The sequence below is a fragment of the Ideonella sp. genome (assembly GCF_041918995.1).
Taxonomy (GTDB): Bacteria; Pseudomonadota; Gammaproteobacteria; order Burkholderiales; family Burkholderiaceae_C; genus Ideonella.
In genome coordinates this window covers 110,129-194,450 of the sequence record NZ_JAYRUN010000008.1, presented here as the reverse complement: position 1 = coordinate 194,450, position 84,322 = coordinate 110,129, and the positions used below count along the sequence as shown (strand labels likewise).

The following is an 84,322-nucleotide window of genomic DNA, read 5'->3' as shown; positions in this document are numbered from 1 at the left end:
GCCGGCGCGCCGGCGGCCACCGCGCAGGCCGGCCAGGCCACGGACGTGGCCGGCGAGGACGACGCCATCGGCGACAAGGCCGGCCCGCCGGACGCCGGCGAGGACGCACCCGCCGGCGACGCGCCGCGCAAGCGCCGCCGCCGCCGTCGCCGCCCGTCCGGCGGCCGCGGGCCGGACGGCGACGCGCCTCCCATGGCCTCCCCGGGCCACGATGCGGGTGACTGACCGCGCCTACGTGGGCCTGGGCGCCAACCTCGGCGACGCGCTCGCCCAGGTCCGCGCCGCGCTCGACGCCCTGGGGGAGGTGCCCCAGACCCGTCTCGTGGCGCGGTCGTCGCTCTACACGAGCGCACCGGTCGACGCCAGCGGGCCGGACTACGTCAACGCGGTCGCGGTGCTCGACACGGCCCTGGCACCGCACGCCTTGCTGGCCGAGCTGCAGGACATCGAGCGGCGCTTCGGGCGGGAGCGCCCCTACCACCACGCGCCACGCACGCTCGACCTCGACCTGCTGCTGCAGGGCGAGCACCGCCTGGACACGCCGGCGCTGCAGCTGCCGCACCCGCGCCTGCATGAGCGGGCCTTCGTGCTCGTGCCGCTCGACGAGGTGGCACCCGGTCTGCAGCTGCCGGGCCTGGGGCCGGTGCAGGCGCTGCTGGCCCGGGTAGCGGGCCAGCGGCTGCACCGGCTGACCGGGGGGGGCAGCCGCACATGAGCGCCCTCAGCTCGCTTCCCGTCTCGGTGCAGGCCTTCGGGCTGCTCGTGCTGTCGAACGTCTTCATGACCTTCGCCTGGTACGGCCACCTCAAGCACCAGGCCAGCCATGCCTGGTGGGTGGCGGCCCTGGTGAGCTGGGGCATCGCGCTGTTCGAGTACCTGCTGCAGGTGCCCGGCAACCGCATCGGCTACGCCGGGGGCCTGAGCCTGGCGCAGCTGAAGATCGGCCAGGAGGTCATCACGCTGGCGGTCTTCGTGCTGTTCGCCACCCTCTACATGGGCGAACCGCTGAAGCTGGACTACCTGTGGGCGGCCCTGTGCCTGGTGGGCGCCGTCTATTTCATCTTCCGGGCATGAGGCGGGCGGGGCGGGCTGCCTACAATACGCGGTTGACCCACCGATGACGCTTCGGTGACACATTTGTGACGGCGCGGACCGCGCGCCGCACCACGAGGAGATCCCGAATGCTATTCGGCAAGCTGTTGCCCAAGGACGGCAACTTCTTCGAGCTGTTCAACCAGCACGGCACTTACATCGCCGAAGGCGCGCGCGCCTTCGTGTCGATGATCCAGTACTACAGCACGCCGGACCTGCGCGAGAAGTACGCCGGCGAGGTGGACGCGGCCGAGCGCAACGCCGACAAGGTGACGGCGGAGGTGAACCGCCTGCTGCACCGCACCTTCATCACGCCGATCGACCGCGAGCAGATCCACGGCCTGATCAACGCCATGGACGACATCCTGGACCTGCTGCAGGATTCCAGCGAAGTGATGGCGCTGTACGACGTGCAGCACGTCACCGAGGACGTCATCCGCCTGGGCGAGATCTCCGTCAAGTGCTGCGAGCGCGTGCAGCACGCCGTGTCGCTGCTGCCGAGGCTGTCCCAGGCCGAAGTCGCCGACGCCGCGATCAAGACCTGCGAGGAGATCGACCGGCTGGAAAGCGACGCCGACCGCGTGATGCGCAGCGCCATGTCGCGCCTGTTCCGCGAGGAAGAGGACGTGCGCGAGCTCATCAAGCTCAAGGCCATCTACGAGCACCTGGAGTCCATCTCCGACTGCTGCGAGGACGTCGCGAACCTCATCGAGGGCATCGTCCTCGAGAACTCCTGATCCCCTGAGGCGACATGGAAGCAGCTTCCATCGCCTTCTGGGTCGTCGCGATGCTGGTCCTGCTGGCGATCGCGTTCGACTTCATGAACGGCTTCCACGACGCGGCGAACTCCATCGCCACCGTCGTGTCCACCGGCGTGCTCAAGCCACAGCAGGCCGTGCTCTTCGCGGCGTTCTTCAACGTCATCGCGATCGGCGTGTTCCACCTCAGCGTGGCCAAGACCATCGGCAAGGGCATCGTGGAGCCCGGGGTGGTCGACGCACACGTGGTCTTCGGCGCGCTCGTGGGCGCCATCGTGTGGAACGTCATCACCTGGTGGTACGGCATTCCCTCGTCCAGCTCCCATGCGCTGATCGGCGGCATCGTCGGCGCCGTCATGGCCAAGGCAGGCGGCAGCCACCTCATCGCCGCGGGCATCCTCAAGACCGTGGCCTTCATCTTCATCTCGCCCACGCTCGGCTTCATCCTGGGCGGCCTGATGATGGTGGCCGTGTCGTGGGTGTTCCGGCGCACCTCGCCCATCCGGGTGGACCGCTGGTTCCGCCGCATGCAGCTGGTGTCGGCGGGCCTGTACTCGCTGGGCCACGGCGGCAACGACGCGCAGAAGACCATCGGCATCATCTGGATGCTGCTCGTCGCGGCGGGCTACGTGGCGGTGGACGCCAGCACCCCGCCGGCGTGGGTGATCTGGGCGTGCTACCTGGCCATCGGCCTGGGCACCATGTTCGGCGGCTGGCGCATCGTCAAGACCATGGGCCAGCGCCTGACCAAGCTCAAGCCGGTGGGCGGCTTCTGTGCCGAGACCGGCGGCGCGATGATGCTGTTCATCGCCACCTCGCTGGGCGTGCCGGTGTCGACCACGCACACCATCACCGGTGCCATCATGGGCGTCGGTTCCGTGCGGGGTGCCTCCGCCGTGCGCTGGGGCCTCGCCGGCAACATCGTCTGGGCCTGGATCTTCACGATCCCCGCCTCGGCCTTCGTGGCCGGCGCCTGCTACTGGCTCAGCCTGACGATCTTCTGAGGCGGGTTCACCGGGCGGCGGCGCGCGGCGCCGCCTCGGCGTCGGCCTGCGACCGCTGCCATTCGAAGTACTTCTGGCCACCGAAGGCCAGCGTGCCCATCAGCGACGCGCCACCCAGCATGAGGGCGGCCACCACGGCCAGCACCACGCCCCAGCCGCTGGGGCGGGGCGGCTGACCCGGCACGCCGAAGCGGCCCGCCCACCGCTGGTCCGCCGTCAGCCCGATGACGATCGCGCTCAGCATGGCGGCCGAGATCGACAGGCCCAGCAGCGGGATCAGCGCCCAGGCCAGCTGGTCGTCCTGGCCGAGGGAGCGCATGCGCGCCACCCCCCACAGGCCGGCCAGGGTGGGCGGCCAGAAGGCCCAGGCCCAGGGGTCGCGCGGGCCGTGCAGGTACAGGCGGTGTGCGCCCAGCGTGCCGCCGAGCAGGGCGGCCCAGGTGGCGATCGTCTTGGATCGCGGTGCCCGGGCGGGCGCGCTCACCGGCCCGGCTCCGGTGGCAGGGTGTCGCCGGGGCCGAGCGTGCGTTGCATGATCACCACGTCCAGCCAGCGTTCGAATTTCCAGCCGGCGCTCTTCATCACGCCCGTGTGCTCGAAACCCAGGCGGCGGTGCACGCCGATGGACCCGGCGTTCTGGCTGTCGCCGATCACGGCCAGCATCTGCCGGGCGCCGGCAGCCTCGCAGCGGGCCAGCAACTCCGCCAGCAGCAGCGTGCCCACGCCGCGGCCGCGCGCCTCGCGGTGCAGGTAGATCGAGTCCTCCAGGCAGAAACGGTAGGCCAGGCGGGGGCGGAAGTGGTTGGCGTAGGCGTAGCCCAGCACCTGGCCGTCCGCCTCGGCCACCAGCCACGGCACACCCTTGGACAGCACGTCGGCGCGGCGGCGGGCCATCTCGGCGGTGTCCGGCGGCTCCAGCTCGAAGGTGCCGGTGCCGGTGAGCACGGCGTCGGCGTAGATGGCGGTGATGGCGTCCAGGTCGGCGTCGTCGCTGGGTCGGATCAGCATGCGTTGTGTCGAAGGCTAGGCAAACGCTTATAATCTCATGTTTCGGTCACGGCCGGCCCTTGTTCGCAGCTGCTCCCAGACGCTGTGACCTGGCTGCGAAGCAGCTGCGAACAAGGGCCTTGGCGTATCTACGGGGCCGATACCGTGCGGCGCACGGCCTGCCTGGCACAACGGGCCGGCCGGCGCGCCCAGCAGGCTGGCCGGCTTGGATGTGTCTCCCAGGTGCGGCGGTCGATACAACTTCCAAGGAACGACAAAATGGTCGTGATTCGTCTGTCCCGCGGCGGCTCCAAGAAGCGCCCGTTCTACAACATCGTCGTGGCCGACTCTCGTGAGCGCCGCGATGGCCGCTTCATCGAGCGCGTGGGCTTCTACAACCCCATGGCCGCCGAGACCGAAGAGGGCCTGCGTGTCGCCCAGGACCGCGTGACCTACTGGACCGGCGTGGGCGCGCAGATGTCGCCCACCGTCAAGCGCCTGGTGGTGGACGCCCGCGCCAAGGCCGCCCCGGCCGCTGCCGCGGCCTGAGGCCGACCGGCCCGATCCGCCAGCGCGGTCGTTCGTGACGTCGCCCGAGACGCCGGTCGTCATGACCGCCCATCACGACGACACGCCCGCCTGGCCCGAGGATGCCGTCGAAGTCGGCCGCATCCTCGACGCCTGGGGCATCCAGGGCGGCTTCAAGGTGCAGCCGTTCTCCTCGGACCCCCAGGCCCTGTTTTCCTCCCGGCGCTGGTTCCTCCAGCCGCCTGCAGGCCCCTCGCCGGTGCCGGCGCAGCGCGCCGCCCGGCCGCTGCCCCGCCTCCTCAAGGTCACCCACGCCCGCGAGCAGGGCGCGTTGGTGGTGGCGCGCGCGCAGGAGGTCGACGACCGCAATGCCGCCGAGGCGCTCAAGGGCGCCCGCGTGTTCGTGTCGCGCCAGAGTTTCCCCACCGCCAAGGACGGCGAGTACTACTGGATCGATCTCATCGGCCTGGATGTCGTCAACCGCGAGGGTGAGGCCCTGGGCACCGTGAGCGACCTGCTGGACACCGGGGCGCACTGCGTTCTGCGCGTGCGCCGGCCGGATGCGCAGCCCGAGGCGCGCGCCGACGACGCCGAGCGGCTGATCCCGTTCGTCGATGCCTATGTCGACGCCGTGGACCTGGCGGGCCGCCGGATCACGGTGGACTGGGGCCTCGACTACTGAGCCCCGGCGCGGGGCGGCCGTGGCCGTGCGCTTCGACGTCATCACCCTGTTTCCCGACCTGTTCACGCCCTTTCTCTCGCTGGGGGTGACGCGGCGCGCCTTCGACGGTGGCCAGGTTCAGGTGCAGTGCTGGCCGCTGCGCGACTTCGCCGAGGACACCTACCGCCGCGTGGACGACCGGCCCTACGGCGGTGGCCCGGGGATGGTGATGCTGGCCGAACCGCTGGAACGCGCGCTGGTCGCCGTGCGTGCCGCCCGCCCGGACCGCGCGCCGGTGATCCACTTCACGCCCACCGGCCGCCGCATGGACCAGGCGCTGATGCACGAGATGGCCGGCGGGCCGGGCGCCGTGCTGCTGTGTGGCCGCTACGAAGGCATCGACCAGCGCGTCCTGGACCGGCACGTCGACCTGGAACTCAGCCTGGGCGACTTCGTGCTGTCGGGTGGTGAACTCCCGGCACTGGCCCTGCTCGACGGCGTCGCCCGCCTGCAGCCCGGCGTGCTGGCGGATGCCCGCTCGCACGAGCAGGACAGCTTCGAGGACGGTCTGCTCGACTGTCCGCACTACAGCCGCCCGGAAGTGCTGCCCACGCCGGACGGCCCGCTGGCCGTGCCACCCGTGCTGCTGTCGGGCCACCACGCCGACATCGCGCGCTGGCGACGCGAGCGGTCACTCGAACTCACCTGGCGCCGCCGTCCCGACCTGATCGCCGCCGCGCGGGATGCAGGGCGGCTGAGCCGGGCGGACGAGCGCTTCCTGGCGGCGCTGGCCGCGCCGGCGTCCAACACGCTATAATCAAAAGCTTTTCGATCCTCTACCGGCCGTACCAAGCCACCGGGCGTCTTGCCCGCGGCAGGGAGCACCCCTCTCGCTTCCGTACTCCAACCCACGCCGGCACGATCTCTTTGGAGAACCTCCGTGGACCTGATCCAGACCCTTGAGCAAGAAGAAATTGCTCGCCTGAACAAGACCATCCCGGCCTTCGCGCCCGGCGACACGGTCATCGTGAACGTCAATGTCGTCGAAGGCACCCGCAAGCGCGTGCAGGCCTACGAAGGCGTGGTGATCGCCAAGCGCAACCGCGGGCTGAACTCCAGCTTCATCGTGCGCAAGATCTCCAGCGGCGAAGGCGTCGAGCGTACCTTCCAGCTCTACAGCCCGCTGATCGCGTCCATCGAAGTCAAGCGCCGCGGCGACGTGCGCCGTGCCAAGCTGTACTACCTGCGCCAGCGTTCCGGCAAGTCGGCCCGCATCAAGGAAAAGCTGGCCTGATGGCCCGGCGCCGCCAGGCGCCCGCTGCCGAAGAAAGCCGCCCGCGGGGCGGCTTTTTCATGCCCGGCAGGTAAGCTTGCCGCCATGCCGCCCGACGAGCCGCCCCTGACGCCCGCCAGTTCCGCCACCTCGGCCCGTGGTGGCCGGGGCCCGATCCGCGACCCGCAGCTCATCCCCGTGGCGGGCCACGACGGCCACCTGCCGGCGGTGCCGGCCGAACGCCTGCGTGCCGACGCCCTGCGCGAGCGCCTCGCGCAGGCCGCCGCACGCGGCTGGCGCCCTCCGCTGGACGGCGATGGGGCCCGGCCCGACCTCTTTCCCGGCCGCACCGCCACCACCGCGGCCGTGCTGGTGCCCCTGGTGCAGCGGCCCGGCGAGCTGCACGTGCTGCTCACGCGCCGCACCGACCACCTGCACGACCATGCCGGCCAGATCAGCTTTCCCGGCGGCCGCACGGACGCCACCGATGCCGACGCCGTGGCCACCGCGCTGCGGGAAGCGCACGAGGAAGTGGGCCTGGCCGGCGAGGCGGTGGAGGTGATCGGGCGCCTGCCCGACTACACCACGGTGACGCGCTTCGTGGTGACGCCCGTGGTGGCACTCGTGCGTCCGGATTACACGCTGAGGCTGGACAGTTTCGAGGTCGCCGAGGCCTTCGAGGTGCCGCTGCCATTCCTGATGAACCCCGCCCACCATCAGCGGCACGAGTTCAGCTTCGGTGGCGTGACCCGCCAGTTCCTGTCCATGCCCTGGGGCCCGGGTGGCGGCGATCCCCACCGCTACTTCATCTGGGGTGCCACCGCGGCGATGCTGCGCAACCTCTACGCGCTGCTGGCGGCCGACGACTGAACCCGCTGGGTATCATGCGCGGCGATGAGTTTCTTCGCTGTCCTCTTTGCCCTGCTGATCGAGCAGATCAAGCCGCTGCCGCGCGACAACTGGGTGCACGACACCCTGGCCGACTGGGTGGGCTGGACGGGCCGCAACTTCGACGCGGGCAAGCCGCACCATGCCAAGGTGGTCTGGGTGGTCACCGTGGTGCTGCCGGCGCTGGCCGCCTGGGGCATCCACGCCGGGTTGGCCCACTTCAGCCTCGTGGCCGCACTCGCCTTCGACGTGGCGGTGATCTACCTCACGCTGGGCTTCCGCCAGTTCAGCCACTACTTCACCGACATCCGGGAATCGCTGGAACGCGGTGACGAGGACCAGGCGCGCCGGCTGCTGGCCGAGTGGCGACACCTGGATGCCAGCGAGCTGCCACGCACCGAGTTGCTGCGCCATGTGCTGGAGCATTCGCTGCTGGCGGCGCACCGCCACGTGTTCGGCGTGTTCTTCTGCTACGTGGTGCTGGCGGCCCTGGGGCTGGGGCCGGCCGGGGCGGTGGTCTACCGCATGGCGGAGTTCGCGAGCCGCTACTGGGCCTTCAAGAGCCGGAACCTCGGCGTGGCCGTCAACGAGAACCTGCGCGATCTGTCCCAGCGCGCGTTCAGCGTGATCGACCACGTGCCGGCCCGTCTCACGGCGTTCGGCTTCGCCGTGGTCGGCAACTTCGAGGAGGCGGTGGCCGGCTGGCGGCGCGATGCCGAGCTGTGGAAGCACGCCAACGAGGGCATCATCCTCGCCGCGGCGGCCGGCGCCGTGGGTGTGCAGTTGGGCGGGGCCGCTGCGCCGGGCATCACGCCCGACCGCTCCAAGACCTTCGCCCAGGGCGGCGACGCCGAGGCGGCGGAGTCGGCCGGTTCCACCCCCGGGCTGCCGCCGCAGCTGGGCCACCTGGGCAGCGTGGTCGGCCTGGTGTGGCGCTCGGTGGTGCTCTGGATGCTGCTGCTGGCGCTGTTGAAGCTGGCGAACCTGCTGGGCTGAGCCCGGCCGCCACCCCGGGCCGCTCAGCCCTTGCGCTGGCCGGACTCCAGCTCGTCGCGCAGCGCGGTGTAGATGCGCAGCCGGTTCGGCGCGATCTCCCCGCGCCCGGCGGCAGCCAGCACGCCGCAGCCCGGCTCATGCCGGTGCGTGCAGTTGTAGAAGCGGCACTGGCCCAGCTGCGCCCGCAGGTCGGGCATCAGCTCGGCCAGTCGGGACGGCTCGATGTGCATCAGGCCGAACTCCTGGAATCCCGGCGAATCGAGCAGCGCGGCCTGCCGCGTGTCGTCCAGCCAGTACCAGGTGGTGGTGGTGGTGGTGTGGCGGCCCGATTGCAGCGCCTGGGAGATCTCGCCCACCTGCGCGTCCGCCCGCGGCACCATCAGGTTGATCAGCGTGCTCTTGCCCATGCCACTGGGGCCGAGCACGAGCGTGGTGCGGCCGGCCAGCGAGGCCGCGAGCCGCTCTCGCGAGGCCACGGGGTCGCTGGCCAGGCTGGTCTCGACCACCGGCACGCCCATGGCGGCGTACGGGCGCAGCTTCTCTCGGGCGGCGGCCGCCGCCGGCAGGTCGATCTTGTTCAGCAGGATCGCGCTGGCGATGCCCGCGTCCTCGGCCGCGATCAGCGCCCGGGCGAGCTGGGACTCGCTGAACATCGGCTCGCCGGCCACCACGATGAGCAGCAGGTCGATGTTGGCGGCGAACGACTTGGTGCGCCATTCGTCCTGGCGGGTGAGCAGGTTGCGCCGCGGCACCAGGCCCTCGACCACCGCCTCGTCGCCGGCCGCCTGCCAGCGCACGCGGTCGCCCACCACGCAGGCGTTCTTCTTGCCGCGCAGGTGCGCCAGGAGGCGCTCGCCGTCCGGCTTCTCGATGACGACATGGCGCCCGTGCGCACCGACCACCAGCGCTTCGGCCACGGCTGCGGGCATGCCGTTCACGGCACCAGCGCCGCCAGGCGCTCGGCGGCGGGCGGGTGGCTGTAGTAGAAGCGGGCGTACACGGGATCGGGTGTAAGCGTGCTGCCGTTGTCCTCGTGCAGCTTCAGCAGCGCGGCGGCGAGGTCGTCGCCGCTGGTCTGCGCGCGGGCATAGGCGTCGGCCTCGAACTCGGCGCGGCGCGACCAGGCGGCCGACAGCGGCGACAGGAAGAAGACGAAGGGCGGCGCTGCCAGCATGAACAGCAGCAGCGCCAGCGCGTTGTTGGGCGCCTGCAGGTTCGGCGCGACGCCCAAGCCCGCGTAGAAGGCCGGCTGGCCCGCGAGCCAGCCCAGCAGCGCCATGGCGAGCAGCCCGGCACCGAAGGCGCGCAGCGTCATCCACCACACGTGCCGGTGGTGGAAGTGCCCCAGCTCGTGCGCCAGCACGGCCTCCACCTCACGCCCGCCCAGGCGGGCGAGCAGGGTGTCGAACAACACCACCCGCTTGGCCCGCCCCAGGCCGCCGAAGTAGGCGTTGGCGTGGCTGGAGCGGCGGCTGCCGTCCATCATGTACAGGCCCTGCGCGCGGAAGCCGCAACGTGCCATCAGCGCCTGCACGCGTTCGGCCAGGGCGGCATCGGGCAGCGGCTCGAAGCGGTTGAACCACGGGGCGATCCAGGTCGGGTACACCACCTGCATGAGCAGCACGAAGCCCACCCACAGCGCCCACGCCCACAGCCACCACGCGCCGCCCGTGGCCTGCATGAACCACAGCACGGCGGCCAGCAGCGGCAGGCCGATGAGCACGGACAGCAGCGTGCCCTTCGCGAGGTCGGCCAGGAACAGGGCGGGGGTCATCCGGTTGAAGCCGAAGCGCTGCTCCAGGCGGAACACGCGGGCCCACTCCAGCGGCAGTTCCACCAGCGAGGTGATGACCGAGAAGGCGCCCACGAGCGCCAGCTGGTAGGCCATGTCCCCGAAGCGCGGCTGCACCGCGTCGCGCACCAGGGCGTTGAGGGCCTCCAGGCCGCCCAGCAGCGTCCACGCCAGCAGCACGGCCACGGCCACGCTGTCGGACAGCAGGCCGAAGCGCAGCCTCGCCAGGGTGTAGTCCGCCGCCCGCTGGTGGGCTGCCAGCGTCACCGTGTTGGCGAACGGGGCGGGCACCGCGTGGCGGTGGTCGACGACGCTGCGGCCCTGGCGAGCCGCCAGCCACAGGCGCACCACGTGGGCGGCCACGATCGCCGCCACGAGGCCGAGGGTGATGCTGGTGGGCTGCATGGCGGCAAGTGTAGGGTGTCGGACAATCCGGGCTTCTTCACGCCACCGCCGCTGCCATGACCGCCGCCCCCCTGCTTGCCAAGAGCGAACAGAACCTGATCTGGATCGACCTGGAGATGACCGGCCTCAAGCCGGACAGCGACCGCATCATCGAGATCGCGGTGGTGGTCACCGACCCGCTGCTGTCGGTGCGGGTCGAGGGTCCGGTCTTCGCCATCCACCAGACCGACGCCGTGCTGGACGGCATGGACGCCTGGAACAAGGGCACCCACGGCCGCAGCGGGCTGATCGACCGGGTGCGCGAGTCCACCGTGGGCGAGGCGGAGGCCGAGGCCCGGGTGATCGAGTTCCTGGCGGCCTACGTGCCGGCGGGCAAGAGCCCCATGTGCGGCAACTCGATCTGCCAGGACCGCCGGTTCCTCGCCAACCACATGGCGGGCCTGGAGGCCTTCTTCCACTACCGCAACCTGGATGTGAGCACGCTCAAGGAGCTCGCCCGGCGCTGGAAGCCGGCGGCGCTGGAAGGCTTCAAGAAGGCGCAGGCGCACACCGCGCTGGCGGACATCCACGAATCGATCGACGAGCTGCTGCACTACCGCCAGCACCTGCTGGCGGTGTGAGCCTCGGGCTCAGCGCTTCTTGCGGATGGCCGTGACGACGTACTGGCCGTCCACCTTCTCGGCGGTGAACTCCACGCGGTCGCCCACCGCCAGACCGTCCAGCAGCGACGGCGGCCGGGCCCGGTAGGCCATGGTCATGGCCGGCATGCCCAGCTCCTTGAGCTCGCCGTGGGCGAGCGTCACCTTGGCCTGGGCCGGCTGGAGCTTGCGCACCACCCCTTCGGCCGCCTGGGCAGCGGGCACCGCGAGCAGCACCAGGGCGGTGAGCGAGGACAGGACAGGGGTGCGGAACATGGCTTGCCTTTCGTGACAGGCCTTCAACTGCCGCGGCACGGCAGCGGATGACGGGCGGCGCTGGGGGCGCTTCCCTAGAATGGCCGACCATCGATTATTCACGCCACGCCACCCTCCGAGCCCGCCATGAGCCAAGCCCCTGCGCCCGACACCCTTGCCCATATCCAGCCGCGCGACAAGGCGGAGATCCTCGCCCAGGCGCTTCCGTACATCCGCAGGTTCCACGGCAAGACGCTGGTGATCAAGTACGGCGGCAACGCCATGACCGACCCGGCGCTGCAGCAGGACTTCGCGGAGGACGTGGTGCTGCTCAAGCTGGTGGGCATGAACCCGGTGGTCGTGCATGGCGGCGGCCCGCAGATCGACGAGGCCCTGTCGCGCCTGGGCAAGAAGGGCACCTTCATCCAGGGCATGCGGGTCACCGACGAGGAGACGATGGAGGTCGTCGAGTGGGTGCTGGGCGGTGAGGTGCAGCAGGACATCGTCGGCCTGATCAACGTGGCCGGCGGCAAGGCGGTGGGCCTCACCGGCCGGGACGGCGCGATGATCCGCGCCCGCAAGCTGAAGATGGTGGACAAGGACGACCCGACCAAGGAGCACGACGTCGGCCAGGTGGGCGAGATCGAGTCCATCGACCCGAGCGTGGTCAAGGCGCTGCAGGACGACCAGTTCATCCCCGTGATCAGCCCGATCGGCTTCGGCGCCGACAACGAGAGCTACAACATCAACGCCGACCTCGTGGCCTCCAAGCTGGCCGAGGTGCTCAAGGCCGAGAAGCTCGTGCTGCTGACCAACACGCCCGGCGTGCTGGACAAGCAGGGCCAGCTGCTGACCGACCTGACGGCCCGGCGCATCGACGAGCTGTTTGCCGACGGCACCATCTCCGGCGGCATGCTGCCGAAGATCGCCGGTGCGCTGGATGCGGCCAAGAGTGGCGTCAACGCGGTGCACATCATCGATGGCCGGGTGCCGCACGCCATGCTGCTGGAGATCCTGACCGACCAGGCCTACGGCACCATGATCCGGTCGCACTGATGGCGGCCGTCGGTCGCCCCAGGGCCTGAGGCGGTGTCCCACCGATCGTCCGCGGCCGCCATGGCGGCCGCCTGCGGCGCCGCCTTCCTCTGGGGCACCGGGGCGCTGGTCGTGAACCTGCTCATCGCGCGCTTCGGCATGTCGCCGGAGAGCATCTCGTTCTGGCGCTTCGTGGTGGGGGCGGTGCTGCTGGCTGCGCTGTTCGCCCGCCGCCCGGTCTGGGCGGGCCTGCGCGCGCAGGCCGCCTGGCTCCTGGGGGCCGGCACCTGCATGGCGCTGTACGTGCTGTGCTGGTTCCTGGGCATCGCGCGCATCGGCGCGGCGGTGCCCACCCTGATCGCCCTGTGCCTGCCGCCGGTGCTGGTGACGCTGCTGGCCGTGGCCCGCGGCCGCGAGCGCCTGGACGGCGCGCTCGTGGCCACCCTCGTCGCGGCCCTGGCCGGCACGGCGCTGGTGGTCGTGCGCCATGGCGGCGTGTCCACCGGCGCCAGCGCCGCGCAGCTCGCCGAGGGCGTCGCGCTGTCGGTCGCCTCGGCCGTGCTGTATGCCGGCTTCACGCTGGTGAGCGGCCGGCTGTCGCTGGCGCTCGGCGCCGGCCCCGCCACCATGGGGCTGACGGTGGTGGCGGCGGCCGTGATGGCGCTCAGCGCGCTGTACACGCCACTGCGCTGGCCGCACGAGGTGCCCCCGGAGGCCTGGCTGCTGTACCTGGGCATCGCCACCGCGGCGCTGGCCCTGCTGGCCTTCACGTGGGGCGCCGCCCGCCTCACGCCGACCGCGCTCACCGTGGCCACGCTCGTGGAGCCGCTGACGGCGGTGCTGCTGGCCGCCGCGCTGCTGGGCGAGTCGCTGTCGGCGGCGCAGTGGCTGGGCGCGGCGCTCATGATCGCCGCCATCGCGGCCCTGGGACGCCGGGATGCGCGGCGTGCGACACCGCAGCCCCCCCATGCCGTCTGACCGCGTCTGGCTGTTCGACCTGGACAACACGCTGCACGACGCGGCGGCCTCGGCATTCGCTGCGCTGGACCGGTCGATGAACGCCTACATCGCCCGGGAGCTGCAGGTGGATGCGGCCGAGGCCGACCGGCTGCGTGCCCACTACTGGGCGCGTTATGGCGCCACCTTGCTGGGGCTCATCCGGCACCATGGCGTGCGGCCGCACCACTTCCTGCACGAGACGCACGTGCTGCCCGGCCTGGAGCGCAGCCTGCGCGCGCACCCGCACGACCTGGCCGTGCTCCGCAGGCTGCCCGGGCGCAAGTACGTGCTGACGAATGCCCCCCGGGCGTATGCCGAGCGCGTGCTGCGGCACCTCGGCGTGCTGCACCACTTCGACGGCGTCCTCGGCATCGAGCACATGACCATGTTCGGCCACTGGCGGCCGAAGCCGGACACGCGCATGTTCCGCGCCATCGCCGCGCGCCTGGGGGTGCCCACCCGGCGTTGCGTGCTCGTCGAGGACACGCTCGTGCACCAGAAGTCGGCACGGTCCGTGGGCATGTGCACCGTGTGGATGCAGCGCTGGGCGAGAAGGGCGTCACACGGGCCGGAGGTCGGTGTTTACCTGCAGCGGAGGCCCGCCTACGTGTGTGCCAGAATCTCCAGGCTCCAACAGTTGCGCCGCTTGCCGTGATGCCTGATCTGCCCGACGACACCGAAGCGGCCGAGGCCGAGTCGACACCCGCGGGCAGCACCGTCGAGGTGGCGGTTTCGCGCAAGCGGCCCAAGCCCGGCGAGCGCCGCGTGCAGATCCTGCAGACGCTCGCGTCCATGCTCGAGCAGCCGGGGGCCGAGCGCATCACCACCGCCGCGCTGGCGGGCCAGCTGCAGGTCAGCGAGGCCGCGCTGTACCGCCATTTCGCCAGCAAGGCGCAGATGTTCGAGGGGCTCATCGAGTTCATCGAGTCCAGCATCTTCGGGCTCATCAACCAGATCCTCGAACGTGAAACCGACGGCGCCGTGCAGGCGCGGCGCATTGCCCAGGTGGTGCTGCAGTTCGGTGAGCGCAACCCCGGCATGACGCGCGTCATGGTGGGCGACGCGCTGGTGTTCGAGAACGAGCGCCTGGGCGCGCGCATGAACCAGTTCTTCGACAAGGTCGAGTCGCAGCTGCGCCAGAGCCTGCGCCTGGCCGCGGACGGCGCAGGCGCCGCCATGCCCACGGTGGACGCCAATGGCCGGGCCTCGGCACTCACGGCGTTCCTCGTCGGGCGCCTGCAGCGCTATGCCCGCTCGGGCTTCAAGCGCAGCCCGACCGAGCAGCTCGACATCGCGCTGGGCCTGCTGACCTGACGGCGGGCCCGCGCGTGGACCACGCGCTCGCGTGGGGCGGCCACACCTTGTGGCTGTGTCCCGAGAAGGCGGCCTTCTGGCCCGACGAAGGCCTGCTCTTCGTGGCCGACTTCCACCTGGGCAAGGCCCACAGCTTCCGGCGCCTGGGCGTGCCGGTGCCCGCGGGCACCAGCGCGGCCAACCTGCTGCGCCTGGGCGCACTGGTCGATCGCCTCGGTGCCCGGGAGGTGGTGTTCCTGGGCGACTTCCTGCACTCGGTGCGCGTGCAGGGCAGCCCGTCGCTCGCCGCCTTTGCCGACTGGCGCGCCGGCCGGCCGGGGCTGCGTCTGGCCCTGCTGCGGGGCAACCACGACCGCCACGCGGGCGACCCGCCCGATGCCCTGGGCATCGAGGTGGGTCCCGAGCCCCTGCGGCGGGGCCCCTGGACGCTGTACCACCATCCGCCGGCCCGGCCCGCGAGCCACGCGCTGGCCGGCCACCTCCACCCGGGCGTGCGCCTGGGCGGACGGGGCGGCGATCGCCTGGTGCTGCCGGCCTTCCATTGGCAGCGGCGGCAGCTGCTGGTGCTGCCCGCCTTCGGTGAGTTCACGGGCCATTCGACGGTCCGGCCCGGGCCCGAGGACGTGTGCTTCGTGAGCGACGGCGAGCACGTCATCCCCCTTCCCTGAGGGGCCGGCCGTCATGTCGCTGACACGGCCGCGGCCTCCAATGCGCGGCGTCAACGACCCCACCGACGAGGCCGCCCCATGTCCCATCCCCGACTGCTGTGCGCGCTTGGCGCGCTCACCCTCACGCTCGGCGTCGCCCAGGCGGCACCCGGCGCCAAGCCCACCGGCGTGGTGAAGATCCTGGCGCTGAACGACTTCCACGGCCAGCTGGAGTCGCCCGGCACCTTCCGCGCCGATGCCGCTTCCCCCGTGGTGCCCGCCGGCGGCGCAGACTACGCCGCCGGCTACATCGCCGCCGCCCGGGCGGCCAACCCGAACACCGTGGTCGTCTCCGCAGGCGACCTCATCGGCGCCAGCCCGATGGTGTCGGCCTTGTTCCATGACGAGCCCACCATCGAGGCCATGAACCGTGCGGGGCTGGACTTCAACGCGGTCGGCAACCACGAGTTCGACGACGGCAAGGACGAGCTGCAGCGCCTGCAGCGCGGCGGCTGCCACCCCACCGACACGGCCAACTCCTGCCGCGGTGCGGAGGTGGGCACGCCGGTGCCCTTCGAGGGGGCGAAGTTCCGCTTCCTGGCCGCGAACGTGGTGCAGAAGAAGAACGGCAAGACGCTCTTCGCGCCCTACGGCCTGAAGGCCTTCGACATCGGCGGCAAGAAGCTGAAGATGGCCTTCATCGGCATGACGCTGAAGGACACGCCGCAGATCGTCACGCCCTCGGGCGTCAAGGGCCTCGTGTTCCGTGACGAGGCCGAGACGGTGAACGCCCTGGTGCCGCAGCTGCGCGCGCAGGGCGTGGAGTCCATCGTGGTGCTGATCCACCAGGGCGGCACCCAGACCTCGCCGTCGCCGCAGGACATCAACGCCTGCGCCGGCGGGCTCGCCGGCTCGCCGATCAAGGACATCGTGGCGCGGCTGGACGGCGCCGTGGACCTCGTGGTGACCGGCCACAGCCACGCCGCCTACAACTGCGAGCTGCCGCTGGCGTCCGGCCGCCTGGTGCGCGTGACCAGCGCCAACGCGCAGGGACGCGTGCTCACCGACATCGACCTGGCCGTGGACACGGCCACCGGCGACGTCACCGGCGTCACGGCGCTCAACAAGGTGGTCGACCGCAGCAACGCCGCGATCACGCCGAACGCGCAGATCGCGGCCATCGTCGCGGGCTACAAGACCCTGGTCACGCCGATCGCCAACCGCGTCGTCGGCCGCATCACGCGCGACGTGCCCAACACCAAGGACGCCGCCTGCAACATGCCCGCCGGCGAACTGGTGGCCGACGCCCAGCTGGCCGCCACCGAGGCCCCCGAATTCGGCGGCGCCCAGCTCGCGCTGATGAACCCGGGTGGCGTGCGCAGCCCCGGCTTCCAGTACGCCGGCAGCCCGGCGGGCGAGGGCGATGGCGCGGTGACCTATGGCGAGGCCTTCACGGTGCAGCCCTTCGGCAACAGCCTGGTGACGATGACGCTCAGCACGCAGCAGCTGCGCGACACGCTGGAGCAGCAGTTCCCCAACTGCTTCGGCCAGACCAGCTTCGCGCGGGTGCTGCTGCCCTCGGCCGGCCTGCGCTACCACTGGGACGATGCCCAGGCCTGCGGCGCCAAGGTGCGCGAAGCCAGTCTCACCGTGGCGGGTGTCACGCATCCCCTGGTCGTCGCGGGCGCTGTGGTGGACGGCCAGCGCACCTGGCGGGTCACGGTGAACAGCTTCCTGGCCGACGGCGGCGACGCCTTCAGCGTGCTCAAGGGCGGCACCGAGCGCCTGGGCGGCGCCCAGGACCTGGATGCCCTGGAGCGCTACCTGGCGGCCTTCCTGCCGCCGGCCCCGGCCTATGACCCCCTGGCGCCCGGCCTGGGCAAGCCGCGCATCACGCGGGGCGACGCGGGCACGGTCTGCCCCTGAACGGCGGCTTGGGTCCGTCCGCCTTCACTACACTGGGCGGATGGACCTGATTCACCTGGGTGCGCTGCTCGAGCGCGCCGAGCGGGTGCTGGCCCGGCTGGAAGCCGTGCTGCCGCACCCGCCCTCGCCGCCCGACTGGGCCGCCTCCATCGCCTTCCGCTACCGCAAGCGCGCCGGCTCCGGCGTGCTCGAGCCCGTGCGCCATGTCGCCACCGTGCGGCTGGCCGACCTGCAGGAGATCGACGCGCAGAAGGAGCGCCTGGCACGCAACACCGCCCAGTTCGTGCAGGGCGCGGCGGCCAACAACGTGCTGCTCACGGGCGCGCGCGGCACCGGCAAGAGCTCGCTCATCAAGGCCTGCCTCAACGAGTACGCCGCGCAGGGCCTGCGCCTGATCGAGGTGGACAAGGCCGACCTGGTGGACCTGCCCGACCTGATCGACCTGGTGGCCGAGCGGCCCGAGCGCTTCATCGTCTTCTGCGACGACCTGAGCTTCGACGAGGGCGAGCCGGGCTACAAGGCGCTGAAGTCCGTGCTCGATGGCTCGGTGGCCCAGGCGTCGGACAACCTGCTGGTCTATGCCACCAGCAACCGCCGCCACCTGCTGCCCGAGTACATGAAGGACAACCTCAGCTACCAGCACACCGAGGACGGCGAGGTGCATCCCGGCGAGGTGGTGGAAGAGAAGATCTCCCTGTCCGAGCGCTTCGGCCTGTGGATCAGCTTCTATCCCTTCTCGCAGACCGAGTACCTGGCCATCGTGGCGCAGTGGCTGCGTCACCATGGGCTGGACGAGGCACGCATCACCGCCGCCCAGCCGGAAGCGCTGGTCTTCGCGCTCGAGCGCGGTTCGCGTTCCGGGCGCGTGGCCTACCAGTTCGCCCGCGACCTGGCCGGGCGCCTGGCCACTGCCCGGGCGGGGGCGCCGCATGGCTGAGCCCGAACGCACCCCGGTGGACGTGGCGGTGGGCGTGCTGGTCGAGCGCGATGCCGCCGGCCGGGAAGGGCGCTTCCTGCTCACCTCGCGCCCGGTGGGCAAGGTGTACGCCGGCTACTGGGAGTTCCCGGGCGGCAAGATCGAGGCCGGCGAGACCGTGCATGAGGCGCTGGCGCGCGAGCTGCACGAGGAGATCGGCATCACCATCGGCGCCAGCCACCCCTGGCGCGAGCTGGTGATGGACTACCCGCACGCGCGCGTGCGCCTGCACTTCTGCAAGGTGTACGAGTGGACCGGCGCCTTCGAGATGCGCGAGGGGCAGTCCATGGCCTGGGAGAGCCTGCCCGTGGCCAGCCGGCCGGTGCTGCCGGGCACGATCCCGGTGCTGGAATGGTTCGCCGAGGAGAGGGGTCACGCCGGTCCCACCCATGCCGGCTGAGCCCCGCGGCTACACTGCCCGGATGGATTGGCTGGACCATGTGCGCTGGGACCGTGACGGCCTCGTCCCGGTGATCGCCCAGGAGGCGGCGACCGGCGACGTGCTCATGTTCGCCTGGATGAACCGCGAGGCGCTGGCGCGCACGGCCGAGCTGCGCGAGGCCGTGTACTGGAGCCGCTCGCGCCAGCGGCTGTGGCACAAGGGCGAGGAATCCGGCCATGTGCAGCAGGTGCACGAGATCCGGCTCGATTGCGACCAGGACGTCGTGCTGATGAAGGTCACCCAGCGTGGCCATGAGCCGGGCATCGCCTGCCACACCGGCCGCCATAGCTGCTTCTTCGAGCGCCTGGACGGTGACCGCTGGCAGGCGGTGGAGCCGGTGCTCAAGGACCCTGCCGAGATCTACCGTTGAACCCGCCCATGAGCGCCGATTCCCACGACACCCTGCAACGCCTGGCCGAGGTCATCGCCTCGCGCCGCGGCGGTGACCCCGACACGAGCTACGTCGCGCGCCTGTTCCACAAGGGCACGGACGCCATCCTGAAGAAGATCGGCGAGGAGGCCACCGAGACGGTGATGGCGGCCAAGGACGGCGACCCCCAGAAGATCGTCTACGAGGTGGCCGACCTGTGGTTCCACTCGATGATCGCCCTGGCCCAGTTCGGCCTTGGCCCGGCGGATGTGCTGGCTGAGCTCGAGCGGCGCGAGGGCCTGTCGGGCCTGGAGGAGTTCGCCGCCCGGCGGGCGCAACAACGTGAACAAGGAGAATCGCGATGAACGACACGAGCCCCCTGGTGCCCATGGGCGACCCTGGCGCCCAGAAGCTGGCCAGCCTGAAGCAGCTCACGCTCATCATCTATGTGCTCTATGCGCTGGGAGCCTTCATCGGTCTGACGGCCCTCGTCGCCATCATCATCAACTACGTGAAACGCGACGACACCGTGGGCACGATCTACGAAAGCCATTTCACCTGGCAGATCCGCACCTTCTGGTTCGGCCTGCTGTGGGCGATCGTCGGCGGCATCACGGTGATCATCGGCGTCGGGTTCCTCGTGCTGCTGGCGAACTCGGTCTGGCTCATCTACCGCATCGTCAAGGGCTTCCTCTACTGGAACGACGGCAAGGCCATCGGCGTGCCGGCGGCCGCCTGAGACGGCAAGGAGCCCCCGTGAGCGCCGCTGCCCCCGTCTCCGCCGAGTGCATCTTCTGCAAGATCGTCGCCGGCCAGATCCCGGCGAAGAAGGCCTTCGAGGACGAGGACCTGCTCGTCTTCCACGACATCCACCCCTGGGCGCCGGTTCATCTGCTGGTCATTCCCAAGCGGCATATTGCGAGCATGGAGTCCGTCACGCCTGAGGAACAGCCGCTGCTGGGCAAGATGATGGTGCTGGCGCCGCGCCTGATGGCCGAGGCGGGCGTCACCGGCGGCTTCCGGCAGGTCATCAACACCGGCCGCGACGGCGGCCAGGAGGTCTACCACCTCCACATGCATGTCATGGGCGGCCCCCGTCCGTGGCTCAAGGGTTGATCGGGCGCAAGCGGTGAACCGCTGGCGGCCGACCCGACTCATACAATCCTGGATCGATTTTGGAGAGTAGTCATGGGATCGTTCAGCATCTGGCATTGGCTGATCGTGCTGCTGGTGGTCGTGCTGATCTTCGGCACGAAGAAGCTCAAGAACGTCGGCTCGGACCTCGGGTCGGCCGTCAAGGGCTTCAAGGACGGCGTCAAGGGCGGTTCGGAGCCCGAGCCGCCGCTGCCGCCGTCGCAGCAGGTCGCGAACAAGGCCAACGACGCCAACACCGTCGACGTCGAGGCCAAGAACAAGGTCTGACCCTGACCCGGGGCGCCGTCCGGGCGCGGCACCTGCCGGTGCCGTGCCGGGACGGGCTGGGCGTGGGTTGAACCGCAAGCACCGATGATCGACTTCGGTTTCGACAAGATCGCCCTGATCGGCGCCGTGGCGCTGATCGTCATCGGGCCCGAGAAGCTGCCCCGTGTGGCCCGCACCGTCGGCCACCTGGTCGGCAAGGCGCAGCGCTATGTGTCCGAGGTGAAGGCCGAGGTCAACCGTTCCATCGAGCTGGAAGAGCTTCAGAAGATGAAGTCGCAGTTCGAGACGGCGGCGCGCGACGTGGAAACCACCGTGCGCCAGGAGGTGGAGGAGGCCTCCGCCGGCCTGTCGCAGAGCTGGCAGGAAGCCACCGCGGGCCTGGGCAGCGGTGACGCCGCCACCGGCGACGGCGACTTCGCGCCGCCGCCTGTCCACTACCAGCACCCCCGCAAGAACTGGCGGGTGAAACGCTCGGCGATGCCCTCCTGGTACAAGCAGCAGGCCGGTGTGCGCCGGCATGTGCAATCCGGCGCCGCGCGCGTGGCGCGATTCCGGCCGCCCAAGGCGCAACGATGAGCACCGGCACCGAGCCCAAGGACGAACTGGAGGGCACCGAAGCCCCCTTCGTGTCCCACCTGATCGAGCTGCGGGACCGCCTCATCCGCGCCTTGCTGGCCGTGGGTGTGGTGTTCGCCGTGCTGTGCTTCTACCCGTCGCCGTCCGGCCTGTACGACCTGCTCGCCGCGCCGCTGGTGAAGACGCTGCCCCAGGGCGCGACGATGATCGCCACGAACGTCATCTCGCCGTTCCTGGTGCCCGTGAAGATCACGCTCATGGCGGCCTTCCTGGTGGCGCTGCCGGTGGTGCTCTACCAGGTGTGGGCGTTCGTCGCGCCGGGCCTGTACAACCACGAGAAGCGCCTGGTGCTGCCACTGGTGGTGTCCAGCACGGTGCTGTTCTTCGCGGGCGTGGCGTTCTGCTACTACTTCGTGTTCGGGCAGGTGTTCGCCTTCATCCAGAGCTTCGCCCCGAAGAGCATCACGGCGGCGCCGGACATCGAGGCCTACCTGGGCTTCGTGCTCACCATGTTCATCGCCTTCGGCGCCGCGTTCGAGGTGCCGGTGGTGGTGGTGGTGCTGGCGCGCATGGGCATCGTCTCGGTGGAGAAGCTGCGGCAGTTCCGCGGCTACTTCATCGTCGTGGCGTTCATCATCGCGGCCGTGATCACGCCGCCGGACGTGGTGTCCCAGCTGGCGCTGGCCATTCCCATGTGCCTGCTGTACGAAGTGGGCATCCTGGCCGCGGGCCTGTTCATCAAGCACACCCAGGCGCCGGCCTCGGCCGAATGACGCGCCCGGGCTGCGCGCCTCGGCCGTCAGCTGTCAGCCGCTCATTCCGGCAGGCGCTGCTGGGCCGATGCCCGGGGCCGCTGGCCCACCCGCACCGGCAGGTCCACCGTCTTGTCGCCGCGCTGCACGGTGATCACCGTCTCGGCCCGCGGCTTCAGCGCCGCCACGGCGTTCATCAGCTGTGCCGTGTTGCGCACCGCCTGTCCGCCGATGCGGGTGACCACGTCGCCGGGCTTCATGCCGGCGTTGCTGGCCGGACCGTCCTGCAGCACCCCGGTGATGAGCACGCCTTCGGTCACCGGGAGCTTGAAGCTCTCGGCGAACTCCGGGTCCAGGTCCCGCGGCTGCACGCCGATCCAGCCGCGCGTCACCTCGCCGTCCTTGACCAGCCCCTCCATCACCTGCCGCGCCAGGTCCACCGGAATGGCGAAGCCGATGCCCATGCTGCCGCCGCTGCGCGAGTAGATGGCGGTGTTGATCCCCACCAGGTTGCCGTTCACGTCGATCAGCGCGCCGCCCGAGTTGCCCGGGTTGATGGCGGCGTCGGTCTGGATGAAGTTCTCGAAGGTGGACAGTCCCAGGCCTGTGCGGCCGAGCGCACTCACGATGCCGGACGTGACGGTCTGGCCCACGTTGAACGGGTTGCCGATCGCCAGCACCGCGTCGCCCACCTGCAGCTGCTCGATCTGGCCCAGCGTGACCACGGGCAGGCGGTCCATCTGGATCTTCAGCACCGCCATGTCCGTCTCCGGGTCGGTGCCCACCAGCCGGGCCTCCGCCTGGCGGCCATCGGCCAGCCGCACCTGGATGTCGTCGGCGCCTTCGACCACATGGTTGTTGGTCAGCAAGTAGCCTTCGGCCGACACGATGACGCCCGAGCCCAGGCCGATCTGCGGCTCGCGTTGTGCCTGCGGCCCGAAGAAGAAGCGGAACCAGGGGTCGGCGGCGCGCGGGTCGTTCAGCTGCGGCGGGGCCTTGCTGGCCGTGACGCTCACCACGGCGGGGGCCGCACGCTTGGCCGCGGCGGACAGCGGCTGGCTGGGCAGCCGGCCCGTCGCCACCTCCACAGGCACCTGGCCGTCGGACACCGGCACCGCCGGGCCGGCCGGCCGCGTGACGATGGGCCACCCACGGCCCGAGAGCCACTCGGGCTTGAAGGTGCCCACCACGAACAGCACGGCCACCGCCACGGTGACCGTCTGGGAGAATACGAGCCAGATTCTGCGCATGACACCCGACAGGAGTGACGTATCCGATGGCCTCACGAGCCGACGTGGAGAGCTGCCTGAGTGAGCTCCTGGCCCCGGAAGGGTTCAAGGATTATGGGCCGAACGGTCTGCAGGTGGATGGCAGGGCGCAGATTCGTCGCGTCGTCTCAGGCGTGACCGCCAGCCTGGCCTTCATCGACGCCGCCGTGGCCGCCGGCGCCGACATGGTGCTCGTGCACCACGGGCTGTTCTGGCGCGGCCACGACGGCCGGCTGACCGGCTGGCTCAAGACCCGGGTCGAGCGCCTGCTGGCCGCGCAGGTGAACCTGTTCGCCTACCACCTGCCGCTGGATGCGCATGCCAGCCTGGGCAACAACGCCCGCCTGGGCGCGGTGCTGGGCCTGCAGGCCGACGCGCGCTTCGGCGACCAGGCCATCGGCTTCATCGGCCCGGCGCCCGCCGACCTGCGCAGCGCTCCAGCCCTGGCGGCCCGCGTGGCCGAGCGCCTGGGCCGGGCGCCCCTGCTGCTGCCCGGCGACGGCCGGCCCCTGCGGCGGGTGGCGTGGTGCAGCGGCGGGGCGCAGGGCCATTTCGAGGCCGCGATGGCCGCGGGCGCGGACGTCTTCCTCACGGGCGAGGTCTCCGAGCCGCAGGCCCACCTGGCGGCGGAGACCGGCGTGGCCTTCCTCGCCTGCGGCCACCACGCCACCGAGCGCTACGGGGCTCCTGCGGTGGGCGAGCACCTGGCGACAGCGCTCGGGCTGGAACACCGCTTCATCGACATCGACAACCCGGCATGACCCGCCCTCTGCCTCTCGTCCTGACCATGGGCGATCCGTGCGGCATCGGCCCGGAAACCATCGCCCGGGCCGCCGCGGCGGGCGCGCTCGACGACGCACTGGTCTGCGGCAGTGCGCCCGTGATGCGGCGCGCACTGGCGGCGGTGGGCGCCAGGCGCCCCGTCGCGGTGGTGGAGCAGCCGCACGACGCCGCACACGTGCCGCAGGGCGCCCTGGTGGTGTGGCAGCCGCCCGGCCTGGCGCCGGGGCTCGAGGCGCTGCCCTGGGGCCGCGTCAGTGCGGCGGCGGGTGCCGCGGCGGCGCACTGCATCGAGGCCGCCGCGCGGGTCGTCCAGGGCGGCCAGGGCCGCGCGCTCGTCACCGCGCCCATCCACAAGGAGGCGCTGGCCGCCTCGGGCGTGCGCTTCCCGGGCCACACCGAGATGCTGCAGGCCCTGGCCGGCGGCGTGCCGGTGCGCATGATGCTGGCCAATGACGAACTGCGGGTGGTGCTGGTCACCATCCACGTGTCGCTGCGGCGGGCCATCGACCTGCTCGACGAGCCGGGCATCGTGCAGACGCTGCGCATCACTGACGTGGCGCTGCGCCGCTTCGGCATCGCGCAGCCGCGCATTGCCGTGGCGGGCCTCAATCCGCACGCGGGCGAGGGCGGGCTGTTCGGCGACGAGGAGCGCCGCGTGATCGCGCCGGCCATCGCCAGCGCCCGGGCCCTGGGCATCGACGCCACCGGGCCCTATGCGCCCGACACGGTGTTCATGCGCGCCCGGCATGCGCCGGGGCACACGGGCGAGTTCGACGTGGTGGTGGCCATGACGCACGACCACGGGCTCATTCCCGTGAAGTACCTGGGCGTCGAGCAGGGCGTCAACGTGACGCTGGGCCTGCCCTTCGTGCGCACCAGCCCCGACCATGGCACGGCCTTCGACATCGCCGGCCGCGGCGTGGCCGACCCGTCCAGCCTGATCGCGGCCGCCCGGCTGGCCCGCCGCCTGTCGGGCGCCTGAGCCCGGCCGGGCTCAGCCGTCAGCGGCCGCGCAGCGCGTCGCGGATCTCGCGCAGCAGCACCACGTCCTCGGGCGTGGGCTCCGGCGCGGCCAGTGCAGCCGGCGCTTCCTGGCGGCGCTTGAGGCGGTTGATCTGGCGCACCATGATGAAGATGATGAACGCCAGGATCATGAAGTTGAGCGCCACGGTCATGAAGCTGCCGTAGGCGAAGACGGCGCCGGCCTTCCTGGCTTCCGCGAGCGTGGTGGCGGTCTGCCCGGCCAGCGGGATGAAGTAGTTCGAGAAGTCGAGGCCGCCGAAGATGAGCCCGACGAACGGCATGATGACGTCGGCCACCATGGAATCGACGATCTTGCCGAAGGCACCGCCGATGATGACACCGACCGCCAGGTCGATGACGTTGCCCTTCATCGCGAATTCCTTGAACTCGGTCGCGAACCCCATGAGTCTCTCCTTGTGCGTGCGGTCGTGTGGGTGACGCCCCTCCCAGGGCGCCCGCGCAGTATGGCCACTGACGGGCTGATGTCAATTTCGGTGCAAGCAACGTGCACCTCGGCCCGCATGTAAGGCGGCGTCGGTAGTTTCGTCGGCTAAAATGCCCGATTGCCCGGGGCCGGACCTGCCGTGCTCGATCCGAAAGCCCCCGCCAGACTTGCAAGAGCTCAAAGAAGGACCTCCATGAGTGATAACGCGGTGGACCAAGGCAAGCGCACGTGGCTGATCACCACGGGTTGCGCGGGTGCCGTGGGTGGCGTGGCGGCAGCCGTGCCCTTTGTCAGCACCTTTGCCCCGTCGGAGCGCGCCAAGGCGGCCGGCGCCCCGGTGGAGGTGGACATCAGTGCCCTGAAGCCCGGCGAAAAGCTGACCGTCGAATGGCGCGGCAAGCCGGTGTGGATCGTGCGCCGCACGCCCGAACAGGTCGAGGCCCTCAAGACGCTCGACGGCCAGCTGGCCGATCCGGAGTCCAAGCGCAAGGCCTACCCGACCCCCGAGTACGCGCTGAACCCCCACCGCTCCATCAAGCCCGAGTACTTCGTGGCGGTGGGCATCTGCTCGCACCTCGGCTGCTCCCCCTCCGACAAGTTCGCCACCGGCGCGCAGCCTTCGCTGCCGGATGACTGGAAGGGCGGGTTCCTCTGCCCCTGCCACGGTTCGACCTTCGACATGGCCGGCCGCGTCTTCAAGAACAAGCCTGCACCCGACAACCTCGAGGTGCCGCCCCACATGTACCTCTCCGACGCCAAGCTGCTGATCGGCGAGGACAAGAAGGCCTGACGCCCGCCACAAGACCCACGAAAGGCAACCATGGCTGAATTCAAAGTTGCGCCGGCGGGTGCGCCCGCGTCGCAGAAGCTCTCGATCTGGCTGGAGAACCGCTTCCCGACGGCCTTCGAGGAATACAAGAAGCACATGTCGGAGTACTACGCTCCGAAGAACTTCAACTTCTGGTACTTCTTCGGCTCGCTCGCCCTGCTGGTGCTGGTGATCCAGATCGTCACCGGCATCTTCCTGGTCATGCACTACAAGCCCGACGCGTCGCTGAACGCGGCGGGCGTGCCGGTGGCCTTCGCCAGCGTCGAGTACATCATGCGTGATGTGCCCTGGGGCTGGCTGATCCGCTACATGCACTCCACCGGCGCCTCGGCGTTCTTCGTGGTGGTGTACCTGCACATGTTCCGCGGCCTCATGTACGGCTCCTACCGCAAGCCGCGCGAACTGGTCTGGATCTTCGGCTGCGCCATCTTCCTGTGCCTGATGGCCGAGGCCTTCATGGGCTACCTGCTGCCCTGGGGCCAGATGAGCTACTGGGGCGCGCAGGTGATCGTGAACCTGTTCGCCGCCGTGCCGTTCGTCGGCGAGGACCTGGCCCTGCTGATCCGCGGCGACTTCGTCGTGGGCGACGCCACGCTGAACCGCTTCTTCAGCTTCCACGTCATCGCCGTGCCGCTGGTGCTGATCGGCCTGGTGGTGGCCCACCTGCTGGCCCTGCACGACGTCGGGTCCAACAACCCCGACGGCATCGAGATCAAGGCCAAGAAGGACCCCGCCACGGGCAAGCCGCTGGATGGCATCCCCTTCCACCCGTACTACTCGGTGCACGACCTGATGGGCGTGGGCGTCTTCCTGATGTTCTTCTGCGCGGTCGTGTTCTTCGCGCCGGAACTCGGTGGCTACTTCCTCGAGTACAACAACTTCATCCCGGCCGACCCGCTGAAGACGCCGCCGCACATCGCGCCGGTGTGGTACTTCACGCCGTTCTACTCGATGCTGCGCGCCACCACCGACGACATGATCAAGGTGCTGAGCGTGGTGATCGCCGCGGCGGCCGCGCTCGCCGTGCTGCGCGGCCGCTTCGGCGGTCGTGGCAAGCTGGCCGTGCTGGTCGCCTCCGCGGTGGGCATCGTCCTGCTCAACATCTTCGACGCCAAGTTCTGGGGCGTGGTGGTGATGGGCGGCGCGGTCATCATCCTGTTCTTCCTGCCCTGGCTGGACCACAGCCCGGTCAAGTCGATCCGCTACCGTCCGGTCTGGCACAGCGTGGTGTACGGCGTGTTTGTCGTCTTCTTCCTCGTCCTGGGCTACCTGGGCATCCAGCCGCCGTCGGAGATCTTCACCATCGTGTCGCAGGTCGGCACCCTGTTCTACTTCGGCTTCTTCCTGCTGATGCCGTGGTGGAGCCAGCTCGGCACCTTCAAGCCGGTGCCCGAGCGCGTGACCTTCCATCCGCACTGATCGCCCGGCCGGAGAAACCAACATGATGAAGAAACTCATTGCCGGCTGGATGGCCGCCCTGTGCCTCATCGGTGGCGCCCACGCCGCCGGTGGCGGCATCGCCTGGGACAAGTTCCCCGCCGAGCGGCTGACGGACATGGCGGCGCTGCAGAACGGCGCCAAGGTGTTCGTCAACTACTGCCTGAACTGCCATGGCGCGTCCATGGTGCGCTACAACCGCATGCGCGAACTCGGCCTGACGGACGAGCAGATCCGCGACAACCTCATGTTCAGCGCCGAGAAGGTCGGCGAGACCATGCAGGTGGCACTGAACGCCAAGCAGGGCAAGGAATGGTTCGGTGCCGCGCCGCCGGACCTGTCGGTGATCGCCCGCTCGCGCGCCGGCGCCGGCGGCACCGGGGCCGACTACCTCTACACCTACCTGCGCACCTACTACCGCGACGAGACCACCGCCACGGGCTGGAACAACCTGGCCTTCCCCAGCGTGGCCATGCCGCACGTGCTGTGGCAGTGGCAGGGCCAGCAGCGCGCCGTGTACGAGGAGCTGCCCGACCCGCACGATGCCGCCAAGAAGGTGCATCACTTCAAGGGCTTCGAGCAGATCACCCCCGGCAGCATGAGCAAGGCCGAGTACGACAATACCGTCGCCGACCTCGTCGCCTTCCTCACCTGGATGGGCGAGCCGGCGCAGGGCCAGCGGGTCCGTCTGGGAGTGTGGGTGCTGATCTTCCTCGGTGTGTTCACGGTCTTCGCCTGGCGCCTGAATGCCGCCTACTGGAAAGACGTGAAGTGACGCCCGTGTCCGGTGCGGCGCCATGGGCGCCGGCCGGGCCTCGACGCGCAGTGTGCGCCTGACCGGCGCCACTGCGTTTTTGCCTTTATTGCCGATCCGGCAACCGTTCGAAACGCCCTAGCTGCAGGAGCCCGCCATGATGGTGCTTTACTCCGGAACCACCTGTCCCTACTCGCACCGCTGCCGCTTCGTGCTGTTCGAAAAGGGCATGGACTTCGAGATCCGCGACGTCGACCTCTTCGCCAAGCCCGAAGACATCGCGTTGATGAACCCGTACAACGAGGTGCCCATCCTCGTCGAACGCGACCTGATCCTGTACGAGTCGCACATCATCAACGAGTACATCGACGAGCGCTTCCCTCATCCGCAGCTGATGCCGGGTGACCCCGTGGCCCGCGCGCGCGTGCGCCTGTTCCTCTTCAATTTCGAGAAGGAGCTGTTCGCCAACGTGAACATCCTGGAAGGCCGCGGCATCAAGGCCACGGACAAGCAGCTGGAGAAGGCACGTTCGCAGATCCGCGACCGCCTCACCCAGCTGGCGCCCATCTTCCTGAAGAACAAGTTCATGCTGGGCGACGACTTCTCCATGCTGGACGTGGCCATCGCCCCGCTGCTGTGGCGCCTGGACTACTACGGCATCGACCTGTCCAAGAACGCCGCGCCGCTGCTGAAGTACGCCGAGCGCATCTTCTCGCGCCCGGCCTACATCGAGGCGCTGACGCCGTCCGAGAAGGTGATGCGCAAGTAACCCGGCCTGCACCTCGGCCCGCTGCCATGAACGCCACGCCACCGCCGCCTCCGGCGTCGCCCGACAGCCAGGGCACGTCGACCCGCCCGTACCTCATCCGTGCGCTGCACGACTGGTGCACCGACAACGGGTTCACGCCGTACCTCGCGGTGCACGTGGACGGCGCGGTGCAGGTGCCCATGGAGTACGTGAAGAACCACGAGATCGTGCTCAACGTGGGCTTCGAGGCGACCTCCGGCCTCAAGCTGGGCAACGACTTCATCGAGTTCAAGGCGCGCTTCGGCGGCGTGGCGCGGGAGATCATCGTGCCGGTGGACCACGTCGTGGCCATCTACGCCCGCGAGAACGGCCAGGGCATGGCGTTCCCCATGCCGAACGCCGGCGCCGACGGGGCCGCGCCTGGCCCGGCCGCGGCGGACGCGCCGGCAGGCCGCGGCCCGCGTGGCCTGCGCCTGGCCAGTGCGGACGACGAGGGCGGCACACAGCCCGCCGACGCGGCTGACGACACGGCGGCCGCCGCTCGCCCGGAAGGGGCCGCGCCGGAGGGCGACGAGCCGCCGCCCCCGCCGCGCCCCACCCTCAAGCGCGTGAAGTGACGCCTGGGGCGGCCGCCCGCGGGTGCCGCCTAGAATGACGCCACCGCCCTCGCTTGCCGCGGGGGTGGCGCGGGCCGGCTTAGCTCAGCTGGTAGAGCAACCGCCTTGTAAGCGGTAGGTCATCCGTTCGATTCGGATAGCCGGCACCAACCTCACCGACGCTTACGTCCGGTCCGATTGAACCTTGACCCGGACTGCAGTAGGCTTCCACCCTTCGTCGGCCAGCGCCTGTTCGATCTGGGGCAGGCACTGGCGCAGCTTGGCGGCCACGGCGCCGTTCGGCACGACGAGGTTCCATCCCGTGTCGTCCAGCACGCCCGTGCGTACGTGCGGCCGCAGCGCCGCCGGCAGGGCGGGGCGCACCGCAGCCAGGCGCGCCTGAGCCTCCTGCATGCGCTGGAGCAAGTCCGCCAGGGTCGAGTTGGCCGACAGTGCCTCGTGGATCGGGCGCGTGGCCGGCGCGGGCGGGCGGGGAGACGGAGGCGGCGACATCGTCCGAGGAGTGTAACGATGCAGATTCTCATCACCCACGGCGGCCTGGCGCGCACGCGCGTGCTCAGCTTCAGCCGGCTGCAGATGGGCGCGGCCGTGGCCATGGCCGCGGTGGCCCTGCTGCTGCTGTCGGGCGCGGTCTACCACTTCGTCTTCCTGAAGGCCGCGCGCGAGGGCTGGCCGGTGGTCAGCCAGCTGGTGCGCCTGGTGGTGCGCGACGAGATCGCGCAGCGCGAGCAGGTCATGCAGATGAACCTCGACGCCATGGCGCGCAAGGTGGGCGAGATGCAGGCGCGCATCGTCGAGCTGGAGGCCGTGGGCGAACGGGTCAGCGGCCTGGCCGGCGTGCGGCCCGAGGACCTGCCGTCGGCCCGGGCGGCCTCCGCACCGGCGGCCACGCTCCCGGCCGCCCAGGCCGGCCAGGGCGGCCCCTACCTGCCGCTGCAACACACCAGCCTGGAGCAGCTGCAGGCGCAGCTGAGTGCGCTAGAAACCTGGGCCGACCAGCACGCGGACCTGCTCACCCTGGCTGAATCCCGCCTGTTCGAGAGTCGCCTGTCCTCGCTGCTGGTGCCGAGCTCTCCGCCCGTGGACGCCCCCGTGGGCTCTGGCTTCGGCTTCCGCAGCGACCCCTTCACCGGCCGGCCGGCGCTGCACACGGGGCTCGATTTCTCCGCCGATCCCGGCACGCCCATCCATGCGGCGGCGGGCGGGGTGGTGGTGTCCACCGACATGCACCCGCAGTACGGCCGCCTGCTGGAGATCGACCATGGCAACGGGCTGACCACCCGTTATGCCCACACCCAGCGCATCCTGGTGAAGACCGGCGACATCGTCAAGCGCGGCCAGCGCGTGGCCGAGGTCGGCTCCAGCGGTCGTTCTACCGGGCCGCACCTGCACTTCGAGGTGCTGCTCGACGGCGTCATGCAGAACCCGGCCAAGTTCCTCGGCCAGCGCGCCGCGCCCCCGGCTGTCGCCGCGGCCACGGCCCGGCGCTGAGGTCCGTGGTGCACCCACCCCGGGTGCTAAACTGCCGCGCTTTCGCGCCCGGCGGTCCCGGGCGCCGTGGCCTGCGCGGCGCCCTGCTTGCAATCGCGCCGCCCGGCCTCATGTGCTGCGCACCGCACGAGCGCACCACCCGAGGCGCACCGCAGCGCGCCGTGCGCGCCGCGCCCGCCACCCCACCATTCGCCACATCGCCGCATGTTGCCCAAGCTCCTGACCCAGATTTTCGGCAGTCGCAACGACCGCCTGCTCAAAGGCTATCGCCGCACGGTCGAGACGATCAACGCGCTGGAGTCGGGACTGGCCTCGCTGGACGATGCCGCGCTGCAGGGCAAGACGGCCGAGTTCCGCCAGCGCCTGGCGCAAGGCGAGCCACTGGACGACCTCCTGCCCGAGGCGTTCGCCGTGGTGCGCGAGGCCGGCAAGCGCGCCCTGCGCATGCGGCACTTCGACGTGCAGCTGCTGGGCGGCATGTCGCTGCACGCGGGCAAGATCGCCGAGATGCGCACCGGCGAAGGCAAGACGCTGATGGCCACGCTGCCCGTCTACCTGAATGCACTGCCCGGCAAGGGCGTGCATGTGGTGACGGTGAACGACTACCTCGCGCGGCGTGACGCCGAGTGGATGGGCCGGCTCTACAACTTCCTCGGCCTGAGCGTGGGCGTGAACGTCCCCGGCATGGACCGCGCCGAGAAGCAGGCCGCCTATGCCGCCGACATCACCTACGGCACCAACAACGAGTTCGGGTTCGACTACCTGCGCGACAACATGGTCCACGAGCTGGGCGACCGCGTGCAGCGCGGCCTGGCCTATGCCATCGTGGACGAGGTCGACTCCATCCTGATCGACGAGGCCCGCACGCCGCTGATCATCAGCGGCCAGGCCGAGGACCACACCGAGCTGTACCTGCGCATCGACGGGGTGGTGCCGCAGCTGAAGAAGCAGATCGGCGAGGCGGATCCGCGCACCGGCGAGGGCGTGATCGAGCCGGGCGACTTCACGGTGGACGAGAAGAGCCACCAGGTGTTCCTCACCGAGCAGGGCCACGAGCACGCCGAGGCCATCCTGTCCCAGGCCGGCCTGCTGGCCGAGGGTGCGAGCCTGTACGACCCCGCGAACATCACGCTGATGCACCACGTGTACGCGGCGCTGCGGGCCCACCACCTGTTCCACCGTGACCAGCACTACGTGGTGCAGAACGGCGAGGTGGTCATCGTCGACGAGTTCACGGGCCGCCTGATGACGGGCCGGCGCTGGTCCGACGGCCTGCACCAGGCCGTGGAGGCGAAGGAACGCGTGGCGATCCAGAGCGAGAACCAGACGCTCGCCTCGATCACCTTCCAGAACTACTTCCGCATGTACGGCAAGCTCGGCGGCATGACCGGCACCGCCGACACCGAGGCCTACGAGTTCCAGGAGATCTACGGCCTGGAGACGGTGGTCATCCCGCCCAACCGGCCCACGATCCGCAAGGACGAGCTGGACCTCGTCTACAAGACCTCGCGCGAGAAGTACGACGCCGTGGTGGCCGACATCCGCAGCTGCCACGAACGCGGCCAGCCGGTGCTGGTGGGCACCACCTCCATCGAGAACTCCGAGCTGGTCTCGGCGCTGCTCACCAAGGCCAAGCTGCCGCACCAGGTGCTCAACGCCAAGCAGCACGCCAAGGAGGCGGAAATCGTCGCCCAGGCCGGCCGCCCGGGCGTGATCACCATCGCCACCAACATGGCCGGCCGCGGCACCGACATCGTGCTGGGCGGCAACGTCGAGAAGCAGATCCAGTTCCTGGAGGCCGACGAGTCCGTGCCGGCCGACGAGAAGGCGCGCCGCATCCAGCAGCTCAAGGACGAGTGGCAGGGCCTGCACGACAAGGTGAAGGCCGAAGGCGGCCTGCGCATCATCGCCACCGAGCGGCACGAGAGCCGCCGCATCGACAACCAGCTGCGTGGCCGCTCGGGCCGCCAGGGCGACCCCGGCGCCTCGCGCTTCTACCTGTCGCTCGAAGACCCGCTGATGCGCATCTTCGCCGGCGACCGCGTCAAGGCCATCATGGAGCGGCTGAAGATGCCCGAGGGCGAGGCCATCGAGGCCGGCATCGTCTCGCGCTCCATCGAATCCGCGCAGCGCAAGGTCGAGGCCCGCAACTTCGACATCCGCAAGCAGCTGCTCGAGTACGACGACGTCAGCAACGACCAGCGCAAGGTCATCTACCAGCAGCGCAACGAGATCCTCGAGGCCGGTTCGCTGATCGAGCAGATCACCAACCTGCGCCGCGCCACCATGACCGACGTCGTGCGCACCTTCGTGCCGGCCGAGAGCCTGGAAGAACAGTGGGATCTGCCGGCGCTGGAGAAGGTGCTGCGCGAGGAGTGGCAGCTCGAGGTGGCGCTGCAGGCCATGGTGGAGGGCAGCGATTCCGTCACCGACGACGACATCCTGGCCAAGGTGCTCGATGCCGCTGACGCCGCGTTCCAGCACAAGCTGGACATCGTGGGCGAGGAGCAGTTCACCCCGTTCATGCGCATGGTGCTGCTGCAGGCGATGGACAGCCACTGGCGCGAGCACCTGGCCGCGCTGGACTACCTGCGCCAGGGCATCCACCTGCGCGGCTATGCGCAGAAGAACCCGAAGCAGGAGTACAAGCGCGAGGCCTTCGAGCTCTTCGCCCAGCTGCTCGACGTGGTGAAGATGGAAGTCACCCGCGTGCTGATGACCGTGCGCATCCAGACCCAGGAGCAGGTGAGCCAGGCGGCCGAGGCCATCGAGGACCGCGCCGAGCGCATCGCCAACGTCACCTACACCCATCCCAACGAGGACGGCAGCGTCAGCAGCGAGGCCGACCCCGCCACGCTGGCCGACGAGGTGCCGCGCGTGGGCCGCAACGACCCCTGCCCCTGTGGCAGCGGCAAGAAGTACAAGGCCTGCCACGGGCGGCTGAGCTGATCGGCCGGGCGCCGGCCCACGACCGCGCCCGCGCATGGAACGACGCACGCTCATCCAGGCGCCACGCGAGCTGCACACGCCGCGGCTGCGCCTGGTGTGGCCGGTGCCCGAGGTGGCGGCCCCGTTCGCCGAGTCGCTCAACGCGTCCCTGCCCGCCCTGCGCTTCATCCACTGGGGCCAGCACGCCGTGGACAGGGCCTGGGCCGAGCGCTTCTGCGAAGGCGGCCGCGCCCTGGTGAACGAGGGCGACTGCCTGATCTTCCACGCCCTGCGGCGCGACGACGGTGCCCACGTGGGCCGCATCGACCTGCACAGCTTCGACTTCCACACGCCCCGGGCGGAGATCGGCTACGTGGGCGATGTGCGCCAGTCCGGCCAGGGCCTCATGCGCGAGGCGGTGCGCGCGGTCATGGACCTGGGCTTCTCGCTCGGCCTGGTGCGCATCGAGGCGATCTCGGAGGTGGACAACACCCGGGCCCTGCACTTCGCCGAGCACGCGCTGGGCATGGTGCGGGAGGGCCGCCTGCACCACCGCGAGCGCGACGCCCAGGGCCGGCTGTGCGACCAGTGGATGTTCGCTGCGCTTGCGCCCGTGCCCTCGTCGGCACCGCAGGGCGCTGCCGCTTCAGCCTGAGGACGCGGCCTCGGCGCGGTCGACCGCGAGGTAGCGGGTGCTCGGGCCCTTGCCCGTCTGCAGCAGCAGCCCGCGTTCGGCCAGCAGCCCCAGGTGCTTGGAGGCCGTGGCCAGGCTGACCTGGGCCACCTCGGCATAGGCGCTCTTCTGGATGCTGCCGTGCGTCAGCAGATGCGCCAGCACCGCCTGGCGCCGGCCGTCGGCGAGCAGGTCGTGGGCGGCCTGCTGCCAGTCCTGCGCCAGCCGCTGCTCGCGCGTGAGGCCGCGTTCGAAGGCGCGCCGCACCGCCTCCAGCTCGCCCACCAGATCCGGCCCGGCGCCGTGCGGCGCGAGCAGGGACAACGCCGCCTCCCGCTCGCGGGCCGCGATGGTGGCGTAGTGCCGGGCGATGGCCAGGTGCAGCCGCGCCCGGTCGGCCGCGGGCGCCGGCACGGCCAGCTGGCGGCGCAGGCGATCCACCTCGGCCATCTCCTCGAAATGCGCCGCATGCTCGGCGGGCAGCAGCCGGTCGATGGAACCCGTGTCGCCGAGGACGTCGCGCTTGAGCACGCGGCCCGCCTCGGCAAGCCCGGGCGTCCCTTCCTCGGCGCCGATGCGCATCGCCAGCACGGCATGCCGGTCGCCTGCCAGTTCGTCGACGGGGTCGCCGTCCTGCTGGAAGCGCTTGTAGTGCGCCTCGGCGAGGTTGTAGTGGGTCACGCCCAGCCGCGACCGCAGATCCGCCCGTTCGGCCAGCGCCAGGCTGGCCTGGTAGGCGCGGATCGCGTCGTCGTAGCGGCCCTCGAAGTAGTAGGCCACGCCCAGGTTGCCGTGGGCGCACACCAGCATCTCCGGTTCCACCGCCAGGTGGCGAGCGGCTTCCAGCACCCGCTCGCCATACTCGGTGGCGCGGCCGAACTCGCGGGTCTCCCCGTAGAGCAGGCTGAGGTTGAGGTAGGCGGTGAGCTCGCTGCGACGGTGGCCGCGGCGCTGCGCGATGTTGAGCGCGCGTTGCTGGTGCTCCAGGGCCCGCCGCAGCTCGCCGGCGCGTCGCCAGTACTCGCCCCAGGTCTGCTCGACGTCGCCCAGCACGTCGTCCGGCAGGCGGGCAGCCTGCCGCAGGCGTTCCGCGCGGTCCAGCAGGTCGCGCGCGCGCGGGTCCTTGCGCCGCATGTGCAGCCACGCCATGCGCACGAAGGCGGTGGCCTGCTGGGCGGCGGCGGTCTGCGCGTCGGCGGGCGATTCGGCGCTGGGTCGGGCTTCCCGCGCGGCGTCCTCGAAGCACGCGAGCGAGCGGTCGGCATCGCGCGATTCATGGAACCGGCCCAGCGCCAGGAACACCCGCGCCAGCTGTCCGGCTGCGGGGTGGGCATGCGCCAGCCGCAGCGCCTGCTGCAGGTGCGACAGCTCCTGCTCCTCGTTGCCGTGGTGGCGCCAGACGTCGGCGCGGCCCAGCGCCAGCAGCACCTGCTGCCCCGGCGTGAGCGTCATGGACTGCTCCACCCGCTGCAACAGCGCCATGACCTCGGGCACGTTCGCCGCCGTCAGGGTGTCGTGCTCCAGGGCCTGCAGGACCAGCCCGATGTCCGCCGCGCACAGCCCATGCCAGAGCGCACTGGCCACCCGCCCCCGCTGCAGCGCAGCGGCAGCCTGGGCGCCGTGCCAGGCCGGCCAGCCCTGCGCAGGTACCGGCCCATCGTGCAGGTGCGACGTGGCGGCCTCGCGCAGGCGCAGGCGCTCGGGCGCGGGCGGGCGCTCGAGCAGCGTGTCGGCGAGTTGGCGCTTGCCCTTGTCCACGTAGCGGTAGAAGGTGCTGGCCCCCACGGACCACAGGCCGCAGAGGTTGTCGGCCGGCGATTCGTCCGGACCGCGCCGGTAGCGCCCGGAAAAGGCCGGCACGGGCAGCAGGCCGCAGTGGCAGGCCAGGGCCAGGAAGGGCCGCCAGCTCGTGCGCGAGACCCAGGCGTCCTCGTCGATGCCTTCGAAGCCGGTCCCGCCGTCGGGGCGCAGGCGCGAGAGCACGGCGCCCAGTGCGAGCTGCATGGCCAGGGCATGCGACTGCTCGGCGGGCAGGGCGTCCGCCAGGGTGTCGAGTGCCGGGGCGAGCTCGCGCGCGGCCAGCCAGGCGCACAGGCGCGGGTGCGCGCGTGGCCACAAGCCCAGGCGACCCTCCCGGCAGTCCGACAGGAGGGCTTCCAGCACGCCGCCCACGGCGGCGGCAGAAGGGTGGGCGCGGGGGCTGGGCATGCGGCTCGGACTTCAAACTGGGGAGCGGGGACCCGGCCCGACCGGGCCGCACGACGCTGTTCGCAGCGGATCGTCGGCGCATCGTCTGGCCGCCCGGTCGCGCGGCCGCAGGGCCGTGCGTTGGCATGCGACGCGAGCGGGCCTAGTGTAGCGACCGTACCCCGTGGGCGCCGCCTCCTTCGTGCGCCCGGACACCTCACCGGAGACCCTCATGAACCGACTTCCCGTGCTCACGCTCGACGCTGGCCGCCCGCTCGGCGACGGCGTGGTGCTGGCCGTGCACGCCCCCTTCGGCATGGACGACCAGCTCAGCCGCTTCCCGGATGGCCAGACCACGCAGGTGGAGGCGCATCCGCTGGTGCTGGCGCTGGCCGACGTGGCGCGATGCGGCGTGCATGTGGTGGCGCTCATCGACCGCACCGACGACGACACCTGGCTGGTGGAGATCCCGGCCCACGCGACCGCCCCCCAGGTGGTGTCGCGCTGGAAGCACGACATGGCCTCCTGGCGCAGCCTGAGCGGCCTGCTGGTGCACGCCAGCCAGCGCTACCCGGGCGCCGCGCTGGTGCTGGCGCTGGAGGGGCACGGCGCGGGCTACCTGCCCGAGATCGACCGGCGGCACCTCACGCCGGCGCGTGTCACCGACGACGGCCGCTTCGAATGGCATTTCTCGGACACCGACGCGGCCCCCGTGCTGCCCGGTGGCTACCCGATCCTGCCGGGCGGCTACCCCATCCTGCCCGGTGGCTACCCCATCCTGCCCGCCAATGCCATGCCGCTGTCCACCTGGGGCCTCGGGCAGGCGCTGGCGCTGGCGCGCCAGCGTGGCGCGGCCCGGCCCGCGGTGATCCACTTCAACAACTGCTTCAACATGTCGGTGGAGGTGCTGCACACGGTGGCGCCGCATGCCGACTTCGCCACCGGCTACTGCAACTACAACTTCTTTACCTCGGGGGCCGCCTACCCGGCGGTGTTCCAGCTGCTGCAGGACAAGGGCAGCGCCACGGCCCGCGACCTGGCCCGCTGGTTCGCCGAGCAGAACCACGCCCAGCTGCTGCAGAAGCCGCATCACCCCACCGTCGCCGGCATGGTCGAGCTGGCGCGCATGGAGGGCATCGCCGCGGGCGTGGACCGCCTGGCCGATGCCATGCTGGCGGCGCTGCAGCCCGCTGCGCCGGCCGAACGGGCGGCGCTCATCGCCGTGATCCAGTCGGTCATCGAGAAGGCGCAGCAGTACGACTCCGAGCCGGGCTGGCAGCTGGAGACGCCGGACCAGCTCACCGACCTGCACAGCCTGGCGGCCGCGCTGGGCGACGCGGCCGTGGCCTACCCCGCCATCCGCGACGCGGCGCTGTCACTGAGCAAGCTGCTGGACGGCATCAAGGTCTATGGCGACAACGACGTGCCCTGGCTGGACGACTCCGGCCAGATCCGCTGGGATTTCAGCGCCCGGGCGCTGGCCATGAACATCTTCCTGCCCGACCCCCTGCGCACCGGGCAGTGGGATTGGCGCTCGGCCTACTACGTGGACGTGAACCCGCCGCAATCGCCGCCGCCCGTGCAGCCGGGCGTCATCGACTTCCTGAAGGAGACGAACTGGGTCGACTTCCTGGTCGAGTACCACAAGGACGTGCCCTTCCGTTCCTTCCATGTCGGCCGCATCCCGCCGCTGCCGGCCTTCAACCCGCGGTACGACGGGCCCAAGGGCACGCCGCCCGAATGCGGACGGCCGCGCCCGCGCTGGCCGCTTGGCCGGATTGCGCAGCGCCTGCTCGATGCGGCCCGGCGGCAGGCCGACTGACGCGCCGCGATCGTCCAGGGGTCGTCTTGCCGGGACGGCCCCGGGCCGCACGCGCATGCGTCGCGCTGCCACTCGGTCCGCGATGCAATACGTTCCACGCCGCCGGCCCCCGGCGGCCTTCCCGGCACCACCCAAGGAGTACGCCATGACCACCCTCGAAGACCTGCTGCTGGCCGAGCAATCCCGCTGCCGCCAGCTGGCCCGCGAATACGCCGAGCTGGGCTCGGCGGCCGCCTTCGCCCGGGCGCTGCTCGACGATTGCCTGCGTGGGGCGGACGAGGCCCGGCACTCGCACGACGCCGCGGCCATGCAGGCGGCGCTGGAGCGGCTGCAGCGCTTCCAGACGCTGAACCAGCTGGCCATCCTGGTCTCACGCGGGCTGCCGTCGGCGGCCAGCCTGGCCCGGAACCTGCCCGCCGCACGCGCCCCGATGCCGCCGATGCGGCCGCAGGAGCAGTTCTTCACCTGGACGCGCGCGCTGGCGTGACGGCCGCTGGCGCGCCGGCGGGCGGCCGCTTCCTACAATCGGCGCCTTCTGTGTCCTGTTTCCTGTTGCCGCCATGCCCGTGAACTACCGCACCCCCGATTTCGCCACCCTCGCGCCGGTGGCCGGCGTGGAGCTCGGCATCGCCGAGGCCGGCGTGCGCAAGGCGAACCGCAAGGACCTGGTGGTGATGACCCTGGCCGAGGGCGCCTCGGTGGCGGGCGTGTTCACGCGCAACCGCTTCTGCGCCGCGCCGGTGCAGGTCTGCCGCGAGCACCTGGCCGCAGCGCCGGCGATCGGCGGTGTCCGCGCGGTGGTGGTGAACACCGGCAACGCCAACGCCGGCACCGGCGCGGACGGCCTGGCGCGCGCTCGCCGCACCTGCGCCGCGCTGGCCGGCCAGCTGGGGCTGGCGCCGCAGCAGGTGCTGCCGTTTTCCACCGGCGTCATCATGGAGGCCCTGCCGGTGGAGCGCATCGAGGCCGGCCTGCCCGCGGCGCTGGCCGACCGCTCCCCCGCCCACTGGGGGCGGGCGGCCGAGGGCATCATGACCACCGACACCGTGCCCAAGGCCGCCTCGCGCACGCTGTCGATCGGCGGCCGGGAGGTGCACGTCACCGGCATCTCCAAGGGCGCGGGCATGATCCGGCCGAACATGGCCACCATGCTGGGCTTCATGGCCACCGACGCGGTGGTGGACCCGGCCCTGCTGCAGCCGCTGGTGAGCGCCGCGGCCGATGCGTCGTTCAACCGCATCACCATCGACGGTGACACCTCCACCAACGATTCCTTCGTGCTGGTCGCCACGCACCAGGCCGGCCACGCCCGCATCGATTCGCTGGACAGCGCCGACGGCCGTGCGCTGCAGGCGGCCGTGTTCGACGTGGCGCGCGAGCTGGCCCAGGCCATCGTGCGCGATGGCGAAGGCGCCACCAAGTTCATCGCGGTGCAGGTGGAAGGCGGGCGCACCGAGGACGAGTGCCGCCAGGTGGCCTATGCCATCGCGCATTCGCCTCTCGTCAAGACGGCCTTCTTCGCCAGCGACCCCAACCTGGGCCGCATCCTGGCGGCGGTGGGCTACGCCGGCATCGACGACCTCGACCAGGGGCTGATCGACCTGTTCCTCGACGACGTGCACGTCGCCCGCCAGGGCGGCCGCCACCCCGACTACCGGGAGGAGGACGGCCAGCGGGTGATGAAGCAGGCCGAGATCGCCGTGCGGGTCGGCCTGCACCGGGGAGAGGCGCAGACCACCGTGTGGACCTGCGACCTGTCGCACGACTACGTGAGCATCAACGCCGACTACCGCTCCTGAGCCGCTGCGGCGCCCGCTGTCCCCGGCGGGTTCAGGGGGTCGGCGAGGCGGGAGGCAGGTCCAGCTCGCCGCGGAACTCCACCTTGCCGCGCAGGCGCGCACGCGGGTGCACGTCCAGCAGCGCGTCGTAGAGCGCGTCGCCCAGCAGGGTGGCCGAGCCGGTGATCTCCAGCGTCTGGCGCGCCACCACCGTGCCACGCACCCGGCCCTCGATCAGCACGTGGTCGGCCTCGATGGTGCTGCCCTCGACGAAGCCGGTGGGGCCGATGTGCACGGTGCCGCCCGACTCGAGGCGGATGTCGCCCTTGAGGTGGCCGTCCACCTTGATGCCGAGGTCGACGCGCGCGCTGAAGGTGCCCTCGAACAGCGCGCCTTCGGCCACCAGGCTGGAGATCGCATTGAGCTGCTCCACGGGCACCAGGCGGGCCGGGGTGCGGTCGGTGTCGCTGCCGTTCACGGTGAGGTCTCCTTGGCGGAATCGGTGGGCGCGGTCCATGGTACTGCAGGGCCCGCACCCGACAGCCCGCCTGTCAGCAGCAGCACGGGCAGCAGTGCCGACAGCGCCACGCGCAGGGCCCACGCCGCCCACCGCTGGCGCACCCGCCGCCGCGCCACCTGGGCGCCGCGGCGCGAGGAGCGGGCCAGCGCCGCGCGGCGCAGCTCGTCGGTGGTGGCCACGCGTGGACGGCCCGCCGGGCCATCAGGTGCGGCCGACATCGCCCTCGGGGCGCACGCGCTCCAGCTGCGCATTGAGGTCGGCGCCGTTGACCTGCAGGTGGGTGTACCGGATGCGGCCGCTCACGCAGGCCGTGTCGTGCAGCGACACCCGGCCCCCGGCCGCGTCGAGCAGGCCGTCGGCGCGCCCGAGCACGGAAATGTGGCGGGCGGTCACGTCGCCCGTCACCGAGCCGGTGGCCGCCACGGTGACATGGCCGCCATCGCCGCCTGGGCCGGCCTGCACGTGCAGGTTGCCCCGCACCTCGCCGGCCACCGACAGCGAGCCGTCGATCAGGGCATCACCGACGAACCGCAGGCCTTCGCCCAGGGTGGACAGCCCGCGCATCCGGGCCGGGGCGGCCGCCACCGCCTGCTGCGACGGCAGCAGCGTGGGCAGCTGCCGGGTTTCCGGCATGGCCTGGCCCATGGGCACGGCAGGGGAGTCGGGCAGGGCGCTGTCGTCGGGGTCCATGGCGGGTCGTCGGGCAGTGGGGGACGATGCGGGGCGCGTGCGGGGCGGCTCAGCCCCCCTGCAGCACCGGCAGCGAGCGCGAGGCGCGCAGCGTGCGGAAGGGGCCCTGCAGGACCGCCCCATCATACATACGCAGCTTCGCCGCGATGAGGGTGCCGGTGGACACGCCGGTGCTGGCCACATAGGCCGTGCCCTGGCATTCGATCTCCGTCTGGTCGTCGACCTCGTCCTCGGTGTCTGCGGGGTGGCCGAGCGCACCGAACACGTAAAGATCGCCCAGCACGCGGAAGCGGCCGACCAGGCGGGCACCGTGCCACACCACCAGCCGGCCGGCGATTTCCCCCTGCCCATGCAGGCTGCCCTGGAGCAGCAGGCCGCCCTTGAAATGGAAGTCGCCGGCCAGCAGCGTGTCGGGCGCCACGCGGTTGACGATGTGCAGCCGCACCGGGTCGATGACCAGGGTGTCCTGCGGGCGGTCGGGCGGGGCGGGCGGATCGGCGCGTGTGTCCATGGCGGGAAGGGCGAAAGCGGCGTCAGCCCAGCCAGCCGGCGGCACGGGCGAGCGCCCACAGCAGCGCCGGCCAGGCCACGAGCAGCCCGGCCAGGGCCGCCGCGAGGCGGCGGCGGGCCCGGCGTGCGGCCCATGCCGACTGGGGCTGGCCCGCTGGGACGGCCGGGCTGCCGGACAGCAGCGCACGCGCTGCGGCGGCGAGCTGCTCGGCCTCGGTGCCGCTGAGGCGCCAGGTCAGGCCCGCGGGGGGCTCGCGGCGCACGGTGTCGCCCGGCCCCAGCGTGAGCGACACCGGGGCGCCCACCACCTGCTCGGTGAAGTAGCGGTCGATCGCGTCGCGGTCGTGCATGGCCGGATTATGGGCCGCCCCCTGGCCTTGGGGTGCGTGGCGCTTGCCGCGCCGAGGGGGCGGCTGCTAGGATCGGCGCTCACCTCCTGATCCGCCCCCCCGATGAACTCCACCTCTGCCACCTCCCGTTGCGCCCGCGGTCACCGACCGCTGGCCGCACCGTGCATGGCGGGGGTGCGCCCGCGCCTGCCCTAGCTGGCACCGTCGCCCGGTCACACCGGGCGGTCCGCCGGCTCTCCCCGGCGGAAGCATCGGACACGGCCTTCCTCTTTCGCCGCCTCTTCTCTTCCGGCCGGCCCCGTGCGGGGCAGGCCCCTTGTGGCATTCCGCCGAGAAAGCGATGTGCGCCATGGGCATGACGCTCACGACCTTGCTCTCCCGTGCCCGGGCGCGTGTGCGCCTGGCCCCCGACGACCTGCTGCGCGACCGGGTGTACCGCCGCCTGTGGACGTCCATCCTCATCAGCTCGCTGGGCGGGCAGGTGACCATGCTGGCGCTGCCCCTCACCGCGGCGGTGCTGCTGCATGCCAGCCCCACGCAGATGGGCTGGCTGACCGCGATGGAGATCGCGCCGTTCGTGCTGTTCTCGCTGCCGGGCGGCGTGTGGCTCGACCGCGTGCGCAAGCTGCCGGTCTACATCGGCGGCGAGACCGTGCTGGCCTTTGCCGTGGCGAGCGTGCCGCTGGCCTGGTGGGCAGGCTGGCTCACGATGGGCTGGTTGTACGCCGTGGGCTTCTTCATCGGCACGGTGTACACCGTGGCCGGCTCGGCCGCGCAGGTGGTGCTGACCCAGGTGGTGCCCCGTACCCGCCTGGTGGAGGCGCACGCCAAGAACTCGCTCGCCAGTTCGGGCGCCGAGGTCGCGGGCCCCGGGGTGGCCGGCGCCCTCATCCGCCTGCTAGGCGCACCGGTCGCGCTGCTGGTGGACGCGTGCGCGCTGCTCGGCTCCGCCCTCATCCTGCGCGGCGTGCGCGTCAACGAGACGCTGGCCCCGCCCGTGGCCGGGCGCTTCTGGACCGACCTGAAGGTGGGCCTGCGCTTCGTGGTGCACCAGCGGCTGCTCGTGGCGCTGGCGGTGTGCGTGGGCGCGCTGCAGCTGTGCCACCACGCGGCGCTGGTGGTGCAGATCCTGTTCGCCACCCGCGTGCTCGGCATGAGCGAGCAGGCCGTCGGCCTGAGCTACGTGGGGCTGGGCATCGGCACCGTGGGCGCCAGCCTGCTGGGCGACCGCATCAGCCGCCGCATCGGCCCGGGCCCCTGCATGGTGGCGGGCTTCGCGGTGGCGGGCAGCGGCTGGGCGATCCTGTCGCTCGCGCCGGTGGGGCCGTGGGGCGTGGCGGCCTTCGCCCTCATGCTCGGCCTGTTCGGCATGGGCGCGGTGATGGTGTTCATCAATTTCCTGGCCCTGCGCCAGGCGGTGACGCCCGAGCCCTTGCTGGGCCGCATGACCAGCACCATGCGCTGGCTCACGCTGCTGCCGGCCGGCCCCGGCGCGCTCATCGGCGGCTGGCTGGGTGAGCACGTGGGGCTGCGCGCGGCGCTGGGCTTCGCCGGCGGCGGCGCCCTGCTGCTGGGTGCGCTGGCCTGGCAATGGCGCACGCTGCGTGACGTGCGCAGCCTGCCATCGACGGCCCCGGCCGCCGCGCCGGGGCGGGCGGCCGAGGCGCTGGCGGAGGGCACCGTGTGATCCGCCTCGGGCGACCCGCCTCAGGGTCGTCTCAGGGCCGGCTCAGGGCCGGCTCAGCAGGGGCCGTCCGCCACGAACACGTCCACCGCATCGGTGATGATGCCGTCCACCCCGGCCGCCTGCAGCTCCGCGGCGCGGGCCGGGTCGTTCACCGTGTAGACCAGGGCCCGCAGGCCGGCCTGGTGCAGGCGGGCAACCAGCGCGGCGTCCATGAGGCGATGGTGGGTGATGGCGGCCACGCAGCCCAGCGCGAGCGCCACGTCGAGCCAGCCGGGCCAGTCGGTGTCGACCAGCAGGGCGCGCCGCAGCCGCGGTGCCGTGCTGCGGGCGCCCTCCAGCGCCTCGGGGCGGAAGGATGACAGCAGCGGCGGCCGGGGATCGCCGGCCCACAGGCGCAGCACCTCCGCGGCCACCACCTCGCCGGTGCGCCGCTCGTCGCCCGGGGTGGGCTTGATCTCCAGGTCCAGCCCATGGCCGTTGCGGCGCAGCCAGGCGGCCACCGCGGCCAGGCTGGCCGGCGGCTCGCCGGCGAACGCCCGGCTGTGCCAGCCGCCGGCGTCCAGGCGCGACAGCGCCGTCCACGGCAGGTCGGCGGCGCGGCCGGTGCCGCTGGTGGTGCGGTCCAGCGTGTCGTCGTGCAGCAGGAAAGGCACGCCGTCGGCCGAGAGCTTCACGTCGCACTCGAAGGCCCGCCAGCCGTGCGAGGCGCCCACGCGGAACGCCGCCAGCGTGTTCTCGGGCGCCAGCTTGCCGGCGCCGCGGTGGGCGATCCAGAAGGGGTACGGCCAGTCGGGCAGCACGGCGGCCACGGTCACTCTCCCAGGCGGCGGCCGCTGGCCGCGTCGAACCAATGCAGATGGGCAGGCGCCACCACCACGGGCAGCGGCTGCCCCATGGCGGGCGCGGGCAGCGTGCTGGGAATGCGCAGGGTGAAGGCCGCGCCGCCTGCGCCGCCCAGCCGGCCGTGCACCAGGCGCTCGGCGCCCAGCATCTCCACCAGCTCGACCTGCAGCGACCACGCGCCGGGTGTGCCCGCAGGCGCGGGCTCGGCATGCTCCGGCCGCACACCGAGCGTGACCGCGCCCTGCGCCGGCGCCGCGGCCGGCAGGGACAGCCGCGCCTGGCCCACCTGCAGGCCGGCGCCGTCGGCCTGGCCGGCCAGCAGGTTCATCGGCGGCGAGCCGATGAAACTGGCGACGAAGGTGGTGGCCGGGCGGGTGTAGACGTCCTCGGGGCTGCCGATCTGTTCCACCTGCCCCGCGTTCATGACGATCATGCGCTGGGCCAGCGTCATCGCCTCGACCTGGTCGTGCGTGACGAACAGCGAGGTGACGCCCAGCTCCGCGTGCAGCTTCTGGATCTCCAGCCGGGTCTGCGCGCGCAGCTTGGCGTCCAGGTTGGACAGCGGCTCGTCGAACAGGAACACCTGCGGCTGGCGCACGATGGCCCGGCCCATGGCCACGCGCTGGCGCTGGCCGCCCGAAAGCTGCCGGGGCTTGCGCTCGAGCAGGTGGCCCAGCTCCAGGATCTGCGCGGCCTTCTTCACCCGCTCGTCGATCTCGGCCTTGGGGCGGCGCGCGATCTTCAGGCCATAGGCCATGTTGTCGTACACGCTCATGTGCGGGTAGAGCGCGTAGTTCTGGAACACCATGGCGATGTCGCGCTCGGCGGGCTCCAGGCGGTTCACCACGCGCGGCCCGATGGCGATCTCGCCCGCGGTGATCTCCTCCAGCCCGGCCACCATGCGCAGCAGGGTGCTCTTGCCGCAGCCCGAGGGCCCCACGATGACGATGAATTCGCCGTCGGCGATCTCGGCGTTCACGCCGTGGATCACCGCGTTGGCGCTGTCGCCGCGGCCGTAGGTCTTGCGGACGTCGCGAAGGGAGATGCTGGCCATGGGAGGGGTCGGAGGGTGACTCTCGTGTCGTTATTTCTCGGCGTCCACCAGGCCCTTGACGAACCACTTCTGCATCAGCAGCACCACCAGTGCCGGCGGCAGCATGGCCAGCATGGCGGTGGCCATGACCAGCGGCCATTCGGTGAGCGCGTCGCCGCCGACGATCATGCGCTTGATGCCGATGACGGCGGTGTACATCGACTCGTCGGTGGTGATGAGCAGCGGCCAGAGGTACTGGTTCCAGCCGTAGATGAACTGGATGACGAACAGCGCGGCGATGGACGTGCGCGACAGCGGCAGCAGCACGTCGACGAAGAAGCGCATGGGGCCGGCGCCGTCGATGCGGGCGGCCTCGGTGAGCTCGTCCGGCACCGTCATGAAGAACTGGCGGAACAGGAACGTGGCGGTGGCCGACGCGATCAGCGGCAGGGTGAGGCCGACGTAGGAGTTCAGCATGCCCAGGTCGGACACCACCTGGAAGGTGGGGATGATGCGCACCTCCACCGGCAGCATCAGCGTCACGAAGATCATCCAGAAGAAGGTGCGGCGCAGCGGGAAGCGGAAGTAGACGATGGCGAAGGACGCGATGAGCGAGATGGCGATCTTGCCCACGGCGATGACGATGGCCATCACCAGGCTGTTGAACATCATCGGCCCCACCGGCGCGCCGGCGCCGCGCGTGGAGCCGCCGAACAGCACCTGGCTGTAGTTGGCCCAGCCGTGGCTGCCCGGCGTGAGCGGCATGGGCACGGCCAGCACCTCCTCCAGCGTGCGGGTGGAGGCGACGAAGGTCACGTACAGCGGGAAGGCCACCACCGCCACCGCGAGCAGCAGCAGGCCGTGGCTGAGCAGGTCGAGCCCGCGGCGGTTCTGGATCATCCGTACTGCACCTTGCGCTCGACGAAGCGGAACTGCACCACCGTGAGCGCGATCACGATGGCCATCAGGATCACCGACTGCGCCGAGGAGCCGCCGAGGTCGGCCGATTTCACGCCGTCGGTGTACACCTTGTAGACCAGGATGTTGGTGGCCTGGGCCGGGCCGCCGGCGGTGGTGGCGTCGATCACGCCGAAGGTGTCGAAGAAGGCGTAGACGATGTTCACCACCAGCAGGAAGAAGGTGGTGGGCGACAGCAGGGGGAAGACGATGGTCCAGAAGCGCCGCACCGGCCCGGCGCCGTCGATCGCCGCCGCCTCCAGCAGCGACGGCGGGATGGACTGCAGGCCGGCCAGGAAGAACAGGAAGTTGTAGCTGATCTGCTTCCAGGTGGCCGCCAGCACCACCAGCAGCATGGCCTGGTCCCCGCGCAGCACCCAGTTCCAGTCCACGCCCATCAAGCGCAGGCCATGGCTGACCACGCCGACGCTGGGGGCGAAGAGGAACGCCCACAGCACACCCGCCACGGCCGGCGCCACGGCGTAGGGCCAGATCAGGAGGGTGCGGTAGACGAGCGCACCGCGGGCCACCCGGTGGGCCAGCGTGGCCAGCGCCAGCGAGATGGCGATGCCCAGCGAGGCCACCAGCACGCTGAACACGGCCGTGGTCTGGAACGACGCCAGGTAGCCGGTGTCGTGCCACAGCGCCTGGAAGTTGGCCCAGCCGGCGAACTCGGTGCGTTCGCCGAACGGGTCCTGCAGCTGCATGGAGAACCACAGGGCCTGCAGCGCCGGCCAGAAGAAGAAGACCACCGTGACGGCGATCTGCGGCAGCACCAGCGCATAGGGCAGCCAGCGGTTGCCGAAACCGACGCGTTGACCCATGGGGCGGATTATTCCTTGGCGGTGGCTTCGAAGCGGCGCAGCAGCTCGTTGCCCCGGCGCACGGCCTCGTCCATGGCGGCCTGCGCCGTCTTCTTGCCGGCCAGCACCGCCTCGATCTCCTCCTCGATCACCTCGCGGCCCTGCACGTAGTTGCCGAAGCGCAGGCCCTTGGAGTTGGCGGTGGGCGCCTTGTAGGTGAGCTGGCGCACGGCGATGTCGGCGCCGGGCACCTTGTCGTAGTAGCCGGCCTTCTTCGCGGCGTCGTAGGCGGCCAGGGTGATGGGCACGTAGCCCGTCTGCTCATGCCACTTCACCTGCAGGTCGGTCTTCGACAGGTAGCTCAGGAACTGCGCCACGCCCTTGTATTCCTCGGGCTTCTTCTTGCCCATCACCCACAGGCTGGCGCCACCGATGATGGAGTTCTGCGGCGCCCCGGCCACGGTGTCGTGGTAGGGCAGCAGGTTCACCGAGAACGGGAACTTGGCGTTCTTGCGGATGTTCGCCTGCGCGCCGGAGCTGGAGGTCAGCATGGCGCACTCGCCGCTGAAGAACTTGGCCTCCGCCTCGTTCTTGCGGCCGGCGTAGGTGAACCAGCCGTTCCTGGCGAAGTCCGCCAGCATCTGCACGTGGGCCACGTGGGCGGGCGAGTTGATCCTGAACTCGGTCTTCACGCCGCCGATGCCGTTCTCCAGCGTGCCGATGGGCAGGTTGTGCCAGGCGCTGAAGTTCTCCACGTGCACCCAGGCGGGCCAGCCGGTGGTGTACACGCAGGCCTGGCCGCTGGCCTTGAGCTTGCCGGCGACCACGCCGAACTCCTTCCAGGTGGCCGGCGCCTTGGGCGGCAGGCCGGCCTTCTTGAAGGCCTCTTCGTTCACGTAGAACACCGGCGTGGACGAGTTGAAGGGCATGGACAGCATGTTGCCCTTGCGGTCGGTGTAGTAGCCCGCGACCGCCGGCAGGTAGGCCTTGGCGTCGAAGGGCTGGCCGGCGTCCTTCATGAGCTGGTGCACGGGCTTGATGGCGCCCTGCGCGGCCATCATGGTGGCGGTGCCCACCTCGAACACCTGCACGATGTGCGGCGGGTTGCCGGCGCGGTAGGCGGCGATGGCGCCGGTCATCGATTCGGGGTAGCTGCCCTTGTAGACGGGGACGACCTTGTAGCCCGTCTGCGAGGCATTGAAGCCCGTGGCCAGCTCGGTGACCCGCTCGCCCAGGGCGCCGGTCATGGAGTGCCACCACTGGATCTCCACCTGCGCGCGGGCGGGCAGGGGGGCCAGGGCGAGGCCGCCGGCGAGGGCGGCGGCCAGGGCGATCGGGGTGAGGCAGCGGGTCATGTGTGCTCCAAGGGCGGGTGGCGCAGGCTGGAAGCGCGCGAGTATCCGCCGAGTCCGTGACAGATTTCTGCGTTGTGTCATGGGGACGCCACGGCCGGTACCGGGCAGATCCGGCTTGACGGCGACGGCGCCGCGGCCACCCGGCGCGCCAGCCACGGAAAATGCTGCGCTGCGGTACGATTCACCCTCACGTGCCCCTACAGGCGTCCGCGTGGCCTGCAGGCGTGGGCCCGGCCGCCGCGACTGGTCTGCCCATGAACGCCCCGCTGCCCGCCGACACCCTCCAGCCGACTGACCCCGACGGCCAGGGCCACCCGCCGCACGGTGCCGCGCCCCGGCTGCGCGAGATCCCCTACAACTACACCTCGCTGTCCGACCGCGAGATCGTCCTGCGGCTGCTCGGCGAGCGCGCCTGGACCCTGCTGGACCGCCTGCGCGACGAGCGCCGCACCGGCCGCTCCGCGCGCATGCTGTACGAGGTGCTGGGCGACATCTGGGTGGTCCAGCGCAACCCGTACCTCGAGGACGACCTGCTGGACAACCCCAAGCGGCGGGGCCTGCTGATCGACGCACTGCACCACCGGCTGACCGAGGTGGAGCGCCGCCGCACCCCGGCGGACGACGCCGAGCGCGATGCGCACGTGGGCGAGCTGCTGGCGGCGGCCCGCTCGGCCGTGGAGCGCTTCGCCCGCCGCTTCGACGACGTGGCCGCGCTGCGCCAGCGCACCCGCAAGGCGTTCAGCCGCCACACGGCGCGCGACAACATCAAGTTCGACGGCCTGTCGCGCGTGTCGCACGTGACCGACGCCACGGACTGGCGCGTGGAATACCCCTTCGTCGTGCTCACGCCCGACAGCGAGGCGGAGATGGCCGGCCTGGTGGCGGCCTGCATCGAGCTGGGCCTCACTGTCATCCCGCGCGGAGGCGGCACCGGCTACACGGGCGGCGCGGTGCCGCTCACCTGGAAGAGCGCGGTGATCAACACCGAGAAGCTCGAGGCCATGACCGAGGTGGAGCAGGTCAGCCTGCCCGGCGTGGACCGGCCGGTGGCCACCGTCTGGACCGAGGCCGGTGTGGTCACCCAGCGCGTGGCCGACGCGGCCGAGCGGGGCGGCCACGTCTTCGCGGTGGACCCGACCTCGGCGGAAGCCAGCTGCATCGGCGGCAACATCGCCATGAATGCCGGCGGCAAGAAGGCGGTGCTGTGGGGCACGGCGCTGGACAACCTGGCCAGCTGGAAGATGGTGACGCCCCAGGCCACCTGGCTGGAGGTGGTGCGCCTGAACCACAACCTCGGCAAGATCCACGACGTGGAGGTGGCCAGCTTCGAGCTGCGCCACTTCGACGCCACGGGCAAGGTGCTGCAGCGCACCGAGCGGCTGGACATCCCCGGGCGCGTGTTCCGCAAGGAAGGGCTGGGCAAGGACGTCACGGACAAGTTCCTCGCCGGCCTGCCGGGCATCCAGAAGGAAGGCTGCGACGGCCTGATCACGAGCGCACGCTGGGTGGTGCACCGCATGCCCGCGCACACGCGCACCGTGTGCCTGGAGTTCTTCGGCAACCCCAAGGACTGCGTGCCGTCCATCGTCGACATCAAGGACTTCATGTTCGCCGAGGCGAAGCGCCCGGACGGCGCGGTCCTGGCCGGCCTGGAGCACCTGGACGACCGCTACCTCAAGGCCGTGGGCTACGCCACGAAGAGCAAGCGCGGCGGCCTGCCCAAGATGGTGCTGATCGGCGACATTGTGGGCGACGACGCGGACGCGGTGGCGCGCGCCACCAGCGAGGTGATCCGCCTGGCCAACGGCCGCTCGGGCGAAGGCTTCGTGGCCGTGTCGCCCGACGCGCGCAAGAAGTTCTGGCTCGACCGCAAGCGCACGGCCGCCATCAGCCGCCACACCAACGCGTTCAAGGTGAACGAGGACGTGGTGATCCCGCTGGAGCGCATGGGCGAGTACACGCTCGGCATCGAGCGCATCAACATCGAGCTCAGCCTGCGCAACAAGCTGGCGCTGCTGGACCGGCTGCTGGCCTTCTTCACCCGCGGCGAGCTGCCGCTGGGCAAGACGGACGACGCCGGCGAGATCCCCAGCGCCGAGCTGCTGGAAGACCGCGTGCAGCAGGCGCTGGCGCTGCTGCGCCAGGTGCAGGCGCTGTGGCAGGGCTGGCTGCTGGGGCTGGACGTCGTGCAGGCCGACGCCCAGCGCAGCTATTTCGACCAGCTGCAGGACGGCTCGCTGCGCGCGTCCTGGAAGCGCCAGATCTTCCAGCCGCTGCAGGCCATCTTCGCCGGCGCGGCCTTCACGCCCATCCTCGACGAGACGCGGCGCCTGCACCAGGAGGTGCTGCGCGGCCGGGTGTGGGTGGCGCTGCACATGCACGCCGGCGACGGCAACGTGCACACCAACATCCCCGTCAACTCCGACAACTACGAGATGCTGCAGACGGCCCACGAGGCCGTGGCGCGCATCATGGTGCTGGCGCGCTCGCTGGGCGGCGTGATCTCCGGCGAGCACGGCATCGGCATCACCAAGCTGGAGTTCCTCACCGACGACGAGCTGGCCAACTTCGCGGCCTACAAGCAGCGGGTGGACCCGGAGGGCCGGTTCAACAAGGGCAAGCTGCTGCGTGGCACCGCGCTGGCGGCCCTGGCGGACGCCGACGTGCACGCGGCCGACCTGAGCCACGCCTACACGCCCAGTTTCGGCCTGATGGGCCACGAGTCGCTCATCATGCAGCAGAGCGACATCGGCGACATCGCCAACTCGGTGAAGGACTGCCTGCGCTGCGGCAAGTGCAAGCCGGTGTGCGCCACGCATGTGCCGCGCGCCAACCTGCTGTACAGCCCGCGCAACAAGATCCTGGCCACCTCGCTGCTGGTCGAGGCCTTCCTGTACGAGGAGCAGACGCGCCGCGGCGTGTCCATCCAGCACTGGCAGGAGTTCGAGGACGTGGCCGACCACTGCACGGTCTGCCACAAGTGCTTCAACCCCTGCCCGGTGAAGATCGACTTCGGCGACGTGTCGATGAACATGCGCAACCTGCTGCGCAAGATGGGGCAAAAGAGCTTCCGCCCGGGCAACGCGGCGGCGATGTTCATGCTCAATGCCACCAGCCCGCAGACCATCAAGCTGGCGCGCACGGCGATGGTGGGCGTGGGCATGCGCGCGCAGCGCGTGGCCAACGACGTGCTCAAGCTCGCGGCGCGCAAGCAGACGGCCGCGCCGCCGGCCACCGTGGGCAGCGCCCCGGTGAAGGAGCAGGTGATCCACTTCATCAACAAGAAGATGCCGGGCGGCCTGCCCAAGAAGACCGCCCGCGCGCTGCTGGACATCGAGGACAAGGCCTACGTGCCCATCATCCGCGACCCGGCGCGCACCACGGTGGACAGCGAGGCGGTGTTCTACTTCCCCGGCTGCGGCTCCGAGCGCCTGTTCAGCCAGGTGGGCCTGGCCACGCAGGCCATGCTGTGGCAGGCGGGCGTGCAGACCGTGCTGCCGCCGGGCTACCTGTGCTGCGGCTACCCGCAGCGCGGCTCGGGCCAGTTCGACAAGGCCGAGGCCATGATCACGGACAACCGGGTGCTGTTCCACCGCGTGGCCAACACGCTGAACTACCTGGACATCAAGACCGTGGTGGTCTCCTGCGGCACCTGCTACGACCAGCTGCAGGGCTACAAGTTCGAGGAGATCTTCCCCGGCTGCCGCATCGTCGACATCCATGAGTTCCTGCTGGAAAAGGGCATCACGCTGGACGATGCCCATGGCCGGGGCACGGCCTACCTCTACCACGACCCCTGCCACACGCCGCTGAAGCAGCAGGAGCCCATGAAGACCGTGAAGGGCCTGGTGGGCGACGGCGTGAGCAAGAGCGAGCGCTGCTGCGGCGAGTCCGGCACGCTGGGCGTGAGCCGGCCCGACATCGCCACCCAGGTGCGCTTCCGCAAGGAAGAGGAGATCCGCCGCGCCGAGGCCCAGCTGCGCAGCAGCGGCCAGGTGGGTCCGAAGGACAACCTGAAGATCCTCACCTCCTGCCCCAGCTGCCTGCAGGGCCTGTCGCGCTACCAGGACGACCTGTCCAATGGCCTGCTCGAGGCCGACTACATCGTGGTGGAGATGGCCCGCCGCCTGCTGGGCGAGGACTGGATGCCGGATTACGTGCGCCGCGCCAACGACGGCGGCATCGAGCGGGTGCTGGTGTGAGCGGGGAGCCGGTGCCCGGCTGCGAGCTGTGCGCCGCCGCGTCGCCCACCGGTGCCTGGCAGGTGGTGGCGGCCGACGATCGCCTGCGCGTGCTGCGGGTGCTCGATGCCCCGGCCTTCCCGGCCTTCTACCGGGTGGTCTGGCGCACGCACGTGGCCGAGTTCTCCGAGCTGTCCGCGGCCGACCGGCTGCACTGCATGGAGGCGGTGGCAGCGGTGGAGCAGGCGCTGCGCCAGGCCCTGGCCCCCACCAAGATCAACCTCGCCTCGCTGGGCAACGTCGTGCCCCACCTGCACTGGCACGTGGTGGCGCGCTTCGCCTGGGACAGCCATTTCCCGGCGCCCATCTGGGCGGCGGCCCAGCGGGCCTCGCCGGACGACGCCGCGGCGCAGGTGGCATCGCGGCTGGCCGCGGTGGATGCCGCCATCGAGGCCGCGCTGGCCGGCCTGTCGCCCGGCCGCGGGTAGGATGGCGGCCATGTCCGCCTCCGCCCGCTCCCCGCAGCCCACCGCCGTCACCGTCCACCAGTCCTCGCGCGTGCTGGAGATCGCCTTCGACGATGGGGCGCACTTTCGCATCCCCTTCGAGCTGATGCGCGTGTACTCGCCCTCGGCCGAGGTGCAGGGCCACGGCCCGGGCCAGGAGGTGCTGCAGACGGGCAAGCGCGACGTGGTCATCGAGGCGGTCGAGCCGGTGGGCCACTACGCCCTGCAGCCGCGCTTCTCCGACGGCCACGACAGCGGCATCTTCACCTGGGAGTACCTGTACCGCCTGGGAGCCGAGCAGGACGCGCTGTGGGCCCGCTACGAGCAGCGCCTGGCCGAGGCCGGCATGGAACGCGACTTGCCCATGGCGCCCAGCAGCGGCGGCGCCTGCGGCCACCATTGAATCGCATCATGAGCCAGACCCATTTCGGTTTCCAGACGGTCGACGAGGGCGAGAAGGCCCGGCGCGTCAAGGGCGTGTTCGACTCGGTCGCGTCCAGGTACGACGTGATGAACGACCTCATGTCCATGGGCATGCACCGGGCATGGAAGGCCTACACGGTGGCCGTGGCCAACCTGCGCGAGGGCGATCGCGTGCTGGACATCGCCGGCGGCACCGGCGACCTCTCCCGCGCCTTCGCCCGCCGCGTGGGGCCCACGGGCCGCGTGGTGCACACCGACATCAACGAGGCGATGCTGCGCACCGGCCGCGACCGGCTGCTGGACGAGGGCCTGGCCCTGCCCACCACCATTTGCGACGCCGAGAAGCTGCCCTTCAAGGACGGCAGCTTCGACCTCGTGAGCGTGGCCTTCGGCCTGCGCAACATGACGCACAAGGACGCCGCGCTGGCGGAGATGGGCCGCGTGCTGCGCGACGGCGGGCGCCTGCTGGTGCTGGAGTTCTCCCGCGTGGCCGAGCCGCTGCGCAAGCCCTACGACTGGTACTCGTTCCAGGTGCTGCCGCGCCTGGGCCAATGGGTGGCCGGGGACGCCGAGAGCTACCGCTACCTGGCCGAGTCCATCCGCATGCACCCGGACCAGGCGACGCTCAAGGCCATGATGAAGACCGCGGGCTTCGGCCACGTGGACGTGCACAACCTGTCCGGCGGCGTGGTGGCGTTGCACGTCGGCATCAAGTGCTGAACCTCAGCCGGCGGCAGGTGCGCGCGGCGCGGCTCAGCCTGCCTGCAGGCTGGTGGCACAGCGTCGGCATCATGGCGGCCCTGGCGCCCAGCGAGGTCACCGGCCTGTCGCTGGCCGCCGAGTCGGCGCTCGCCGTGTGGCTGCTCATCTGGCAGGGGGCGCAACGTGCCTACCCCCTGCTCGGGCCGATGTCGCTGGTGCGGCGCCTGCGCTTCATGTGGCATGCGTGGCGGCGCCGGCGCGAGTGGCGCGGCCTGCGCCAGGTGCCCGCCGAGTCCGCGTTGGGGCGCGCGCTCGCGACGCGAGGCGGCATGGTGCATGTGATCGCCTGGCCCTACGTGCACCGCGCCTGGTCCGTGCGCCAGCGGGTGGACACCGTGGTGGCCCACTACCGCGAGGTCGATCGCCAGCCCTGGCTGCAGGTGCCGGCCGGCCAGCGTGCGGTGCTGGCGCGCCTGCCCCTGGGGGACGGGGAGCTCACCCTGCAGCTGGACCAGCCGGCGTGGATGGCCAAGGAAGGCGAGCTCACGCTCAGCCTGTTCGAGGGCGACCTGCGCCTGTACTCCGTGGCCTTCTCCATCGGCCAGCGACGCGGCCGGCCGGTGGTCTACGTGGGCGCCATCCAGGGCCGCTCGGTCGACGGCGCGCAGGAGCGTTACGTGGCGCTCACCCGCGAGCTGCACGGATGCCGCCCGCGCGACCTGCTGCTGCAGGCCCTGCTGATGCTGGCCGAGTCGCTGCGCATCGACCAGGTGCTCGCGGTGTGCGACTTCTACCGCCAGCACCGCGAACCCCGGCTGTTCGCCCGGCTGGACCGCCACATTCCCAGCGCCAACTACGACGAGATCTGGCGCGACCGTGGCGGCGTGGAGACCGTGGACGGCTTCTTCGTCTTCGACACGGCCTGGGCGCCGCGGCCGCTCGAGGCCGTGCCGGCCAAGAAGCGCGCCATGTACCGCCGCCGCTACGAGCTGCTGGGACAGCTGCGTGACACCGTGCAGGCGCTGGCCCAGGGCAACCGGCTGCCGGCGGACCTGATCGACACCCCGCCGCGCTGAGCGCGCGGCGCCGCGCCCCCGTTCATGGCCACCATCCTGCTCACCGGCGCCGCCGGCTACATTGGCTCCCACACCTGGCTCGCGCTGCAATCCGCGGGCTTCCGGGTGGTGGGGCTGGACGACTTCTCCAACAGCTCGCCGAAGGTGCTGGACCGCCTGCAGTCGCTCAGCGGCCAGGTGCCGGTCTTCGAGCGGGCGAGCATCACCGACGCGGCCGCCCTCGACGCCGTGTTCGGTCGCCATGCGATCGACGCCGTGGTGCATTTCGCGGCGTTCAAGGCGGTGGGTGAATCGGGACAGAAGCCGCTCGACTATTACGCCAACAACATCGGCGGCCTGCTCGCCACCTGCCAGGCCATGCAGCGCCACGGCGTGAAGAAGCTGGTGTTCAGCTCCAGCGCGACGGTGTACGGCGAGCCGCAGTACCTGCCGTACGACGAGTCCCATCCGCTGTCGGCCATCAACGTGTACGGCCGCACCAAGCTCTACGGCGAGCAGATCCTGCGCGACGTGGCCGCCGCCGATCCCGCGTGGTCGGTGGCGTGGCTGCGCTACTTCAACCCGGTGGGTGCCCACGAGAGCGGCCGCATCGGCGAAGACCCGCGCGGCATCCCCAACAACCTCATGCCCTATGTGGCCCAGGTGGCGGTGGGGCGGCGCGAGCATCTGCAGGTGTTCGGCGGCGACTACGACACGCCCGACGGCACGGGGGTGCGCGACTACCTGCACGTGATGGACCTGGCCGACGGCCACGTGGCGGCCCTGCGCCACCTGCTGGACGGCCGCGGCTCGATCACAGCCAACCTGGGCACCGGCCGCGGCCACAGCGTGCTGGAGCTGGTGCAGGCCTACGAGCGCGCCAGCGGCCGCCCTATCCCCTACCGCATCGTCGATCGCCGGCCCGGCGACCTGGCCTCGTCATGGGCCGACCCGCGCGTCGCCCGCGAGCAGCTGGGCTGGCAGACCACGCGCGACCTGGACGCCATGTGCGCCGACAGCTGGCGCTGGCAGAGCGCCAACCCGCAGGGCTACGACTGACCCTCCGTCCCCGACGGGCGAGGGGCCGCCCCCTACAATTCGGCGATGGCCAACCCCGTCACCGAGCTGCTGCTGCCCGCGGCGACCGACCGCTTCATCCTGCTGGCCAACCACGTGCTGTCCAGCGCACCCGCGGCCACCGAGCGCCTGAAGGCCCATGCCGGCCGCCGGCTGCGCGTGGAGGTGGACAACTGGCGCATCCCGCTGCCGCCGCCGCCGCCGCTGACCCTGCGCGTCACCCCGGCCGGCCTGTTCGAAACCGCCGGCCTGCCCGGTGAGCCCGACGCGGCCATGCCGCCCGAGCTGCGCCTGCGCGTGGACGCCGCACGGCCGTTCGAGGCGGCCCGCCGTGTCGCCACCGGCGAGCTGCCGCCGGTGCAGATCGAAGGCGACGTCGCCTTCGCGGCGGACGTGAACTGGGTGGTGGGCAACGTGCGCTGGGACATCGGCGGCGACCTGGAGCGCGTGTTCGGGCCCCTGGTGGCCGGCGGCTTCTCGCAGGTGGGCGACAAGCTGGCCCAGACCGCCCGCACGCTCGCCGAAGGCGCCGCCAGCGTCTGGCGCAAGCCCTGACGGGCGCGGCCCGCGCCATGCGCTTCGTCCTGCGGCTGGTCCGCATCCTCTTCACGTTCTGGCGCTTCGGCGTCGGCGAGATGGCCCTCACCGGGCTGGGGCCCCGGCGCCTGGGGCCGCTGGCCCGCGTGCTCCCGCTGGGCCGGCGCTTCACCGAGCCGCGCGGCGTGCGCCTGCGCCTGGCCCTGGAGCGCCTGGGGCCCATCTTCATCAAGTTCGGCCAGGTGCTGTCCACCCGGCGCGACCTGATGCCGCTGGACGTGGCCGACGAGCTGGCCAAGCTGCAGGACCGGGTGCCGCCGTTTCCTGCGGCCGAGGCACGCGCCATCATCGAGCGCGAGCTGGGCCTGAAGCTGGAGGCGGTGTTCGCCCACTTCGACGACACGCCGGTGGCCAGCGCCTCGGTGGCGCAGGTGCATTTCGCCACCCTGCGCGACGGGAACGAGGTGGCGGTGAAGGTGCTGCGCCCCGGCATGCTGGCCGTGATCGACGACGACCTGGCCATCCTGCACACGCTGGCCCGCTGGGTGGAGCGGCTGTCGGTGGACGGCCGGCGCCTGCGCCCCCGCGAGGTGGTGGCCGAGTTCGACGCCTACCTGCACGACGAGCTCGACCTCGTGCGCGAGGCGGCCAACGCCGCCCAGCTGCGCCGCAACATGGCCGACCTACCGCTGATCATCGTGCCGGAGATGCACTGGGATCTGTGCACGCGCAACGTCTGCGTGATGGAGCGCATGACCGGCGTGCCCATCAGCCAGATCGGCCGCCTGCGCGATGCGGGTGTCGACATCAAGAAGCTGGCCCGCGACGGCGTGACCATTTTCTTCACCCAGGTGTTCCGCGACGGCTTCTTCCACGCGGACATGCACCCGGGCAACATCCAGGTGAGCATCGCGCCCGAGACCTTCGGCCGCTACATCGCCCTCGATTTCGGCATCATCGGCACGCTCACCGAGACGGACAAGGACTACCTGGCGCAGAACTTCATCGCCTTCTTCCGCCGCGACTACAAGCGCGTGGCGGAGCTGCACGTGGAGTCCGGCTGGGTGCCGCCGAACACCCGCATCGATGCGCTCGAAGGCGCGATCCGCGCCGTGTGCGAGCCGCAGTTCGACCGCCCGCTGAAGGACATCTCGCTGGGCCAGGTGCTCATGCGACTGTTCCAGACCTCGCGCCGCTTCAACGTGGAGATCCAGCCCCAGCTGGTGCTGCTGCAGAAGACGCTGCTCAACGTCGAGGGCCTGGGCCGCCAGCTGGACCCCGACCTCGACCTGTGGACCACGGCCAAGCCCTTCCTCGAGCGCTGGATGGACGAGCAGATCGGCGGGCGCGCGCTGTGGCGCCGCCTCAAGGCCGAGGCGCCGCACTACGCCAAGCTGCTGCCCGAGCTGCCGCGCCTGCTGCACGACGCCCTGGCGCGCCAGGCGGGCCAGCGCGCGAGCGACGAGTCGGTGCTGCTGGCGCAGCTCGTGCGTGAGCAGCGCCGCACCAACCGCCTCCTGGGCGGGGTGGCCTGGGGCGCGGTGGGGTTCCTCGCCGGGGCGGTGGTGGCACGGCTGGTGCTTCTCGCCAACGGGGGGTGAACCCCGCGGTCCGGGGGCTGGCGGCCGGACGATAATCCCGCCCGCCTGTGGACCAGCCCCCTCCCTTGCTGTCGGCGCCATGAACACCATCCTCATCACCTTCGTCGTGCTGTACCTCGTCGGCACCCTGGCGCTGGGCGCCTGGGCCGGCACCCGCATCAAGACCACCACCGATTTCGCCATCGCCGGGCGCAGCCTGCCGCTGGTGATGGTGGTCACCACCACCTTCGCCACCTGGTTCGGCGCCGAGACGGTGATGGGCATCCCGGCCCGCTTCGTCCAGGGCGGCCTGGGCGGCATCGTCGAGGACCCGTTCGGCGCCGGCCTGTGCCTGGTGCTCGTGGGCGCCTTCTTCGCCGCGCGCCTGTACCGCCTGAACCTGCTGACCATCGGCGACTTCTACCGCCAGCGCTTCGGCAAGGGCGTGGAGGTGTTCTGCTCCTCGGCCATCATCCTCAGCTACCTGGGCTGGGTGGCCGCGCAGATCACCGCGCTCGGCCTGGTGTTCTCGGTGCTCACCAACGGCGCCATGAGCGAGACCGCCGGCATGATCGTGGGCACGCTGGCCGTGCTCATCTACGTGGTGATCGGCGGCTTCCTGGCCGTGGCCTGGACCGACTTCATCCAGATGATCGTGCTGGTGGTGGGCCTGTCCATCATCGCCGTGTTCGCGGCCGACCTGGCCGGCGGCACCGGCCCGGTGCTGGCCATGGCGCAGAGCAAGGACCTGTTCGCCTTCCTGCCGCCACCCACCTTCACCGACATCGCCATGTTCGTGGGTGCGGCGCTCACCATGATGCTGGGCAGCATCCCGCAGCAGGACGTGTACCAGCGCGTCATGTCCGCCCGCAGCGCCGAGGTGGCCCGCCAGGGGGCCATGATCGGCGGCTTCAGCTACATCCTCTTCGCCTTCGTGCCCATGTTCATCGTGGCCAGCGCCGTGGTGGTGATGGGCGACGAGGCCATGCAGCTGGCCGAGAACGACTACCAGCGCCTGCTGCCCACCTTCGTGCTCACGAAGATGCCGCTGATCATGCAGATCCTGTTCTTCGGGGCACTGCTGTCCGCCATCAAGAGCACCTCGTCGGCCACGCTGCTGGCGCCGTCGACCAGCTTCGTCGAGAACATCCTCAAGAACCTGCGGCCCCACATGAGCGACCGCCAGCAGCTGCTGGCCATGCGCGTGACCATCGTGGTGTTCGCTGCCCTGGTGCTGCTGTACGCCATCGCGATGAAGGGCACCCCCATCTACGACCTGGTGTCCTCGGCCTACCAGGTGACGCTCGTCGGCGCCTTCGTGCCGCTGGTGTTCGGCCTGTACTGGAAGCGTGCCACCACCCAGGGCGCGGTGCTGTCCATTGGTGCGGGCGTGTTCACCTGGCTGGTGTTCTTCCCGCAGGTCAGCGACTTCGGCGAGGCCTTCCCGGGCCAGCTGGCCGGCCTGATCGCCGCCCTCGTGGGCATGGTCGCCGGCTCGCTCGGGCCGCAGATCATGCGCAACCGCCACGAGCCGCACACCCACCACATCGCTTGACGCCCGGGCCGGCCGCCCCCATCTGACGGGGCGCCGGGTGGCCGGCGGCCAGCCATGCCGCCGGCTTATAATTTCACGTTTTGAATCAAGGGTTTGGCCATGCCGATCTACGCTTATCGCTGCGCCGCCTGCGGCCATTCGCGTGACGTGCTGCAGAAGCTGTCCGACGCGCCGCTGACGGTGTGCCCCGCCTGTGGGGCCGAACAGTTCGCCAAGCAACTCACCGCCGCCGGGTTCCAGCTCAAGGGCTCGGGCTGGTACGCGACCGACTTCCGCCACAACGGCGGCGGCTCGGGCGCCCCCGCCGGCAAGCCCGCCGCCGGTGCGGCCGAAGGCGGCGGCTCGTCCGCCAGCAGCGGTGGCGACAGCGCCGCGGCAGCGCCGTCCACGCCCTGCGGCGGCTCCTGCGCCTGCCACTGAGCGCGCGCCGCGTGCCTCCGCCCCTCTCACCGCGCCGGATCCTGCCTTGAAGAAATACCTGCTCGCCGGCCTGCTGACCTGGCTGCCCCTGGCCATCACGGTGTGGGTGCTGCTGTGGGTGCAGGGCCTGCTGGACGGCATGTTCAATGCCTTCCTGCGCGGCGCCGGCGCGGTGCTGCCCGACCCGCTGGCCGGCAGCCTGCAGCAGCTGGGCGAGTGGCCGGGCCTGGGCGTGGTGGTGATGCTCGCGCTGATGCTGCTCACCGGCATGTTCGTCACGAACATGTTCGGCCAGTGGTGGGTGCGCCAGTGGGACGCGCTGCTGCAGCGCATCCCCATCGTCAAGTCGATCTACAGCTCGGTCAAGCAGGTCTCCGACACGCTGTTCTCGAGCAACGGCAACGCCTTCCGCGAGGCCGTGCTGGTGCAGTACCCCCACGCCGGCTCCTGGACCATCGCCTTCGTCACCGGCCGCCCCGGCGGCGAGGTGGCCGGCCAGCTGCCCGGCGAGCACGTGAGCCTGTACGTGCCCACCACGCCCAACCCCACGTCCGGCTTCTTCCTCATGATGCCGCGCACGGCGGTCCGGCCGCTGCAGATGAGCGTGGACGAGGCCCTCAAGTACATCATCTCCATGGGCGTGGTGGCACCGCCGCCGCCTGCGCCCCCGGCCCTGGCCGTGCCGGCCCGGCCGGAGGGGGCCGACCCCAATCGGGCGGGCTGAGACGCCGAGGCTTCCGGCGCTCAGTCCTGAGGGTTGACCACCCCGCCCCGAGCCCGCCATCCCCCTTTTTCCTCGGGCCCGCGCCAGCTTGCCGGGCCCCAACGCTTCGAACCCGAAGCCTGGAGTCATCCCATGCGAACCACCTATTGCGGCCTCGTCAGCGACGCGCTGATGGTCCAGACCGTCACCCTCATGGGCTGGGCCCACCGCCGCCGCGACCATGGCGGCGTGATCTTCATCGACCTGCGCGACCGCGAGGGCCTGGTGCAGATCGTGTGCGACCCGGACCGCCCGGACATGTTCAAGACCGCCGAGGGCGTGCGCAACGAGTTCTGCCTGAAGGTGGTGGGCAAGGTGCGCGCGCGCCCGGCCGGCACCGAGAACGCCAACCTCGTGTCGGGCAAGGTCGAGGTGCTGTGCCATGAGCTCGAGGTGCTCAACGCCTCGGTGACGCCGCCGTTCCAGCTGGACGACGAGAACCTGAGCGAGACCACCCGCCTGACGCACCGCGTGCTGGACCTGCGCCGCCCGCAGATGCAGAAGAACCTCATGCTGCGCTACCGCGTGGCCATGGAGGTGCGCAAGTTCCTGGACGCGCACGGCTTCGTCGACATCGAGACGCCCATGCTCACCAAGAGCACGCCCGAGGGCGCGCGCGACTACCTCGTGCCCAGCCGCGTGCACGACGGCCACTTCTTCGCGCTGCCGCAGTCGCCCCAGCTGTTCAAGCAGCTGCTGATGGTGGCCGGCTTCGACCGCTACTACCAGATCACCAAGTGCTTCCGCGACGAGGACCTGCGCGCCGACCGCCAGCCCGAGTTCACGCAGATCGACATCGAGACCTCCTTCCTGACCGAGGAGGAGATCCGCTCGATGTTCGAGGGCATGATCCGCACGGTGTTCCAGCAGACCATCGGCGTGGAGCTGCCGGCCTACCCGGTGATGACGTACGCGGACGCGATGTTCAAGTACGGCTCGGACAAGCCCGACCTGCGCGTGAAGCTCGAGTTCACCGAGCTGACCGACGTCATGAAGGACGTGGACTTCAAGGTCTTCTCCACGCCGGCCACCACCCGGGGTGGGCGCGTGGTGGCGCTGCGCGTGCCGGGCGGCGGCGACATGAGCCGCGGCGAGATCGACGGCTACACCGAGTTCGTGAAGATCTACGGCGCCAAGGGCCTGGCGTGGGTCAAGGTGAACGACCTGGCCAAGGGCCGCGAGGGCCTGCAGTCGCCCATCGTGAAGAACCTGCACGACGCCGCGCTGAACGAGGTGCTGGCCCGCACCGGCGCCCAGAACGGCGACCTGCTGTTCTTCGGCGCCGACAAGGCCAAGGTGGTCAACGACGCCATCGGCGCGCTGCGCATCAAGATCGGCCACTCCGAGTTCGGCAAGTCGCGCGGGCTGTTCGACGACGTGTGGGCGCCGCTGTGGGTGGTGGACTTCCCCATGTTCGAGCACGACGAGGAGGAGGACCGCTGGAACGCGGTGCACCACCCGTTCACCAGCCCGAAGGACGGCCACGAGGACCTGATGGACACCGACCCCGGTGCCTGCATCGCCAAGGCCTACGACATGGTGCTCAACGGCTGGGAGCTCGGTGGCGGCTCGATCCGCATCCACCGCGCCGAGGTGCAGAGCAAGGTGTTCACGGCCCTGAAGATCTCGCCGGACGATGCCAAGGTGAAGTTCGGCTTCCTGCTCGACGCGCTGCAGTACGGCGCGCCGCCGCACGGCGGCCTGGCCTTCGGCCTGGACCGCCTGGTCACCCTCATGACCAAGGCCGAGTCCATCCGCGACGTGATCGCCTTCCCCAAGACGCAGCGCGCCCAGTGCCTGCTGACCGGGGCGCCCAGCATGGTGGACGAGAAGCAGCTGCGCGAGCTGCACATCCGCCTGCGCAACGCGGCGGCGGCGGCCTGACATGCAGGTGGCCCGGCGCTGGTGGCGAGCCAGCCGGCCGGGCTTCCTGCTGGTCACGCTGAGCGCGGTCGCCGCGGGCATCGCGCTCACCCAGGCCTGCGGCCGCGGCTGGGATGCCCCCGCCGCGGCCGGCACGGTGGTGCTGGCCCTGCTCACCCACGCCGCGGTCAACCTCTACAACGACTACGGCGACGCGGTGGGCGGCTCCGACGCCATCAACACCGACCGCCTCACGCCCTTCTCGGGCGGCTCGCGCGCCATCCAGGACGGCGTGTTCAGTGCGGCCCAGATGCGCGAGGCCGCGCTGCGACTGGGGCTCGTGGTCGTGGGCGGTGGCCTGGTGCTGGCCGCCCGCGCCGGCCCCGGCCTGCTGCTGGTGGGCGCCGCCGGCCTGGCGCTGGGCTGGGCCTATTCCAGCCCGCGCACCGCGCTGATGTCGCGCGGCTGGGGCGAGCCCGCCGTGGCCGCCGGCTGGTGGCTGATCGTGGTGGGCGCGGACCACGTGCAGCGCCAGGGTTTGAGCGCCGTGGCGGCAGTCGCGGGCGTCAGCCCGGCGCTGCTGGTGGCCGCCATCCTATGGACCGCCGAGTTTCCCGATGCCCGCGCCGATGCGGCCGTGGGCAAGCGCACCTGGGTGGTCCGGCTGGGGCCGCAGGCCGCGGCCATCGCCTACGCCGGCATCGTCACCACCGCGCACCTGTGGCTGGCGGCCTGGTGGTGGGTGGACTGGCTGCCGTTCACCGCCTGGTGGGCGCTGGGCAGTGCGCCGCTCTCGCTGGCGGCCGCGGCGCTGCTGTGGCGCCATGCGCGGGCGCCACAGCGCCTGGGGCCCGCCATCGCGCTGTCGATCGCCGCGGCCGTGGCGCACGCGGGCCTGCTGGCGGCCGCGTCGGTGGCGGTGGCGCGTCTGCGCTGAGCCGACGGCCCGCGCGCAGGCGGGCGCGGCTCAGGCCCGCCCGTGCTTGGTCTCGAAGCGGATGCCCATGGCCTGCAGCAGCGGGGTGCGCAACTGGCCGCCCGCACAGATGATCACCGCGTCGGCCGCCACGTGCTGGGCCCGGCCCTGGGCGTCGGTGAGCGCCACCACGTGGGGCTCGATGCCCTGCACCTGGCTGCCCAGCCAGAGCTGCACGCGCCCGGCCGCCGCCAGCGCCTGCAGCCGCTCGCGGTTCCGGCCCTTGACGCGTGAGAAGGCCTCGCCGCGGTAGGACAGTGCCACGCGGGTGCCGGCTGTCTCGGCCAGCGCGATCGCGGCCTCCAGCGCGCTGTCGCCGCCGCCCACCACCAGCACGGCCTGGCCGGCGTACTGCGCCGCGTCGATCAGCCGGTACACCACATGCGCCGCGTCCTCGCCCGGCACACCGAGCGTGCGCGGGGTGCCCCGGCGCCCGATGGCCAGCAGCACCTGGCGCGCACGGTGCTCGCCGCGGCTGGTGCGCACGCGAAAGCCGCCCTCCGGCGCCGGCGCGATGCCGTCCATGCGCTCGCCATAGCCCACGGCCAGGCCGAAGCGCTGCACCACGTCCTGCCAGAACGCGAGCAGCGTCTCCTTGCTGACCTCGGTGAAGCGCACCCGGCCGACCAGGGCCAGCTGCACCGGCGCGGTCATGGCCACCTTCTGGCGGGGGTAGTGGAAGATGGCGCCGCCCAGCGACGGCTCCTGCTCGATGACGCGGTAGCGCAGGCCCAGCGCCTGCGCGCTGAGCGCGGCCGACAGGCCCGCCGGGCCGGCGCCCACGATCAGCGCGTCGAGCATGCCCTCGTCCGGCGTGCCGGCCGTGCGGGCACGGGCGGCCATGGCCTCCATCGCCTGGCGGCCCTGCTCGGCTGCCTTGCGGATCAGGCCCATGCCTCCCAGCTCGCCGGCGATGAAGAGGCCGGGCACGTTGGTCTCGAACTGCGGGCTCAGCAGCGGGATGTCCACGCCCCGTCGGGCGGCGCCGAACACCAGCGAGATGGCGTCGAAGGGACACGCGGCATGGCAGGCCCCGTGGCCGATGCAGGCCGAGGCGTTGACCAGCGTGGCCTTGCCGCCCACCAGGCCCAGCGCCTGCTCCGGGCAGGCGGCGGCACAGCTGCCCGAGCCGATGCAGCGGGCGGGGTCGATCACCGGGTGCAGCGACGCCGGCTCGGCCAGCCCGGCGGCCTGCGCGTCGGCCAGGGCCGCGGCGTGGGTGCGCTCCCGCCGGCCGCGCCACCACAGGTGGGCACCCACGGCGAGCGCGGGCAGCACCCCGTAGACGAGCACCACGCTGCCGTCCATGGCCCTGCCGCCAGCCGTTCAGCGCACGGTGTCGGCGATGACCAGCGAGAGGCCGCTGGCGCCCGGCGACAGCGGGGCGCTCAGCACTTCCAGGTCGCCCGGTTGCGGCATGGCCTGCCCGGACTTGGACACCCGGGCGCCCACCACCACGCGGCTGGCCTGGCTGAGCCGCGCCTGCGGCGTCATGGCCTGCGAGTCGTCGAGCGTGAACTCGAAGGGCAGGTCGCGCACGCGCTTCTTCACGATGGCCAGCGGCATGCGTGAGCCTTCGGCGGCGCGGGCGAAGACGAACACCGTGTCGTCGGGCGAGACCTGGCCGGCCAGGGCCGGCGACAGGGCGACCCGGCCGCGCAGGGTGGCGCCCGGCGCGGCGGCGGGCGCCGGCCCGTTGGCCGGCGCGGTGGCCGGTGTGGTGGCCGGTGTGGTGGCCGGTGCGGCGCCGCCGCCGGCGAGCGCACGCGCTTCGGCCACGCCCGCGCGGGCCTGCTCCACCAGCGCGCTGTCGGCGGGGCCCACGCGCACCGCCTCGTTCCAGTGGCGCTGCGCGGTGGCGTAGTCGCCGCGCTCGAAGGCGATGGTGCCCGCCAGCAGCAGCGCCTTGAGGTTGGCCGGGTCGGCGGACAGGGCCTGCTGCACCAGGCGCGCCGGCTCGCCCTCGAAGCGGCGCTCCTGGGTCATGGCCAGGGCATCGGCCAGGTCGGCCAGCGCCTGGGCGTGCTGCGGCTCCAGCGCGAGCACGCGCCGGAACGCGGCGATGGCCGGCTCGAAGCGGCCCAGCACCGCATAGCTGCGGCCCAGCATCAGCCAGCCGTCCACGTTCTGCGGCTCCTGCTCCAGGCGGCGGGCCAGGTTGGCGACCATGTCCTCCACCTGCGCAGCGGCCATCGGGTGCGGCGAGGAGGCGGCACCTTCAGGGGCCGCGGCGGCGCCCTCGCCCTGGGCCAGGGGCGGGCCGGCCGGGCGCTCGCCGGGCCCGGTGGACCAGCCTTCGGCGGTGCCCAGCCACACCGCCCCCGCCGCGGTGAAGACGACGACGAAGGCGGCGATGCCGGCCAGCAGGCGGCGCGAGGGGCGGGCGCCTGCGGGGGCGGCGGGCCCGGCCGCGGCCGGGCCGGTGGCGCCGGCCCCGGGCAGGGGGGCCATCACCGCGTCCACCAGGCGCTTCTCCAGCGCCGCGCGTGCCTGGTGCGCCGCGTCCTCGGACAGCGTGCCGGCGGCGCGCAGCTCGTCGATCTGGCGGATCTGGCGCTTCAGGTCTTCCACGGAATCAGCGGGCATCGTGCGGGCGGTCAGGGGAGGGGAAGGGAGGGGACAGGGGGTCGTCGGCGTCCGGCAGCTCCGCGTCGAAGGCGGTGTCGGGCAGGCGCTGGCGGCGGCGCAGCACGGCCATCAGCACGCCCAGGCCCAGCAGCATGAGCAGCGCCGGGCCGCCCCACAGCAGGGCGGTGCGGGCGTTCAGCGGCGGGCGGTACAGCACGAACTCGCCGTAGCGGTCGGTCATGAAGCCGCGCACCTCGTCGGGCGTGCGGCCGGCCCGCAGCTGGTCGCGGATCTGGTCGCGCAGGTCGGCGGCCAGCTCGGCATGGGAATCGGCCACGGTCTGGTTCTGGCACACCACGCAGCGCAGCTCGTTGGCGATGGCCATCATGCGCGCTTCCAGGGCGGGGTCGTCCGCCGCGGGGCGGGCCTGGCCCGCCGAGAGGGGGGCCGAGGCCGCGGGGGCCTGGGCGAAGGCCACGGAGGCGGCCACCATCCCGGCCGCGCACAGGGCCCCGAGCGTGGCCGCCCGCAGGCCCCGCCACGTGGCGGGCCGGGCGGGGAGCAGAAGCGGTGTCGTCATGCGGCCAACCGCTTGAGCAGCGGCTCCAGGTCGTTGCGGATCACGTCGGGGGTGAGCGGGCCGATGTGCTTGTAGCGCACGACGCCCTGGCGGTCGATCACGAAGGTCTCGGGCACGCCGTACACGCCGTAGTCCAGGCCGATCCGGCCTTCGGGGTCGAACAGCGAGTCGGTGTAGGGGTTGCCGAAGCGCTGCAGCCAGGCGCCACCGGCGGCGCGCTCGTCCTTGTAGTTCAGGCCGATGAGCGCCACGGCGGGCTGGCGGCGGGCAAAGTCGACCAGCAGCGGGTGCTCCTCGCGGCAGGCACCGCACCAGGACGCCCACACGTTGAGCACCCACACCCGGCCGAGCAGGTCCTCGCGCCGCAGCGTCTTGTCGGCGTCGGCCAGCGTCGGCGCGGCGAAGGCCGGCGCCGGCTTGTCGATCAGCGGCGAGGGCACCTCGCGCGGGTTGAGGGTGAGGCCCACGGCCAGGAAGATGACGAGGGCCAGGAAGACCCCCAGCGGGATGAGTGTGCGTGCCTTCACGCGGCACCTCCTTGCGCAGTGGGCAGGGCCGATGGTGGGGTGGCCGCCGTGCGGCTCTCGGCGCGGCGCGCGCTGCGGTAGCGCCGGTCGCTGGCTGCCAGGGCGCCGCCCAGCGACATCACCACGCAGCCCAGCCAGATCCAGGCGATCAGCGGCTTGACCTGCAGGCGCAGCGTCCAGCTGCCGTCGTCCTGCGGCTCGCCCAGCGACACGTAGAGGTCACGCGCCAGGTTGCTGTGGATGGCGGCCTCGGTCATCGGGTTGCGCTGCACCTGGTAGACGCGCTTCTCGGGCTGCAGCTCGGCCAGCACCTGGTCGCCGCGCAACACCGTCACGCGGCCCTGCATGGCGGCGTAGTTCGGGCCCTGCACCGGCACCGCGCCCTCGAACCGGAACGCGTAGCCGCGCAGCTCGGCGGTCTGGCCGGGGGCCATGCGCACGTCCAGCTCCTGCTCGTGGGTGCGCACGCCGGTGACGCCGGCGATGAACATCGCCACGCCCAGGTGGGCCACCCACATGCCGGCCAGCGCCCGGCTGACCTGGCGCGGCTGGCGTCGCCAGGCCCAGGCATCCACCAGCACGCCGGCGGTCACCCAGGTGGCCAGGGCATAACCCGCGATGGACCAGGCGGAGGCCCGTCCGGCGATCACCGCGGTGGCGGCGGGCACCACGACCGTGGCCACGGCCGCCCAGCGCAGGCGGCTGGCCAGCGAGGGCAGCGCGTCGCCCTTCCAGCGCGCCAGCGGCCCCACGCCCAGCATCACCATCAGCGGTGCCATCAGCCAGCGGAACACGGTGTCGAAGTAGGGCGGGCCCACGCTGATCTTGCCCAGGCCCAGCGCGTCCAGGAACAGCGGGTACATGGTGCCCAGCAGCACCGCGCCGGTGGCGGTGATGAGCAGCACGTTGTTGAGCAGCAGCGAGGTTTCCTTGGACACGGTGGCGAAGCGCTGGCCCAGGCCCACCGAGGACGCGCGCACGGCATACAGCATCAGCGAGGCGCCCACCACCACCACCAGGAAGGCCAGGATGAACAGGCCGCGGCGGGGGTCGGTGGCGAAGGCATGCACCGAGGACAGCACGCCGGAGCGCACGAGGAAGGTGCCCAGCAGCGACAGCGAGAACGCCAGGATGGCCAGCAGCACCGTCCAGGCCTTGAAGCTGCCGCGCTTCTCGCTGACGGCCAGCGAGTGGATGAGCGCCGTGCCCACCAGCCAGGGCATGAAGGAGGCGTTTTCCACCGGGTCCCAGAACCACCAGCCGCCCCAGCCCAGCTCGTAGTAGGCCCAGGCGCTGCCCAGCGCGATGCCGAGGGTGAGGAAGATCCAGGCGGCGATGGTCCAGGGGCGCGACCAGCGCGCCCAGGTGGCGTCCAGCTGCCCGCCCAGCAGGGCGGCGATGGCGAAGGCGTAGGCCACCGAGAAGCCCACGTAGCCCATGTAGAGCATGGGCGGGTGGAACACCATGCCCGGGTCCTGCAGCAGCGGGTTCAGGTCGCGACCGTCGGCCACCGCCGGCAGCAGGCGCTCGAAGGGGTTGGAGGTGAGCAGCATGAACAGCAGGAAGCCCGCCGACACCCACGCCATGACGCCCAGCACGCGCGCCACGAACACCATGGGCAGGGCGCGGCTGAAGGCCGCCACCGCCGCCATCCAGCCGGCCAGCATGGTCACCCACAGCAGCAGCGAGCCCTCGTGGCCGCCCCAGGTGCCGGCGACGCGGTAGGCCAGCGGCAGCCGGCTGTTGGAGTTGGCCGCCACGTAGAGCACGGAGAAGTCGTGCCGCACGAAGCTGGCCACCAGGGCGAGGAAGGCCGCGCCCACCAGGGCGGCCTGCAGCGCGGTGAGCGGGCGGGCGAGCGCCATCCAGTCGTCGCGCCCGCGTTGCGCGCCGGCCAGCAGCAGCGTGCCCTGCACCAGGGACAGCGCGAGGGCCAGGATCAGGGCCAGCTGGCCCAGTTCGGGAATCATCGGGGGGCTCCCGTCTGCAAGGTGGGTGCGGACTGCGGCTGGCCGCCCGGGTGGCCGGCCTGCTTCAGCGCCTCGGCGGCCTCGGGCGGCATGTAGTTCTCGTCGTGCTTGGCCAGCACCTCGCGCGCCACGAACACGCCGTCGGGGCCCAGCAGCCCCTGGGCGACCACGCCCTTGCCTTCCTTGAACAGGTCCGGCAGCAGGCCCTGGTAGCGCACCGGGATCTCCCGGGCGGTGTCGGTGACGATGAAGCGGATCTCCACGCCGTCACGCTCCACGCTGCCGGCCTTGACCAGGCCGCCGAGGCGGAAAGTGCGCTGCGTGGGCGCCTCGCCGGCGGCCACCTGGGTGGGCGAGAAGAAGAACACCAGGTTGCTCTGGAAGGCGTTCAGCACCAGGGCGGTGGCGGCACCGAGGGCCACCACCACGCCGGCCACGATGGCCAGCCGCTTGCGGCGGGGCGTCATGGCGCGGCCTCCAGGGCGTCGAGCGCGTCGCGCCGGCTGCGGCGCACGCGGGCGTGCACAGCCAGGCCTTCGGCGACCAGCAGCACGAGGGCAGGAAGGTAGGCGCCCCACACGAAGAGCGCGTGGCCCTGCGTGGAGAACAGCCAGTCAAGGGATGCCATGGGGGACGGCCTTTCGTCGGTCAAGCGTCGTCGCGGTCGGAGCCGCCGGCGGCGAGGTGGGGCTCCTGCGCGAAGCTGATGGCCCGGGCGCGGGTGAGGGCGGCGGCGATCGCCTGGGCCCAGCACGCCACGGTGGCCAGGGCCAGCGCGAGCAGCATGGTGCGCGCCATCGTCGGCGCGGCGGTGAGGCTGATGGACGCGCCCTGGTGCAGCGTGTTCCACCACTTCACCGAGAAGTAGATGATGGGCACGTTGAGCGCACCGACGAGCGCCAGCATGGCGCCGGCCTGGGCGGCGCGGCGGTCGTCGTCGATGGACTCCACCAGCGCCAGGTAGCCCAGGTACAGCAGCAGCAGGATCAGCTCGGAGGTCAGCCGCGCGTCCCACACCCACCAGGCGCCCCAGGTGGGCTTGCCCCACACCGCGCCGGTCCACAGGGCGATGGCGGTGTACAGCGCGCCGGTGGGGGCCAGCGCGCGGGCCAGGCGCGAGGCCATGCGCACGTTCCAGACCCAGCCCACCACCGCCCACAGGGCCATGGCGAGGTAGCACACCATCGACAGCCAGGCCGCGGGCACGTGGATGAACAGGATGCGGTAGGCCTGGCCCTGGGTGGCGTCCACCGGGGCCACCACGAAACCCACGTACAGCGCGGCCAGGCCCGCGACCACCGCCACCCCCCAGCACCACGGCACCAGGGCGCGCGCCAGGCGCTCGAAGCGGGCCGGCGAGGCGAACTGCGTCCAGCCGTAGCGGGGACGGCCGGCGGCCAGGGGTGCGGGCGAGGTCGAGAGGGTCACGTTCACTCCATCGCGATGCGCAGGGCGGCGGCCGTCAGCGGCGGCGCGCCCAGCGCGGTCAAGATCAGCAGGGCGCCCTGCAGCGACAGCGCGGCCTGGGCCGGCTCGCCGTTGAGCGCCGCCAGCACCGCGCCGCTGCCGAAGACCAGCGTGGGCATGGCCAGCGGCAGCACCAGCAGGTAGACCAGCGCGCTGCCGTGGCGCAGGCCCAGCGAGAGCGCCGCACCCAGTGCGCCCAGCAGCGCCATCACGGGCGTGCCCAGCAGCAGGCTGAGGCCCAGCACGCCGGCGGCGTCCGGGGGCAAGCCGAAGGCCAGCCCGGCCAGCGGGGACAGCAGCACCAGCGGTGCGCCGCCCAGCAGCCACTGCGCCAGCACGCGCTCGCCCACCAGCCGCACCAGCGGGCGCTGGCCGACCAGCATCTGCTCCAGCGAGCCGTCGGCCAGGTCGCTGGTGAACATGGCGTGCAGCGCCAGCAGCATCGACAGCAGGGCACAGGCCCACACCACGCCCGGCGCCACGCGGCGCAGCAGGGCGGGCTCGGCGCCCAGGCCCAGCGGAAACAGGCTCAGCGCAGCCAGGAAGAACGCCAGCGGCAGCAGCCAGCCCACGCGCTGGCGGGCGGCCACGCGCAGGTCGCGCCCCAAGACGCCCAGCCGGGCATCGCGGCCGGACGGGGCGGTGGCGCGCCCGCGCACGGGCTCGGCCAGGGGGGCCGCCCGCTTGCGCAGGGACGGCGCCGCGCTCATGCCGCCACCCCCAGGTGCAGCTCGTCCAGCGCCAGCCGGGGCAGCGCGGTGTGGCTGGTCATCAGCACGGCGCCGCCCCGCGCGGTGTGGGCTTCGATCCAGCGCTCGAAGCGCGCCACGCCGTCGGCGTCCAGCGCATCCAGCGGCTCGTCGAGCAGCCAGGTGCGCGGCTGCTCGTCGAGCCACAGGCGGGCCAGGGCCACCTTGCGCCGCTGGCCCTGGGACAAGGTGCCGACCACCGCCTGCGCGCGGCCGCTGAGCCCGGCGTCCGCCAGCGCCTGCGCCAGCCGCTCGGGCGGCAGGGCCGGGCTGCCCGGGTCGGCGTCCAGCGCGGCCAGCACGCCGAGCGCTTCGGCCACGCGCAGCTCGGCCTTCAGGCCGTTGGCGTGGCCCACGAAACGCAGCCGCCCGCGTGCCGGCGGCGACAGCCGGTGCACGGGCACGCCGCCGAAGTGCGCGGCGCCCTCGGCCGGGTGCGCGAGCCCGGCCAGGATGCGCAGCAGGCTGGTCTTGCCGCAGCCGTTGGGCCCGCGCAGCCACAGGGCCTGCCCGGGGGCCAGGCGCAGCTCGAAGCCCGTGAACAGGCGCCGCTGGCCGCGGCGGCAGCCCAGGGCCTGGGCCCGCAGCACGCCCGCCTCGTCGCCGCCGCCGTGGGCAGCGGGGGCGGCGCGCGGGGGCAGCACGTGGGGGGAGGCGGGGGAGGGCGAAGGCATGGACTTGTCCGGCGTCAAGCGCATTCTGGCGGCGCCGGGGGCCTCTCGGCCCTGAAATGGGTCAAGTTTGCGGCGTCGGGGGCGTCAGAAATCGAGCCGGTAGCCCAGCGCGTAGTACAGGCGGGTGGCCTTTTCGTCCTGGCCGGCGCTGCGGCTGTCGCTCAGCTCGGCGTTGACCTTGGCCTCCAGCATCCAGCGCGGGCCGCCACGCCAGGTCAGGCGCAGGCCCGGGGACCAGCGGGTGGTCGTGATGCCCGAGGGGCCGTCCTGCTGGTACAGCCGCAGGGCCGGCTCCACCTGCCAGCGTTCGGCCAGCACCGACAGGTGGTTGTACGAGGCCAGCCAGCCGGTGTAGTCGGGGCCCCGCACCCCGGTGACGTTGAGCACGTGGGTGTCCCGCTCGGAATACAGGTGGGTGCCGATGGCCTGCACACTGGCCGTCCAGATGTGGCCGGTGGCCGGAATGCCCTCGGGCAGGAGGCCGGGCACCGGGGCGATGGCGCCCACGCTGGTCAGGCGCAGGTCGGCCCCCACCTGCCAGTGGTCGCTCAGGGGTGTCGTCACCTCCAGCAAGCCCTGGGTGGCGTAGGCGGTGGTGTCGCGCACCTGCTGGCGCAGGGTGTCCAGCGTGCGGCCGTCGCGCAGCAGGTCGGTCAGGCGCCGGGGCAGCACGGTGGCCGTGGGGTCGGGGAAGAACAGGGCGTTGCCCAGCATCAGCATCGGCGTGGCGCGGCGGTCGTACAGCACGTTGACGACGGTGTTGCCCTCGCTCGTCCAGGTGCCCTGCAGCGAGGCGATGTTGACGCCCTGCAGCGTGGTGTCCATCTCGAACTGCGAGAACACCGAGACACCGGGCTGGAAGAAGCGCAGGTCGGCGCCGACGGCGCGGCGGTCCACCTCGCCGTCGATGCGCTGCTCGATCGCGTAGGCGCTGCCGCCCAGGCCAGGCAGCACCGATTCGGCGTCCAGCGACAGGCCGTAGAAGTGGCGCCGCGTGTCCAGCAGCTTCTCGGTGGGCTGGCCGGCCACGAGGTTGAGCTTCCACTTGGGCACGAAGCTCCAGCCCAGCAGGGCGCCGTCGAAGCGGCCGAGCACGCCGCCGCCCAGGCCCGATTGCCGACCCACGCGCGCCGACAGGCCCGGGCCCGTCTCGCGCCAGTCCAGGTACAGCGAGGACAGCTTGTTCTCGTCCGCCTCGCCGGGCATGAAGTGGGTGGCGAAGCTGTCGCGGAACACGAAGCGCACGTCGCGCTCGTCGGTCTTCATGCGCCAGTTGAGGTCCACGCTGGTCAGCAGCTGCTTCTGGTCCACCGCGTCCAGCGTCTCGTCGGAGATGACCACCGGCAGCTGGCCGTCCAGCGGCGTGTCCTTCAGCTGCGTGCGCGTGCGCGAGTTGCCGCCGTACCCGTACTGGGACACGGCACCGATGAGTTGGGTGTTGGCCGGCCTGGCGGCCGGCGCCGGCGCATCGGCCCCCCGCGCAGCGGCCGGGTCGGCGTCGCCCGCGGGCAGGCCCGCCAGCGTCAGGCGGGCCTGCTCGGCGTCGGGCCCCTCGGGGTACAGGCGCAGGAACAGCTCGAGCTCGCGGCGCGCACCGGCCGTGTCGCCATCGGCCAGGCGGGCCTGGGCGACGAGCGCCTGGGCGGTGCGCGTGTGCCGGTGCGGCGGCAGGTTCAGCGCCTCGTTGAGCGTCTCGATGGCCAGCCCGGCCTGGCCCTGCGCCAGCGCCGCGCGGGCCTGCGCCAGCAGCTCGGCGCCACGGGCCTCCACCTGGGCGTCCAGCGAGGCGGCGCCTTCGACCACGGGCACCGCGGGGGCGGGCGCGGCGGCCGGGCGCGCCGCCGCCGGCGGCAGCAGCCGGTCGCCCAGACCGGGCAGCACCAGGTCCAGGCTGCGCCGGTCGCCGCCCGCACGCACCTTGAACGGCGCGGGCGGCACCAGGCGCACCACCAGGCGGCGGTCGGTGTCGGTGTGGCCGCCTTCCTCGGTGAGGGTGATGCGCGGGATGCCGTCGCCGCCCAGCGTGCGGCGCTCGCCGTCCAGGTAGCGCGGCTTGTCGCGGCTGGGCACCACGTCGTAGATGATCTGCACCAGGTCGTTGGAGCTGGCGGCCACGGAGCGCCGGTACTGCACCGGCACGTTGAAGCGCACGGTCACGACGGCGTCGGCGCCTTCGCGGCGCAGCTCGACGTCCTCGATCACCTGTGCCTGCGCGGTGGCGGCGCCGAGCGTGGTCCAGGCGGCGGTGGCCAGGGCGGCGGCGAGCCGCGTGCGGCCCAGGGTGGGGTGGATGTGCATGGGTTCCCTCCGGTGCGGTATGTCAGTCCCACTCGACGTAGGTCTTGCCCTTGTCGCCCAGCGGCCGGTGGCAGCCGGATTCCGAGCAGTCCAGCGGCGTGCGCCCGCGGGCTTCGTGGGTGAGCGACTTCTTCTCCATGTCGCCCAGGGTGTTGGTGCCGCTGGCATGGCAGCTCTTGCACCAGCCGGCGCCGCCGCCCAGGCTGCCGTTGTGGTTCATGCGCATCGCGCCCCAGCTGCGGGTGCTGGTGTGGCAGGCCCTGCAGTCGAGCGTGCTGCCGTTGAGCAGCTGCGCCTCGGGGATGTGGTTGGTCGGCTTGGCCTGCAGGCCCTGGCTGACGTAGGCACCCGTGTGGCAGGTCTTGCAGGCCTGGGCGGACACGGCGCCATGGTTCATGGTGACCGAGGTGGACCACGCCGCCTGCGAGCGGTGGCAGCTGTCGCACTTGGCGGTGGCCACCTGGATGGGCACATGGTTGGCGGGCTTGCCGGTGGCCAGCGTGCCGTTGTGGCAGCTGTCGCAGGTGCCCGACCCCACCTGGTTGCCCGGTGCGTGCTGGTAGTTCACGTGGCTCCAGCTGGCGGTGGACTTGTGGCAGCTCTCGCAGGTGGCGACACCGGTGTGGATGGCGTCCGCCGGCTTGCCGCGCGCGGCCAGGTAGCCGCCCGTGTGGCAGGTGGCGCACTGGGTGCTGGTGCTGAAGTTGGCGTGGAAGCGGCCCGGCACCCAGGTGCTGGTGCCGGCCTTGTGGCAGGCATCGCAGTTGGCGCTGGCGCTCACCGCCACCAGGGCATACGGGATGTGGTTGGCGGGCTTGCCATCGGCCGGCGGGTAGGTGCCGGTGTGGCAGCTGGCGCATTGCGCCGTGACCACGACTTGCGTGTGGTTCCACTTGGTCGGCTTCCAGGCCGTCACGCCGTGGCAGGCGTAGCAGTTGGTGGCACCCACCGGGATGTGGTTGGACGGCTTGCCCGGTGCGCTGCTGCCGTTGTGGCAGCTGGCGCAGTGGGTGTTGGCATTGAAGCCGCCGTGGTCCACGTTCGCGTGGGTCCAGCTGGTGGTGTTGTGGCAGTTCTCGCAGGGGGTCACGCCGGCATGCACCGGGGTGGCAGGCTTGCCGCGCGCGCCCAGGTAGCTGCCGGTGTGGCAGGTGGCGCAGGCGGTGCCCACGCTGAAGCTGGTGTGGAAGCGCGCCGGACTCCAGCTGGCGTAGCCGGCCTTGTGGCAGGCGTCGCAGTTCGCCGAGGCCGACGCCTGCACCAGGGCGTAGGGGATGTGGTTGGCGGGCTTGCCGTCGGCCGGCGGGTAGGTGCCTGTGTGGCAGCTGGCGCAGCGCGCCGTCACGACCACCTGGGTGTGGTTCCACTTGGTGGGCTTCCAGGCGGTGACGCCGTGGCAGGCGTAGCAGTTCGTCAGCCCCACCGGCACGTGCGTGGCGGGCTTGCCGGGGGCGCTGCCGCCGTTGTGGCAGCTGGCGCAATTGGTGCTGCTGTTGAACCCGCCATGGTCCACGCCGTTGGTGGTCCAGGTGCCGGTGGTGTGGCAGTTCTCGCAGGTCGTGGCCGTGGCGTGCAGGGCGTCGGCCGGCTTGCCGCGGGCGCCGCCATAACTGCCGGTGTGGCAGGTGGCGCACTGGTTGCTGATGCTGAAGCCGGCATGCAGCCGCGCCGGGGTCCAGCTGCTGAAGCCTGCCTTGTGGCATGCGTCGCAGTTCGCACTGGCCGTCACCGACACCGCGGTATACGGCACGTGCGTGGCGGGCTTGCCGTCCGCGGGCGGGAAGCTGCCCGTGTGGCAGCTCGCGCACTGGGCCGTGACCACCACCTGGGTGTGGTTCCACTTGCTGGGCTTCCAGGTGGTGACACCGTGGCAGGCGAAGCAGTTGGTGCTGCCCACGGGCACGTGCGTGGCGGGCTTGCCCGGCGCGCTGCTGCCGTTGTGGCAGCTGGTGCAGTTGGTGCTCGCGTTGAACCCCGCGTGGTTGACCTGAGCGGTGTTCCAGCTTGCCGTGGTGTGGCAGCTCTCGCAGGTGGTGGCGCTGGCGTGCAGGGCATCGGCCGGCTTGCCGCGTGCCCCGGTGAAGCTGCCGGTGTGGCAGGTGGCGCACTGGGTGCTGGCGGTGAAGCTCGTGTGGAAGCGCGCGGGCGTCCAGCTCGTCGTGCCCGCCTTGTGGCAGGCGTCGCAGTTGGCGCTGGCCGACACCGCCACGGCCGTGTAGGGGATGTGGGTGGCGGGCCTGCCGTCGGCGGGCGGGTAGCCGCCGGTGTGGCAGCTGGCGCATTGGCCGCTGACCACGAGCTGGCTGTGGTTCCACTTGGTGGGCTTCCAGGCGTTCACGCCATGGCAGGAGGGGCACGTGGCGGTGCCCACCGGCATGTGGGTGGCCGGCTTGCCGCTGGCCTGGCTGCCGTTGTGGCAGCTGGTGCACACCGTGGACGGGCCGAAGCCGCTGTGGTCGGGGCGCGCGCCCGCCCAGGTGCCGGTGCCGTGGCAGCTGTCGCAGGCCGCGGTGGTGGGCAGGTGGTCGCGGGGCTTGCCCACGGCGACCTGGCCGTTGTGGCAGCTCGCGCAGCTGCCCGTTGCCACCCCCAGGTGGTTGAAGCGCGCGCCGTCGAAGCGCCGCGTGTCGTGGCAGCTGTCGCACGCCGCGGTGGTCGGCAGGTGCTGCGCGCCCATCACGGTGTTGTTGCGCGCCAGCCGGGCGCCGGCGGTGTGGCAGCTGGCGCAGTCCTTCGGGGTGCCCTTGAACACGCCGTTCAGGTGGCAGGACTCGCAGCGTGACGACGTGTGGGCACCGGTCAGCGCGAAGCCGGTGGCTGTGTGGTCGAAGTCGCGCGCGGTGGACGCGGGCGCCGGGGCGGCCTGCGCCGGCCAGGCGGCCCAGAGCGCTCCGGCGCCCAGCAGGGCCAGCAGCCACCCCGTGAGGGCGGCGACGAGGAAGCGGCGCAGGGTCATGATCCCCCTCCGGAGGGCGGTGGGCTGGCGGCCGGGCCGGGCCGTGCCATGCCCGGGCGGCGTGATCGCATCTCGGCCCAGCGGGCCGTGGTGTGGCAGGTCTGGCAATCGCGGCCGAAGGCACCGTCGTGGCGGTCGTCCCCCTGATGGCAGGCGATGCAGGCGGTGCCCACGGGCGCGACCGGCTGTCGGGCAGGCGCGGGCTGGCGGTGGCAGTCGGCGCAGCGCAGGCGGGCGTGCGCGCCCTCCAGCGGCCAGCGGGCGCGCGTGGCATGGTCGTAGCGCACCAGGGCCCATGCGCGGGCGTTGTGGCAGCTGTCGCAGGCGGTGCCGAGCCGACCCTGGTGGGTGTCGTCGCGGCGGTGGCAGCCCGCGCAGTCGCGCGCGGCGTCGTGGAAGCGCGCGTTCGTGTGGCAGGCGTCGCAGCGCGCCTGCAGGTGGGCGCCCACCAGCGGGAAGCGGGCGCGGCGGTGGTCGAAGGGCGGTTCGCCCGGGCCGCGCGCCCAGCGCTGCTCGCCATGGCAGCTGCCGCAGCGCTCGCCCAGCTGGCCTTCGTGGCGGTCGTCGCGGCGGTGGCAGGCCACGCACTCGGTGGGTCGGCCGCGGTATTCGGCCAGCCCGGTGTGGCAGGCGCTGCAGGCGGCCCGGTCGTGCGCGCCCCTCAGCGGCCAGCGCGTGGCGCCGTGGTCGAAGCGCGGGATCTTCCACTGGCGCTCGCCATGGCAGGCGCCGCAGGCCGTGCCGACCGTGCCGCGGTGCTTGTCGTCGGCGGCATGGCAGGCGACGCAGTCGCGCGGGGCGTCGCGGTAGTGCTTGCCGCGGTGGCAGGCGGCGCAGGTGGCCTGGGCGTGGCGGCCCAGCAGCGGGAAGCGGCTGCGGTCGTGGTCGAAGCGGCCAACGCGCTTCCAGCCGGAGGCGTCGTGGCAGCTGGCGCAGTCGTTGCCCAGCGTGCCGCGGTGGGCATCGTCGCCGCGGTGGCAGCTGGCGCAGTCGCTCGCCGGGTGGTCGCGGTACAGGGCATCGGGCTGCGTGCCGGTGTGGCAGGCGTCGCAGCGTGCCTGGCGGTGCCGGCCCTGCAGCGCGTAGCGCGTGTCGCGGTCATGGTCGAAGCGGGTGGCGCGCCACGACGACGCGTCGTGGCAGGTGTCGCAGCGTTCGCCGTAGCGCGCCTTGTGGCCACGCTTCATGTCGTCGTCGCGGTGGCAGCCGATGCAGGCCTCGGGGGCGGCGTCGTGCGGTTCGCCGCGCCGGTGGCAGCCGTCGCAGGTGGCGTCACGGTGCTTGCCCAGCAGCGGGAAGCGCGTGCCGGCGTGGTCGAAGCGCGTTTCCGTCCAGCGGGTGTCGGTGTGGCAGTCGGCACAGCGCGGGCCCAGCTTGCCGCGGTGGGTATCGTCGCCGCGGTGGCAGGCCACGCAGTCCTGGGGCGCCTCGCGCCAGCGCTGGCCCGGCCGGTGGCAGGCGGCGCAGTCGGCCACGCGCGCATGCGCGCCGCGCAAGGGCCAGTCGGTGGCGCGGTGGTCGAAGCGGCGGGTGTCGAGCGGCGCGACCACGGCGTCACGCCCCTTGTGGTCGGTGTGGCAGCTGCGGCAGGCCTGGGGCGGCTGCCGGCCGTGCCAGCCGCGGCGGGCCTGGAGGTCGCGGGCCACGTCCTCGTGGCAGTCCAGGCACTTGCCATCCTGCGCCGCGCGGTCGAAGCGCACATGGCAGCGCTGGCACTGGTCCTCCACCTTGGCGTGGCCGCGGATCACCGGCCCGGGCGACAGCGCGGATTCCAGGCCCTGCGCCCCGGCGGTGCCCGGCGCCAGCAGCGCCAGTGTGCACAGGATCGCGGCCAGGCCATGCGACAGCCATGCCATTCCGCGCTCAGTACGCGTGCACCGCGACGACGTGCACGAGCGCGCACACGACCATCACCACCACGAACGGCAGGTGCAGCACGTGCCACAGCGCCAGCAGGCGTTCCCAGGCCTGCCAGCGCGCCACCGCCAGGGTGTGCGCGATGTGCTGCGCGGCCAGCGCCCGCCACCCGGCGCGCGCGCGGCGGCGGCGCGTGTCGTCCAGGTCGCTGGCCTCGGCCAGGGCCTGGTCGATGAGCCGGCCGGTGGTGCGGCGGGCCCGGTGCGCCAGGCGGCGGGTGGTCCACAGCACGGCCAGGGGGCCCCGACCGGCGCCCGCCGTGGCCTCGCGCTCGAAGGCCATGAGCCCGTCCAGCACCCGGGGGGCCAGGCCGAAGGAGCCGGCCAGGCGGGCGTGCGTGGCATCCAGGCGCCCGCGCAGTTCGCCCAGGTCGGCCCGGCGGCCGTCCAGGCCGCGGTGCACCTGCACATAGAGATAGCGCCCCACCACCCCGCTGGCCACCACCACCGCCATGGACAGCAGGGCGACGGTGGCGTTGACCGAGCCCAGCCGGAAGCCGCAGTGCACGAGGATCAGCCACGGGCCGGCGAGCCCCATGGCCATGTGGAAGACGAACCAGCCGCGCGTGCGGCCCACGCGCTGCAAGGCGCGCCAGCGCTTGCGCAGCGGGTAGGCGAAGAGGCTGAGCATGGCCACGCCGCCCGCCACGCCCAGCCAGTAGGCCAGGTCCGCATTGCCATGCCGGCGCAGGACCTCGCCCGCCGCCCACGCCGCCGCGAGCCCCCCCATCCCGGCCACCCCGGCCACCCCGGCGGCCACCCAGCCGGGCGCGCCGCGGCCCCGGGCGCGCGCCACGGCGGACCGGCCTGGGGCGGGCGGGGCGGACAGGGAGGAAGGGCCGGGCATGGCGCGCAGTATAAATGTGCAAACAGCACATTTGGCGTGAAATAGTGAAGCGCCCGCGTCGACCGTTGCGGCGCCCGGCGTCCAGCGCCACGGGCTCGGTCGCCGGCCCGCGCGCCCGGGCAGGCACGCCGCCTGCACTACCATGCCCCCATGAACGCGACCCAGACCGCGCCGCCGCGCCACAAGGTGCCCGAGTCCGTCCTGGTGGTGATCCACACGCCGGGGCTGGAGGTGCTGCTGATCGAGCGGGCCGACGCGCCGGGCTATTGGCAGAGCGTCACCGGCTCCAAGGACACGCCGGATGAGCCCTTGGCCACCACCTGCGTGCGCGAGGTGGCGGAGGAAACCGGCATCGACGTGCCGGCGCTCGCCGCCGGCGCCCTGCGCGACTGGGGCCTGGCCAACCGCTACGAGATCTACCCGCGCTGGCGCCACCGCTACGCCGAGGGCGTCACCCACAACACGGAGCACGTGTTCGGCCTGTGCGTGCCGGCCGGCACGCCCGTGCGCCTGGCGCCGAGGGAGCACACCGCCTTCGCCTGGCTGCCCTGGCGCGAGGCGGCCGACCGCTGCTTCTCGCCGTCCAACGCGGAGGCCATCCTGCTGCTGCCACGGCTGGCCGGCCAGCCGCACCCCCCGTCATGAACGCGCGCGTCACCAAGCCGGTCGGGCTCACCCCGCCCGTCGCGTCCACCGTGCACAGCAGCACGGTGCTGCGCGTGGCCACCTACAACATCCACAAGGGCGTGCGCGGCGTGGGCCCGCGCAAGCGGCTGGAGATCCACAACCTGGGCCTGGGCATCGAGGCGCTGGACGCGGACCTGGTGTTCCTGCAGGAGGTGCGCCTGTTCCATGCGCGCGAGGCGCGCCGCTTCGACCACACGTGGTTCGGCTGGCCGGAGGGCGGGCAGGCCGAGTTCCTGGCGCCGGAGGGCTACACCTCGGCCTACCGCACCAACGCCGTCACCCGCCACGGCGAGCACGGCAACGCGCTGCTGTCGCGCTGGCCGATCGGCGACATCGGCCACCACGACGTGTCGGACCACCGCTTCGAGCAGCGTGGCCTGCTGCATGTGCCGGTGGTCTGGCAGGGCATGACGCTGCATGCGGTGGTGGCGCATTTCGGCCTCATCCACAGCAGCCGGGTGCGCCAGGTGCACCGGCTGGCCCAGTTCATCGAGGCCGAGGTGCCGACCGGTGAGCCGGTGCTGGTGGCGGGCGATTTCAACGACTGGGGCGAGAAGCTCGACGGCCTGATGCAGCACATCGGCCTGACGCGCGCCATGCCGCCCGCCGCGGCCAACGCCACCCCCACCTTCCCGTCGCTGGTGCCGGTGTTCGCGCTGGACCGCGTGTACATGCGGGGCTTTCGCTGCCTGAGCACGCTGGTGCCGCGCGGCACCGCCTGGGCGCGCATGTCGGACCACCTGCCGCTGGTGGCGGAGCTGGAGCCGGCTTGACGCCCGACCTGCCGGCCCCCGACGCGCCGGCGGACGGGCCGGCGGACGGGCCGGCGCCGCCCGGCGGCGGCCACCCGGCCGCCTGGTACGCGCTGCCCCACCCGCACTACACCGGCGGCAACGACGTCGCGCTGCTGCGCGGCGGGGACGAGCTGTTCCCCGCGCTGGCCGCCGCGGTGGAGACCGCGCTGCACGAGGTCTGGCTGGCCACCTACATCTTCCACGACGACCCGGCCGGCGAGGCGATGGCCGGGGTGCTGGCGCGCGCGGCCGGGCGGGGTGTGCGGGTGCGGCTGGTGGTCGACGGCTTCGGCAGCCACCGCGCGCTGCCGAAGCTGCAGCAATGGCTGGCGGGCAGCGGCGTGTCGCTGATGGTGTTCCGCCCGCTGGAGCGCTGGTGGAACTGGCTGCAGCCCGGCCAGATGCGGCGCCTGCACATCAAGCTGTGCGTGGTGGACGGCACCATCGGCTTCGTCGGCGGCATCAACGTGATCGACGACCGCAACGACCTCAACCACGGCTGGAGCGACACCCCGCGGCTGGACTTCGCGGTGGGGCTGCGCGGCCCGGTGGTGGCGCCCATCGAGCAGACGGTGCGCGCGCTGTGGACCCGCGCCGCCTTCGGCCACGACTGGCGCGCCGAGGTGCTGTCCATGGCGCGCAGCGCCGAGCCCATCGCCCAGGCGCGGCGCCTGCTCGGCCGGCTGCGCATCCTGCCGCCGCCCCAGCCCGAGGCGCAGGCGGTGGAGCGGCCGGTGCGCGCCGCCTTCCTGGTGCGCGACAACCTGCGCCAGCGCCGCGCCATCGAGCGCGCCTACATCGACGCCATCCGCGAGGCGCAGCTCAGCGTGGACATCGTCTGCCCCTACTTCTACCCCGGCCGCTCGTTCCGCCGCGCGCTGGTGAAGGCGGCGCGGCGCGGCGTGCGCGTGCGCCTGCTGCTGCAGGGCAAGGTGGACTACCGCTTCGCCGGCCTGGCCGCGCGCGTGCTGTACGACGAGCTGCTGGCCGAGGGCGTGCAGATCCACGAGTACATGCCGGCCTTCCTGCATGCCAAGGCCGCCATCACCGACGGCCGCTGGGCCACGGTGGGCAGCTCCAACATCGACCCGCTGTCGCTGCTGCTCAACCTGGAGGCCAACGTCGCCATCGCCGACGAGCCCTTCGCGCAGGACCTGCTGCGTGCCTTCGAGCTGGCGCTCACCCAGTCGCGCCAGGTGACCGTGGCGCCCTACCAGACCGGTGCCTGGGCCGTGCTGGGTCGCGGCTTCGTGGCCTGGGTGGCGCACTGGTACCTGCGCCTGGCGGGGCAGAGCGGCCGCTACTGAGGGCGCGGCCACGCGCCGTGCCGCGCGGGAACAGCGCTTGCCTCCAGTTCGGCCCCATGACGCTGAACGCCGAACTG

At 71.9% G+C, this 84,322-nt stretch carries 90 protein-coding genes, 1 tRNA gene and 1 pseudogene (1 of these 92 only partly in view); 59 read left to right on the top strand and 33 right to left on the bottom strand.

The window, feature by feature from the left end; all coding sequences use genetic code 11:
- From ACE3UN_RS09575 to ACE3UN_RS09555, 5 genes and pseudogenes are all read left to right on the top strand, one after another.
- Positions 1–225 (top strand): annotated as a pseudogene (locus ACE3UN_RS09575) (hypothetical protein); the annotation flags it as partial.
- The gene (gene folK / locus ACE3UN_RS09570; protein WP_374674702.1) at positions 212–715 is read left to right on the top strand and encodes a 2-amino-4-hydroxy-6-hydroxymethyldihydropteridine diphosphokinase; all 504 of its coding nucleotides are present in this window, start codon (positions 212–214) and stop codon (positions 713–715) included. The pseudogene ACE3UN_RS09575 and the gene folK, both read left to right, overlap by 14 nt.
- Positions 712–1,074: a DMT family protein gene (locus ACE3UN_RS09565; RefSeq protein ID WP_374674701.1), complete on the top strand. Its 363-nt coding sequence runs from the start codon at positions 712–714 to the stop codon at positions 1,072–1,074. The genes folK and ACE3UN_RS09565 overlap by 4 nt, the downstream gene beginning before the upstream one ends.
- A 107-nt stretch (positions 1,075–1,181) precedes the next feature.
- Complete coding sequence (locus tag ACE3UN_RS09560) at positions 1,182–1,829, top strand: DUF47 domain-containing protein (protein WP_374674700.1); 648 nt, start codon at positions 1,182–1,184, stop codon at positions 1,827–1,829.
- Between the two features lie 14 nt (positions 1,830–1,843).
- Positions 1,844–2,854: an anion permease gene (locus tag ACE3UN_RS09555; RefSeq protein ID WP_374674699.1), complete on the top strand. Its 1,011-nt coding sequence runs from the start codon at positions 1,844–1,846 to the stop codon at positions 2,852–2,854.
- A 7-nt stretch (positions 2,855–2,861) separates the two neighbouring features.
- Here the strand turns inward: ACE3UN_RS09555 and ACE3UN_RS09550 are convergent, their stop codons facing one another.
- Both ACE3UN_RS09550 and ACE3UN_RS09545 read right to left on the bottom strand, forming a co-directional pair.
- Positions 2,862–3,338, bottom strand: coding sequence for a hypothetical protein (locus ACE3UN_RS09550; protein WP_374674698.1), 477 nt, complete (start codon positions 3,336–3,338; stop codon positions 2,862–2,864).
- Entirely contained in the window at positions 3,335–3,862 is a 528-nt protein-coding gene (locus ACE3UN_RS09545) for an N-acetyltransferase family protein (protein ID WP_374674697.1), read from the bottom strand. Before ACE3UN_RS09545 ends, ACE3UN_RS09550 begins: the two co-directional genes overlap by 4 nt.
- A 258-nt stretch (positions 3,863–4,120) precedes the next feature.
- Here ACE3UN_RS09545 and rpsP point away from each other — a divergent pair, with 258 nt between their 5' ends.
- From rpsP to ACE3UN_RS09515, 6 genes are all read left to right on the top strand, one after another.
- On the top strand, positions 4,121–4,390 hold the full coding sequence (gene rpsP / locus ACE3UN_RS09540; protein WP_374674696.1) for a 30S ribosomal protein S16: 270 nt from the start codon (positions 4,121–4,123) through the stop codon (positions 4,388–4,390).
- Between the two features lie 61 nt (positions 4,391–4,451).
- Positions 4,452–5,051, top strand: a complete 600-nt coding sequence (gene rimM / locus ACE3UN_RS09535) for a ribosome maturation factor RimM (protein ID WP_374674695.1) — start codon at positions 4,452–4,454, stop codon at positions 5,049–5,051.
- 25 nt (positions 5,052–5,076) lie between these two features.
- Entirely contained in the window at positions 5,077–5,847 is a 771-nt protein-coding gene (gene trmD, locus ACE3UN_RS09530; RefSeq protein WP_374674694.1) for a tRNA (guanosine(37)-N1)-methyltransferase TrmD, read from the top strand.
- Between the two features lie 123 nt (positions 5,848–5,970).
- Entirely contained in the window at positions 5,971–6,324 is a 354-nt protein-coding gene (rplS, locus tag ACE3UN_RS09525) for a 50S ribosomal protein L19 (protein ID WP_341424460.1), read from the top strand.
- Positions 6,325–6,408: 84 nt separating this feature from the next.
- Positions 6,409–7,173, top strand: a complete 765-nt coding sequence (locus ACE3UN_RS09520; RefSeq protein WP_374674693.1) for a CoA pyrophosphatase — start codon at positions 6,409–6,411, stop codon at positions 7,171–7,173.
- 24 nt (positions 7,174–7,197) lie between these two features.
- Positions 7,198–8,187 carry a CobD/CbiB family protein gene (locus tag ACE3UN_RS09515; RefSeq protein WP_374674692.1) on the top strand — a complete coding sequence of 330 codons (990 nt, stop codon included), beginning with the start codon at positions 7,198–7,200 and terminating at the stop codon, positions 8,185–8,187.
- Positions 8,188–8,210: 23 nt separating this feature from the next.
- Here ACE3UN_RS09515 and rsgA read toward each other — a convergent pair whose 3' ends face one another.
- Complete coding sequence (rsgA, locus tag ACE3UN_RS09510) at positions 8,211–9,116, bottom strand: ribosome small subunit-dependent GTPase A (RefSeq protein ID WP_374674706.1); 906 nt, start codon at positions 9,114–9,116, stop codon at positions 8,211–8,213.
- A gap of 5 nt (positions 9,117–9,121) precedes the next feature.
- Entirely contained in the window at positions 9,122–10,384 is a 1,263-nt protein-coding gene (locus tag ACE3UN_RS09505; protein ID WP_374674691.1) for a M48 family metallopeptidase, read from the bottom strand.
- 56 nt (positions 10,385–10,440) lie between these two features.
- On the opposite strand from ACE3UN_RS09505, the gene orn reads away from it, so the two are divergent.
- The gene (gene orn / locus ACE3UN_RS09500; protein WP_374674690.1) at positions 10,441–11,004 is read left to right on the top strand and encodes an oligoribonuclease; all 564 of its coding nucleotides are present in this window, start codon (positions 10,441–10,443) and stop codon (positions 11,002–11,004) included.
- A gap of 9 nt (positions 11,005–11,013) precedes the next feature.
- Here orn and ACE3UN_RS09495 read toward each other — a convergent pair whose 3' ends face one another.
- Positions 11,014–11,298: a copper-binding protein gene (locus ACE3UN_RS09495; RefSeq protein ID WP_374674689.1), complete on the bottom strand. Its 285-nt coding sequence runs from the start codon at positions 11,296–11,298 to the stop codon at positions 11,014–11,016.
- A 126-nt stretch (positions 11,299–11,424) separates the two neighbouring features.
- Here ACE3UN_RS09495 and argB point away from each other — a divergent pair, with 126 nt between their 5' ends.
- From argB to tatC, 15 genes are all read left to right on the top strand, one after another.
- Positions 11,425–12,333 (top strand): acetylglutamate kinase, encoded by a 909-nt coding sequence (argB, locus tag ACE3UN_RS09490; RefSeq protein ID WP_374674688.1) that lies wholly within the window; start codon positions 11,425–11,427, stop codon positions 12,331–12,333.
- A gap of 33 nt (positions 12,334–12,366) precedes the next feature.
- On the top strand, positions 12,367–13,290 hold the full coding sequence (locus ACE3UN_RS09485) for a DMT family transporter (protein ID WP_374674687.1): 924 nt from the start codon (positions 12,367–12,369) through the stop codon (positions 13,288–13,290).
- Positions 13,280–13,966 carry a pyrimidine 5'-nucleotidase gene (locus ACE3UN_RS09480; RefSeq protein ID WP_374674686.1) on the top strand — a complete coding sequence of 229 codons (687 nt, stop codon included), beginning with the start codon at positions 13,280–13,282 and terminating at the stop codon, positions 13,964–13,966. Before ACE3UN_RS09485 ends, ACE3UN_RS09480 begins: the two co-directional genes overlap by 11 nt.
- Positions 13,966–14,625 carry a nucleoid occlusion factor SlmA gene (gene slmA, locus ACE3UN_RS09475; protein ID WP_374674685.1) on the top strand — a complete coding sequence of 220 codons (660 nt, stop codon included), beginning with the start codon at positions 13,966–13,968 and terminating at the stop codon, positions 14,623–14,625. Before ACE3UN_RS09480 ends, slmA begins: the two co-directional genes overlap by 1 nt.
- A gap of 14 nt (positions 14,626–14,639) precedes the next feature.
- Positions 14,640–15,293 carry a ligase-associated DNA damage response endonuclease PdeM gene (gene pdeM / locus ACE3UN_RS09470; RefSeq protein WP_374674684.1) on the top strand — a complete coding sequence of 218 codons (654 nt, stop codon included), beginning with the start codon at positions 14,640–14,642 and terminating at the stop codon, positions 15,291–15,293.
- A gap of 78 nt (positions 15,294–15,371) precedes the next feature.
- Positions 15,372–17,198, top strand: a complete 1,827-nt coding sequence (locus ACE3UN_RS09465; RefSeq protein WP_374674683.1) for a bifunctional UDP-sugar hydrolase/5'-nucleotidase — start codon at positions 15,372–15,374, stop codon at positions 17,196–17,198.
- Between the two features lie 40 nt (positions 17,199–17,238).
- The gene (locus tag ACE3UN_RS09460) at positions 17,239–18,135 is read left to right on the top strand and encodes an ATP-binding protein (protein ID WP_374674682.1); all 897 of its coding nucleotides are present in this window, start codon (positions 17,239–17,241) and stop codon (positions 18,133–18,135) included.
- The gene (locus ACE3UN_RS09455) at positions 18,128–18,574 is read left to right on the top strand and encodes an NUDIX domain-containing protein (protein ID WP_374674681.1); all 447 of its coding nucleotides are present in this window, start codon (positions 18,128–18,130) and stop codon (positions 18,572–18,574) included. The genes ACE3UN_RS09460 and ACE3UN_RS09455 overlap by 8 nt, the downstream gene beginning before the upstream one ends.
- 22 nt (positions 18,575–18,596) lie before the next feature.
- Positions 18,597–18,986 carry a phosphoribosyl-AMP cyclohydrolase gene (hisI, locus tag ACE3UN_RS09450; protein WP_374674680.1) on the top strand — a complete coding sequence of 130 codons (390 nt, stop codon included), beginning with the start codon at positions 18,597–18,599 and terminating at the stop codon, positions 18,984–18,986.
- Between the two features lie 8 nt (positions 18,987–18,994).
- Positions 18,995–19,351 (top strand): phosphoribosyl-ATP diphosphatase, encoded by a 357-nt coding sequence (locus tag ACE3UN_RS09445; RefSeq protein ID WP_374674679.1) that lies wholly within the window; start codon positions 18,995–18,997, stop codon positions 19,349–19,351.
- Positions 19,348–19,725 carry a DUF4870 family protein gene (locus ACE3UN_RS09440; protein ID WP_374674678.1) on the top strand — a complete coding sequence of 126 codons (378 nt, stop codon included), beginning with the start codon at positions 19,348–19,350 and terminating at the stop codon, positions 19,723–19,725. The genes ACE3UN_RS09445 and ACE3UN_RS09440 overlap by 4 nt, the downstream gene beginning before the upstream one ends.
- 17 nt (positions 19,726–19,742) lie before the next feature.
- Positions 19,743–20,102 carry a histidine triad nucleotide-binding protein gene (locus tag ACE3UN_RS09435; protein ID WP_374674677.1) on the top strand — a complete coding sequence of 120 codons (360 nt, stop codon included), beginning with the start codon at positions 19,743–19,745 and terminating at the stop codon, positions 20,100–20,102.
- A gap of 72 nt (positions 20,103–20,174) precedes the next feature.
- A complete protein-coding gene (gene tatA / locus ACE3UN_RS09430) occupies positions 20,175–20,408 on the top strand; it encodes a Sec-independent protein translocase subunit TatA (protein WP_374674676.1) in 234 nt (77 codons plus the stop codon).
- A gap of 84 nt (positions 20,409–20,492) precedes the next feature.
- Positions 20,493–20,984, top strand: a complete 492-nt coding sequence (tatB, locus tag ACE3UN_RS09425) for a Sec-independent protein translocase protein TatB (RefSeq protein WP_374674675.1) — start codon at positions 20,493–20,495, stop codon at positions 20,982–20,984.
- Complete coding sequence (gene tatC, locus ACE3UN_RS09420; protein WP_374674674.1) at positions 20,981–21,757, top strand: twin-arginine translocase subunit TatC; 777 nt, start codon at positions 20,981–20,983, stop codon at positions 21,755–21,757. Before tatB ends, tatC begins: the two co-directional genes overlap by 4 nt.
- Before the next feature lie 41 nt (positions 21,758–21,798).
- Here the strand turns inward: tatC and ACE3UN_RS09415 are convergent, their stop codons facing one another.
- Complete coding sequence (locus ACE3UN_RS09415) at positions 21,799–22,986, bottom strand: trypsin-like peptidase domain-containing protein (RefSeq protein ID WP_374674673.1); 1,188 nt, start codon at positions 22,984–22,986, stop codon at positions 21,799–21,801.
- A 26-nt stretch (positions 22,987–23,012) separates the two neighbouring features.
- Between ACE3UN_RS09415 and ACE3UN_RS09410 the strand changes: the two genes are divergently transcribed.
- The gene (locus ACE3UN_RS09410) at positions 23,013–23,765 is read left to right on the top strand and encodes a Nif3-like dinuclear metal center hexameric protein (protein WP_374674672.1); all 753 of its coding nucleotides are present in this window, start codon (positions 23,013–23,015) and stop codon (positions 23,763–23,765) included.
- Complete coding sequence (pdxA, locus tag ACE3UN_RS09405; protein WP_374674671.1) at positions 23,762–24,769, top strand: 4-hydroxythreonine-4-phosphate dehydrogenase PdxA; 1,008 nt, start codon at positions 23,762–23,764, stop codon at positions 24,767–24,769. The genes ACE3UN_RS09410 and pdxA overlap by 4 nt, the downstream gene beginning before the upstream one ends.
- Before the next feature lie 19 nt (positions 24,770–24,788).
- Here the strand turns inward: pdxA and mscL are convergent, their stop codons facing one another.
- The gene (gene mscL / locus ACE3UN_RS09400; RefSeq protein ID WP_374674670.1) at positions 24,789–25,214 is read right to left on the bottom strand and encodes a large conductance mechanosensitive channel protein MscL; all 426 of its coding nucleotides are present in this window, start codon (positions 25,212–25,214) and stop codon (positions 24,789–24,791) included.
- A gap of 234 nt (positions 25,215–25,448) precedes the next feature.
- Between mscL and petA the strand changes: the two genes are divergently transcribed.
- The 6 genes from petA to ACE3UN_RS09370 all read left to right on the top strand — a co-directional run bounded on the left by petA (position 25,449) and on the right by ACE3UN_RS09370 (position 29,789).
- Positions 25,449–26,045, top strand: a complete 597-nt coding sequence (petA, locus tag ACE3UN_RS09395; RefSeq protein ID WP_374674669.1) for a ubiquinol-cytochrome c reductase iron-sulfur subunit — start codon at positions 25,449–25,451, stop codon at positions 26,043–26,045.
- A gap of 30 nt (positions 26,046–26,075) precedes the next feature.
- Positions 26,076–27,503: a cytochrome bc complex cytochrome b subunit gene (locus tag ACE3UN_RS09390; RefSeq protein ID WP_374674668.1), complete on the top strand. Its 1,428-nt coding sequence runs from the start codon at positions 26,076–26,078 to the stop codon at positions 27,501–27,503.
- A gap of 25 nt (positions 27,504–27,528) precedes the next feature.
- Positions 27,529–28,296 carry a cytochrome c1 gene (locus tag ACE3UN_RS09385; protein WP_374674705.1) on the top strand — a complete coding sequence of 256 codons (768 nt, stop codon included), beginning with the start codon at positions 27,529–27,531 and terminating at the stop codon, positions 28,294–28,296.
- Between the two features lie 136 nt (positions 28,297–28,432).
- Positions 28,433–29,044, top strand: a complete 612-nt coding sequence (locus ACE3UN_RS09380) for a glutathione S-transferase N-terminal domain-containing protein (RefSeq protein WP_374674667.1) — start codon at positions 28,433–28,435, stop codon at positions 29,042–29,044.
- A gap of 26 nt (positions 29,045–29,070) precedes the next feature.
- Positions 29,071–29,640 (top strand): ClpXP protease specificity-enhancing factor, encoded by a 570-nt coding sequence (locus ACE3UN_RS09375; RefSeq protein ID WP_374674666.1) that lies wholly within the window; start codon positions 29,071–29,073, stop codon positions 29,638–29,640.
- Positions 29,641–29,713: 73 nt separating this feature from the next.
- Positions 29,714–29,789 (top strand) — tRNA-Thr (locus ACE3UN_RS09370).
- A gap of 13 nt (positions 29,790–29,802) precedes the next feature.
- On the opposite strand, the gene ACE3UN_RS09365 is transcribed toward ACE3UN_RS09370, so the two are convergent.
- Positions 29,803–30,045 carry a hypothetical protein gene (locus ACE3UN_RS09365; protein WP_374674665.1) on the bottom strand — a complete coding sequence of 81 codons (243 nt, stop codon included), beginning with the start codon at positions 30,043–30,045 and terminating at the stop codon, positions 29,803–29,805.
- Positions 30,046–30,150: 105 nt separating this feature from the next.
- On the opposite strand from ACE3UN_RS09365, the gene ACE3UN_RS09360 reads away from it, so the two are divergent.
- From ACE3UN_RS09360 to ACE3UN_RS09350, 3 genes are all read left to right on the top strand, one after another.
- Positions 30,151–31,131: a peptidoglycan DD-metalloendopeptidase family protein gene (locus tag ACE3UN_RS09360; protein ID WP_374674664.1), complete on the top strand. Its 981-nt coding sequence runs from the start codon at positions 30,151–30,153 to the stop codon at positions 31,129–31,131.
- Positions 31,132–31,335: 204 nt separating this feature from the next.
- Positions 31,336–34,080 carry a preprotein translocase subunit SecA gene (gene secA, locus ACE3UN_RS09355; protein ID WP_374674663.1) on the top strand — a complete coding sequence of 915 codons (2,745 nt, stop codon included), beginning with the start codon at positions 31,336–31,338 and terminating at the stop codon, positions 34,078–34,080.
- A 34-nt stretch (positions 34,081–34,114) separates the two neighbouring features.
- Positions 34,115–34,714, top strand: coding sequence for a GNAT family N-acetyltransferase (locus tag ACE3UN_RS09350; protein ID WP_374674662.1), 600 nt, complete (start codon positions 34,115–34,117; stop codon positions 34,712–34,714).
- Here the strand turns inward: ACE3UN_RS09350 and ACE3UN_RS09345 are convergent.
- Positions 34,706–36,940, bottom strand: a complete 2,235-nt coding sequence (locus ACE3UN_RS09345; RefSeq protein ID WP_374674661.1) for a tetratricopeptide repeat protein — start codon at positions 36,938–36,940, stop codon at positions 34,706–34,708. The genes ACE3UN_RS09350 and ACE3UN_RS09345 overlap by 9 nt on opposite strands.
- 211 nt (positions 36,941–37,151) lie before the next feature.
- Here ACE3UN_RS09345 and ACE3UN_RS09340 point away from each other — a divergent pair, with 211 nt between their 5' ends.
- The 3 genes from ACE3UN_RS09340 to argJ all read left to right on the top strand — a co-directional run bounded on the left by ACE3UN_RS09340 (position 37,152) and on the right by argJ (position 40,540).
- Positions 37,152–38,741, top strand: a complete 1,590-nt coding sequence (locus tag ACE3UN_RS09340) for a clostripain-related cysteine peptidase (RefSeq protein ID WP_374674660.1) — start codon at positions 37,152–37,154, stop codon at positions 38,739–38,741.
- Between the two features lie 145 nt (positions 38,742–38,886).
- On the top strand, positions 38,887–39,228 hold the full coding sequence (locus ACE3UN_RS09335) for a hypothetical protein (protein WP_374674659.1): 342 nt from the start codon (positions 38,887–38,889) through the stop codon (positions 39,226–39,228).
- 73 nt (positions 39,229–39,301) lie between these two features.
- Positions 39,302–40,540 carry a bifunctional glutamate N-acetyltransferase/amino-acid acetyltransferase ArgJ gene (gene argJ / locus ACE3UN_RS09330; protein WP_374674658.1) on the top strand — a complete coding sequence of 413 codons (1,239 nt, stop codon included), beginning with the start codon at positions 39,302–39,304 and terminating at the stop codon, positions 40,538–40,540.
- 31 nt (positions 40,541–40,571) lie between these two features.
- On the opposite strand, the gene ACE3UN_RS09325 is transcribed toward argJ, so the two are convergent.
- From ACE3UN_RS09325 to ACE3UN_RS09305, 5 genes are read right to left on the bottom strand one after another with little or no spacing between them, the layout of a single operon-like run.
- A complete protein-coding gene (locus ACE3UN_RS09325) occupies positions 40,572–40,997 on the bottom strand; it encodes a polymer-forming cytoskeletal protein (RefSeq protein ID WP_374674657.1) in 426 nt (141 codons plus the stop codon).
- Positions 40,994–41,218 (bottom strand): hypothetical protein, encoded by a 225-nt coding sequence (locus ACE3UN_RS09320; RefSeq protein ID WP_374674656.1) that lies wholly within the window; start codon positions 41,216–41,218, stop codon positions 40,994–40,996. Before ACE3UN_RS09320 ends, ACE3UN_RS09325 begins: the two co-directional genes overlap by 4 nt.
- A gap of 22 nt (positions 41,219–41,240) precedes the next feature.
- A complete protein-coding gene (locus tag ACE3UN_RS09315) occupies positions 41,241–41,729 on the bottom strand; it encodes a polymer-forming cytoskeletal protein (protein ID WP_374674655.1) in 489 nt (162 codons plus the stop codon).
- A gap of 49 nt (positions 41,730–41,778) precedes the next feature.
- Positions 41,779–42,240 (bottom strand): polymer-forming cytoskeletal protein, encoded by a 462-nt coding sequence (locus ACE3UN_RS09310; protein ID WP_374674654.1) that lies wholly within the window; start codon positions 42,238–42,240, stop codon positions 41,779–41,781.
- Positions 42,241–42,262: 22 nt separating this feature from the next.
- Positions 42,263–42,589 carry a hypothetical protein gene (locus ACE3UN_RS09305; protein ID WP_374674653.1) on the bottom strand — a complete coding sequence of 109 codons (327 nt, stop codon included), beginning with the start codon at positions 42,587–42,589 and terminating at the stop codon, positions 42,263–42,265.
- 349 nt (positions 42,590–42,938) lie between these two features.
- Between ACE3UN_RS09305 and ACE3UN_RS09300 the strand changes: the two genes are divergently transcribed.
- Positions 42,939–44,276, top strand: coding sequence for an MFS transporter (locus tag ACE3UN_RS09300; RefSeq protein ID WP_374674652.1), 1,338 nt, complete (start codon positions 42,939–42,941; stop codon positions 44,274–44,276).
- Positions 44,277–44,329: 53 nt separating this feature from the next.
- Here the strand turns inward: ACE3UN_RS09300 and ugpQ are convergent, their stop codons facing one another.
- The 5 genes from ugpQ to ugpB are packed head-to-tail and all read right to left on the bottom strand — an operon-like array spanning position 44,330 to position 49,267.
- The gene (gene ugpQ / locus ACE3UN_RS09295; RefSeq protein ID WP_374674651.1) at positions 44,330–45,085 is read right to left on the bottom strand and encodes a glycerophosphodiester phosphodiesterase; all 756 of its coding nucleotides are present in this window, start codon (positions 45,083–45,085) and stop codon (positions 44,330–44,332) included.
- A 2-nt stretch (positions 45,086–45,087) separates the two neighbouring features.
- Positions 45,088–46,173, bottom strand: coding sequence for a sn-glycerol-3-phosphate import ATP-binding protein UgpC (locus ACE3UN_RS09290; protein WP_374674650.1), 1,086 nt, complete (start codon positions 46,171–46,173; stop codon positions 45,088–45,090).
- Between the two features lie 30 nt (positions 46,174–46,203).
- Positions 46,204–47,052 (bottom strand): sn-glycerol-3-phosphate ABC transporter permease UgpE, encoded by an 849-nt coding sequence (gene ugpE, locus ACE3UN_RS09285; RefSeq protein ID WP_374674649.1) that lies wholly within the window; start codon positions 47,050–47,052, stop codon positions 46,204–46,206.
- On the bottom strand, positions 47,049–47,933 hold the full coding sequence (ugpA, locus tag ACE3UN_RS09280) for a sn-glycerol-3-phosphate ABC transporter permease UgpA (RefSeq protein ID WP_374674648.1): 885 nt from the start codon (positions 47,931–47,933) through the stop codon (positions 47,049–47,051). The genes ugpE and ugpA overlap by 4 nt, the downstream gene beginning before the upstream one ends.
- Before the next feature lie 8 nt (positions 47,934–47,941).
- Complete coding sequence (gene ugpB, locus ACE3UN_RS09275) at positions 47,942–49,267, bottom strand: sn-glycerol-3-phosphate ABC transporter substrate-binding protein UgpB (protein ID WP_374674647.1); 1,326 nt, start codon at positions 49,265–49,267, stop codon at positions 47,942–47,944.
- Positions 49,268–49,521: 254 nt separating this feature from the next.
- On the opposite strand from ugpB, the gene ACE3UN_RS09270 reads away from it, so the two are divergent.
- The 13 genes from ACE3UN_RS09270 to ACE3UN_RS09210 all read left to right on the top strand — a co-directional run bounded on the left by ACE3UN_RS09270 (position 49,522) and on the right by ACE3UN_RS09210 (position 64,866).
- Positions 49,522–53,469 carry a DUF3683 domain-containing protein gene (locus ACE3UN_RS09270; RefSeq protein ID WP_374674646.1) on the top strand — a complete coding sequence of 1,316 codons (3,948 nt, stop codon included), beginning with the start codon at positions 49,522–49,524 and terminating at the stop codon, positions 53,467–53,469.
- On the top strand, positions 53,466–53,936 hold the full coding sequence (locus tag ACE3UN_RS09265; protein ID WP_374674645.1) for an HIT family protein: 471 nt from the start codon (positions 53,466–53,468) through the stop codon (positions 53,934–53,936). Before ACE3UN_RS09270 ends, ACE3UN_RS09265 begins: the two co-directional genes overlap by 4 nt.
- Before the next feature lies 1 nt (position 53,937).
- Entirely contained in the window at positions 53,938–54,357 is a 420-nt protein-coding gene (locus ACE3UN_RS09260) for a gamma-butyrobetaine hydroxylase-like domain-containing protein (protein ID WP_374674644.1), read from the top strand.
- Positions 54,358–54,365: 8 nt separating this feature from the next.
- Entirely contained in the window at positions 54,366–55,097 is a 732-nt protein-coding gene (ubiE, locus tag ACE3UN_RS09255) for a bifunctional demethylmenaquinone methyltransferase/2-methoxy-6-polyprenyl-1,4-benzoquinol methylase UbiE (protein ID WP_374674643.1), read from the top strand.
- Entirely contained in the window at positions 55,091–56,155 is a 1,065-nt protein-coding gene (locus ACE3UN_RS09250; RefSeq protein ID WP_374674642.1) for a DUF535 family protein, read from the top strand. The genes ubiE and ACE3UN_RS09250 overlap by 7 nt, the downstream gene beginning before the upstream one ends.
- 24 nt (positions 56,156–56,179) lie before the next feature.
- The gene (gene galE / locus ACE3UN_RS09245) at positions 56,180–57,193 is read left to right on the top strand and encodes a UDP-glucose 4-epimerase GalE (protein ID WP_374674641.1); all 1,014 of its coding nucleotides are present in this window, start codon (positions 56,180–56,182) and stop codon (positions 57,191–57,193) included.
- Between the two features lie 45 nt (positions 57,194–57,238).
- A complete protein-coding gene (locus ACE3UN_RS09240; RefSeq protein ID WP_374674640.1) occupies positions 57,239–57,766 on the top strand; it encodes a hypothetical protein in 528 nt (175 codons plus the stop codon).
- A gap of 17 nt (positions 57,767–57,783) precedes the next feature.
- Positions 57,784–59,349, top strand: coding sequence for a ubiquinone biosynthesis regulatory protein kinase UbiB (gene ubiB, locus ACE3UN_RS09235; protein WP_374674639.1), 1,566 nt, complete (start codon positions 57,784–57,786; stop codon positions 59,347–59,349).
- 79 nt (positions 59,350–59,428) lie between these two features.
- Complete coding sequence (locus tag ACE3UN_RS09230) at positions 59,429–60,883, top strand: sodium:solute symporter family protein (RefSeq protein ID WP_374674638.1); 1,455 nt, start codon at positions 59,429–59,431, stop codon at positions 60,881–60,883.
- 99 nt (positions 60,884–60,982) lie between these two features.
- Positions 60,983–61,303 (top strand): FmdB family zinc ribbon protein, encoded by a 321-nt coding sequence (locus ACE3UN_RS09225; protein WP_374674637.1) that lies wholly within the window; start codon positions 60,983–60,985, stop codon positions 61,301–61,303.
- A gap of 46 nt (positions 61,304–61,349) precedes the next feature.
- A complete protein-coding gene (locus tag ACE3UN_RS09220; protein WP_374674636.1) occupies positions 61,350–62,027 on the top strand; it encodes a DUF502 domain-containing protein in 678 nt (225 codons plus the stop codon).
- 132 nt (positions 62,028–62,159) lie between these two features.
- The gene (gene aspS, locus ACE3UN_RS09215; RefSeq protein ID WP_374674635.1) at positions 62,160–63,950 is read left to right on the top strand and encodes an aspartate--tRNA ligase; all 1,791 of its coding nucleotides are present in this window, start codon (positions 62,160–62,162) and stop codon (positions 63,948–63,950) included.
- Position 63,951: 1 nt separating this feature from the next.
- The gene (locus ACE3UN_RS09210) at positions 63,952–64,866 is read left to right on the top strand and encodes a prenyltransferase (protein ID WP_374674634.1); all 915 of its coding nucleotides are present in this window, start codon (positions 63,952–63,954) and stop codon (positions 64,864–64,866) included.
- A 30-nt stretch (positions 64,867–64,896) separates the two neighbouring features.
- On the opposite strand, the gene ACE3UN_RS09205 is transcribed toward ACE3UN_RS09210, so the two are convergent.
- From ACE3UN_RS09205 to ACE3UN_RS09140, 14 genes are all read right to left on the bottom strand, one after another.
- The gene (locus ACE3UN_RS09205) at positions 64,897–66,213 is read right to left on the bottom strand and encodes an NAD(P)-binding domain-containing protein (protein ID WP_374674633.1); all 1,317 of its coding nucleotides are present in this window, start codon (positions 66,211–66,213) and stop codon (positions 64,897–64,899) included.
- A gap of 18 nt (positions 66,214–66,231) precedes the next feature.
- Complete coding sequence (locus ACE3UN_RS09200; protein WP_374674632.1) at positions 66,232–67,491, bottom strand: tetratricopeptide repeat protein; 1,260 nt, start codon at positions 67,489–67,491, stop codon at positions 66,232–66,234.
- On the bottom strand, positions 67,481–68,053 hold the full coding sequence (locus ACE3UN_RS09195) for a cytochrome c-type biogenesis protein CcmH (RefSeq protein ID WP_374674631.1): 573 nt from the start codon (positions 68,051–68,053) through the stop codon (positions 67,481–67,483). Before ACE3UN_RS09195 ends, ACE3UN_RS09200 begins: the two co-directional genes overlap by 11 nt.
- The gene (locus ACE3UN_RS09190) at positions 68,050–68,580 is read right to left on the bottom strand and encodes a DsbE family thiol:disulfide interchange protein (protein WP_374674630.1); all 531 of its coding nucleotides are present in this window, start codon (positions 68,578–68,580) and stop codon (positions 68,050–68,052) included. Before ACE3UN_RS09190 ends, ACE3UN_RS09195 begins: the two co-directional genes overlap by 4 nt.
- A complete protein-coding gene (locus ACE3UN_RS09185; protein WP_374674629.1) occupies positions 68,577–70,550 on the bottom strand; it encodes a heme lyase CcmF/NrfE family subunit in 1,974 nt (657 codons plus the stop codon). Before ACE3UN_RS09185 ends, ACE3UN_RS09190 begins: the two co-directional genes overlap by 4 nt.
- A complete protein-coding gene (gene ccmE, locus ACE3UN_RS09180) occupies positions 70,547–71,017 on the bottom strand; it encodes a cytochrome c maturation protein CcmE (protein ID WP_374674628.1) in 471 nt (156 codons plus the stop codon). Before ccmE ends, ACE3UN_RS09185 begins: the two co-directional genes overlap by 4 nt.
- Positions 71,014–71,178, bottom strand: a complete 165-nt coding sequence (locus tag ACE3UN_RS09175; protein ID WP_374674627.1) for a hypothetical protein — start codon at positions 71,176–71,178, stop codon at positions 71,014–71,016. Before ACE3UN_RS09175 ends, ccmE begins: the two co-directional genes overlap by 4 nt.
- Positions 71,179–71,198: 20 nt before the next feature.
- Positions 71,199–71,984, bottom strand: coding sequence for a heme ABC transporter permease CcmC (gene ccmC / locus ACE3UN_RS09170; protein ID WP_374674626.1), 786 nt, complete (start codon positions 71,982–71,984; stop codon positions 71,199–71,201).
- The gene (gene ccmB / locus ACE3UN_RS09165; protein WP_374674625.1) at positions 71,981–72,727 is read right to left on the bottom strand and encodes a heme exporter protein CcmB; all 747 of its coding nucleotides are present in this window, start codon (positions 72,725–72,727) and stop codon (positions 71,981–71,983) included. The genes ccmC and ccmB overlap by 4 nt, the downstream gene beginning before the upstream one ends.
- Positions 72,724–73,440: a cytochrome c biogenesis heme-transporting ATPase CcmA gene (ccmA, locus tag ACE3UN_RS09160; RefSeq protein WP_374674624.1), complete on the bottom strand. Its 717-nt coding sequence runs from the start codon at positions 73,438–73,440 to the stop codon at positions 72,724–72,726. The genes ccmB and ccmA overlap by 4 nt, the downstream gene beginning before the upstream one ends.
- 84 nt (positions 73,441–73,524) lie before the next feature.
- Complete coding sequence (locus ACE3UN_RS09155) at positions 73,525–75,738, bottom strand: tol-pal system YbgF family protein (RefSeq protein WP_374674623.1); 2,214 nt, start codon at positions 75,736–75,738, stop codon at positions 73,525–73,527.
- 22 nt (positions 75,739–75,760) lie between these two features.
- Positions 75,761–78,694 (bottom strand): cytochrome c3 family protein, encoded by a 2,934-nt coding sequence (locus ACE3UN_RS09150; protein WP_374674622.1) that lies wholly within the window; start codon positions 78,692–78,694, stop codon positions 75,761–75,763.
- Complete coding sequence (locus tag ACE3UN_RS09145; RefSeq protein ID WP_374674621.1) at positions 78,691–80,550, bottom strand: cytochrome c3 family protein; 1,860 nt, start codon at positions 80,548–80,550, stop codon at positions 78,691–78,693. The genes ACE3UN_RS09150 and ACE3UN_RS09145 overlap by 4 nt, the downstream gene beginning before the upstream one ends.
- A 7-nt stretch (positions 80,551–80,557) precedes the next feature.
- On the bottom strand, positions 80,558–81,457 hold the full coding sequence (locus ACE3UN_RS09140) for a hypothetical protein (RefSeq protein WP_374674620.1): 900 nt from the start codon (positions 81,455–81,457) through the stop codon (positions 80,558–80,560).
- Positions 81,458–81,607: 150 nt separating this feature from the next.
- Between ACE3UN_RS09140 and nudB the strand changes: the two genes are divergently transcribed.
- The 4 genes in view from nudB to ACE3UN_RS09120 are tightly spaced (at most 56 nt apart) and all read left to right on the top strand, a layout consistent with a single transcriptional unit that may run on beyond the window.
- A complete protein-coding gene (nudB, locus tag ACE3UN_RS09135) occupies positions 81,608–82,102 on the top strand; it encodes a dihydroneopterin triphosphate diphosphatase (protein ID WP_374674619.1) in 495 nt (164 codons plus the stop codon).
- Entirely contained in the window at positions 82,099–82,917 is an 819-nt protein-coding gene (locus tag ACE3UN_RS09130) for an endonuclease/exonuclease/phosphatase family protein (protein ID WP_374674618.1), read from the top strand. Before nudB ends, ACE3UN_RS09130 begins: the two co-directional genes overlap by 4 nt.
- Positions 82,914–84,245, top strand: a complete 1,332-nt coding sequence (gene clsB, locus ACE3UN_RS09125; RefSeq protein WP_374674617.1) for a cardiolipin synthase ClsB — start codon at positions 82,914–82,916, stop codon at positions 84,243–84,245. Before ACE3UN_RS09130 ends, clsB begins: the two co-directional genes overlap by 4 nt.
- Positions 84,246–84,301: 56 nt before the next feature.
- Positions 84,302–84,322, top strand: the start of a protein-coding gene (locus ACE3UN_RS09120; protein WP_374674616.1) for an MgtC/SapB family protein. 678 nt of this gene lie beyond the right edge of the window; 21 of the gene's 699 nt are visible here — the first part of the coding sequence; the start codon lies at positions 84,302–84,304; its stop codon lies beyond the right edge, outside the window.

Excerpts from the sequence above, each read along its gene's own strand:
- ACE3UN_RS09515 (WP_374674692.1), top strand. The coding sequence starts at position 7,198 with ATGAGTTTCTTCGCTGTCCTCTTTGCCCTGCTGATCGAGCAGATCAAG.
- ACE3UN_RS09210 (WP_374674634.1), top strand. The coding sequence starts at position 63,952 with ATGCAGGTGGCCCGGCGCTGGTGGCGAGCCAGCCGGCCGGGCTTCCTG.
- ACE3UN_RS09460 (WP_374674682.1), top strand. The coding sequence starts at position 17,239 with ATGGACCTGATTCACCTGGGTGCGCTGCTCGAGCGCGCCGAGCGGGTG.
- ubiE (WP_374674643.1), top strand. The coding sequence starts at position 54,366 with ATGAGCCAGACCCATTTCGGTTTCCAGACGGTCGACGAGGGCGAGAAG.
- ACE3UN_RS09390 (WP_374674668.1), top strand. The coding sequence starts at position 26,076 with ATGGCTGAATTCAAAGTTGCGCCGGCGGGTGCGCCCGCGTCGCAGAAG.
- ACE3UN_RS09385 (WP_374674705.1), top strand. The coding sequence starts at position 27,529 with ATGAAGAAACTCATTGCCGGCTGGATGGCCGCCCTGTGCCTCATCGGT.
- mscL (WP_374674670.1), bottom strand. The coding sequence starts at position 25,214 with ATGGGGTTCGCGACCGAGTTCAAGGAATTCGCGATGAAGGGCAACGTC.
- tatA (WP_374674676.1), top strand. The coding sequence starts at position 20,175 with ATGGGATCGTTCAGCATCTGGCATTGGCTGATCGTGCTGCTGGTGGTC.
- ACE3UN_RS09185 (WP_374674629.1), bottom strand. The coding sequence starts at position 70,550 with ATGATTCCCGAACTGGGCCAGCTGGCCCTGATCCTGGCCCTCGCGCTG.
- rpsP (WP_374674696.1), top strand. The coding sequence starts at position 4,121 with ATGGTCGTGATTCGTCTGTCCCGCGGCGGCTCCAAGAAGCGCCCGTTC.
- tatC (WP_374674674.1), top strand. The coding sequence starts at position 20,981 with ATGAGCACCGGCACCGAGCCCAAGGACGAACTGGAGGGCACCGAAGCC.
- secA (WP_374674663.1), top strand. The coding sequence starts at position 31,336 with ATGTTGCCCAAGCTCCTGACCCAGATTTTCGGCAGTCGCAACGACCGC.
- tatB (WP_374674675.1), top strand. The coding sequence starts at position 20,493 with ATGATCGACTTCGGTTTCGACAAGATCGCCCTGATCGGCGCCGTGGCG.
- ACE3UN_RS09360 (WP_374674664.1), top strand. The coding sequence starts at position 30,151 with ATGCAGATTCTCATCACCCACGGCGGCCTGGCGCGCACGCGCGTGCTC.
- ACE3UN_RS09260 (WP_374674644.1), top strand. The coding sequence starts at position 53,938 with ATGGCGGCCATGTCCGCCTCCGCCCGCTCCCCGCAGCCCACCGCCGTC.
- ACE3UN_RS09565 (WP_374674701.1), top strand. The coding sequence starts at position 712 with ATGAGCGCCCTCAGCTCGCTTCCCGTCTCGGTGCAGGCCTTCGGGCTG.
- hisI (WP_374674680.1), top strand. The coding sequence starts at position 18,597 with ATGGATTGGCTGGACCATGTGCGCTGGGACCGTGACGGCCTCGTCCCG.
- ACE3UN_RS09230 (WP_374674638.1), top strand. The coding sequence starts at position 59,429 with ATGAACACCATCCTCATCACCTTCGTCGTGCTGTACCTCGTCGGCACC.
- ACE3UN_RS09440 (WP_374674678.1), top strand. The coding sequence starts at position 19,348 with ATGAACGACACGAGCCCCCTGGTGCCCATGGGCGACCCTGGCGCCCAG.
- ACE3UN_RS09310 (WP_374674654.1), bottom strand. The coding sequence starts at position 42,240 with ATGGACACACGCGCCGATCCGCCCGCCCCGCCCGACCGCCCGCAGGAC.
- slmA (WP_374674685.1), top strand. The coding sequence starts at position 13,966 with ATGCCTGATCTGCCCGACGACACCGAAGCGGCCGAGGCCGAGTCGACA.
- ccmA (WP_374674624.1), bottom strand. The coding sequence starts at position 73,440 with ATGCCTTCGCCCTCCCCCGCCTCCCCCCACGTGCTGCCCCCGCGCGCC.
- ACE3UN_RS09140 (WP_374674620.1), bottom strand. The coding sequence starts at position 81,457 with ATGCCCGGCCCTTCCTCCCTGTCCGCCCCGCCCGCCCCAGGCCGGTCC.
- ACE3UN_RS09455 (WP_374674681.1), top strand. The coding sequence starts at position 18,128 with ATGGCTGAGCCCGAACGCACCCCGGTGGACGTGGCGGTGGGCGTGCTG.
- ACE3UN_RS09200 (WP_374674632.1), bottom strand. The coding sequence starts at position 67,491 with ATGCCCGCTGATTCCGTGGAAGACCTGAAGCGCCAGATCCGCCAGATC.
- ACE3UN_RS09175 (WP_374674627.1), bottom strand. The coding sequence starts at position 71,178 with ATGGCATCCCTTGACTGGCTGTTCTCCACGCAGGGCCACGCGCTCTTC.
- ACE3UN_RS09155 (WP_374674623.1), bottom strand. The coding sequence starts at position 75,738 with ATGCACATCCACCCCACCCTGGGCCGCACGCGGCTCGCCGCCGCCCTG.
- ACE3UN_RS09545 (WP_374674697.1), bottom strand. The coding sequence starts at position 3,862 with ATGCTGATCCGACCCAGCGACGACGCCGACCTGGACGCCATCACCGCC.
- ACE3UN_RS09195 (WP_374674631.1), bottom strand. The coding sequence starts at position 68,053 with ATGACGACACCGCTTCTGCTCCCCGCCCGGCCCGCCACGTGGCGGGGC.
- aspS (WP_374674635.1), top strand. The coding sequence starts at position 62,160 with ATGCGAACCACCTATTGCGGCCTCGTCAGCGACGCGCTGATGGTCCAG.
- galE (WP_374674641.1), top strand. The coding sequence starts at position 56,180 with ATGGCCACCATCCTGCTCACCGGCGCCGCCGGCTACATTGGCTCCCAC.
- nudB (WP_374674619.1), top strand. The coding sequence starts at position 81,608 with ATGAACGCGACCCAGACCGCGCCGCCGCGCCACAAGGTGCCCGAGTCC.
- ubiB (WP_374674639.1), top strand. The coding sequence starts at position 57,784 with ATGCGCTTCGTCCTGCGGCTGGTCCGCATCCTCTTCACGTTCTGGCGC.
- pdxA (WP_374674671.1), top strand. The coding sequence starts at position 23,762 with ATGACCCGCCCTCTGCCTCTCGTCCTGACCATGGGCGATCCGTGCGGC.
- ACE3UN_RS09415 (WP_374674673.1), bottom strand. The coding sequence starts at position 22,986 with ATGCGCAGAATCTGGCTCGTATTCTCCCAGACGGTCACCGTGGCGGTG.
- petA (WP_374674669.1), top strand. The coding sequence starts at position 25,449 with ATGAGTGATAACGCGGTGGACCAAGGCAAGCGCACGTGGCTGATCACC.
- ACE3UN_RS09495 (WP_374674689.1), bottom strand. The coding sequence starts at position 11,298 with ATGTTCCGCACCCCTGTCCTGTCCTCGCTCACCGCCCTGGTGCTGCTC.
- ACE3UN_RS09315 (WP_374674655.1), bottom strand. The coding sequence starts at position 41,729 with ATGGACCCCGACGACAGCGCCCTGCCCGACTCCCCTGCCGTGCCCATG.
- ACE3UN_RS09305 (WP_374674653.1), bottom strand. The coding sequence starts at position 42,589 with ATGCACGACCGCGACGCGATCGACCGCTACTTCACCGAGCAGGTGGTG.
- ACE3UN_RS09340 (WP_374674660.1), top strand. The coding sequence starts at position 37,152 with ATGAACCGACTTCCCGTGCTCACGCTCGACGCTGGCCGCCCGCTCGGC.
- ACE3UN_RS09380 (WP_374674667.1), top strand. The coding sequence starts at position 28,433 with ATGATGGTGCTTTACTCCGGAACCACCTGTCCCTACTCGCACCGCTGC.
- ACE3UN_RS09225 (WP_374674637.1), top strand. The coding sequence starts at position 60,983 with ATGCCGATCTACGCTTATCGCTGCGCCGCCTGCGGCCATTCGCGTGAC.
- ccmE (WP_374674628.1), bottom strand. The coding sequence starts at position 71,017 with ATGACGCCCCGCCGCAAGCGGCTGGCCATCGTGGCCGGCGTGGTGGTG.
- ACE3UN_RS09480 (WP_374674686.1), top strand. The coding sequence starts at position 13,280 with ATGCCGTCTGACCGCGTCTGGCTGTTCGACCTGGACAACACGCTGCAC.
- ACE3UN_RS09300 (WP_374674652.1), top strand. The coding sequence starts at position 42,939 with ATGGGCATGACGCTCACGACCTTGCTCTCCCGTGCCCGGGCGCGTGTG.
- ACE3UN_RS09345 (WP_374674661.1), bottom strand. The coding sequence starts at position 36,940 with ATGCCCAGCCCCCGCGCCCACCCTTCTGCCGCCGCCGTGGGCGGCGTG.
- ACE3UN_RS09270 (WP_374674646.1), top strand. The coding sequence starts at position 49,522 with ATGAACGCCCCGCTGCCCGCCGACACCCTCCAGCCGACTGACCCCGAC.
- argJ (WP_374674658.1), top strand. The coding sequence starts at position 39,302 with ATGCCCGTGAACTACCGCACCCCCGATTTCGCCACCCTCGCGCCGGTG.
- ACE3UN_RS09520 (WP_374674693.1), top strand. The coding sequence starts at position 6,409 with ATGCCGCCCGACGAGCCGCCCCTGACGCCCGCCAGTTCCGCCACCTCG.
- ACE3UN_RS09555 (WP_374674699.1), top strand. The coding sequence starts at position 1,844 with ATGGAAGCAGCTTCCATCGCCTTCTGGGTCGTCGCGATGCTGGTCCTG.
- ACE3UN_RS09560 (WP_374674700.1), top strand. The coding sequence starts at position 1,182 with ATGCTATTCGGCAAGCTGTTGCCCAAGGACGGCAACTTCTTCGAGCTG.
- ugpA (WP_374674648.1), bottom strand. The coding sequence starts at position 47,933 with ATGGGTCAACGCGTCGGTTTCGGCAACCGCTGGCTGCCCTATGCGCTG.
- ACE3UN_RS09240 (WP_374674640.1), top strand. The coding sequence starts at position 57,239 with ATGGCCAACCCCGTCACCGAGCTGCTGCTGCCCGCGGCGACCGACCGC.
- ACE3UN_RS09410 (WP_374674672.1), top strand. The coding sequence starts at position 23,013 with ATGGCCTCACGAGCCGACGTGGAGAGCTGCCTGAGTGAGCTCCTGGCC.
- orn (WP_374674690.1), top strand. The coding sequence starts at position 10,441 with ATGACCGCCGCCCCCCTGCTTGCCAAGAGCGAACAGAACCTGATCTGG.
- ACE3UN_RS09445 (WP_374674679.1), top strand. The coding sequence starts at position 18,995 with ATGAGCGCCGATTCCCACGACACCCTGCAACGCCTGGCCGAGGTCATC.
- argB (WP_374674688.1), top strand. The coding sequence starts at position 11,425 with ATGAGCCAAGCCCCTGCGCCCGACACCCTTGCCCATATCCAGCCGCGC.
- folK (WP_374674702.1), top strand. The coding sequence starts at position 212 with ATGCGGGTGACTGACCGCGCCTACGTGGGCCTGGGCGCCAACCTCGGC.
- ccmB (WP_374674625.1), bottom strand. The coding sequence starts at position 72,727 with ATGAGCGCGGCGCCGTCCCTGCGCAAGCGGGCGGCCCCCCTGGCCGAG.
- ACE3UN_RS09205 (WP_374674633.1), bottom strand. The coding sequence starts at position 66,213 with ATGGACGGCAGCGTGGTGCTCGTCTACGGGGTGCTGCCCGCGCTCGCC.
- rimM (WP_374674695.1), top strand. The coding sequence starts at position 4,452 with ATGACCGCCCATCACGACGACACGCCCGCCTGGCCCGAGGATGCCGTC.
- ACE3UN_RS09465 (WP_374674683.1), top strand. The coding sequence starts at position 15,372 with ATGTCCCATCCCCGACTGCTGTGCGCGCTTGGCGCGCTCACCCTCACG.
- ACE3UN_RS09350 (WP_374674662.1), top strand. The coding sequence starts at position 34,115 with ATGGAACGACGCACGCTCATCCAGGCGCCACGCGAGCTGCACACGCCG.
- rsgA (WP_374674706.1), bottom strand. The coding sequence starts at position 9,116 with ATGCCCGCAGCCGTGGCCGAAGCGCTGGTGGTCGGTGCGCACGGGCGC.
- ACE3UN_RS09290 (WP_374674650.1), bottom strand. The coding sequence starts at position 46,173 with ATGGCCAGCATCTCCCTTCGCGACGTCCGCAAGACCTACGGCCGCGGC.
- ACE3UN_RS09145 (WP_374674621.1), bottom strand. The coding sequence starts at position 80,550 with ATGGCATGGCTGTCGCATGGCCTGGCCGCGATCCTGTGCACACTGGCG.
- ACE3UN_RS09130 (WP_374674618.1), top strand. The coding sequence starts at position 82,099 with ATGAACGCGCGCGTCACCAAGCCGGTCGGGCTCACCCCGCCCGTCGCG.
- ACE3UN_RS09335 (WP_374674659.1), top strand. The coding sequence starts at position 38,887 with ATGACCACCCTCGAAGACCTGCTGCTGGCCGAGCAATCCCGCTGCCGC.
- ACE3UN_RS09505 (WP_374674691.1), bottom strand. The coding sequence starts at position 10,384 with ATGCAGCCCACCAGCATCACCCTCGGCCTCGTGGCGGCGATCGTGGCC.
- ACE3UN_RS09375 (WP_374674666.1), top strand. The coding sequence starts at position 29,071 with ATGAACGCCACGCCACCGCCGCCTCCGGCGTCGCCCGACAGCCAGGGC.
- ugpE (WP_374674649.1), bottom strand. The coding sequence starts at position 47,052 with ATGATCCAGAACCGCCGCGGGCTCGACCTGCTCAGCCACGGCCTGCTG.
- ACE3UN_RS09150 (WP_374674622.1), bottom strand. The coding sequence starts at position 78,694 with ATGACCCTGCGCCGCTTCCTCGTCGCCGCCCTCACGGGGTGGCTGCTG.
- ugpB (WP_374674647.1), bottom strand. The coding sequence starts at position 49,267 with ATGACCCGCTGCCTCACCCCGATCGCCCTGGCCGCCGCCCTCGCCGGC.